This is a genomic window from Micromonospora sp. M71_S20 (assembly GCF_003664255.1).
Classification (GTDB): domain Bacteria; phylum Actinomycetota; class Actinomycetes; order Mycobacteriales; family Micromonosporaceae; genus Micromonospora.
On record NZ_RCCV01000002.1, the window covers coordinates 2,501 to 114,383 of the forward strand.

General features: G+C 72.9%; 116 protein-coding genes, 2 tRNA genes, 1 rRNA gene and 1 pseudogene (2 of these 120 cut by a window edge). 62 read left to right on the forward strand and 58 right to left on the reverse strand.

The window, feature by feature from the left end; all coding sequences use genetic code 11:
- Nucleotides 1–231: ribosomal RNA gene (locus tag DER29_RS20760) — 16S ribosomal RNA — on the reverse strand (it extends 1,284 nt beyond the left edge of the window).
- Nucleotides 232–878: 647 nt separating this feature from the next.
- Between DER29_RS20760 and DER29_RS20765 the strand changes: the two genes are divergently transcribed.
- Nucleotides 879–1,106 carry a hypothetical protein gene (locus DER29_RS20765; protein WP_121399376.1) on the forward strand — a complete coding sequence of 76 codons (228 nt, stop codon included), beginning with the start codon at nt 879–881 and terminating at the stop codon, nt 1,104–1,106.
- A gap of 3 nt (nt 1,107–1,109) precedes the next feature.
- Here the strand turns inward: DER29_RS20765 and DER29_RS20770 are convergent, their stop codons facing one another.
- From DER29_RS20770 to DER29_RS20795, 6 genes are all read right to left on the reverse strand, one after another.
- Nucleotides 1,110–1,907 (reverse strand): carbon-nitrogen hydrolase family protein, encoded by a 798-nt coding sequence (locus DER29_RS20770; RefSeq protein ID WP_121399377.1) that lies wholly within the window; start codon nt 1,905–1,907, stop codon nt 1,110–1,112.
- A gap of 211 nt (nt 1,908–2,118) precedes the next feature.
- Nucleotides 2,119–3,414, reverse strand: coding sequence for an ATP-dependent Clp protease ATP-binding subunit ClpX (gene clpX / locus DER29_RS20775; protein ID WP_121399378.1), 1,296 nt, complete (start codon nt 3,412–3,414; stop codon nt 2,119–2,121).
- A gap of 218 nt (nt 3,415–3,632) precedes the next feature.
- Nucleotides 3,633–4,295 carry an ATP-dependent Clp protease proteolytic subunit gene (locus DER29_RS20780; RefSeq protein ID WP_121399379.1) on the reverse strand — a complete coding sequence of 221 codons (663 nt, stop codon included), beginning with the start codon at nt 4,293–4,295 and terminating at the stop codon, nt 3,633–3,635.
- Nucleotides 4,296–4,305: 10 nt separating this feature from the next.
- The gene (locus tag DER29_RS20785) at nt 4,306–4,947 is read right to left on the reverse strand and encodes an ATP-dependent Clp protease proteolytic subunit (protein ID WP_091628855.1); all 642 of its coding nucleotides are present in this window, start codon (nt 4,945–4,947) and stop codon (nt 4,306–4,308) included.
- Nucleotides 4,948–5,116: 169 nt separating this feature from the next.
- Nucleotides 5,117–6,463 carry a trigger factor gene (gene tig / locus DER29_RS20790; protein WP_121399380.1) on the reverse strand — a complete coding sequence of 449 codons (1,347 nt, stop codon included), beginning with the start codon at nt 6,461–6,463 and terminating at the stop codon, nt 5,117–5,119.
- 136 nt (nt 6,464–6,599) lie between these two features.
- Nucleotides 6,600–6,673: transfer RNA gene (locus DER29_RS20795), tRNA-Pro, on the reverse strand.
- Between the two features lie 191 nt (nt 6,674–6,864).
- Here DER29_RS20795 and DER29_RS20800 point away from each other — a divergent pair.
- Nucleotides 6,865–6,938, forward strand: a tRNA-Gly gene (locus tag DER29_RS20800).
- 99 nt (nt 6,939–7,037) lie between these two features.
- On the opposite strand, the gene DER29_RS20805 is transcribed toward DER29_RS20800, so the two are convergent.
- Nucleotides 7,038–8,201: a PQQ-binding-like beta-propeller repeat protein gene (locus DER29_RS20805; RefSeq protein ID WP_148710091.1), complete on the reverse strand. Its 1,164-nt coding sequence runs from the start codon at nt 8,199–8,201 to the stop codon at nt 7,038–7,040.
- Nucleotides 8,202–8,508: 307 nt separating this feature from the next.
- Here DER29_RS20805 and DER29_RS20810 point away from each other — a divergent pair, with 307 nt between their 5' ends.
- Nucleotides 8,509–8,928: an ASCH domain-containing protein gene (locus tag DER29_RS20810; RefSeq protein ID WP_121399382.1), complete on the forward strand. Its 420-nt coding sequence runs from the start codon at nt 8,509–8,511 to the stop codon at nt 8,926–8,928.
- Nucleotides 8,929–8,995: 67 nt separating this feature from the next.
- Here the strand turns inward: DER29_RS20810 and DER29_RS20815 are convergent, their stop codons facing one another.
- Entirely contained in the window at nt 8,996–9,454 is a 459-nt protein-coding gene (locus DER29_RS20815; protein ID WP_121400081.1) for a carboxymuconolactone decarboxylase family protein, read from the reverse strand.
- Nucleotides 9,455–9,606: 152 nt separating this feature from the next.
- Between DER29_RS20815 and DER29_RS20820 the strand changes: the two genes are divergently transcribed.
- The 4 genes from DER29_RS20820 to DER29_RS20835 all read left to right on the forward strand — a co-directional run bounded on the left by DER29_RS20820 (nt 9,607) and on the right by DER29_RS20835 (nt 16,456).
- Entirely contained in the window at nt 9,607–10,473 is an 867-nt protein-coding gene (locus tag DER29_RS20820; RefSeq protein WP_121399383.1) for a sigma-70 family RNA polymerase sigma factor, read from the forward strand.
- A gap of 106 nt (nt 10,474–10,579) precedes the next feature.
- Nucleotides 10,580–13,774, forward strand: a complete 3,195-nt coding sequence (locus DER29_RS20825; RefSeq protein WP_121399384.1) for an Hsp70 family protein — start codon at nt 10,580–10,582, stop codon at nt 13,772–13,774.
- Nucleotides 13,775–13,891: 117 nt separating this feature from the next.
- The gene (locus tag DER29_RS20830; RefSeq protein WP_121399385.1) at nt 13,892–15,115 is read left to right on the forward strand and encodes a S8 family peptidase; all 1,224 of its coding nucleotides are present in this window, start codon (nt 13,892–13,894) and stop codon (nt 15,113–15,115) included.
- A 243-nt stretch (nt 15,116–15,358) separates the two neighbouring features.
- On the forward strand, nt 15,359–16,456 hold the full coding sequence (locus DER29_RS20835) for an FAD-binding oxidoreductase (RefSeq protein WP_121399386.1): 1,098 nt from the start codon (nt 15,359–15,361) through the stop codon (nt 16,454–16,456).
- A gap of 126 nt (nt 16,457–16,582) precedes the next feature.
- Here DER29_RS20835 and DER29_RS20840 read toward each other — a convergent pair whose 3' ends face one another.
- The 8 genes from DER29_RS20840 to DER29_RS20875 all read right to left on the reverse strand — a co-directional run bounded on the left by DER29_RS20840 (nt 16,583) and on the right by DER29_RS20875 (nt 27,096).
- Nucleotides 16,583–17,731 carry an MFS transporter gene (locus DER29_RS20840; protein WP_121399387.1) on the reverse strand — a complete coding sequence of 383 codons (1,149 nt, stop codon included), beginning with the start codon at nt 17,729–17,731 and terminating at the stop codon, nt 16,583–16,585.
- A gap of 18 nt (nt 17,732–17,749) precedes the next feature.
- Nucleotides 17,750–18,607 carry a family 3 encapsulin nanocompartment shell protein gene (locus DER29_RS20845; protein ID WP_121399388.1) on the reverse strand — a complete coding sequence of 286 codons (858 nt, stop codon included), beginning with the start codon at nt 18,605–18,607 and terminating at the stop codon, nt 17,750–17,752.
- Nucleotides 18,604–19,341, reverse strand: coding sequence for a sulfotransferase family protein (locus DER29_RS20850; protein ID WP_121399389.1), 738 nt, complete (start codon nt 19,339–19,341; stop codon nt 18,604–18,606). The genes DER29_RS20845 and DER29_RS20850 overlap by 4 nt, the downstream gene beginning before the upstream one ends.
- Nucleotides 19,342–19,381: 40 nt before the next feature.
- Nucleotides 19,382–20,365: an aldo/keto reductase gene (locus DER29_RS20855; RefSeq protein WP_121399390.1), complete on the reverse strand. Its 984-nt coding sequence runs from the start codon at nt 20,363–20,365 to the stop codon at nt 19,382–19,384.
- Nucleotides 20,366–20,409: 44 nt separating this feature from the next.
- Nucleotides 20,410–23,535 (reverse strand): amino acid adenylation domain-containing protein, encoded by a 3,126-nt coding sequence (locus DER29_RS20860; RefSeq protein WP_121399391.1) that lies wholly within the window; start codon nt 23,533–23,535, stop codon nt 20,410–20,412.
- A 598-nt stretch (nt 23,536–24,133) separates the two neighbouring features.
- The gene (locus DER29_RS20865; RefSeq protein ID WP_121399392.1) at nt 24,134–25,702 is read right to left on the reverse strand and encodes a fatty acid--CoA ligase; all 1,569 of its coding nucleotides are present in this window, start codon (nt 25,700–25,702) and stop codon (nt 24,134–24,136) included.
- A 37-nt stretch (nt 25,703–25,739) separates the two neighbouring features.
- The gene (locus tag DER29_RS20870) at nt 25,740–26,030 is read right to left on the reverse strand and encodes a hypothetical protein (protein ID WP_121399393.1); all 291 of its coding nucleotides are present in this window, start codon (nt 26,028–26,030) and stop codon (nt 25,740–25,742) included.
- Nucleotides 26,031–26,298: 268 nt separating this feature from the next.
- Nucleotides 26,299–27,096, reverse strand: coding sequence for a trypsin-like serine protease (locus DER29_RS20875; protein WP_121399394.1), 798 nt, complete (start codon nt 27,094–27,096; stop codon nt 26,299–26,301).
- 193 nt (nt 27,097–27,289) lie between these two features.
- Between DER29_RS20875 and DER29_RS20880 the strand changes: the two genes are divergently transcribed.
- A complete protein-coding gene (locus DER29_RS20880) occupies nt 27,290–27,556 on the forward strand; it encodes a hypothetical protein (RefSeq protein ID WP_121399395.1) in 267 nt (88 codons plus the stop codon).
- A 146-nt stretch (nt 27,557–27,702) separates the two neighbouring features.
- On the opposite strand, the gene DER29_RS20885 is transcribed toward DER29_RS20880, so the two are convergent.
- The gene (locus DER29_RS20885; protein ID WP_121399396.1) at nt 27,703–28,248 is read right to left on the reverse strand and encodes a hypothetical protein; all 546 of its coding nucleotides are present in this window, start codon (nt 28,246–28,248) and stop codon (nt 27,703–27,705) included.
- Between the two features lie 246 nt (nt 28,249–28,494).
- On the opposite strand from DER29_RS20885, the gene DER29_RS20890 reads away from it, so the two are divergent.
- Nucleotides 28,495–28,815, forward strand: coding sequence for a hypothetical protein (locus tag DER29_RS20890; protein ID WP_121399397.1), 321 nt, complete (start codon nt 28,495–28,497; stop codon nt 28,813–28,815).
- Between the two features lie 118 nt (nt 28,816–28,933).
- On the opposite strand, the gene DER29_RS20895 is transcribed toward DER29_RS20890, so the two are convergent.
- The 4 genes from DER29_RS20895 to DER29_RS20910 form a co-directional block, all read right to left on the reverse strand.
- Entirely contained in the window at nt 28,934–29,401 is a 468-nt protein-coding gene (locus DER29_RS20895) for a ribose-5-phosphate isomerase (RefSeq protein WP_121399398.1), read from the reverse strand.
- A gap of 72 nt (nt 29,402–29,473) precedes the next feature.
- On the reverse strand, nt 29,474–30,673 hold the full coding sequence (locus DER29_RS20900; RefSeq protein ID WP_121399399.1) for a DUF1015 family protein: 1,200 nt from the start codon (nt 30,671–30,673) through the stop codon (nt 29,474–29,476).
- 94 nt (nt 30,674–30,767) lie between these two features.
- Nucleotides 30,768–31,121: a hypothetical protein gene (locus DER29_RS20905; RefSeq protein WP_121399400.1), complete on the reverse strand. Its 354-nt coding sequence runs from the start codon at nt 31,119–31,121 to the stop codon at nt 30,768–30,770.
- 211 nt (nt 31,122–31,332) lie between these two features.
- Entirely contained in the window at nt 31,333–31,956 is a 624-nt protein-coding gene (locus tag DER29_RS20910) for a disulfide bond formation protein DsbA (protein WP_121400082.1), read from the reverse strand.
- 211 nt (nt 31,957–32,167) lie between these two features.
- On the opposite strand from DER29_RS20910, the gene pepN reads away from it, so the two are divergent.
- Nucleotides 32,168–34,717 (forward strand): aminopeptidase N, encoded by a 2,550-nt coding sequence (gene pepN / locus DER29_RS20915; RefSeq protein ID WP_121399401.1) that lies wholly within the window; start codon nt 32,168–32,170, stop codon nt 34,715–34,717.
- Between the two features lie 85 nt (nt 34,718–34,802).
- Here pepN and DER29_RS20920 read toward each other — a convergent pair whose 3' ends face one another.
- The 3 genes from DER29_RS20920 to DER29_RS20930 form a co-directional block, all read right to left on the reverse strand.
- Complete coding sequence (locus tag DER29_RS20920; protein ID WP_121399402.1) at nt 34,803–35,210, reverse strand: DUF5130 family protein; 408 nt, start codon at nt 35,208–35,210, stop codon at nt 34,803–34,805.
- Complete coding sequence (locus tag DER29_RS20925; RefSeq protein WP_121399403.1) at nt 35,197–35,484, reverse strand: hypothetical protein; 288 nt, start codon at nt 35,482–35,484, stop codon at nt 35,197–35,199. Before DER29_RS20925 ends, DER29_RS20920 begins: the two co-directional genes overlap by 14 nt.
- Before the next feature lie 73 nt (nt 35,485–35,557).
- Nucleotides 35,558–37,021: an amidase gene (locus DER29_RS20930; protein WP_121399404.1), complete on the reverse strand. Its 1,464-nt coding sequence runs from the start codon at nt 37,019–37,021 to the stop codon at nt 35,558–35,560.
- A gap of 209 nt (nt 37,022–37,230) precedes the next feature.
- On the opposite strand from DER29_RS20930, the gene DER29_RS20935 reads away from it, so the two are divergent.
- On the forward strand, nt 37,231–38,169 hold the full coding sequence (locus tag DER29_RS20935; protein ID WP_121399405.1) for a dienelactone hydrolase family protein: 939 nt from the start codon (nt 37,231–37,233) through the stop codon (nt 38,167–38,169).
- A gap of 106 nt (nt 38,170–38,275) precedes the next feature.
- On the opposite strand, the gene DER29_RS20940 is transcribed toward DER29_RS20935, so the two are convergent.
- The 11 genes from DER29_RS20940 to DER29_RS20990 form a co-directional block, all read right to left on the reverse strand.
- On the reverse strand, nt 38,276–39,304 hold the full coding sequence (locus DER29_RS20940) for an amidohydrolase family protein (protein WP_121399406.1): 1,029 nt from the start codon (nt 39,302–39,304) through the stop codon (nt 38,276–38,278).
- Nucleotides 39,304–39,828 (reverse strand): 3-hydroxyanthranilate 3,4-dioxygenase, encoded by a 525-nt coding sequence (locus tag DER29_RS20945; RefSeq protein ID WP_121399407.1) that lies wholly within the window; start codon nt 39,826–39,828, stop codon nt 39,304–39,306. The genes DER29_RS20940 and DER29_RS20945 overlap by 1 nt, the downstream gene beginning before the upstream one ends.
- Nucleotides 39,825–40,253, reverse strand: a complete 429-nt coding sequence (locus DER29_RS20950) for a RidA family protein (RefSeq protein ID WP_121399408.1) — start codon at nt 40,251–40,253, stop codon at nt 39,825–39,827. The genes DER29_RS20945 and DER29_RS20950 overlap by 4 nt, the downstream gene beginning before the upstream one ends.
- On the reverse strand, nt 40,250–41,023 hold the full coding sequence (locus DER29_RS20955) for a 2-keto-4-pentenoate hydratase (RefSeq protein WP_121399409.1): 774 nt from the start codon (nt 41,021–41,023) through the stop codon (nt 40,250–40,252). Before DER29_RS20955 ends, DER29_RS20950 begins: the two co-directional genes overlap by 4 nt.
- The gene (dmpG, locus tag DER29_RS20960; RefSeq protein WP_121399410.1) at nt 41,020–42,081 is read right to left on the reverse strand and encodes a 4-hydroxy-2-oxovalerate aldolase; all 1,062 of its coding nucleotides are present in this window, start codon (nt 42,079–42,081) and stop codon (nt 41,020–41,022) included. The genes DER29_RS20955 and dmpG overlap by 4 nt, the downstream gene beginning before the upstream one ends.
- Nucleotides 42,078–43,019, reverse strand: a complete 942-nt coding sequence (locus DER29_RS20965; RefSeq protein WP_121399411.1) for an acetaldehyde dehydrogenase (acetylating) — start codon at nt 43,017–43,019, stop codon at nt 42,078–42,080. The genes dmpG and DER29_RS20965 overlap by 4 nt, the downstream gene beginning before the upstream one ends.
- A complete protein-coding gene (locus DER29_RS20970) occupies nt 43,016–43,810 on the reverse strand; it encodes a 2-keto-4-pentenoate hydratase (RefSeq protein ID WP_121399412.1) in 795 nt (264 codons plus the stop codon). The genes DER29_RS20965 and DER29_RS20970 overlap by 4 nt, the downstream gene beginning before the upstream one ends.
- A gap of 66 nt (nt 43,811–43,876) precedes the next feature.
- Nucleotides 43,877–45,358, reverse strand: coding sequence for a 2-hydroxymuconic semialdehyde dehydrogenase (locus tag DER29_RS20975; protein WP_121400083.1), 1,482 nt, complete (start codon nt 45,356–45,358; stop codon nt 43,877–43,879).
- A 23-nt stretch (nt 45,359–45,381) separates the two neighbouring features.
- Nucleotides 45,382–46,719 (reverse strand): NAD(P)/FAD-dependent oxidoreductase, encoded by a 1,338-nt coding sequence (locus tag DER29_RS20980; protein ID WP_121399413.1) that lies wholly within the window; start codon nt 46,717–46,719, stop codon nt 45,382–45,384.
- Nucleotides 46,716–48,023: a kynureninase gene (kynU, locus tag DER29_RS20985; RefSeq protein WP_121399414.1), complete on the reverse strand. Its 1,308-nt coding sequence runs from the start codon at nt 48,021–48,023 to the stop codon at nt 46,716–46,718. The genes DER29_RS20980 and kynU overlap by 4 nt, the downstream gene beginning before the upstream one ends.
- Nucleotides 48,024–48,043: 20 nt before the next feature.
- Entirely contained in the window at nt 48,044–48,943 is a 900-nt protein-coding gene (locus DER29_RS20990) for a tryptophan 2,3-dioxygenase (protein ID WP_121399415.1), read from the reverse strand.
- 180 nt (nt 48,944–49,123) lie between these two features.
- Between DER29_RS20990 and DER29_RS20995 the strand changes: the two genes are divergently transcribed.
- The 3 genes from DER29_RS20995 (at nt 49,124) to DER29_RS21005 (ending at nt 51,051) form a co-directional block, all read left to right on the forward strand.
- Nucleotides 49,124–49,579: an Lrp/AsnC family transcriptional regulator gene (locus tag DER29_RS20995; protein WP_121399416.1), complete on the forward strand. Its 456-nt coding sequence runs from the start codon at nt 49,124–49,126 to the stop codon at nt 49,577–49,579.
- An 89-nt stretch (nt 49,580–49,668) separates the two neighbouring features.
- Nucleotides 49,669–50,187, forward strand: coding sequence for a hypothetical protein (locus DER29_RS21000; RefSeq protein ID WP_121399417.1), 519 nt, complete (start codon nt 49,669–49,671; stop codon nt 50,185–50,187).
- A gap of 12 nt (nt 50,188–50,199) precedes the next feature.
- Nucleotides 50,200–51,051, forward strand: coding sequence for a class F sortase (locus DER29_RS21005; protein WP_121399418.1), 852 nt, complete (start codon nt 50,200–50,202; stop codon nt 51,049–51,051).
- 49 nt (nt 51,052–51,100) lie between these two features.
- On the opposite strand, the gene DER29_RS21010 is transcribed toward DER29_RS21005, so the two are convergent.
- A complete protein-coding gene (locus DER29_RS21010) occupies nt 51,101–51,634 on the reverse strand; it encodes an HNH endonuclease (RefSeq protein ID WP_121400084.1) in 534 nt (177 codons plus the stop codon).
- A 297-nt stretch (nt 51,635–51,931) separates the two neighbouring features.
- Between DER29_RS21010 and DER29_RS21015 the strand changes: the two genes are divergently transcribed.
- The 3 genes and pseudogenes from DER29_RS21015 to DER29_RS21025 all read left to right on the forward strand — a co-directional run bounded on the left by DER29_RS21015 (nt 51,932) and on the right by DER29_RS21025 (nt 55,128).
- Nucleotides 51,932–52,984 (forward strand): mechanosensitive ion channel family protein, encoded by a 1,053-nt coding sequence (locus tag DER29_RS21015; protein WP_370040361.1) that lies wholly within the window; start codon nt 51,932–51,934, stop codon nt 52,982–52,984.
- Between the two features lie 229 nt (nt 52,985–53,213).
- Nucleotides 53,214–54,641 (forward strand): MFS transporter, encoded by a 1,428-nt coding sequence (locus DER29_RS21020; protein WP_121399419.1) that lies wholly within the window; start codon nt 53,214–53,216, stop codon nt 54,639–54,641.
- Nucleotides 54,638–55,128, forward strand: a pseudogene (locus DER29_RS21025) (globin). Before DER29_RS21020 ends, DER29_RS21025 begins: the two are co-directional and overlap by 4 nt.
- An 88-nt stretch (nt 55,129–55,216) precedes the next feature.
- On the opposite strand, the gene DER29_RS21030 reads toward DER29_RS21025, so the two are convergent.
- The 4 genes from DER29_RS21030 to ettA form a co-directional block, all read right to left on the reverse strand.
- Nucleotides 55,217–55,804 (reverse strand): YbjN domain-containing protein, encoded by a 588-nt coding sequence (locus tag DER29_RS21030; protein ID WP_121399421.1) that lies wholly within the window; start codon nt 55,802–55,804, stop codon nt 55,217–55,219.
- A 149-nt stretch (nt 55,805–55,953) separates the two neighbouring features.
- On the reverse strand, nt 55,954–56,658 hold the full coding sequence (locus tag DER29_RS21035; RefSeq protein ID WP_121400086.1) for a hypothetical protein: 705 nt from the start codon (nt 56,656–56,658) through the stop codon (nt 55,954–55,956).
- 17 nt (nt 56,659–56,675) lie between these two features.
- Nucleotides 56,676–57,122, reverse strand: a complete 447-nt coding sequence (locus DER29_RS21040) for a thioesterase family protein (protein WP_121399422.1) — start codon at nt 57,120–57,122, stop codon at nt 56,676–56,678.
- A gap of 1 nt (nt 57,123) precedes the next feature.
- Nucleotides 57,124–58,800, reverse strand: coding sequence for an energy-dependent translational throttle protein EttA (gene ettA / locus DER29_RS21045; protein ID WP_121399423.1), 1,677 nt, complete (start codon nt 58,798–58,800; stop codon nt 57,124–57,126).
- A gap of 330 nt (nt 58,801–59,130) precedes the next feature.
- Between ettA and DER29_RS21050 the strand changes: the two genes are divergently transcribed.
- Both DER29_RS21050 and otsB read left to right on the forward strand, forming a co-directional pair.
- On the forward strand, nt 59,131–60,531 hold the full coding sequence (locus DER29_RS21050) for a trehalose-6-phosphate synthase (protein ID WP_121399424.1): 1,401 nt from the start codon (nt 59,131–59,133) through the stop codon (nt 60,529–60,531).
- A gap of 38 nt (nt 60,532–60,569) precedes the next feature.
- The gene (gene otsB, locus DER29_RS21055) at nt 60,570–63,131 is read left to right on the forward strand and encodes a trehalose-phosphatase (protein WP_370040545.1); all 2,562 of its coding nucleotides are present in this window, start codon (nt 60,570–60,572) and stop codon (nt 63,129–63,131) included.
- Between the two features lie 53 nt (nt 63,132–63,184).
- Here otsB and cobA read toward each other — a convergent pair whose 3' ends face one another.
- From cobA to cobC, 3 genes are read right to left on the reverse strand one after another with little or no spacing between them, the layout of a single operon-like run.
- Complete coding sequence (gene cobA, locus DER29_RS21060) at nt 63,185–64,465, reverse strand: uroporphyrinogen-III C-methyltransferase (protein ID WP_121399426.1); 1,281 nt, start codon at nt 64,463–64,465, stop codon at nt 63,185–63,187.
- A 37-nt stretch (nt 64,466–64,502) separates the two neighbouring features.
- Nucleotides 64,503–65,597: a nicotinate-nucleotide--dimethylbenzimidazole phosphoribosyltransferase gene (cobT, locus tag DER29_RS21065; RefSeq protein ID WP_121399427.1), complete on the reverse strand. Its 1,095-nt coding sequence runs from the start codon at nt 65,595–65,597 to the stop codon at nt 64,503–64,505.
- Complete coding sequence (gene cobC / locus DER29_RS21070; protein ID WP_121399428.1) at nt 65,597–66,691, reverse strand: Rv2231c family pyridoxal phosphate-dependent protein CobC; 1,095 nt, start codon at nt 66,689–66,691, stop codon at nt 65,597–65,599. The genes cobT and cobC overlap by 1 nt, the downstream gene beginning before the upstream one ends.
- Before the next feature lie 121 nt (nt 66,692–66,812).
- Here cobC and DER29_RS21075 point away from each other — a divergent pair, with 121 nt between their 5' ends.
- Nucleotides 66,813–68,945 (forward strand): transglycosylase domain-containing protein, encoded by a 2,133-nt coding sequence (locus tag DER29_RS21075; RefSeq protein ID WP_121399429.1) that lies wholly within the window; start codon nt 66,813–66,815, stop codon nt 68,943–68,945.
- A 72-nt stretch (nt 68,946–69,017) separates the two neighbouring features.
- On the opposite strand, the gene DER29_RS21080 is transcribed toward DER29_RS21075, so the two are convergent.
- Together DER29_RS21080 and DER29_RS21085 are read right to left on the reverse strand one after the other, a co-directional pair.
- Complete coding sequence (locus DER29_RS21080; protein ID WP_121399430.1) at nt 69,018–69,587, reverse strand: GNAT family N-acetyltransferase; 570 nt, start codon at nt 69,585–69,587, stop codon at nt 69,018–69,020.
- On the reverse strand, nt 69,584–70,975 hold the full coding sequence (locus DER29_RS21085; RefSeq protein ID WP_121399431.1) for a cobyrinate a,c-diamide synthase: 1,392 nt from the start codon (nt 70,973–70,975) through the stop codon (nt 69,584–69,586). The genes DER29_RS21080 and DER29_RS21085 overlap by 4 nt, the downstream gene beginning before the upstream one ends.
- A gap of 208 nt (nt 70,976–71,183) precedes the next feature.
- Here DER29_RS21085 and DER29_RS21090 point away from each other — a divergent pair, with 208 nt between their 5' ends.
- Nucleotides 71,184–72,011: an SURF1 family protein gene (locus tag DER29_RS21090; RefSeq protein ID WP_199729492.1), complete on the forward strand. Its 828-nt coding sequence runs from the start codon at nt 71,184–71,186 to the stop codon at nt 72,009–72,011.
- A gap of 18 nt (nt 72,012–72,029) precedes the next feature.
- On the opposite strand, the gene DER29_RS21095 is transcribed toward DER29_RS21090, so the two are convergent.
- The 4 genes from DER29_RS21095 to DER29_RS21110 all read right to left on the reverse strand — a co-directional run bounded on the left by DER29_RS21095 (nt 72,030) and on the right by DER29_RS21110 (nt 76,189).
- The gene (locus tag DER29_RS21095) at nt 72,030–73,613 is read right to left on the reverse strand and encodes an ATP-dependent DNA ligase (RefSeq protein WP_121400088.1); all 1,584 of its coding nucleotides are present in this window, start codon (nt 73,611–73,613) and stop codon (nt 72,030–72,032) included.
- An 88-nt stretch (nt 73,614–73,701) separates the two neighbouring features.
- On the reverse strand, nt 73,702–73,908 hold the full coding sequence (locus tag DER29_RS21100) for a hypothetical protein (RefSeq protein ID WP_121399432.1): 207 nt from the start codon (nt 73,906–73,908) through the stop codon (nt 73,702–73,704).
- A gap of 77 nt (nt 73,909–73,985) precedes the next feature.
- Nucleotides 73,986–75,338, reverse strand: a complete 1,353-nt coding sequence (locus tag DER29_RS21105; protein ID WP_199729528.1) for a dipeptidase — start codon at nt 75,336–75,338, stop codon at nt 73,986–73,988.
- A 221-nt stretch (nt 75,339–75,559) separates the two neighbouring features.
- Nucleotides 75,560–76,189, reverse strand: coding sequence for a hypothetical protein (locus DER29_RS21110; RefSeq protein ID WP_233600092.1), 630 nt, complete (start codon nt 76,187–76,189; stop codon nt 75,560–75,562).
- A gap of 234 nt (nt 76,190–76,423) precedes the next feature.
- Between DER29_RS21110 and DER29_RS21115 the strand changes: the two genes are divergently transcribed.
- Nucleotides 76,424–76,825: a rhodanese-like domain-containing protein gene (locus DER29_RS21115; protein ID WP_121400090.1), complete on the forward strand. Its 402-nt coding sequence runs from the start codon at nt 76,424–76,426 to the stop codon at nt 76,823–76,825.
- A 208-nt stretch (nt 76,826–77,033) separates the two neighbouring features.
- On the opposite strand, the gene DER29_RS21120 is transcribed toward DER29_RS21115, so the two are convergent.
- The 5 genes from DER29_RS21120 to DER29_RS21140 form a co-directional block, all read right to left on the reverse strand.
- A complete protein-coding gene (locus DER29_RS21120; protein ID WP_121399433.1) occupies nt 77,034–78,578 on the reverse strand; it encodes a cobyric acid synthase in 1,545 nt (514 codons plus the stop codon).
- Entirely contained in the window at nt 78,575–79,579 is a 1,005-nt protein-coding gene (locus DER29_RS21125; protein WP_121399434.1) for a cobalamin biosynthesis protein, read from the reverse strand. The genes DER29_RS21120 and DER29_RS21125 overlap by 4 nt, the downstream gene beginning before the upstream one ends.
- A gap of 584 nt (nt 79,580–80,163) precedes the next feature.
- On the reverse strand, nt 80,164–80,937 hold the full coding sequence (locus DER29_RS21130) for a single-stranded DNA-binding protein (RefSeq protein ID WP_233600134.1): 774 nt from the start codon (nt 80,935–80,937) through the stop codon (nt 80,164–80,166).
- A gap of 28 nt (nt 80,938–80,965) precedes the next feature.
- Nucleotides 80,966–82,399, reverse strand: a complete 1,434-nt coding sequence (locus DER29_RS21135) for a recombinase family protein (RefSeq protein ID WP_121399435.1) — start codon at nt 82,397–82,399, stop codon at nt 80,966–80,968.
- The gene (locus tag DER29_RS21140) at nt 82,399–82,821 is read right to left on the reverse strand and encodes a helix-turn-helix transcriptional regulator (protein ID WP_158619070.1); all 423 of its coding nucleotides are present in this window, start codon (nt 82,819–82,821) and stop codon (nt 82,399–82,401) included. Before DER29_RS21140 ends, DER29_RS21135 begins: the two co-directional genes overlap by 1 nt.
- Before the next feature lie 234 nt (nt 82,822–83,055).
- On the opposite strand from DER29_RS21140, the gene DER29_RS21145 reads away from it, so the two are divergent.
- The 21 genes from DER29_RS21145 (at nt 83,056) to DER29_RS33950 (ending at nt 93,785) form a co-directional block, all read left to right on the forward strand.
- Nucleotides 83,056–83,307: a helix-turn-helix transcriptional regulator gene (locus DER29_RS21145; RefSeq protein WP_121399437.1), complete on the forward strand. Its 252-nt coding sequence runs from the start codon at nt 83,056–83,058 to the stop codon at nt 83,305–83,307.
- Entirely contained in the window at nt 83,304–83,492 is a 189-nt protein-coding gene (locus tag DER29_RS21150) for a hypothetical protein (protein WP_121399438.1), read from the forward strand. Before DER29_RS21145 ends, DER29_RS21150 begins: the two co-directional genes overlap by 4 nt.
- Nucleotides 83,493–83,641: 149 nt before the next feature.
- Entirely contained in the window at nt 83,642–83,950 is a 309-nt protein-coding gene (locus DER29_RS21155; RefSeq protein ID WP_370040367.1) for a hypothetical protein, read from the forward strand.
- Entirely contained in the window at nt 83,950–84,267 is a 318-nt protein-coding gene (locus DER29_RS21160) for a hypothetical protein (protein ID WP_121399439.1), read from the forward strand. The genes DER29_RS21155 and DER29_RS21160 overlap by 1 nt, the downstream gene beginning before the upstream one ends.
- Nucleotides 84,264–84,596, forward strand: a complete 333-nt coding sequence (locus DER29_RS21165) for a hypothetical protein (RefSeq protein WP_121399440.1) — start codon at nt 84,264–84,266, stop codon at nt 84,594–84,596. The genes DER29_RS21160 and DER29_RS21165 overlap by 4 nt, the downstream gene beginning before the upstream one ends.
- Nucleotides 84,593–85,900 (forward strand): AAA family ATPase, encoded by a 1,308-nt coding sequence (locus DER29_RS21170; RefSeq protein ID WP_121399441.1) that lies wholly within the window; start codon nt 84,593–84,595, stop codon nt 85,898–85,900. The genes DER29_RS21165 and DER29_RS21170 overlap by 4 nt, the downstream gene beginning before the upstream one ends.
- Complete coding sequence (locus DER29_RS21175; protein WP_121399442.1) at nt 85,897–87,783, forward strand: UvrD-helicase domain-containing protein; 1,887 nt, start codon at nt 85,897–85,899, stop codon at nt 87,781–87,783. Before DER29_RS21170 ends, DER29_RS21175 begins: the two co-directional genes overlap by 4 nt.
- On the forward strand, nt 87,776–88,039 hold the full coding sequence (locus DER29_RS21180; RefSeq protein ID WP_233600093.1) for a hypothetical protein: 264 nt from the start codon (nt 87,776–87,778) through the stop codon (nt 88,037–88,039). The genes DER29_RS21175 and DER29_RS21180 overlap by 8 nt, the downstream gene beginning before the upstream one ends.
- A complete protein-coding gene (locus DER29_RS21185) occupies nt 88,039–88,266 on the forward strand; it encodes a hypothetical protein (RefSeq protein ID WP_121399443.1) in 228 nt (75 codons plus the stop codon). The genes DER29_RS21180 and DER29_RS21185 overlap by 1 nt, the downstream gene beginning before the upstream one ends.
- Nucleotides 88,263–88,460 (forward strand): hypothetical protein, encoded by a 198-nt coding sequence (locus tag DER29_RS21190; RefSeq protein ID WP_121399444.1) that lies wholly within the window; start codon nt 88,263–88,265, stop codon nt 88,458–88,460. Before DER29_RS21185 ends, DER29_RS21190 begins: the two co-directional genes overlap by 4 nt.
- Complete coding sequence (locus tag DER29_RS21195) at nt 88,457–88,828, forward strand: WhiB family transcriptional regulator (RefSeq protein ID WP_121399445.1); 372 nt, start codon at nt 88,457–88,459, stop codon at nt 88,826–88,828. The genes DER29_RS21190 and DER29_RS21195 overlap by 4 nt, the downstream gene beginning before the upstream one ends.
- Nucleotides 88,825–89,181 carry a VVA0879 family protein gene (locus tag DER29_RS21200; protein ID WP_121399446.1) on the forward strand — a complete coding sequence of 119 codons (357 nt, stop codon included), beginning with the start codon at nt 88,825–88,827 and terminating at the stop codon, nt 89,179–89,181. The genes DER29_RS21195 and DER29_RS21200 overlap by 4 nt, the downstream gene beginning before the upstream one ends.
- Before the next feature lie 81 nt (nt 89,182–89,262).
- On the forward strand, nt 89,263–90,141 hold the full coding sequence (locus DER29_RS21205) for a hypothetical protein (RefSeq protein WP_121399447.1): 879 nt from the start codon (nt 89,263–89,265) through the stop codon (nt 90,139–90,141).
- Nucleotides 90,138–90,341, forward strand: a complete 204-nt coding sequence (locus DER29_RS21210) for a hypothetical protein (protein ID WP_121399448.1) — start codon at nt 90,138–90,140, stop codon at nt 90,339–90,341. Before DER29_RS21205 ends, DER29_RS21210 begins: the two co-directional genes overlap by 4 nt.
- Nucleotides 90,338–90,853, forward strand: coding sequence for a hypothetical protein (locus DER29_RS21215; protein ID WP_121399449.1), 516 nt, complete (start codon nt 90,338–90,340; stop codon nt 90,851–90,853). Before DER29_RS21210 ends, DER29_RS21215 begins: the two co-directional genes overlap by 4 nt.
- 3 nt (nt 90,854–90,856) lie before the next feature.
- Nucleotides 90,857–91,060: a hypothetical protein gene (locus DER29_RS21220; protein WP_121399450.1), complete on the forward strand. Its 204-nt coding sequence runs from the start codon at nt 90,857–90,859 to the stop codon at nt 91,058–91,060.
- A complete protein-coding gene (locus tag DER29_RS21225) occupies nt 91,057–91,245 on the forward strand; it encodes a hypothetical protein (protein WP_121399451.1) in 189 nt (62 codons plus the stop codon). Before DER29_RS21220 ends, DER29_RS21225 begins: the two co-directional genes overlap by 4 nt.
- A complete protein-coding gene (locus DER29_RS21230) occupies nt 91,242–91,946 on the forward strand; it encodes a hypothetical protein (RefSeq protein ID WP_121399452.1) in 705 nt (234 codons plus the stop codon). Before DER29_RS21225 ends, DER29_RS21230 begins: the two co-directional genes overlap by 4 nt.
- Nucleotides 91,947–92,069: 123 nt before the next feature.
- Entirely contained in the window at nt 92,070–93,170 is a 1,101-nt protein-coding gene (locus tag DER29_RS21235) for a competence protein CoiA family protein (RefSeq protein ID WP_148710092.1), read from the forward strand.
- Nucleotides 93,171–93,301: 131 nt separating this feature from the next.
- Entirely contained in the window at nt 93,302–93,490 is a 189-nt protein-coding gene (locus tag DER29_RS21240; RefSeq protein WP_121399454.1) for a hypothetical protein, read from the forward strand.
- Between the two features lie 103 nt (nt 93,491–93,593).
- Nucleotides 93,594–93,785, forward strand: coding sequence for a hypothetical protein (locus tag DER29_RS33950; protein ID WP_148710093.1), 192 nt, complete (start codon nt 93,594–93,596; stop codon nt 93,783–93,785).
- 92 nt (nt 93,786–93,877) lie between these two features.
- Here DER29_RS33950 and DER29_RS33955 read toward each other — a convergent pair whose 3' ends face one another.
- Nucleotides 93,878–94,318 (reverse strand): hypothetical protein, encoded by a 441-nt coding sequence (locus DER29_RS33955; RefSeq protein ID WP_148710094.1) that lies wholly within the window; start codon nt 94,316–94,318, stop codon nt 93,878–93,880.
- Nucleotides 94,319–94,412: 94 nt separating this feature from the next.
- Between DER29_RS33955 and DER29_RS21250 the strand changes: the two genes are divergently transcribed.
- Genes DER29_RS21250 through DER29_RS21260 form a run of 3 tightly spaced genes read left to right on the forward strand, consistent with a single transcriptional unit; the run spans nt 94,413 to nt 95,142 of the window.
- A complete protein-coding gene (locus DER29_RS21250) occupies nt 94,413–94,637 on the forward strand; it encodes a hypothetical protein (protein ID WP_121399456.1) in 225 nt (74 codons plus the stop codon).
- A complete protein-coding gene (locus DER29_RS21255) occupies nt 94,637–94,888 on the forward strand; it encodes a hypothetical protein (protein ID WP_121399457.1) in 252 nt (83 codons plus the stop codon). The genes DER29_RS21250 and DER29_RS21255 overlap by 1 nt, the downstream gene beginning before the upstream one ends.
- Complete coding sequence (locus tag DER29_RS21260; protein WP_121399458.1) at nt 94,885–95,142, forward strand: hypothetical protein; 258 nt, start codon at nt 94,885–94,887, stop codon at nt 95,140–95,142. Before DER29_RS21255 ends, DER29_RS21260 begins: the two co-directional genes overlap by 4 nt.
- A 337-nt stretch (nt 95,143–95,479) precedes the next feature.
- Here the strand turns inward: DER29_RS21260 and DER29_RS21265 are convergent, their stop codons facing one another.
- Nucleotides 95,480–96,034: a PASTA domain-containing protein gene (locus DER29_RS21265; RefSeq protein WP_148710095.1), complete on the reverse strand. Its 555-nt coding sequence runs from the start codon at nt 96,032–96,034 to the stop codon at nt 95,480–95,482.
- Between the two features lie 175 nt (nt 96,035–96,209).
- Here DER29_RS21265 and DER29_RS21270 point away from each other — a divergent pair, with 175 nt between their 5' ends.
- Genes DER29_RS21270 through DER29_RS21285 form a run of 4 tightly spaced genes read left to right on the forward strand, consistent with a single transcriptional unit; the run spans nt 96,210 to nt 101,345 of the window.
- Complete coding sequence (locus tag DER29_RS21270) at nt 96,210–96,716, forward strand: helix-turn-helix domain-containing protein (RefSeq protein WP_121399460.1); 507 nt, start codon at nt 96,210–96,212, stop codon at nt 96,714–96,716.
- The gene (locus tag DER29_RS21275; RefSeq protein WP_233600094.1) at nt 96,713–97,990 is read left to right on the forward strand and encodes a PBSX family phage terminase large subunit; all 1,278 of its coding nucleotides are present in this window, start codon (nt 96,713–96,715) and stop codon (nt 97,988–97,990) included. The genes DER29_RS21270 and DER29_RS21275 overlap by 4 nt, the downstream gene beginning before the upstream one ends.
- Before the next feature lie 13 nt (nt 97,991–98,003).
- Entirely contained in the window at nt 98,004–99,611 is a 1,608-nt protein-coding gene (locus DER29_RS21280) for a phage capsid protein (RefSeq protein ID WP_121399461.1), read from the forward strand.
- Between the two features lie 6 nt (nt 99,612–99,617).
- Nucleotides 99,618–101,345 carry a phage minor capsid protein gene (locus DER29_RS21285; protein ID WP_121399462.1) on the forward strand — a complete coding sequence of 576 codons (1,728 nt, stop codon included), beginning with the start codon at nt 99,618–99,620 and terminating at the stop codon, nt 101,343–101,345.
- Nucleotides 101,346–101,448: 103 nt separating this feature from the next.
- On the opposite strand, the gene DER29_RS21290 is transcribed toward DER29_RS21285, so the two are convergent.
- Complete coding sequence (locus DER29_RS21290) at nt 101,449–101,859, reverse strand: hypothetical protein (protein WP_148710096.1); 411 nt, start codon at nt 101,857–101,859, stop codon at nt 101,449–101,451.
- Nucleotides 101,860–101,957: 98 nt separating this feature from the next.
- Here DER29_RS21290 and DER29_RS21295 point away from each other — a divergent pair, with 98 nt between their 5' ends.
- The 12 genes in view from DER29_RS21295 to DER29_RS21350 are tightly spaced (at most 60 nt apart) and all read left to right on the forward strand, a layout consistent with a single transcriptional unit that may run on beyond the window.
- A complete protein-coding gene (locus tag DER29_RS21295) occupies nt 101,958–102,704 on the forward strand; it encodes a hypothetical protein (protein WP_121399464.1) in 747 nt (248 codons plus the stop codon).
- Nucleotides 102,705–102,722: 18 nt separating this feature from the next.
- Nucleotides 102,723–103,679 carry a major capsid protein gene (locus tag DER29_RS21300; protein WP_121399465.1) on the forward strand — a complete coding sequence of 319 codons (957 nt, stop codon included), beginning with the start codon at nt 102,723–102,725 and terminating at the stop codon, nt 103,677–103,679.
- 3 nt (nt 103,680–103,682) lie between these two features.
- On the forward strand, nt 103,683–104,342 hold the full coding sequence (locus DER29_RS21305; RefSeq protein WP_121399466.1) for a hypothetical protein: 660 nt from the start codon (nt 103,683–103,685) through the stop codon (nt 104,340–104,342).
- Nucleotides 104,343–104,402: 60 nt separating this feature from the next.
- Entirely contained in the window at nt 104,403–104,771 is a 369-nt protein-coding gene (locus DER29_RS21310; protein ID WP_121399467.1) for a hypothetical protein, read from the forward strand.
- Between the two features lie 3 nt (nt 104,772–104,774).
- Complete coding sequence (locus DER29_RS21315; protein WP_121399468.1) at nt 104,775–105,122, forward strand: hypothetical protein; 348 nt, start codon at nt 104,775–104,777, stop codon at nt 105,120–105,122.
- A 4-nt stretch (nt 105,123–105,126) separates the two neighbouring features.
- A complete protein-coding gene (locus DER29_RS21320) occupies nt 105,127–105,483 on the forward strand; it encodes a hypothetical protein (protein ID WP_121399469.1) in 357 nt (118 codons plus the stop codon).
- Entirely contained in the window at nt 105,483–105,929 is a 447-nt protein-coding gene (locus tag DER29_RS21325) for a minor capsid protein (protein ID WP_121399470.1), read from the forward strand. Before DER29_RS21320 ends, DER29_RS21325 begins: the two co-directional genes overlap by 1 nt.
- Nucleotides 105,930–105,947: 18 nt before the next feature.
- On the forward strand, nt 105,948–106,700 hold the full coding sequence (locus tag DER29_RS21330; protein ID WP_121399471.1) for a phage tail tube protein: 753 nt from the start codon (nt 105,948–105,950) through the stop codon (nt 106,698–106,700).
- The gene (locus DER29_RS21335) at nt 106,700–107,254 is read left to right on the forward strand and encodes a hypothetical protein (protein WP_121399472.1); all 555 of its coding nucleotides are present in this window, start codon (nt 106,700–106,702) and stop codon (nt 107,252–107,254) included. The genes DER29_RS21330 and DER29_RS21335 overlap by 1 nt, the downstream gene beginning before the upstream one ends.
- The gene (locus DER29_RS21340) at nt 107,251–107,451 is read left to right on the forward strand and encodes a hypothetical protein (protein WP_121400095.1); all 201 of its coding nucleotides are present in this window, start codon (nt 107,251–107,253) and stop codon (nt 107,449–107,451) included. The genes DER29_RS21335 and DER29_RS21340 overlap by 4 nt, the downstream gene beginning before the upstream one ends.
- A 19-nt stretch (nt 107,452–107,470) precedes the next feature.
- Nucleotides 107,471–109,432 (forward strand): phage tail tape measure protein, encoded by a 1,962-nt coding sequence (locus DER29_RS21345; protein WP_121399473.1) that lies wholly within the window; start codon nt 107,471–107,473, stop codon nt 109,430–109,432.
- Between the two features lie 8 nt (nt 109,433–109,440).
- Nucleotides 109,441–111,883, forward strand: the 5' portion of a protein-coding gene (locus DER29_RS21350) for a hypothetical protein (RefSeq protein WP_121399474.1). 317 nt of this gene lie beyond the right edge of the window; 2,443 of the gene's 2,760 nt are visible here — the first part of the coding sequence; its start codon is at nt 109,441–109,443; its stop codon lies off the right edge, out of view.

Sequence of the window (111,883 nt, forward strand, 5' to 3'; positions counted from 1 at the left end):
GCCGCGAGCCCATCCCAGGCCGAAAAACTTTCCACCACCAACCATGCGACCGGTGGTCCTATTCGGTATTAGCCCCGGTTTCCCGGGGTTATCCCAAAGCCTAGGGCAGGTTGCTCACGTGTTACTCACCCGTTCGCCGCTCGAGTACCCCGAAGGGCCTTTCCGCTCGACTTGCATGTGTTAAGCACGCCGCCAGCGTTCGTCCTGAGCCAGGATCAAACTCTCCAACAAAAACTTGTTGAAACAGTCATCCCGGCAACAAAAAGTGTTGCCAAAGGAATCCAAGACCAACAAACCACGAATGGCTTGCCAGTCCGGGGTATAAATCAATTTGGCACTGGCTTATCAAGCACCCTGTTGAGTTCTCAAAGAACAACCACACACCACTCGGGTGTCTCACATCGTGAGAACCCGCTTGGGGCAACTCCTCTACCTTACTTGGTTCACTTCCCGCCGTCAACCTCGTGTCCGAGGTGATCTAGGGAAGTGCTCCAGGTCCACGATGACGCTCGCCGCATCACGGCGGTCGTTGCTGTCGTGGGAAGCCGCAGACCGGCCGATTGCCACTCTATGGCCATCCGCCCGGCTCCTGCCGGCTTTCGAACTCTACCCGGTCGGCCTCGCGATCGCAACCCCGTCTCGGAGTGTCCTCGCACCGCCCGGATCCTCAGCCTCGCTCGGCGTCTCCGCCACGAGCCTGGTGCCGTTGTCGGCCGGTTTGTCCGGCCTCCCGCGTGCAGAGAGAAAGTTACGCCGCCCGCTCCGAGAAGGCAAATCGGCGTCCTTCACTGCGGGCATCGCCCCGGCCGCCGGCGGTCGCGCATTCGTGATGACCGCGTGGGGTCCGAAGGCAGCCCCGGCGTGCCAGAGTGTCTGTCATGGCTGACCTCCCGCGCACCCGGGTGACCGTGCTCGCCGAGGACGCGCTGACGGGACTGCTGCTGCCGTTCTGGCAGCTGGTCATCGGCGCCTTCGTGGTCTTCGTCGTCCTGGTCTCGGTGGCTCGGCTGGCCCGCCGGGGTCGCTCCCGCATGACGACGGCACTACTGGTCACGGCCGCCGCGATCGCCGGCTTCGCCGTGCTCGGCGTACTGCTTCAGGGATGAGCGTCAGAGGCGGCGGTTCGCCAGGCTGGGCAGCTCGGCGCGGATGGTCCGCAGCCGTTCGAGGTCGAGGTCGGCAACGGCCAGGCCCGGGCCGTCGGGCACCTGGGTGAGCACCGTCCCCCACGGGTCGACCACCATGCTGCGCCCGTAACAGGTCCGGCTCGGCTCGTGGTCGCCGGTCTGCCCCGCCGCGGCGACGAAACACTGGTTCTCGATGGCCCGCGCGCGGAGCAGCACCTCCCAGTGATCCCGACCGGTGTGGACCATGAAGGCCGCCGGCACCACGAGCAACTGGGCCTCGCCCTCGATCACGAGCTGCCGGTACAGCTCCGGGAACCGGAGGTCGTAGCAGATCGACAGGCCGACGCGAAGGCCCTCGATGTCGACGACCACCGGCTGTTCGCCCGGGGCCACGGTCGCCGACTCCAGGTAGGAGACCCGGCCGGGGATCTCCACGTCGTACAGATGGATCTTGCGGTAGCTGGCGGCGAGCGTGCCTGAGCGGTCGAAGACCAGGGAGGTGTTCCAGGCGCGGGCCGGATCCGGCCCGCGCTCACGGATCGACCCGGCGATCAGCCAGATGCCCAGCCGCCGGGCGACGCCAGCGAAGAACTGGCCGACCTCGCCGTCGACCGGCTCCGGTTCGGGGAGGCCCGCGGCGGGACCGAGGTAGTCGACGCACTCGGGCAGGAGCGCCAGGTCCGCGCCGGCCGCCGCCGCGCGTTCCAGCAGGGCCTCGGCGGCCGCGAGGTTCGCCTTACGGTCTTCCCGGGAGTTCAGCTGGCAGACGGCGACGCGCATGGGGATCAGCGTACGACCGGAGCGGGCGCGGCGACAGCGTCGAAGGGCGCTGGCGGGGCTCCCGGTCACGGGTGGGTCGGGCCTCCGGCGCCGGCCAGGCCGGGGCGGACGGCGTCGATTTCCCGGAGTCGTGCAGCGTCGACGCGGCGAACATCGCGACCACCAGACGACACCGCGCCCGACCGGAGCGGTCGGGCGCGGCGACGGTGGATCAGGCCGACTTCTCCTCGCGGTCCCGCCGGGCACGCCGGCCGGTGAACTCGCGGGGCACGATCGTCGGGTTGACGTTCTCGAGCACCACCTCGCGGGTGATCAGCACCCGGGCGGCGTCGGGGTTGCTCGGCACCTCGTACATCACGGAGAGCAGGACCTCTTCCATGATCGCGCGCAGGCCGCGGGCGCCGGTGCCGCGCAGCATCGCCTGGTCGGCGATCGCCTCCAGGGCCGGCGGCTCGAACTCCAGCTCGACGCCGTCGAGCTCGAAGAGGCGCTGGTACTGCCGGACCAGGGCGTTGCGCGGCTCGGTGAGGATGCGCACCAGGGCGGTGCGGTCGAGGCTGCGCACGTTGGTGATCACCGGGAGTCGGCCGATGAACTCGGGGATCAGCCCGAACTTCAGCATGTCCTCCGGCATGACCTGGCTGAAGATGTCGTCGGTCGACCGCTCGGAGACCGACCGGAGCCGGGCGCCGAAGCCCGTGCCGCCGTGACCGGTGCGGGACTCGATGATCTGGTCGAGCCCGGCGAAGGCGCCACCGCAGATGAACAGCACGTTGGTGGTGTCGATCTGGATGAACTCCTGGTGGGGGTGCTTGCGCCCGCCCTGCGGCGGCACGTTCGCCACCGTGCCTTCCAGCATCTTGAGCAGCGCCTGCTGGACGCCCTCGCCGGAGACGTCCCGCGTGATCGACGGGTTCTCCGACTTGCGGGCGATCTTGTCGACCTCGTCGATGTAGATGATGCCGGTCTCGGCGCGCTTGATGTCGTAGTCGGCGGCCTGGATCAGCTTGAGGAGGATGTTCTCCACGTCCTCGCCGACGTAGCCGGCCTCCGTGAGCGCGGTGGCGTCGGCGATGGCGAACGGCACGTTCAACATCCGGGCCAGGGTCTGCGCCAGGTGGGTCTTGCCGCATCCCGTCGGGCCGAGCAGCAGGATGTTGGACTTGGCCAGCTCGACGGCGTCACTGCCGGAGCCCGGCGCGCCGGCCGCCTCGGCCTGGATCCGCTTGTAGTGGTTGTAGACCGCGACGGCGAGCGCCTTCTTGGCCTGGTCCTGCCCGACGACGTAGGTGTCGAGGAACTGGCAGATCTCCATCGGCTTGGGAAGCTCTTCCCACTTCACCTCGCCGGACTCGGCCAACTCCTCCTCGATGATCTCGTTACAGAGATCGATGCACTCGTCGCAGATGTAGACCCCAGGGCCCGCGATGAGCTTCTTGACCTGCTTCTGCGACTTACCGCAGAACGAGCATTTCAGTAGGTCGCCGCCGTCACCGATCCGTGCCACCTACGTTCTCCCTGCACTCGTCGGCCGGAGACCCGGCCCTCGCCTGCGGACGTGGAAGCGTCCGCCTCGTTTCACCCCGCTCGTTCACCCCGCCGGCGGACCGGTGGAGCGGCACAGACCCGACGTTACCCGCTGGCGGAGGTTTCTCCGACCCCCAAAACGGGTGTGTCAGACGGTCGGCCGGGAGCGGACTCCCGGCCGACCGCGACCCGAGCGTTTCAGCTGGCGGCGTTGGCCGCCAACAGGCCCTTCTTGCGGCTGGTGAGGATGGTGTCCACCAGCCCGTACTCCTTGGACTCCTCGGCCGTCATGATCTTGTCACGGTCGATGTCCTTGCGGACCTTCTCGATCGGCTGGTTGCAGTGCCGGGAGAGCATCTCCTCGAGCTGCGTGCGCATCCGCAGGATCTCACGGGCCTGGATCTCGATGTCCGAGCCCTGCCCGTAGCCGCCCTCGGTGGCCGGCTGGTGGATGATGATCCGCGAGTTCGGCAGCGCCATCCGCTTGCCCGGGGTGCCGGCGGCCAGCAGCACGGCCGCCGCGCTGGCGGCCTGGCCGAGGCAGACCGTCGAGATGTCCGGCCGAACGTACTGCATGGTGTCGTAGATCGCCGTCATGGCGGTGAACGAACCACCGGGCGAGTTGATGTACATGATGATGTCTCGGTCCGGGTCGGTGCCCTCGAGCGTCAGCAGCTGCGCCATCACGTCGTTGGCCGACGCGTCGTCGACCTGGACGCCGAGGAAGATGATCCGGTCCTCGAAGAGCTTGTTGTAGGGGTTGGACTCCTTCACCCCGTACGACGTGCGCTCGACGAACGACGGCAGGACGTAGCGGTTGTGCACGGCCGCGAACTGGGGCGGCAGGCTCAGGTCGGTCATCGTCAGCTCCTCAGCTCAGGGTCCCGGCGCCATCCGGAACCTGGGCGGCCCCGATGATCACCTTGTCGATGAAGCCGTAGTCCAGGGCCTCCTGGGCGGTGAACCAGCGGTCGCGGTCGGAGTCCGCCTCGATCTGCGCCTGGCTCTGGCCGGTGTGGTGCGCGACCCGCTCCTGGAACATCCGCTTGGTGTAGAGCATCTGCTCCGCCTGGATGGCGATGTCGGACGCGGTGCCGCCCAGACCGCCGGAGGGCTGGTGCATCATGATCCGCGCGTGCGGCAGGGCGTAGCGCTTGCCCTTGGTGCCGGCGCAGAGCAGCAGCTGACCCATGGACGCCGCCATGCCCATCGCCACGGTCGAGACGTCGTTGTCGATGAACTGCATGGTGTCGTAGATCGCCATGCCGGAGTAGACCGAACCGCCCGGCGAGTTGATCCAGAGGTTGATGTCGCGGTCCGGGTCCTCCGCGGCGAGCAGCAGGAGCTGCGCGCAGATGCGGTTGGCGACCTGGTCGGTCACCTCGCTGCCCAGGAAGATGATGCGTTCCTTGAGCAACCGGTTGTAGACCGAGTCGTCGAGGTTGCCAATGGTGTCGCCACCGCGGGCATCGATCGCCCGGAGCGGCTTCGCTTGGATGTGCATGTCGGTCATGGCAGCCCTTCGCTCTCCGTACCGTCCTACCCGACACTAACCGCTCAGCCGGATGGCAGAGCGCCGGTCCGGGCAGTGTTCGCTATCAGCGCAGCACCGCCGAGGCGTACCCGAAAAGGGAATCGGCCGCCGTCCACCGCAGGCGGCGGACGGCGGCCTCCCCGCACCGTCAGTGCTCGTGGTTGTGCTCGGCCTCGCTCTCGGCGCGCAGCGCGTCGAGGGTGACCTCGTTGCCCGCCGAGTCCTTGATCTTGATGCGCTCCATGACCGAGGCCAGGGCCTTGCCCCGCCGCACGTCACCGAAGACGGCACCGGCCGCGCCCGAGCGGACCAGCTGGTCGTAGTACTGCTGCGGGGCCATCCCGGCGCGCTGGGCCCGGTGCACGATCTCGTGGCCGAACTCGTCGTCGGAGACCTGCACGTCCTCGGCGTCGGCCAGGGTGTCCAGCAGCAGCTGGACCTTGACGCCCTCGGTCGCCGCCTCGGTCAGCTCGGCGTCGATCTGCTCCTCGGTCTTCTCCTCGGCCGCGAGGTATTCCTCCAGGGAGGCGCCGATCCGCTCGAGCTGGTCGATCATCGCCTGCTTGCGGTTCTCGACCTCCTCGCGGATGACGCCCTCCGGCGCCGGCACCTCGGCGGCGGCCACCATCTGCTCCAGCGCCTTGTCCCGGGCGGCGTAGATCTGCTCGACCCGCTTGCCCCGGGTGACCCGCTCGCGCAGGTCGCCGCGCAGCTCCTCGATGGTGTCGAACTCGCTCGCCATCTGGGCGAACTCGTCGTTGAGCTCCGGCAGCTCCTTCTCCTTGACCGTGCGGACGGTCACCGCCACCTCGGCGTCGCGGCCGGCGAAGTCGCCGCCGACGAGCTGGGTGGTGAAGCTGGTGTTCTCGCCGGCGGCCAGGCCGACGACGGCCTCGTCCAGGCCCGGGAGGAGCTGCTTGCTGCCGACCTCGTGGGAGATGTTGCTGGCGGAGCCGCCCGGCACGTCCTCGCCGTCGACGGTCGCGTTCAGGTCGATCTGGACGTAGTCGCCCTCCTGGGCGGCCCGCTCGACGGTCTTCAGGGTGGCGAACCGCTCGCGCAGGCTCTTCACCTGCTCGTCGATCTCGCTGTCGTCGATCTGCAGCTCGTCGACGGTCACCTCGATGGTGGCCGGGTCCGGCAGGGTGATCTCCGGGCGGACGTCGACCTCGGCGGTGAAGTTCAGCGAGTCACCGTCGTTGAACTCGGTGATCTCGACCTCGGGGCGGCCGAGCGTCTTCAGGTCGTGCTCGCGGACGGCGGCGAGGATGTTCTGCGGGATGGCCTCCTGCACCGCCTCGTTGAGGACGGTGCCCCGGCCGACCCGCTGGTCGATCACGGCCGCCGGAACCTTGCCCTTGCGGAAGCCGGGCACCTGGACCTGCTGCCCGATCTCCCGGTACGCCTTCCTGAGGCTCGGCTCGAGCTCGACGAACGGCACCTCGATGGCGAGCCGCACGCGCGTCGGGCTCAGAGTCTCGACGGTGCTCTTCACAGGCGTACTCCTTGACGGATCTCGGTTTTAGTCTGGGCGTGATAAGCCCATCGAGTGTAGGCGAGCCGGCCGGACGCACCGGCAGCGGCCGGGGACCGCGCGGAGGGCGACCCCGGCGACCGGCCGCGGACGACAGTCGGGGTGGCGGGATTTGAACCCACGGCCCCTCGCTCCCAAAGCGAGTGCGCTACCAAGCTGCGCCACACCCCGTGGCGACCAGCAGTGTATGCCGTCGCGACCCGCCGGACGTGCCGGGGCGTCCCTCAACGCGCCGAAGGGGGACCAACCAGACATCCGGCGCGGCCAGGACCCGCCCGCCGCTTCCCCGGGCGGGATACGGCTGCGCGGGGCGGGCGGGTCATTGGGTACGCTGTCGGCGCGCCCACGGCATCCGGGCGTACGCGGGCGTAGCTCAATGGCAGAGCTTCAGTCTTCCAAACTGACGGTGCGGGTTCGATTCCCGTCGCCCGCTCCAGCAGTACCGGCCCAGGTCAGCGACGTGATCGCCGAGCCTGGGCCGTCCTTGTTCCAGCCGTACTGATGTTGGGTGCCCGCCAGCCGTGAAAGACCGGGGCTAGAGGCCGTAGACGGTCAGCTTCGTGCCGTCGGTGACATACACCCTGCCGTAGGTGACCACGAGCTGGTCGACCGCGCCGGTGAACGCCGGCGCTTTCAGCGGGGCACCGTCGACCGGGTTCAGGGTGTGCACCCGGTCGCTCTTGGCGGTGACGTACAAGACGCCACCCGCGATGATCGCCCGCTGGTGCTGGCTTTCCGGAATGCTCCGGCTCCAGATCGTGGCACCGGTGCTGCGGTTCAACGCGGAGACGGTGCCCTCGGTTGAGGTGACGTACAGCCTGGTCGGGGTGACCACCACGAACCTCGGGTACAGGTTCGACGCGAGCCAGGTCAGGGTGCCGGTCGTCGCGTCGAGGACCTGCAGGCTGTGCCCCCACCCGACGTAGAACTTGGTCCCCGCCTCGTCGGCCGCGAGCGGCCGGTACTCACGGTTCTCAGTGGTGTGGATGATCCTGCCGGTGCCGATGTCGACGATGCTGCTCGTCAGGGGTCCGCCACTAGTTCCGGTTCCGGAGACAACGACGCGACCGTTCGCCGAGACCGGCTGTTGCATGTACTGGTCGCGCTGCCACAGCAGCTGTCCGTCGGCGATGCGGTAGGCGCGCGTGTCAATGCTGTAGCGGCTTTCGCCGGAGACCACGACGACGCCCCGGTCGACGAGGATCTGCGTAACCCAGCCCTCGTCGTCGAAGTCCCGGACCACCGTCCCGGTCATAGCGTCGAGCACGAAGATCTGGCTGGAATCGGCGCCAGGCATGGCCGGGCGGTCGTTCACCGCCAAGACGATCTGGCCGGCCGTGTGGACGATCTGCGAAGGCCACCGGAACCTCTCCGGGTCCGGCTCGAAGCGCCACTTCTGCGCGCTGGTCTCCTCGTCGGTGGCCGTGACACCAATGTCGTCCTGTGTGTACACGAGCCCGTCGGCGACGACCGGTGCACGCTGGCCGGTCCGGGCCGGGGTGCCGGTGTACGTGAGCTTGAGGTTCGGGACGGTCGGGACCGTCACCTTCGACTCGTTGGGATTGAATCCGCTGTTGCTGACCAGGTAGCCGGACATGGCCCACCAGCCCGTGCCGCCCGCGGCGGCCGGCGCCGCCGGCACCGCCACCGTCGCCGCTAGCACCGCGGCAGCGGTCAGCACCTTCAGTGGATGCTTCACCCGTACCTCCCCGTTGGCGCGGCGTCGCACAACCCCGCGTTGTCTTTCCTCCCCGGCGTCGTGCCGGGATGCGTCCCTGCTGCCTCGGTGCCGCAGTGCCGGTGATCTTATGGCTCGAAGGACGTCCATGGTTGCCCGTGCCGCCCCACGAACTCCGGCCCAGGTCAGCGTCGTCGTCGCCGCGCCTGGCCGCTCTCGCGCCAGCCCAGCCGGAGGTAATCTCTCAGGCCCGGATCAGCGGCTTCGTGGTCGGTCACGGGGCCATTCGTGAAAGGCGACCGCCGTGCGACGTGGGTAGTCTTTCGGCGTGGAGCTTGATGATCTTCCGGTTGCGGAGTTCGCGTTTCCGGGACCGCTGCGGGACAGCCTGGTGGCGGCGATCCTGTCCGGCGCGAAGACCTCGACGTCCAGCCTCGTGCTCGGCTACGAGCGGGCGGACGAGGCGATGCCCGAGGTCGGGCAGCGATCGGCGGTGGTCGACTCGGCGGACCGGCGGGTGGCGGTGATCGAGGTGACCGAGGTGCGGGTGGTCCGGCTCGGCGACGTCGACCTGCAACACGCCCTCGATGAGGGCGAGGGGTACGAGTCGGTGGCGCAGTGGTGGGCCGGGCACGAGACGTTCTGGCACAGCGCGGAGGTGCGCGCGGAACTGGGCGACCCGGGCTTCACCGTCGACGACGACACCCCGGTGCTGCTCGAGCGTTTCCGGCTGGTGCACACCGTCTGAACGCCCTTCCGTCCGCGGCGACCCGGGCGTGCGGCGCCGTACGCCGCACGCCCGGGTCGGACGCCGCTCAGCCCCAGTTCTGCGGGGCGGGCTGGCGGGTGGTGGCGTTCAACCGGTTGAAGAAGTTGGTGGTGGCGAGCCAGAGCACCAGCGCGGCCAGTTCCTTCTCCTCGAAGTGCCGGGCGGCCTCGTCCCACACCTCGTCGGGCACGGGGTCGGCCCGGTCGGCGAGGCGGGTGGCGCACTCGGCGAGCGCTAGCGCGGCCCGCTCCGCGTCGGTGAAGTACGGCGTCTCCCGCCAGGCGGCCAGCGCGAACAGCCGCTCCTCGGTCTCCCCCGCCTTGCGGGCGTTGCGGGCGCCGGAATCGACGCACGCGCTGCACCCGTTGATCTGGCTGGCCCGCAGGTGGACCAGTTCCAGGGTGCTGCCGGGAACGCCGGCCGAGTGGGCCGCCTTGTAGAGCAGGTTGATCGCCTTCACCGTGTCGGGGAGCAGCGTCGCGGGGTTCTGCATACGGGCCTGCATGGACATCTCGCACGGTCCTTCCTGTTACGCTGCCGGCCTTCGCCGTCGCAGCGCTCCTGGTTCCTCACCCTGCTGTCGACAGCCGGAGGAGCGACGTGACAGATGTGACCCGGGCCACACCAGAACGGGACAACCGCCGGGGTGGCGATGCCGTGAGCGACACCGACCTGCTCGCTGAGCGCTTCGAGGAGCAGCGCCCCCGGCTGCGTTCCGTGGCCCAGCGGATGCTCGGCTCCCGGGCCGAGGCCGACGACGCGGTACAGGACACCTGGTTGCGGCTCAGCCGCGCCGACGCCGACGGCATCGACAACCTGCCCGGCTGGCTCACCACCACCGTCGGGCGGGTCTGCCTCGACCGGCTGCGATCCAGCGCCGCGCGGCACGAGCGGCCCGCCGACGTGGCCGCCGACGAGTCGACCACGCCCGGAGCCGGCGAGGTCGACCCGGAGCGGGAGGCGATGCTCACGGAGTCGGTCGGGCGCGCGCTGGACGTGGTGCTACGGACCCTCGGCCCCACCGAACGGCTGGTGTTCGTGCTGCACGACATGTTCGCGGTCTCCTTCGACGAACTCGCGCCCGTCGTCGACCGCAGCCCGGCCGCCGTACGGCAGATCGCCAGCCGGGCCCGCCGGCGCGTACAGGACGGGTCGCTGGCGCCGGAGACCGACCGGGCCCGGCAGCGCGGGACCGTCGAGGCGTTCCTCGCCGCGTCCCGCGAGGGGCGCTTCGACGACCTGCTCACCCTGCTCGACCCGCACGTCGTCCTGCGCTCCGACGCCGCGGCCGTCCGGATGGGCGGGGCGGGCGAGGCACGCGGCTCGGCCACGGTGGCCGCCTTCTTCTCCGGCAAGGCGCAGGGGGCGCTGCCGGCGTTCGTCGACGGTGCGCCGGGAGCGGTGGTGGTCGTCGACGGCCGTACCCGCCTGGTGCTCAGCTTCGTGGTCACCGACCGGATCCTCGGCATCGAGGTGGTCGCGGACCCCGACGAGATCGCCGGCCTGGACCTGATCGTGGGCTGACGGCCCGCGCAGCCTGAGCCGCGCGTCAGGGCGCGATCGGCCCTGGTGCGGCTGCTGCGTACGATGCGGGGCCGGGCATCCCCTCGTCCCGCGGAGGTAACGGCAGATGGCAGGCCAGCACGAGGGGTACGCCCTCGGCGTCGACCTCGGCACGTCCCACACCGTCGCCGTGCTGCGCCGGCCCGACGGGCACACCCGCCCGCTGCTCGTGGACGGGCAGCCGATCATCCCCTCCGGCGTGTACGCCGACACCGACGGGCTGCTGCACGCCGGTCGCGACGCCCAGCGGCTGGCCCGCACCGATCCCGGCCGGTACGAGCCGAACCCGAAGCGGCGCATCGACGAGCCCGCGGTCATGTTGGGCGGTCGCCGGTACCCGCCGGCCGATCTGCTGGCCGCGACGCTGCACGCGGTGGCCCGGGCCGCCGTCGAGGCGGTCGGGTTCCTGCCCCCGGCCGTGCTGACCTGCCCGGCGACCTGGGACGCCGCCCGCCGCCAGGTGCTGGCCGACGCCCTGGCGACGGCCGGTTGGCCGTCGGCGGCCGAGCACACGCTCTCCGGTCCCACGCCGCCCGGCACCCGGCTGCTGCGGGAGCCGGTGGCCGCCGCCCGCTACTACACGCAGGTGCTGCGCCGCCCGGTGCCGGTGGGCGGGACGATCGCGGTCTTCGACTTCGGCGCCGGGACGCTGGACGTCGCGGTGCTGCGCAACGAGGGCGCCGACCCGTGGGGCGACTCCGGGTTCACGGTCGTCACCGCGGGAGGTGCCGACGACCTCGGGGGCCTGGACCTGGACGTGGCCCTGCTGGGTCGGCTCGGCGAGCTGGTCGCCGAGGCGCACCCGGCGCGGTGGGAGCGGCTGACCCGACCGGAGTCCGCGACGCAGTGGCGGGAGCGGCACGAGCTCTGGGAGAACGTCCGGGGCGCGAAGGAGATGCTGTCGCGGGTCACGGCCGCGCCGGTGGCCGTACCGGGGGTGGAGGCGGCGGTCACGCTCACCCGCGCCGACCTGGAGCGGGTGGCCGCGCCGCTGCTGGGCCGGGCGGTGGCGGTGACCCGGGAGGTGGTCGGCGCGGCCGGCCTCGACCCGCAGCAGCTCTCCGGCCTGTTCCTGGTGGGTGGCGCCACCCGGATGCCGATGGTGGCCCGGCTGCTGCACGCCGAGCTGGGCGTCGCCCCGACCGTGCTGGAGCAGCCGGAGCTGCCGGTGGCCGAGGGGGCGCTGACCGACCTGCCCCTGCCCCGGCGGGCCCGGTCCGCCGACGCCTTCGCCGCGCCCGCCGCCGCGCCGGCGCAACCCCCCGCGCCCGCCGTCCCGGCGCAATCGGCCGGAGCACCGCGGCCCGATCCCGCCGCGCCGGCACCACAGGCCGCCGCATCGACACCGCCCGACCTGCCGGCGCAGCCCGGATCCGCCGGCGGGCCGCCGCACGGGTCGGCCGCGCCCCACCAGCCCGCCGCGCCGGGCGGGGGTGCCGGCGGCCAGGACGGCAACGCGCCGACCGTGCCCGCCGGCCCGGCCCCCACGCCGACCGCCGTCGCCGGACCGGAGGGCGTCACGCCGGCCCTGCCCGTCGGGCTGGCGCCGACCATGGTCGCCGGCCCGCCGACCGCCCCGACCGTGCCCGCCGCCCCGTCACCGGCCACCCCGTTCGCCCCGCCCGGCGCAGGCCCGTCAGCGTTCGCGCCGCCGTGGGCGCCGGGGGCGTACCCGTCGTCGGGCGCACCGGCCGGAGGCACGGCACCGTACGTACCGCCGGGGACTCCGGCCGCCGGCCCGGCCTCGGGCGTACCGGCCGGAGGCGGGGCACCGCCGGGCGTACCCCTGGGCGGTCCCGCGGGGTCGTGGTCGGGCGTACCCGTCTCCGGGACGCCGGTGTCGCCGTCGCCCGGCGGCGGCCGGAGTGGGCCGGCGCTCCCCCGACGCCGGGCGCTCTGGATCTCGCTCGCCGCCGTTCTCGCGCTGGCCGGCGTGGCGACCGCGGCGGTGCTGTACCTGACCCGGGACCGCTACCCGGCCCTGGAGTTCCGGACCGTCGACCAGCTGACCCGGGTGCCCGCCGGCACGCAGCGGCCGGCGGACATGTTCACCGCGGTCCTCGGCGACCGGGCTTACCTCGGGTATCCGCTCGACGACGGGCGGCTGGAGGTGGTGGCGATCGACGCCGGCACCGGCGCGGTGAAGTGGCGCAAGCAGACGGCGGCGTCCTCCGAGCGGTGGAAGCGGATCGTCGCCCTGCCCGGCGCGGTCGCCGTCTTCGCCGACGCCATCGGCGACGACACTCCCCGCGACCTCGTGCTGCTCGACGGCGCCTCCGGCGACCAGCGGTGGCACCGGCCGATCCTGGGCAACGACGACGTCCTCTTCGGCGACGGCGTCGCGGTGCAGGTGGACCGCGCCGGGAAGCGGCTCGTCGGGCTGAGCCTCGGCGACGGCCGCGAGGAGTGGACACAGCCCAGCCCGCGCGACGAGTACGACAACACCCGCACCAGCGTCCACCCGGTCACCACGGACGAGGCGCTGGGCGGCCCGGCCTTCCTCGACGGCTCCCCGCGCGATCCCTGGCGGGGCGAGGTCAGCCGGATCGTGCAGGTGGGCGCGGACCGGTCCGTCCGGCTGATCGACATGGGCAGCGGCCGGGTGGTCCGCACCCGTGCCGGGGTGGCCGACCACGACGACCTGGTGGTGGCGCACGAGGACCGGCTCTACGTGGCCCGCGACGACGCCGGTTACCAACTGCTGGCGTACGACCTGACGAGTGACGCCCAGCCGAAGGTGCTCTACACGGCCGAGGACGACAAGCGCCGCCCGGAGGCGTTGGTGCCCTGCGGCGAGCGGCGGGCGTGCCTGCTGGAGGTGACCGGCGGCGACGACGAGACCACCGAGGTCGTGGCGGCCACCGAGGAGAAGGTGAGCCGCTGGGACGCACCGCGGGCCACCCGGCTCGTGCCGCTCGGCGAGCACCTGCTCGCCCGGCGGACCTCCCCGGAGTCGGCCGGCACGCTGTTCGACCCTGACGGTCGCGCCGTGCTCTCCGAGCGCGGCGGGGTGGCGGTCCGGCTCGACGCGGGCAACCTGCTGCTCCTCGCCGACCCGCCCAGCTCGATCGAGGACGACCACAGCGTCGCCGGGATGTCGGTGGGCTCGGGCGAGGTCGCCGAGCTGGGCCAGCTGGCGGACGTACGCAGCGACAGCTGCTCGTGGAACACCAGCGTGATCGCCTGCGGTGCCGGTAGGCAGAGCGGGGACGTCGGGGCGGAGTCCCCGTACGGCTTCGTGCTCTACCGGTTCGCCGAGTAGCCGATACCCGACAGCCATTCAGATGGATCTATATAGCCGATAGCCTCCTCTCAACGGCCAGGCTGCTCCGCTTCCGGTCACGAGCCGGCGCGGGGCCGACAGGAGGAGGACCGGCAGATGACACTTCCCCGTACCCGGCGATGGCGGGCCCGCGCGGTGGGCGTACTCGCCGCCGCCACGGTCGTCGCCGCGATGGGCACCCCCGCGGCGGCGGCCCCGGCCACCGGCGAGATCCTGCACGCCGACGCCGCGAGCGCGGTGACCGACGGATACGTCGTGGTGCTCAGGGACGACGCGGTCGGACGCGCCGGCGACCGGCGGGCCGCCGTGACGGACGCCGCCGGCCGGCTGGCAGACCGCTACGGGGCCACCGTCGACCGCGTCTACGGGCACGCGCTCAGCGGATTCGTGGCGCACCTGCCGGAGCGGGCCGCCCGCCGGCTCGCCGCCGACCCCGCCGTGGCGTACGTGGAACGGGACCGGGTGGTGACCCTCGTCGGGCCGGGCGTGCAGCTCAACCCGCCGTCGTGGGGGCTGGACCGGATCGACCAGCGCCGCCTCCCGCTCGACGGCCGGTACGCCTACCCGAACACCGCGCACAACGTGCACGCGTACGTCATCGACACGGGCATCCGGAGCACGCACGGCGACTTCGGCGTCCGGGCCGGCGGCGGCGTCGACCTCGTCGACGGCGGCCCGGCGGACGACTGCAACGGCCACGGCACCCACCTCGCCGGCACCATCGGCGGCACCCTGCACGGGGTGGCGAAGGAGGTTTGGCTGCGGCCGGTGCGGGTGCTCAACTGCGCCGGCAGCGGCACCTTCTCCCAGGTGATCGCCGGGGTGGACTGGGTCACCGCGAACGCCGTGCGGCCGGCGGTGGCGCTCCTCGCGCTCGGCGGCGGCGCCAGCACGGCGCTGGACGCCGCGGTGAACCGGTCGATCGCGTCCGGGGTGACCTACGCCGTCACGGCGGGCAGCTCGAACGCCAACGCCTGCAACTACTCCCCGGCGCGGGTGGCGGCGGCGCTCACCGTGGCCGGCACCACCAGCACCGACGCCCGGATGCCGAGCGGCAACCACGGCAGCTGCATCGACCTGTTCGCCCCCGGCGCCAACATCACCTCCACCTGGCACACCGGCGACGCGGCGGCGGTCACCATCAGCGGCGGCTCGATGGCCGCCGCACACGTCGCCGGCTGCGCCGCGCTCGCCCTCTCGGCCAACCCGACCTGGAGCCCCGCCCAGGTGGCGGCTCATCTGGTCGGCAGGGCGACGACCGGCGTGGTCACGGGCGTGGTCAGCGGCACGCCGAACCGTCTGCTCTACTGCGGCCCCTGAGCCCACGCGGGCGTCGGACGCCGGTGCCCGGCCGAGCCGCCGGGCACCGGATCCGGCGTACGTCCGAGCTGCCGGGCACCCGTTCCCGAGTGCTGCCCGCGCGGCCCGTCGCACCGGCGGGCCGCGCGGTCCACTCTCGGGGGTGACGCGGTCCAGTCTCGGGGGTGACGCTCGGATCGCGGCTCGGCGATCGATGTTTGTCGACCCTTGTCCCCGGTGGGTCCGCCGACTACCGTTCAGTCGATGATCGATTACCTGGTCATCGGCGGGGGCATCGCGGGCGCCAGCGCCGGACACCATCTCGCCGCGTACGGGACCGTGGTGCTGCTGGAGATGGAGCAGGTTCCCGGCCACCACTCCACCGGCCGCTCGGCCGCCACGTACTCCGAGTACTACGGCGGACCGGCGGTGCGCGCCCTGACCCGGGCCAGCCGGGGCTTCCTCACCGCGCCGCCGCCGGGGTTCACCGAGCACCCGCTGCTCACCCCGCGCGGCGTCCTCACCCTCTGCCCACCCGGCAGCGAGGACGCCTTCGAGGCGGCGCTGCGCGACGGGGCCGAGGTGGACCCGCCGGCCCGCGAGATCGACGTCGCCGACCTGCCCCGGCACTGCCCCGTCGTGCGGCCCGAGTGGTGCCGGCGGGCGATGGTGAAGCCGGCCGTACGGGACCTGGACGTCGCCGCGCTGCACCAGGGGTACCTGCGGGGCGTCCGGGCGGCCGGGGGCCGGGTCGTGTGCGGCGCGCGGGTGCGCCGGCTGCGGCGGGCCGGCGGCGGATGGCAGGTGAGCACGGACGCCGGCGAGTTCACCGCCCGGGTCGTCGTCAACGCCGCGGGTGCCTGGGCCGACGAGGTCGCGGCGGCGGCCGGCGTACGACCGCTGGGGTTGACGCCGCTGCGACGCACCGCCTTCCTGGTGGACGCGCCGGCCGGCGTCGCGGCGGCGGACTGGCCGATGGTCGGCGACGTCGACAGCAGCTTCTACTTCAAGCCGGAGTCGGGACGCCTGCTGGTCTCCCCGTGCGACACCACTCCCGTGCCGCCGGGCGACGCCCGCCCCGACGACCTCGACGTGGCGATCGGCGCCGAGCGGGTGCAGGCGGCGACCACACTGGAGATCCGCCGCGTCCACCAGCCCTGGGCCGGGCTGCGGACCGCCGCCCCGGACGACGTGCCCGTGATCGGCCCGGCGACCGACGCGCCGGGCTTCCTCTGGATGGCCGGGCTCGGCGGCTACGGCGTACAGACCTCGCCCGCGGCAGGCGCCCTGCTCGCCGCGCTGGCGGTCGACGCCAAACCCCCCGTGGACCCCACCCCCCTCTCCCCCACCCGCCTCCCCTGACCACCCGGCCCCCGGCCACCCGCGTCGATCTCGAGGTTGGCGGCAGCCGAGGAGATCGACTTCGCCGCCAACCTCATGATCAGCGGGGTTACAGGGGGCGGGGGTGGGGGAGGGGGTGGGGGTGGGTTAGAGGGAGCGGCGGCGGGGCAGCATCGTCAGCGCCGAGAGGGCGGCCGACAGCAGCGCTGCCAGCAGCATCACCTGGAAGACCGCCGGGTAGCCGGACACGCTTGCGACCAGGCCGGCCAGCGGCGCCCCGGCCACCAGGCCGATGTCCCAGAACGAGGTGAACGCACCGAGCGCCGCCCCCTGGTGGGCCGGATCCGTGCGGTTGATCACCAACAGGGCCAGCGCCGGGAAGAGCAGCGAGAGCCCGGCGCCGATCACCAGCCCGCCGAGGACCGCGACCAGCAGGTTCGGCGCGAGCGCGACGAGGAGCAGCCCCACCGCCTCCACCAGGGCCGATCCGACGGCCACCCGGCCGGCGCCGAGCTTGTCGGGCAGCCCTCCCACGAAGAGCCGGACCCCCACGTAGGTGAAGCCGAACGCGTTGAGCGCGGCGATGCCGTTCTCGACGCCCCGCTCGGCCATGTGCAGGGCCACGAACGAGGCCAGCGCGGCGTAGCCGAAACCGGCCAGGGAGAGCGCGACGCCGGGCGCCACCGCACTGCGGGGCAGGATGCCGGCCCGGCCCGCCGGGCTCGCCTGCTGCGGCCCCGGTCGGGCGGCGACGAACGCGGCCCCGGCGGCCGCCGCCACGACCGCGAACAGCCACACCGCGGCATAACCGGAGGTACGCAGCAGCACCGCGCCGAGCACGGTGCCCAACGTGATGCCCAGCCACATGTGGATGCCGTACAGGCCGACGACGCGGCCCCGCCGGTCGGCCGGCGCCAGCGCCACCAGCCAGGCCGCGCCGGCGGTGTAGACGGCCGCCTCGCCGATCCCGTGCAGGACCCGGACGCCGACCAGCACGCCGACGTTGCCGGCCACCAGGTAGGCCGCTCCGGCGGCGGCACACACCAGCGCCCCGCCGAGCATCACCGTCCGGTACCCGTGCCGGTCGCCGATCCGGCCGGCGATGGGCCGGGCGATCACGGCGGAGACCGCGATCGCGGCGATCACCACCCCCACCTCGACCCGGTTGCCGTCCAGCTCCTCGAGCACGTAGAACGGCAGCACGGCAAGGGACGCGCCCACGCCGAGCAGGCACAGGAAGATCGCGGCGAAGAGCGGCGCTATGGGCCGGTAGTACGACAGTTTTCCGCCGGTCATGGCTATGCGATGACGCTCCTAGGCCGGTACGACGTGGAAGAAGTGGGTCGGCAGGTGCACGGCCAAGCCCTCGTGGATCTCGGCACAGACGGCAGGGCCATCGATGGACAGCGTACCGGGCGGCGGGGTATCGACGCGAATCGAGGACCGCCCGGCGTCCAGCAGGCGGGCCGCCATCGCGAAGTCCCCCACCACCGCCTCGCCCGGCGCCACCATCCGCGTACGGCTGATCTGGACGCCGTTGCGGGTCAGGTCCGCCAGCAGCGCGCCCCGGCCGAGCAGGTGGGTGTAGTAGTCCCTCGGGTTGACGATCATCGCGTGCGGGGTGGCCCCGGTCTGCTCGATCTCGTCGCAGGCGGCGAGCAGGCCGCTGAGCCAGTCGTGCCGGTACGGCAGCCGCCCGATCTCCGGGTGCCGCAGCAGGCCGCCCTCGCCGATGGTCAGCGCCTGGTTCTCGGCCGTGGCGAGGCGGACCAGCAGCCGGTAGTCGATGAAGGAGGTCAGCCCTTCCGGGTCGTCGGCGAGTTCCTCGGGGATGCGCACCCAGGCACGGATCGGGTGCACCCCGGCGGAGGCGGTGCCGAACCGGAAGGCGGCCTCCCTGCGCAGGCCCGACTCGTGCACGGCGGCGGCCTCCCCCGCGTCGGGCCGGCCCTCGCACCAGAACCGGACCGGCTCCATGCCGACCGGCCGCTTGCGGAACAGATTGCGGACGGTCACCCGGGGGCGTTCCTTGGTCGGCTGGAAGGCGTCCGTGATGGTGTAGTCGAAGCGCACCTCGGCGCCGGCGGGATCGTCGGCGTACGCGCGGGCGAACAGCTCACCGGGCGACAGCGTCGACGACGCGGTCACGGGCGGCGCGGCGGTGGTGGTCATGAGTCCTCCCCGATGGAGATGGCGTGCCGGATCAGCCGCTGGTAGAAGGGCTGGTGGTGGTCGTGGTACGACCGCAGGGTGTCGTTGTTGGCGACGGTCACCTCGAATGACTTCTCGACCGGCGAGAAGCCCGAGGTGCGTTCGACGTCGAGGTGCCACTTGCGGGTGCGCCGCCACTCGGCGCGCTCCCCCGGCGCCCAGTTCAGCGCCTCCGGCCGGTACGGCAGCCCCACGGCGGCGCACCAGGCCGACACCGTCTCGCCGGGGTGCCGCAGCAGGTCCTCGGCCCGGATCACCACCGGCGGCCGGCGCGCGGTGCGGCTGACCAGGTCGAACAGCTCCCACTGGTGCTCGTAGCCGATCTCCGGGCAGGTCACCGTCGGCTTGATCGCGTAGTGCGAGCTGATCGTGCGGGCCGGTTCCCGGACGATGAAGGTGTGCGTGACGTCCGCGATCGCCCCGGGATCGGCGAACAGGTGCTCGTAGCGGTATTCGAGCGTGTCCTTGACGAAGACCGTCCGGTCCCGGCCCAGCTCCGTCAGGTGCGCGACGACCTTGGCCGCGTCGGTCACGGTGACGGTGCCGCCGCCGGCGGTGGGCAGCTCGACGTGCCCCTCGTCGAAGAGGGTGACCAGGGGCTCGTGGACGACCGTGACGTCGCCGCGGGCGATCATCATGCGCAGGAACGCGGTGGAGAGCGCCCGGGGGTGCGCCCACATGGCGATCACCGGCATGCGGGCCTCCCGTACCGCGTCGCCCGGCGCTGCGACGCGCTCACTGCGACCACGACGTGGGCTTGCGGTCCCACCGGTGCGCGCGCAGCGTGTCCAGCAGCCCCGCGTCCAGCGGCACGCCGTCGCTGACGGCGAGGTTGGCGCGGACGTGCTCGACGCGGCGCATGCCGGGGATCACGGTGCTCACCGCCGGGTGGTGCAGGATGAACCGCAGGGCCAGCTCCGGCATGGTCATCCCGGCCGGCACGTCGGCGGCCAGCCGCTCGGCGCGCTCCACGCTGGGCAGCAGGTTCTCCGGCCCGAAGTACGTGCTGCGCCAGTCCTCCTCCGGCCAGGTGCTGTCGGCGGTCAGCGTGCCGGTCAGCGTCCCCTCGTCGAACGGGACCCGGGCGATGATCGCGATGTCGTCGCGCTGGGCGCGCGGGAACAGCTCGTCCTCCGGCGCCTGGTCGAAGATGTTGTAGATGACCTGCACGACGTCGATCAGGCCGGTGTCGAGGGCGGCGTGGCAGTTCGTCGGCTCCCACCGGTTGACGCTGATCCCGACACCCTCGACCACGCCCTCCCGCTTGAGGTCCGCGACGGCCTCCTGCCAGCGGCCGTCGGCGGCCCACCGGTCCTCCCAGACGTGGAACTGGAGCAGGTCGATCCGGTCCACGCCGAGGTTCTCGAGGCTGCGGTGGGTGAACTCGCGGATGTGCTCGGCCGGGAAGACGTCGTCCAGGCTGTCCTGGGGGCCGGGCGGCCACTCGCGGTTCTTCGGCGGGATCTTGGTGGCCAGGTACAGCCGACGGTCCTGGTGCCGGCGCACCAGGCCGCCGAGGAGCTGCTCACTGACGCCCCGCCCGTAGACCCAGGCGGTGTCGAAGAAGTTGCAGCCCCGTTCCACCGCCTCGTCCAGGCAGGCCGGTGCGGTGTCGTAGTCCCAGCCGGTGAAGCCGCCGGGTCCACCGCCGATGCCCCACATCCCGTACCCGACCTCGCTGACCTGCCAGCCGAGCCGACCCATCCTGCGGTATCGCATTCCACTCCCTAATCCGTGCCGGTCACCGCGTCGCGCGCGGCCGTTCACCCTGGTCCCGCCGGCAGCAGCAGCCGGTCGGCCTCCCGCCGCACGTGCTCGCCCAGCCAGGCGCGGTAGGCACCGACGGACGGGCCGAGCCGGTGGTCGCTGAAGCCCCGGTGCCGTTCCAGCTCGGCGCAGCCGTCGCGCCGGAAGAGTCGGGGGTTGTCGGTGAGCAGCGTCGCGAAGACCGCGCGCAGCGGCTCCTCGTCGGCGCCCGCGCCGGGCGGGAAGAGGGCCAGCAGCACGGCGGCGTCGCGGTCGCCCTCGTCCGCCGCCTCGCGCAGCCCCGCCAGGAACCGCCCGCAGCTCACCCGGGGCAGGGCGTCCGGACCGGCCAGCGGCAGGTCGGTGAAGTCGACGCTCACCGGGTGCAGGACGTGCAGCGTGCCGCCCCACTGGCGCGGGTCGACGACCGTGGCGACGATCCGCCGGGCGGCCCAGTCCACCGGCGTCCAGTCGGAGCGCACGGGCGCGTCGGGCCGCATCCGCAGCCGATGGCAGGCCGCCAGCAGCAGGTGGGTCAGGGCCCGGGGGTTGGGGTGGCCGTCGTCCGCCGCGGGCATCACCTCGCCGAGGCGCAGCATCGTGATGGTCGCGCCCCGCCGCCGGGCGTCGTCGAGATACCGCTCCGCCACCCACTTCGACCGGCTGTAGCCGCTCGTCGGCGGGACGGCGAGGGCCGGGTCGTACGTCTCGGGCAGCGGCTGGGGATGGCGGGCGGCCTCGCTGTCGAGGACGCCGAGGGTGGAGACGTGGTGCAGCGGCTTCGGCCGGCCCGTCAGGCACAGCCGCAGCAGCTCGGCGGTGCCGAGGACGTTCGCGGCGCGGTGGGCCCGGTAGTCGAACAGGAAGTTGACCAGCGCCCCGGCGTGCAGCACGAGGTCGCAGTCGTGGGCCAGCCGGTCCCACGCCTGCGGGGTCAGGCCGAGGGCCGGCTGGCCGAGGTCGGCCGCGTACCCGTGCAGGCGCAGGCCGTGGCCGGGCCGCCACAGGCCCCGCTCAGCCAGCGCGCGCACGACGCGGGCGGTGGCCTCGGCGTCGTCGGCCGCGCGGGCCAGGCACAGCACCCGGACGTCGGTGGTGGCGAGCAGCTCGTGGACCAGGCGCGCGCCGACGAATCCGGTGGCCCCGGTGACCAGGACCGTACGCGGTGCCCGGCGCCGGCCGACGGGGCGTACGGGCAGGTCGGCGGGGACCTTCGCGTCCCGCTCCACCAGCTCGTCCTCGGTCTCGGCGGGGTCGGCCGCGCGCAGCCGTACCGCGAGCGCCCGGGCGAGCCGGGCGGCGCTGCGGTGGGTGAACAGGTCCTGCACGCCGACGCGGAGGCTCTGGTCCGCGCCGAGGGCGGTGACCACGTCGAGGGCCTGGAGCGAGTCGCCCCCGGCGTCGAGGAAATCGGTGTCGGGGCCGAGGTCGGGCCGGCCGAGGACCGTCCGGAACACCCCCAGCACACGGTCGGGCAGCGTCCGCGCCTCGGCGGGCGCGGCCGACGGGCGTGTCCGGTCGGCGAGCGTACGGTCCAGCCATGCCTCCAGCGCCCGCCGGTCGACTTTGCCGTTGCCGGTCAGCGGCAGCGCGTCGCGCACGACGACGTGCCGGGGCACGTGGGTCCGGGGCAGCAGCCGCCGCAGGTGCGCCCGCACCTGCGCCTCCGTCACCTCGGGGTCGGCGGCGAGGAAGAGTGCCAGCGACTTCCCCCGGTGCTCGCGGGCGAGCAGGACCTTCGCCTGCCGTACGCCGGCCAGCCGGGTGGCGGCGGTCTCGATCTCGCCGGCCTCGATCCGCACGCCGTTGACCTTGAGCTGGTGGTCGCGGCGGCCGGCGAAGTGCAGCCGGCCGTCGGGGGCGATCCGGCCGAGGTCGCCGGTGCGGTAGAGCCGCGGGCCCGGGATGTCGGGCAGCGGGTTGGGCACGAACACCTCGGCGGTGCGGGCCGCGTCGCCGAGGTACCCCTCGCCCAGACACACGCCGCCGATGACGATCTCGCCGGTCTCGCCCGGCGGCAGGGGCCGCAGCTCGGCGTCCACCACGGCGGCGTAGCAGTTGTCGATGGGCCGGCCGATGGGGATGACGTCGCCGTCGGATCGGGCGACGGTGTGGAAGATCATGCCGATCGACGCCTCGGTGGGGCCGTAGCCGTTGGTGACCGCCACCCCCGGCACCAGCTCGACCAGGCGGTGCACCGCCCACGGGTCGATCTCCTCGCCGCCGACGATCACGTTGCGCAGCGACGCGACGGCGCGGCGGGCGGCCGGGTCCCGGTCCAGGACCGAGACCAGCGCGCCGAGCACGCTCGGCACGAAGTCGGTCATCGTGACGGCCTCGTCGGCGATGGTCCGGACGGTCCGCTCGACGTCGAGGAACCCGCCCTCGACCGGCACCACCGTCCGGCCGCCGGTGGTCAGCGGCCAGAACATCTGCCACACCGACGAGTCGAAGGTGTGCCGGCTGTTCTGGAGCACCACCTCGTCGCCGGTCGCCGCGAAGTGGCGAGACATGAACCGCAGCCGGTTGGCGATCCCGTCGTGCCGGTTCAGCGCGCACTTCGGGGTGCCGGTGGTGCCCGAGGTGAAGATGCCGTAGATCAGGTCGGCGGGACCGATCGGCACGCCGGGCCGGCGGCGGGTCGGGGTGATCTCGTCGAGGTCGACGGGCAGGCAGGGGACGTCTCCGGTGTCGGGACGCGGGCCGGCGCCGCGTACCACCGCGAGCCGGGGCCGGACCACCCGCAGCGAGGCGTGCAGCCGGTCCGCCGGCCAGCCGGGATCGACGGGTACGAAGGCCGCGCCGAGCTTCATCAACGCCAGGTCGACGACGGGCAGTTCGAGCCCGTCGGCGAGCAGGACGGGCACCACGTCGCCCCGCCGGACGCCCCGCCCCGCCAGGGCGGCGGCGACGCCGTTGGCCAGGTCGTCGAGTTCGCGGTACGTCAGCGAACGGCCCCGGAACGACACCGCCCGACGGTGCGGGTGCCGGTCGACGCGCTCCTCGACCATGCCGGGCACGGCGAGGAAGGGGCCGTCGTCGTACGGTGTCACGGCGGCCGCCGGAGGGGTGGCGGTGCACCGGCAGGTGGGTCCGTCGGAGACGGCAACCGCCGCCGCGTATCCGGTGTCGCCCGCCCTCATCACGCCTCCTGTCCCCGAGCTCGCCCGGCCTGTCGTCACGCCGCGGACGGGACGAATCCGACCCGACGCACAGCAAGGGTTCTTATCGTCACCGGTCGATGCCCTGGCTGCTGGTCAAGCACACTAGAGGGCCGACCGAGAGGAGGGAACACGCAACTTTCTGCTACATCGATTTCTGTCACTTGGAAATGGCGACCGCGCCCCCGAGCGACTCCCCGCGCGCCGACCGTCCGGCGCACAGGCCTCCCACCAGGGAATCCTTCGCCCACACACCGGCGTACGCGCAGAATCCACGCTGGACCGTCGACCGCGCGGAAACGGACCGACGGGGCGGACGGACAGTCCCCGCCCTGCGGACGAGCAGGCACGATGACGGGCGGTAGCCGGCGACGCGCGGGCCGCCGGACCGGCGGCGCCTTCAGGTGGCGGACGGCCAGGAATCGGACGGGCACCCGCGCGAGGCCGACCGGACGAGCCGGCCGGGCCCCCGAGGGCGGTTCCGACCCAGCCACTGACGAGGCCACGGCGGGCTCGCCGTCGGCGCACCCGGCACGGCGGGTCGCGGTGTCCCCCTCGCCGGTCACCGCCGTCATCGCGATCAGCTCACCCGGCGCTCGTGCCCCTGCCAGAACCGCTCCCGCAGCTCACGGCGCAGGACCTTGCCACTGGGGTTGCGGGGCACCCGGTCGATGAACTCGTAGTGCAGCGGCTGCTTGAAGCCGGCGAGCTGGCCACGCAGGTGCAGCGCCAGGTCGCGCTCGGTGAGCTGCTGACCCTCCACCGGCACCACGAACGCGTACACGGCCTCGCCCCAGCGCTCGTCCGGCACGCCCACGACCGCCGACTCGGCGACCAGCGGGTGCCGGCTGATGACGTTCTCGACCTCGACGGGGTAGACGTTCTCCCCCGCCACAATGATCATGTCCTTGATCCGGTCGCGGATGAACAGGTAACCGTCCTCGTCGAGCAAGCCCGCGTCCCCGGTGACGACCCACCCGTCGACGAGCGTCTTCGCCGTGGCCTCCGGCAGGTTCCAGTACTCCACCATCACGCCCGGCGACCGCAGCCAGACCTCGCCGACCTCGCCGGGGGGCAACGGGTCGCCCTTGTCGTCCACGATCTTGACCTCGAAGCCCGGGTACGGCAGCCCCGCCGACTGCATCTTGCCGCTGTCCGGGGTGTGGTCGGCCGGGGGCAGGCAGACCGCGGAGTTGCCGGTCTCGGTCAGGCCGTAGATCTGGGCGAACTCGCAGCCGAAGCCCTCGATGCAGCGGGCCAGCAGCGCCGTCGAGATGGGCGCGCTGCCGTAGACGATCTTGCGCAGCGAGGCGAAGTCCGCCTTGGTGACGCCGGGCTCCGCGAGCAGCAGTCGCAGCATCGAGGGCACCGCGAGGATGGTGGTGACCCGCAGGGTCCTGATCAGCTCCACCGCACCGGCCGTGGTGAACTCGCGCATCACCACGTTCGTGGCGCCCGCGGCGAAACCCATCGCCGCCCACGACAGGCCGCCGATGTGGAAGCCGCCGTTGCAGAGGAGGCTGACGTCGCCCTCGCGCAGGTCGAGCCAGTCCAGGTTCTCCGAGGCGAGCCCGTCGCGTACCGCGAGGAAGCTGCGGTGCGCCAGGACGACGCCCTTCGGCAGGCCCGTCGTTCCGCTGGTGTACATCTGCGCCAGCGGCGTGTCGGACGTGACCTTGGCCAGCACGTTCGCGTCCGGCTGCGCCGACACCCAGGCCGCGAAGCCGGCGCGGGCCACGCCGTCGGAGTCCAGCGCCACCACCTGTCGCAGCATCGGCAGTTCCGGCGCCAACTTCTCGGCGACGACGGCCGAGTCGGAGTCGACGAAGAGCAGGGCGGCCCCGGAGTCCCGCAGGATGTGCTCGACCTCGCCGGCGGCCAACCGCCAGTTGATCGGCACGAAGACCACGCCGGCCTTCGCCGCCCCGAAGAACAGGTCGTAGAAGTGCTCGGACTCCCTGCCCAGGTAGGCGATGCGGTCGCCGGGGCGCAGGCCCGCCGCCTGGAGGCCGCGCGCGACCTGGTTGCTGACGCGGTGCAGGGTGGCGTAGTCGACGCGCCGGCCCTCGCAGATGATCGCGACGGCGTCCGGCTGCTGGGCGGCGTGCCTGCGCACCACGTCGACGAGCGTGCGCAACTGAACAGTCACCGGGGTCCTCCTCAGGGGGCGTACGGGTGGGGGCGACTCACGCCGCGTCGGCCGCGAGGCGCATGCCGGGCGGGTCGACCAGCGCCATCCGCACGTCGCCCTCGGCGATGCCGCCGTTGTCGTCCCGGAAGCGCCAGGGCATGTCGATGATCTGGACGAACTCGCCCTCCGCGCTCGCCAGCCCGTTGGCCGCGATGACCGTCGCGGACTCGAGGTACCGGGTCTTCGCACCGGCGTACGGACGCAGGACGTCCGCCAGCAGTACCGGGTCGTCGGCGAATGTCGCCCGCCCGATCGGCGCGCCGTTCCTGACCGGCGATGTCGTCATCGCTGTTCCCCCTTTGTGCGCGAGCGCGAACTGAACGTAATCGCGCCCGTCCATCTCCGGGTAACAGCGGAAGAACTGGCCGCGCGGGCTCGATGCCGGGTGCGTCCGGCATCCGCCGCCGGAACCGCAGGCAGCCCTCCAGCGCCACACGCGGCGGTCGGGTCGGCGCGTGCGCGGCGGTCGGGCGGACCCACAGGCAGGGGGCCAGCCGGAGCACGCGCGGGGGCCCGGCCGGACGAGCCGGCCGGGCCCCCGGGGGCGGTGCGGTTCAGCCGCCGAGGCTCGCCGCCGCGGAGGCGATCGCCGGGGCGAAGGTGCTCACCTGGGTGTAGACGCCGGGGTACGAGGGCCGGGCGCAGCCGTTGCCCCAGCTCACGATGCCGACCTGGATCCACGCGTTGCTCGCGTCCCGCCGGAACATCGGGCCGCCCGAGTCCCCCTGGCAGGTGTCGATGCCGCCGCTGGCGTAGCCGGCGCAGATCTCCTCGTTCGCGATGATCTGGCCGCCGTAGTAGGAGTTGCAGGTCGCGTCGCTGACGAACGGTACCGTGGCCTTGCGCAGGTAGCGCTGCTGCGCGCCGCCCTCGCGGGTGGCACCCCAGCCGGCGACCGTGAACGTGCCGTTGTCGTACGCGGTGCTGGTGGCGATCTTCAGCGTCGGGAGCGTGGTGACCGGCGTGGCCAGCCGGATCAGGGCCCAGTCCTTGCCGTTGCCGTTGTAGCCGGGCGCCCGGTAGACGTAGTTCGAGCGGACCTGGATCCGGCTCGACGACTGGAGGTCCACCACGCCGAGGGTGGCGGTGATGCTGGTGTTCGTGCCGGTCCCGCCGACGCAGTGCGCGGCCGTCAGCACCAGTCGCGGGCTGTAGAGGGAACCGCCGCAGCCCATGGAGAGCCGGACCATGAAGGGGAACTCGCCCTGCGCGGCCAGCGTTCCGCCCACGACGTACGGGGTCACCTCGGGCCCGGGCTTGGCGGAGGCCGGAACGGCCAGGACGAACGAGCCGGCGGTGACCGCCACCAACGCGGCGGCCAACCGGCCGACGAGTGTGCGCCAACGGACCATGGGAGCCTCCCGAACCCTCGCGACGCGCCGAGGCGGCGCGCCGGAAACCGATGGCGGGAGCCTATGGAGATCTATCGATGGATGGCAATGCTTCGACACATCCCGCGTCGGTCATACCGCAGCCGACCGGAATTCGGCGCGCCGGACGCACACCGCCCGTTTTGCGCCGGGACCGCCCGGGTACGGCCTTGACATGGACACGAACACGAAGGCACACCTGGTTGGCGGACCCCGCGACGGCAGCACCATCGACACGGGCGGCGACGCCCTGCTGGAGGTGGAGATCGACGGCATGATGCACCGGTACATCCGGACCACGAAGCAGCACGGCGAGGACGGCACGGTCTACAACTACGACGGAATGGTGGCGCCGGACGGCGGGGAGCCCGGCGTCGAGGACCCGGAGGCCCGGGTGGCCTCGCCGAAGGCGGACGCGGAGGGTCACGGCGGGAAGCACTGATCCCGCGGATCAGCCCCGGCCGGGGGCGGATGAACCGCGGTCGGCCGGGTAAGCAGCCGGCGACCTGGTGGAACGACCGGAGGTCGCGAGACGCCGCGACCGGGCGCGCGGGCGGGCGGCGCAGGCCGGCCCGCCCGGGCGTACGGTCAGTTGTTGCTGATCCAGTTCCAGGCCGACACGACCCACTCGGTCTGCTGGAGGTAGGCGATCCCGAGACCGGCCAGGAAGACCGCCGTCACCAGGTGCGCCCCGCGCGCGCTGCGCCGCACCCGGCCCAGTTGACGCTCCAGCACCACGCGGCCGAGCAGCCGGGCCAACGCGAAGAGGCCGGCGGCCACCAGCAGGCTCAGCAGGAAGATCAGGAACGGGCCGCCCAGGTTCCCGCCGCCCGAGATCGCCCAGATCCCCCAGCAGACGAAGGCGAAGAGCGCGCCGGCGGCACTCCACTCGCCGCCGCGCTTCAACTGCTCGACGTGCCAGCTCAACGGCCGGCGCGGGGCAGGCGCGCCCGGCCACCCGGTGCCCGTCGGCTCGTGCTCGACGACGGGGAACGGCTCGGTGCGCGTCGTACGGGACTGCCCGACCGAGGCCACCCCCCGCTGGAACGCGTCGCGCTGCGGCGGCACCCCGGCACCGGGCTGCGGCGGCACCTCGACGGTCCGCTCGGCCCACGGCTGCGTCTGGTCGACCATCTCGTCCCTCCCCTGGACCGACGGCGACCACCGGCCACCGTCTGTTCCGAGGGTAGCCAGCCGGCAAACCGGTCGCCGAGGCCGTACCGGGGCGCGGGCCCCGATCCGCCGGCCACGGTGAGGGCCGGTCGACCCCGGCGACGGCCGACACGCGCGTCGTCGTGACCGAGGTCACCGGCCACCCCGCCCGCCGCCCGCCGGACGCGCGAGCCGGCGCCGACCGGGCCGGGGCGGTACGGTCGGCTGATGGGCGAGACGGAGCGACGCCGGCGCCGGCTACGGCACCCGCGCGGTGACACGGGCGGAACCGAGGGCCCGAACGCGACGACCGTCGGGGTGCACGACGGCCCCGAGCCGCCGCGTGGCCGCCGGGGCGGCCCGGGTGACGAGGGCGATCGCGGCCTGCGTGGTCTCGTCGGCCCCGGCTCCTCCCAGGTGAGCGTGACCGCCGCGATGCGGGCGCGCGACGCCGCCCGCCCCACGGACGAGGACCTGGCCGAGGCCGAGGAACGCGTCGTGGTCATCCGCCGCAACTGGACGCCCCGCGAGGACCTCCCCCGCCGCTGACCGCGGATCCTGGGAGCGTGCGGAAGGTCACCGCGCGACGCGACCGGGAGACGGTCTTCCCTGGGGCGTGTTCCGTCCAGGATCCGCACCCCCCGGCGTCACCCGGCCGGGTGGGCGGTCAGGGAAGCGTGGGGAGCTGGCGGGTGCGCTCGTAGTCGGCCACCTGGGCGATCCGGCGGGCGTGCCGCTCGTTGCCCGAGAAGGGGGTGGTCAGGAACGCCTCGACGATGGCGGTGGCCTCGTCCAGCGTGTGCTGGCGGGCGCCGACCGCGACGACGTTCGCGTCGTTGTGCTCGCGGGCCAGCTGGGCGGTGTCGATGCTCCAGGCGAGGGCCGCCCGGACGCCGGCCACCTTGTTCGCGGCGATCTGCTCGCCGTTGCCCGAGCCGCCGATGACCACCCCGAGGCTGCCCACGTCAGCCACCACCCGGTCACCGGTGTGCAGGCAGAAGGCCGGGTAGTCGTCGTCCGGGTCGAAGGCGTGCGGGCCGACGTCGACCACGTCGTGCCCCTCCTTGGCCAGGTGGTTGACCAGGTGCACCTTCAACTCGAAACCGGCGTGGTCGGATCCCAGGTAGACGCGCATACCGCGCAGTCTGTCAGGCGCGCCTCCGGGACGACGCGCGGGCGGCGCCCCGGAGGCGGATTCGTCACAGGATCAGCGGGACAGCTCGGCGACCACCAGGCCGCCGCGCGCCTTCGGGGTGAACCAGGTGCTCTTGCGCGGCATCTTCTCCCGCGCCAGGTTGACCGCGACGAAGTCGTCCACCGTCACCGGGGCGACCAGCACCGCCAGCTCGGCCCGGCCCGCGTCGACCTCGCCGGTCAGCCAGCTCGCCGGGTAGTCGCCGCCGACGTAGGTGATCCGCTTGTCGCCCGGGTCGAGCCCGAGCGCGTCGCGCAGCAGCAGCCGCTCGACCAGGGCGTGGTCCAGGTTCTCCAGCCGGTTCTCGCCGACGTGCGGCAGGGTGACCGCGTACCCCCGGCCGGCGAGGCGGAGGTGGACGGTGCCGCCGGCCGCCGGGACCTCGACCGGGCCGTCGATCGGACTGATCTCCGCCCCGGCGGCGCGGAGCCGGGCGAGCAGGTCGTCGGCGGTGGTCGTCAGCTCGCTCACCAGCCGGTTGTAGGGCTGGATCGCCACCGACGCCGGGGTCGTGATCACCGACAGGAAGCGCGGCAGCCCGCCGGTCTGCGCGGCCAGGCTGCGGTGGTTGCCGTCGGCCACGACCAGCTCGCCGCCGCCCGCGAGGGCGGTCAGCTCGTCCTGGGCCGGGCCCGGCCCCAGCAGCCAGATGGCGTGGGTGCGCCCGGCCTGGTCGGTGTCGGTCGCCGCCGGCGCGCCGGCCGCGTCGGTCGCCGCCGCGAGGGCCGCGTGCAGCTCGTCGCCGCGCCCGGTCTGGAGCAGGAGTACGGGCGACAGCAGGTGGCCCAGGGCCTCGGCGAGCGCCACCCGCTCCCGCACCTTGGCGATGAAGACGTCCTCGTTGCGGATGACCAGGCCGGGCTCGTCGGCCCGGGTGGAGATCTGGTCGGTGTCCACCATGGCGAAGAGCCCGTACGCGTTCTCCTCCCCCGGCGCGCTGATCCGGTAGAGGACCACGACCTGCTCGGCGGGCGTGTAGCTGCCGTCGGCCTTGGCCTCGGCGAGCCGGGTCACGGCGTCCGGCAGGGCGTCGAGGAAGGGCTTCCCCAGGCTCTCCGGCGCCCGGTGCGGCATCTCGATGCCGAGGGCACTGTGCGGGTTAGCCTCGATGATCGCGGTGATCTCCGCGTCGTCGGCGAACTCGTCATAGTTCTGCGCGCCGGTGCCGCCAGTGGTGATCCAGGCCCGGGCGATCGGATGCACGACCGTCATGGGCGAAGACGCTACCGGCGACGCGGGTCCCGCCGGCGCGGGACCCGCGCGGGGTCCACCAGATGAAAGAGCTACCGGGGCCGGTGGGCCGGATTCAGGCGGTGCGGTCGGACTGTCCCGCCGCCCGGCGGTGCCGGCCGCCCGGCGTGGGGCCGCCCGCCGGTCGCCGGCCCGGCACGCCCGGTCCGGCGGGCACGATCCTGCGGGTCCCGGTCGACGCGGCCGGCACCGGCCGGTGCTCGGCCGGTGGGGTGAGCCGGGAGGTGGCCGGCACGCGGGCGACGCCGACCACGATCGGCGGGGCGAGCAGGTCCACCATGTGGGCGGGAAGGTCGGGACGGACCGCCGGCCAGCGGGAGTCGTCGACCGACCAGTACGCCGCGTCCGGGCGCTCGGTCACCCCCTCCCGGGTCGACGGATCGTCACCGGGCACACGGTGCTTGGCCATCGGAACTGCCTCCACGAGCTGCGGGGTGCGGCCCTGCGGGTCGCTGCGGCGGACACCCGGGCCAACGATCCCGCCGCCACCCCGGTGACGCCCGCCTCGCCCTCCCCCGGCCCCGCCTCCTCCGTCGGTCAGGGGGTCCGGGCCGGGAATTCCGACGCGACCCCTGACCGGTCCGGGCGGCGCCCACCGGAGGGCCGGAGAAGGGAGCGGGTCAGTCGAAGGTGGGGTCGCGGTCGCGGGAGCGCTTCAGCTCGTAGAAACCGGGGGTGCCGGCGACCAGCAGGACGCCGTCCCAGAGCCGGCCGGCGGCCTCCCCCTTCGGCGCCGGGGTGACCACCGGGCCGAAGAACGCGACCGTGCCGCCGTCCGGGCCGGGCGCGTGGATCACCGGGGTGCCGACGTCGGTGCCGACCGGACGCATGCCGGCCTCGTGGCTGGCCCGCAGCGCCTCGTCGTGGGCGGTGCCCTCGGCGACGTCGGCCAGCGCCGGGTCGAGCCCGACGTCGGTCAGCGCGGCGACGAACAGCTCCCGCGTGGCCTTCTCCCGCCCGAGGTGGATCCGGGTGCCGAGCGCCGTGTAGAGCTTCCGGACGGCGTCCTGGCCGTACCGCTGCTCCACCGCGACGCAGACCCGCACCGGGCCCCAGCCGGTGCGCATCAGCTCCTGGTACCGCTCCGGCGGCTCCCGGCCCTCGTTGAGCACCGACAGGCTCATCACGTGGAACCGGATGTCCACGTTGCGGACCCGCTCCACCTCCAGCAGCCAACGGGAGGTGATCCACGCCCACGGGCAGAGGGGGTCGAACCACATGTCTACGGCGGCACGCTCGCTCACGGCGGGTCCCTTCACGACGGGTGCGCCGGCCTCCCGGCACCTCCTGCGATCCTCACCCCGGCGCGTACCGACCGGCAGCGGAATGAGAGCGTGACCTCGCCCACCACGGTGTGTTCGTGCATGGAAGACTCGAAACCGGCCGTCACGAGCGGTCGATGACGGCGCCACCAGGGCGTGCGGCGAAACGGGATGGAGACGAAAAGTGCCGGGAGTGCGCAACCTGACGCAGGTCGAGGCCACCGAGCGGGCCCGCCTGCTCGACGTGACCGGATACGACATCAGTCTGGACCTCTCGTCCGCCGTACGGGCGGCCGAGGCTCGCACCTTCCGCTCGACCACCGAGGTGCGTTTCCGGTGCGCGGAACCCGGCGCGAGCACCTTCATCGAACTGGCCGCCGACTCCGTGCGGTCCGCGACGCTGAACGGCTCTCCGGTGGACCTGGGCGACTGGTCGGCCGAGAAGGGCCTGACCCTGTCGGGACTGGGCAGCGAGAACACGCTGGTCGTCGAGGCGGACTTCGCGTACTCGAACAGCGGGCAGGGGCTGCACCGCAGCGTCGACCCCGTCGACGGTGAGACCTACCTCTACAGCCAGTTCGAGACGGCCGACGCCCAGCGGGTCTACGCCTGCTTCGACCAGCCAGACCTGAAGAGCGTCTACACCTGGCACGCCACCGTCCCGGAGCACTGGAAGGTGATCTCCAACATGCCGGTGGAGCGGGAGGAGGCGGCGGGCGAGGGACTGAAGACGGTCCACCTCGCCCCCTCGGTGCGGATGAGCACCTACATCACCGCCCTCTGCGCCGGGCCGTACCACGAGGTGCGCGACAGCCACGACGGCATCGACCTGGGCGCGTTCTGCCGGGCCTCGATGGCGCCGCACCTCGACTCGGACGACCTCTTCCTGGTCACCAAGCAGGGCTTCGACTTCTTCCACGAGCAGTTCGGCGTGCGCTACCCGCTGCCCAAGTACGACCAGCTGTGGGTGCCCGACTTCAACGCCGGCGCGATGGAGAACTTCGGCTGCGTCACGCACGCCGAGGCGCACTACCTCTTCCGCTCCCAGGTGACCGACTACGAGTACGAGCAGCGGGCCAACACGATCCTGCACGAGCTGGCGCACATGTGGTTCGGTGACCTGGTCACCATGCGCTGGTGGAACGACCTGTGGCTCAACGAGTCGTTCGCCGAGTGGGCCAGCCACTGGTGCAACACCCACGCCACCCGCTTCACGGAGGCCTGGACGACGTTCCTGTCCATCCGGAAGAACTGGGGCTACCGGCAGGACCAGCTCTCCTCCACCCACCCGGTCTACTGCGAGATGCCGGACCTGGAGGCGGTCGAGGTCAACTTCGACGGCATCACGTACGCCAAGGGCGCGAGCGTGCTCAAGCAGCTCGTCGCGTACGTCGGTGAGGAGCCGTTCCTGGCCGGCCTGCGGGCGTACTTCGCCAAGCACGCCTGGGGCAACGCCACCTTCGACGACCTGCTCTCCGAGCTGGAGACGGCCTCCGGCCGGGAGCTGCGCAAGTTCGCCGCCCAGTGGCTGGAGACGGCACAGGTCAACACGCTGCGGCCGGAGCTGACGATCGGCGCGGACGGCACCTACGAGCAGGTGGTCGTGCTCCAGGAGGCGCCCACCGCGCACCCGACGCTGCGTACCCACCGGATCGGGGTGGGCCTCTACGACCTGACCGACGGCCGGCTGGTCCGCCGCGAGCGCCACGAGCTCGACGTCACCGGCGAGCGGACCGAGCTGACCGCGCTGCGCGGCGTGCCCGCCGCCGACGTGCTGCTGCTCAACGACGACGACCTCACCTACACCAAGCTGCGCCTCGACGAGCGGTCGATGGCCACCGTGGTGCAGCACATCGCCGGCTTCGAGTCGTCGCTGGCCCGCGCGCTGTGCTGGACCGCCGCCTGGGACATGACCCGCGACGCCGAACTGGCCGCCCGCGACTACGTGGCGCTGGTGCTGGCGGGGCTGCCCGCCGAGACCGACATCAACCTGGTCAACGCCGCCCTGCGCCAGGCCAAGACGGCGCTCAGCTTCTACGCCGACCCGGCCTGGGCGCCGACCGGCTGGGCGGAGCTGGCCCGCACCGCGCGCACGACGCTGGCGACGGCGGAACCGGGCAGCGGCTTCCAGCTGACCTGGGCCCGCGCGTACGCCACGGCGGCCCGTTCGGCCGAGGACCTGGCCACCCTGCGCGGCTGGCTGGCCGGCACCGACGTCCCGGACGGGCTGTCCATCGACACCGAGCTGCGCTGGGCCGTGCTGGACGCGCTGGTCGCCAACGGCGCGGCCGGCCGCGCCGAGATCGAGGCCGAGCTGGCCGGGGACCGGACGGCCAGTGGCGAACGCGAGGCCGCGTACGCGCACGCGCTGGTGCCGACGGCGGAGAACAAGGCCGCCGTCTGGGCCCAGCTGACCGGCCCGGAGGCGCTGCCGAACTGGCGCAACCGGGCGCTGTTGCAGGGCCTCATCCACCCGGCGCAGATCGAGCTGACGGTGCCCTACCGGGACAGGTACTTCGCCGTGGTGGACCAGGTCTGGGGCAGCCGGGACAGCGAGCCGGCGCAGGAGTTCGCGCAGCTGGCGTACCCGGCGTACCTGGTGGACGACGAGACCGTGGCGGCCACCGACGCGTGGCTGGCCGGCGACGGCCACCCGACGTCGCTGCGCCGGCTGGTGGGCGAGGGCCGCGACGGCGTCGTCCGCGCCCTGCGGGCCCGCGAGCGGGACGCCCGCAGCGCCTGACGCACACGTCACACGACGAAGCCCGGTCCGCGTCGCGGACCGGGCTTCGTCACTCAGGTGCGGGCGCGAGACGCGCCGCAGTCGGTCAGCCCTTGCCGGCGTGGCTGGCGAGCTGGTCGAGGCCGTTGATGATGCCGCCGGCCAGGTCGCCGCCACCGAACGCCGCCACCATCGAGAGCGCGGCCAGCCGGGCGTAGGTGTCGGGGATGCGCTTGCGGGCGTGCCGACCGGTGACGATCTCCAGCTGCCGCTGGTTGGGCGACACCGCGATCAGGACCGACCGGTCGGGCTCGGCGAGCTGGCGGTGCAGCCGCTCGGCGTGCTCCCGGATCGGCTCGTCGAGACCGCCGACGAAGACCGAGAAGACCAGGCCGGTGCCCTGGTCGGCCAGGCGCAGGGCCTCGTCGATGCGCAGCAGCTGGCGGGTCGAGAACGGCCCGTCCAGCACCTCGGGCGGGGTCCCCGTCCCGGCCTGCTTCTCACCAACGGTCACTTGCGCCTCCGGTTCCACCGGCCGGCGGCTCGACGCCGGCCCGCTCGAGCTTGTGGCTGGTCAGCGCCGGCGCCTGCGCGCCCGCTGCCAGGGCGGTGCCGGCCGAGTCGGCCAGCTGCTCCGGCCGGCCCAGGAACCAGACCGGAGTGAAGTCGAAGGGCCGGCCCGGTCGGTAGCGCTTGGCGCCGCCACCGCCGCCACCACGGCTACCGGCGTACGCCAGACCGGCGATCACCAGCACCGCGGCCGCCGGGATGCCGACGAAGACCAGCAACGTCTCGGTTACAGACAATCCCAACGCCCCCAGGCGGAAGAAGAGACCTCAAGGATCCGGGTCGGGTGGACGATCATGGCGCCGACCGCCCGACACCGCTGCCATTCACGTTAGCGGAGCCCACGGCCCGCCAGATTGCGGGGTGGCGATCCCAACCGCCACTGGAGTGCTCCAGTTGCGCAGCCGTGGCGATCAACCTCGCGTCGTCGCCGTACCGACCGGTCAGCAGGACCCCCACGGGCAGCCCCTCGGCGGTGACGCCCACGGGCAGGGACACGGACGGATCACCCGTCACGTTGAACACGGCGCAGTACGGCGAGAACCGGCGTTGCCGGTCGAAGTCCTCCGCCGGGTCGCCACCGGAGGCGAACCAGCCCAGCGGCGCCTGTGGCGCGGCGAGGGTCGGGCAGAGCAGCAGGTCACAGCCGGCGGTGCGGCGCACGCCGAGGCGTACCTGCGCCTGGAGTTCGCCGAGCGTGGCGCTGAGGGTGCCGGCCGATATCTCCGCGCCCCGGGCCCGCAGGTGCCGGGTCAGCGGCAGCAGCGCGCTCTCCCGCTCCCGTGGCACGGGCGCGAGCGCCAGCACGTACCAGACGATCTCGAACAGCGGCCACACGGCGGGCCCGAGGGGCGCGGGGACGTCGACCACCTCGTGGCCGGCGGCGGTGAGCAGCGCCGCCGCCCGGTCCACGGCGGCGGCGCAGTCGGGGTGGACCGGCTCGTCGGCGAGCATCGGGGCGGTGAACCGCCCGACGCGCAGCCGCCCCGGGTCGGCCGCGCGGGCCGCGCCGAGCCAACCGCCCGCGGACGGGGCGGGCGCCAGGTAGGGCTCGCCGGGCACCGGCCGGGCCAGCACGTCGAGCAGCGCCGCCACGTCGGCGACCGTACGCCCGATCGGCCCGTTGGTCGGCAGGCCGTAGGCGCCGGAGCCGACCGGCCCGCCGGAGACCAGCCCTCGGCTCGGCTTGTAGCCGACCAGGCCGCACAGCGACGCCGGGATGCGCAGCGAGCCGCCGCCGTCGGAGCCCTGGGCGACCGGCACCAGACCGGCCGCGACGGCCGCCGCCGCCCCTCCGCTGGAGCCGCCGGCGGTGTACGCCAGGTCCCACGGGTTGCGGGCCGGCGGCGCGACCAGCCCCTCCGAGTAGAGCGAACAGCCCAGCTCGGAGGTGGTGGTCTTGCCCAGGCTCACCAGCCCGGCCGCCGCCATGAACCGGACCACGTCGGCGTCCACCGGCGGCACGAAGTCGGCGAACGCCGCCGAGCCGAAGGTGGTGCGCACCCCGGCGGTGAGGGTGAGGTCCTTGATCGCGGTCGGCACGCCGTGCAACGGGCCGCGCCCGTCGGCGGGGGCGGCGTCGGCGGCGCGGGCCGCCGCGCGGGCCCGCTCGGGGGTGACCGTGACGAACGCGCCGACGGTGTCGCCGAGGGCGTCGACCCGGGTCAGGTGGTGCTCGACCAGCTCGACGCTGGACAACTCGCCGCCGGCGATCGCGGCGGCCTGCTCCAGCGCGGTCAGGTCGTGCGGCTCGGCCATCCCCTCATCCTGCCCGCCCGGCTCCCGCTCCGCCGCACGACACGACCGGCCGGCGGTGCGACGAGCGCCATATCCCCCTGACATGACCACATCGGGATGACCGGCCACCGGCACCCGGCACAGAGGATGGAGACAGATCGAAGACGATCACCCCCACCGGTGGCCCCGCACCGCCGCCACCGCCCCCCACCCCCGCAGGGAGCGTCACCGTGCAACCCGTACCCGCCCTCCACCCCGGCCCGGGCCGTCGCTGGGCCTCGCGCGCCACCCGTCCGCTGCTGGCCCTCGCCCTGGTCGGCGCGAGCCTGGCCGCCACTCCCGCCGCACCGGCCGGCGCCCGGGACCTGCCCCCGTCCGCGCCGCTGGCCGCCAACCCGTACGAGCGGGGACCCGCGCCCACCGTGGCCAGCATCGAGGCCACCCTCGGCCCGTTCGCCACCGCGCAGACCACCGTCGCCGCCGGCAGCGTCAGCGGCTTCGGCGGCGGGACGATCTACTACCCGACCAGCACCGCCGAGGGCACCTTCGGCGCGGTCGCCATCTCCCCCGGCTTCACCGCGCGCCAGACCTCGGTCGCGTGGCTCGGCCCCCGCCTGGCCTCGCAGGGCTTCGTCGTCATCACCATCGACACCCGCTCCGTGTACGACCAGCCGGCCAGCCGGGGCACCCAGTTGCTTGCCGCCCTGGACTACCTGACCAACACCAGCACCGTCCGCACCCGGATCGACCGGAACCGGCTCGCCGTGATGGGTCACTCGATGGGCGGCGGCGGCAGCCTGTCGGCGGCCAGCACCCGGCCCGCGTTGCAGGCGGCGATCCCGCTGACCGGCTGGCACACCCAGAAGAGCTGGTCGTCGGTGCGCGTACCGACCTTGGTCATCGGGGCCGAGAACGACACGGTGGCCCCGGTCTCGTCGCACTCGGAGCCGTTCTACACCAGCCTGCCGGCCACTCTGGACAAGGCGTACCTGGAGCTGAACGCGGCGAGCCACTCCGCGCCCACCTCGTCGAACGTGACGGTGGCGAAGTACAGCATCTCCTGGCTCAAGCGGTTCGTCGACGACGACACCCGCTACGAGCAGTTCCTCTGCCCGGCCCCCCGTGGCTCGGCGATCGAGGAGTACCGGGACACCTGCCCGCACTCCTGACCCCACGCTCCGGAGCCGTCGCGCGCACTGGGGGCCGCGACGGCTCCGGATTCCACCCGCCGGGCGGCGCGGGGTCCTCCGAGGTCCGCGTCGCCCGGACGCGGGCTCAGGAGCGGGTGCCGAGGAACCGCAGGGCGTTGCCGCCGAGCAGCAGGGCGCGCTGTTCCCCGGTGAGGAAGTCCGCCTCCCGCACCACCCGGCCGACCGGCCGCTCCCCCAGCGGGTACGGGTAGTCGCTGCCCACGAGCACCCGCTCGGCGCCCATGGTGTCGACCAGCAGCCGCAGCGCGGGCGTGGAGAAGACCACCGAGTCGACGCAGAACCGGTCGACGTACGAGCTGGGCGGGGCAGTGGAGGCGCCGCGTACCAGGTCGCCCCGGCGGTGCCACGCGTTGTCGGCGCGGCCCAGCCAGAACGGGAAGCTGCCGCCGCCGTGCGCGAAGCAGATGCGCAGCGTGTCGGGCACCCGGTCGAAGACGCCGCCGAGGATCAGCGCCAGCACCGACAGGTGCGTCTCGGCGGGCATCCCGGCGAGCCAGCGGGCCATCCACCGGTCCAGCCGGGGGCCGCCCGGCATGTCCCACGGGTGCACGAAGACCGGCGCGCCCACCTCGGCGCAGTGCGTCAGGAACTCCACGATCCCGGCGTCGTCCAGGTCGCGGTCGCCGACGTGGTTGCCGATCTCCACGCCGGCGTGTCCGGCCGCGAGGCAGCGGTCCAGCTCGGCGCAGGCCGCCTCCGGGTCCTGCAGCGGCACCTGGCAGAACGGCACCAGCCGGTCGCCACCGGCGGCGGTGACCTCCAGGGTGAGGTCGTTGAAGATCCGGGCCACCTTCACCGCCTGGTCGGCGGGCCGGTCGTAGCTGAAGAAGACCGGGGTGGGCGAGACGACCTGCACGTCCACGCCGTCGGCGTCCATGTCGCCGAGTCGGGTCGGCGCGTCCCAGCACTCCGCCCCGACCGGGCGGAACTCCGTCTCCCCCACCATGATCATGGCCGCCCGCTCGGAGTCGACCCGCAACCAGGGCCAGCCGGAACCGCCGCACGCCGCGCCGAGGTCCGGCCACCCCTTCGGTACGACGTGCGTGTGCACGTCGACCACGGGAGGCCGCGCCGGCCCGGGCCCGGCGGGCATCAGCCCTTACCCGGGTGCAGCGCGCCGCAGTTCGCGCAGGTGCGGGCGGCCTCGTCGGCGTAGAACGCCTGGAACACCGGGGGCAGGTCGGCGGCAATGTCCCTGACCTGCAACTCCACCTCGTGCACCTTGTGCCCGCACTCGGTGCAGTACCACTGGAACTTCTCCAGCGTGCCCTCCTCGCGGACCCGCTCCACGACCACGCCGATCGAGCCGGCCTCGGGCCGCTGCGGCGAGTGCGGGGTGTTGCGCGGCAGCATCCACATCTGGCCCTCGCGCACGTGCACCGTACGCGGCCCCTCCGGGGTCATCAGGTTGACGTGCATGTTGCCCTTGACCTGGTAGAAGAACTCCTCGTACGGGTCTACGTGGAAGTCGGTGCGCTGGTTGGGCCCGCCCACCACCATCACGATGAAGTCGTCCCCGCCCGGGAACATCTCCTTGTTGCCGACCGGCGGCTTGAGCAGGTGCTGGTTCTCCGCGATCCAACCTGGGAAGCTGAACGGCTCCGCGATCTCACTCACGACTGACCTCCTGACGGAAGAAGGGCCACGGCCTGGATCTCGATGAGCAGGTGCGGGTGGGGTAGCTGGTGCACGGCGACGGTGGTGCGGGTGGGTCCGGTGGCGTCGAAGTATTCGGCCCAGACCTGGTTGTAGCCGCCGAAGTCGTTCATGTTGACGAGGTAGGTGGTGACCTGGACGAGGTCGGTCAGGTCGGCGCCGACGGAGCGCAGCAGATCTTGGATGTTGTCGATGACGGCGCGGGTCTGCGCGCGGATATCGAGGTTGGTGGTGCCGAACTCGTCCACGTCGACGCCGGCGAAGGTGTTGTCGGGGCGGCGGCTGGAGGTGCCGGAGACGAAGACGAACCCGCCGGCGACCTTGACGTGCGGGAAGGCGCCCCGGGGCACAGCCTTGCCCGCGACGACGCGTGCGAGCCCGCTCATGCCGACGCCCGCAGCGAGGCCGTGCCGAGGTTCTCGACGACGGCGCGGACGTGGGCGCCGGGTTTCAGGGGGACGGCGGCGGTGGCCGCGCCGGCCAGGAAGACCCAGCCCTCGCGCAGCCGCACCCCGTGCCGGCCGGCCAGCCGGATGCCCTCGTCGAGGGCACGGCGAGGGTCGCCGAGGATGGCGGCGGTCGAGCCGACCTGCGTCACCCGTCCGTCGACCTCCAGCAGCACGCCCAGGTTCTCCAGCCCGTCGGGCACCGGGCTCCACGGCCCGATGACGAACGCGGCGGCGGAGGTGTTGTCGGCGATGACGTCCGGCAGGGAGAAGGTGAAGTTCGCGTACCGGGAGTCGATCAGCTCGATGGCGGGGGCGACCGCCCGGACCGCGTCGGTGAAGTCACCGATGGGTTCGCCGGGTTCGGGCAGGCGGTCGAGCAGGAACGCCACCTCCGGCTCGACGCGGGGATGGATGAAGGCGCCGACGTCGAGGGTGCCGCCGTCGGGGACGCGCATGGTGTCGGTGAGGTGGCCCCAGATGACCTCGTCCACGCCGACCTGCGCCATCTTCGCCTTGCTGGTCAGGCCCATCTTCAACCCCACCAGGCGCTCGCCCCGGTCGAGGCGGCGCTGGATCAGCGCGGTCTGCACCGCGTACGCGGCATCCACGTCCAGGCCCGTCTCGGCGGCCAACTGCGGGATTGCGGTGGCGGTGTCGGCCGCCACGCCGAGGCGCTCGGCGATACCGACAGTGTCCGGCCCGATCATGATTTCTCCTTGCCGGCGAGGTCCAGTGCCACGTCCACGATCATGTCCTCCTGGCCGCCGACCATGCGGCGGCGGCCCAGCTCGACCAGGATGGAGCGCACGTCCACGCCGTACTTGTCCGAGGCCCGCTCCGCATGCCGCAGGAAACTCGAATACACCCCGGCGTAGCCGAGGGAGAGGGTTTCCCGGTCGACCTGCACCGGCCGGTCCTGCAACGGCCGCACGACGTCGTCGGCGGCGTCCATCAGGGCGAACACGTCACAGCCGTGCTGCCAGCCGTGCAGCTCGGCGACCGCCACGAACACCTCCAGCGGGGCGTTGCCCGCCCCGGCGCCCTGCCCCGCCAGGGAGGCATCCACGCGCACCGTGCGCCCATGGCTCGCCTGAGCGCTGGCGGCGGCGTCGCCGAGGATGCGGCCGTGCTCCACCGCGATGACACTGTTGGCGACGCCGAGGGACAGGTTGTGGTGGGCGTGGATACCGATCTGCGTGTCCGGTGCCAACACCTGCCGGTACGCGTCGACCCGCTCGGCCACATCGGACATGAGCAGGCGTCCGCCGGAGTCGGTGACGTAGACGCAGTGCGCCCCGTACGACTCCATCAACTTCGCCTGGGCGGCGAGGCCGGCCGGGTCGTTCATGTGCGACATCATCAGGAACCCGGAGACGTCCATGCCGTTCTCCCGCGCCCACGCGATGTGCTGCGCCGAGATGTCGGCCTCCGTGCAGTGCGTGGCGATGCGCACACTCGTCACGCCGAGGGCCTTCGCCGCCTTCAGATCCGCGATCGTGCCGATCCCCGGCAGCAACAACGTGGTCAGCTTCGCCGAGGTCATCACCTCGGCCGCCGCCGAAATCCAGTCGGCGTCACTGGCCGCACCGTGACCGTAGTTGACGCTGGAACCGGCGAGCCCGTCGCCGTGGGCGACCTCGATCGCGGCCACCCCGGCCGCGTCCAACGCCGCGGCGATGGTGCGGACCTGCTCGACGGTGTAGCGGTGGGCGACGGCGTGCATGCCGTCGCGCAACGTCACGTCCTGGATGTACAGATCAGTCATGACAGGACCTCCGAGGCGGCCTCGGGCCGCAGCGCGACCAGGCGCTCCGCGGTGCGCAACGCGGCCGAGGTCATGATGTCCAGATTTCCCGCGTACGCCGGCAGGTAATGGCCCGCGCCGGAGACCTCCAGGAACACCGACACCTGCAACCCGCTCAGGTGCCGACCCAACGACGGCACATAGGTGTCGACCCGGTCGAACTGCACGTCCTGCTTCAACCGGTACCCCGGCACGTACTCCTGCACCGACGCCACCATCGCCGCCACCGCCCCGGCGATCGCCGCCCGATCCGCATCGGCGTCCTCGCACAGGCAGTAGACGGTGTCGCGCATCAACAACGGCGGATCCGCCGGGTTCAACACGATGATCGCCTTACCCCGCTGCGCGCCACCGACGACCTCGATCGCCCGCGCCGTGGTCTCGGTGAACTCGTCGATGTTCGCCCGCGTCCCCGGCCCCGCCGACCTCGACGCGATCGACGCCACGATCTCCCCGTACGCCACCGGCGTCACCCGACCGACAGCGGCGACGATCGGCACGGTCGCCTGCCCACCACACGTCACCATGTTCACGTTGCGCTCACTCAGATGCTCATCCAGGTTCACCGGCGGCACCACATACGGACCGACCGCCGCCGGCGTCAGATCCACCACCAGCCGACCGTGCGCCGCCAACACCGCGTCGTTGCGCCGATGCGCACCCGCCGAGGTGGCATCGAACACCAACTCCACATCAGCGAACTCCGGCATCGCGACGAGACCGTCGACGCCCTCGGCGGTGGTCGCCACACCCAACCGGCGCGCCCGCGCCAAACCGTCGGAGTCGGGGTCGATGCCCACCATCGCCACCATCCGCAACGACTCGGAGAGCCGCAACACCTTGATCATCAGATCGGTGCCGATGTTGCCCGACCCGATGACCGCCACGCCGGTGGTCACGACGCCTCCTTCGAGAAGCACGTGCGGACAGAGCCCAGGCCGGAGATCCGTGCCTCGTAGGCCGCGCCCGGCGTCACCGCCACCATCGGGCCGAGCGCCCCGGAGAGCACCACGTCACCGGCGCGCAACGGATCACCCGAACGCGCCATGGTCTGCGCCAGCCACTGCACCGCGTGCAGCGGGTTGCCCAGGCACGCCGCGCCCGCTCCGACCGACACCGGCTCACCGGCCTGTTCGAGGACCATGCCGCAAAGCCGCAGGTCCACGTCGGCGAGCCGACGCGGCGTGGTGCCGAGCACGAACAGGCCACTGGAGGCGTTGTCCGCCACCGTGTCCACGATCGAGATGTCCCACCCCGCCACCCGCGAATCCACGATCTCGATCGCCGGCAACACGTGATCCACGGCCCGGATCACGTCCGCGCTGGTGATCCGCTCGTCGGGTAGGTCCGCGCCCAACACGAACGCGACCTCCGCCTCCACCCGAGGCTGCAACAGCCGGTCCATCGCGACCTCGGCCCCGTCGGGCACCGCCATGTCGTCCAGCAGCACCCCGAAGTCCGGCTGGAACACCCCGAAGCTCTCCTGCACCGCCCGGGAGGTCAGCCCGATCTTCGCGCCCACCCGCCGGTGGCCCCGCTGCAACCACTGCCGCACCTGGAGCTGCTGCACCACGTACGCCGACGTGACGTCCCCCTCGGGCAGCAGCCGCCCGCGCAGCGGCGCACACGGCGTGCCGTTGTCCCGCGCGTCGACCAGTTCCCGGGCCGCCGCCTCGTAATCAACGCTCATGTCGACTCCTCACTGCCCGCGAAGCCGCCACGGGGCTCCACGCCACTGCGCCTGATGCCTGCACGCTCATGTCAGGTCCACGCAGACGTTGGTGAGTTCGGAATAGAAACCCAACGAGTGCACGCCACCCTCACGCCCGATACCCGACGCCTTCACCCCACCGAACGGCGTGCGCAGATCCCGCAGGAACCACGTGTTCACCCACACGATCCCCGCATCCAACCGCGCCCCCGCCCGATGCGCCCGGCCCACATCCCGCGTCCACACCGCCCCCGCCAGCCCGTACTCCGTACCATTGGCCAACGCGAACGCCTCATCCTCATCGTCGAACGGCGCCACATGCACCACCGGCCCGAAGATCTCCTCAGTGTTCGTCCGCGCATCCGCAGCCAACCCGGTCAACACCGTCGGCTGCACGAACGCACCACCGTCACGGGCGTCACCGAAACGCGGCACACCACCCCCGGCAAGCACCTGCGCACCCTCGGCACGGGCAAGGTCGTAGTAGCCGAGCACCTTGTCCCGATGCTGACGCGAGATCAACGGCATGTTCACCGTCGCCTCATCCGCAGGCCATCCGAACGGCAGCTCGGCGGCCCGCTCCGCCAACCGCGCGGTGAACTCCTCGAACACCGGCCGCTGCACATAGATCCGCTCGGTGCACAGACACACCTGACCACCGTTGGTGAAGCTGGAACGCACCGACCCCGCCACCGCCGCATCCAGATCGGCATCGGCGAACACAAGCCCGGCGTTCTTGCCACCCAACTCGAACGACACCGCCTTCACCCCGTCGGCAGCCGCCCGCATGATCGCCCCGCCGGTCGACGACTCACCGGTGAAGGTGATCGCGTCCACCCCCGGATGCCGGGTCAAAAGCTCCCCCGCCGAATCCGGACCGAAGCCATGCACCAGGTTGAACACACCCTCCGGCACCCCCGCGGCGGCCATCACCTCCGCCAGCAGCGTCGCCGACGCCGGCGTCTCCTCACTCGGCTTCACCACCACCGCGTTTCCGCACGCCAACGCCGGAGCAACCTTCCACGTCAGCAGCAGCAACGGCAGGTTCCACGGCACGATCACCGCCACCACACCCACCGGCTTACGCACCGCGTAGTTCAACGCCCGCCCACCCGACGGGGTGACCGTCGTGAACGACTCCGTCGGCGCCGTCGCCACGATCTCCGCGAACGCACGGAAGTTCGCCGCACCACGCGGGATATCCAGAGTGCGAGCCTGCGAAATCGACTTACCCGTGTCGGCGACCTCCGCGGTCACCAGATCGTCGAAGCGGCGCTCCAACTCGTCGGCGACCCGACGCAACACCTCCGCGCGCTCCCGCTCACCCATCCGACCCCACGGCCCCCGCAACGCCGCCCGCGCCGCCGCCACCGCGTCGTCCACACACGCCCGATCCGCCTCGGCCACCTCGAACACCGGCTCACCCGTCACCGGACTGCGCTTGACGAACCGCCGCCCGCCCTCGACGAACTCACCCCCGACGAAGTTGCGCAGCAGGCCCGGGCCGTCGGGCGCCCGCCCGGCCATCAGCCGGGGATCCCAGGTCACTGTCATCGACGCCTCCCTCGGCTGATCGTGAGGCCGACCGCGCCGGCGAGCAGCGCCGCCGCCCCGGCGGCCACCGCCCCGAGCACCCGGTGCTGCCGGCGGACCCGGCGACGCACCTCCGCGTACGGGGTGGTCGAGAAGGACACCAGCTCGTAGCGGGAGACGTACCGGCCCGGCAGCACCCGCTCCAGCGCGTGCTCGACCTTCCGGCCGGCCTGGAACAGCGGCGAGGCGACCTTGTCCCGCATCTCCACGAAGTTCGCCAGCGCCATCTGCGCGATCGCCTCGGCGTTCTCCTGCCGCCGCTGCTGGAACAGCGGCAGCGCGTCCGACCAGTCGTCGGCGCACTCGTCCAGGCAGCGGTCCAGCTCGACCACGTCCTCGAAGGCGCAGTTCGCGCCCTGGCCGTAGAACGGGACGATGGCGTGTGCCGCGTCGCCGAGCAGGCCGACCCTCCCGTACGCCTGCCAGGGGGTGCAGCGGACGGTGCCGAGCACGCCCACCGGGTTGTGCTGGTAGTCGTCGACGAGGCCCGGGGCGAGCGGCGGCAGGTCCGGGTAGTGCTCGGCGAAGTGCCGCTCGATGGCCGCCGGGCTGCCCAGCGAGGCGAAGCTGGCGGTGCCGTGGGTGGGCCAGAAGAGCGTGCAGGTGAACGAGCGGTCCGGGTTCGGCAGCGCGATCATCATCGAGGTGCCGCGCGGCCAGATGTGCAGCGCCTCCGGGTCGAGGGCGAAATCCCCGCCCACCGGCGGGATTGTCAGCTCCTTGTAGCCGTAGTCGAGGAAGTCCACGCTCTCGGTCAGCAGCCCGTACGCCAGCAGCTGCCCGCGCACCGCCGAGCCGGCGCCGTCGGTGCCGAGGACGACCGACGCGGTGGCCGCGACCGTGCCCTGCGGGGTCTCGAAGGTCATCTCGCCGCTGGTCGGATCGAGCCCGACGAGCCGGTGGTCGAAGGCGACCCGCACCCCGGGCAGGCTGGTGGCCGCGTCGAGCAGGGCGTTGTTCAGCGCGCCCCGGCTGATCGAGTTGATCGCCCGGTCGCCGGAGGCGCTGTACGACTGGAACTGCGCCTCGCCGTCGACGGGGTGGATCATCCGGCCGTGCATCGGCAGCCCGTCCGCCAGCACCTGCTCGTCCAGGCCGATGCGGCGCAGCGCGTCCAGGCCCCGCTCGGAGAGCGCCAGGTTGATGGAGCGTCCCCGCTCCACCGTGCCGGTACGCGGGTCGGGTCGCCGCTCGTAGAGCGCCACCGGGTAGCCGCGCCGGGCCAGGAAGCAGGCCAGCAGGCAGCCGGCCAGGCCCGCGCCGACCACCGCGATCTCGTTCCGCTCGTCGGTCATGAGTTCACCTCCACCGTGGCGGCCAGCGCGTCGGCGGCCCGCCAGCAGTCGTGGAACGTGGAATAGAGCGGCACCGGGGCGAACCGGATGATGTCCGGCTCCCGGGCGTCGGCGATCACGCCGTGCTCGTGCCGCAGCCGCTTGGCCAGCCCGGCCGCGCTGCCCGCGCCGATGCGCACCGAGAGCTGGCAGCCGCGCCGCTCCGGCTCGCGCGGGGTGACCACGGTCAGCGGACGGTTCGCGGTCACCTCGTCCAGCAGCCCCGCCAGGTAGCCGGTGAGCCGGAGGCTGCGCTCGCGCAGCGCGGGCATCCCGACGGCGTCGAAGAGTTCCAGCGAGGTCCGCACCGGGCCCATCGCGAAGATCGGCGGGTTGGAGATCTGCCAGGCCTCCACGGTGGCCGGCGGCCGGGAGACGGGGGTCATCTCGAACCGGGTGGCCGCCTCGGTGCTCCACCAGCCCTCGAAGCGGGGCAGGTCCGGGTCGCCGAGGTGCCGCTCGTGCACGAAGACGCCGGCCAGCGCGCCGGGCCCGGAGTTCAGGTACTTGTAGGAGCACCAGGCCGCGAAGTCGACGTCCCAGTCGTGCAGGGCCAGCGGGACGTTGCCGGCGGCGTGCGCCAGGTCCCAACCGACCACGGCCCCCGCCGCGCGGCCGGCGGCGGTGATCGTCGGGATGTCCATCAGCTCGCCGGTGAGGTAGTTGACCCCGCCGAGCAGCAGCAGCGCCACCGTGTCGCCCTCGGCGGCCAGATAGGCGGTCACGTCCTCGGTGCGCAGGGTGTCCTCGCCCGCGCGCGGGCGCAGCCGGACGACATTGGTGTCCGGGTCCAGGCCGTGGAAGCGGGCCTGGCTGCGCACGGCGTAGCTGTCCGAGGGGAAGGCGCTGTCCTCGATGACGATCCTGGTGCGCGCCCCCGCCGGCCGGTAGAAGCTGACCATCAGCAGGTGCAGGTTGACGGTGAGGGAGTTCATCACCACGACCTCCGCCGGGGCGGCGCCGACCAGTCGCGCGGCCGGCGCCGTCAGCAGCTCGTGGTACGGCAGCCAGGGGCGTTCCGCCTCCAGGTGCCCCTCGACCCCGAGCCGGCGCCACGCGTCCAGGTCGGCGAGGAGTTCCTCGCGGGTGGCCCGCGGTTGCAGGCCCAGGGAGTTGCCGGCCAGGTACGCGGCGTCGCGGAAGCGCCCGCCGTCGGCCGGCGGCACGTGGAACAGGTGGCGGTGCCCGGGATGGGCGGCGTCGAGGCGGCGCGCCTCGGCCTCACCGGCGGCGAAGCTGGACGAATCAGATGTGGGGGTGGTCATGGGGTCGTCTCGCTCTCGGGTCACATCGCTGTCCGGGCCGACCACAGCTCGGGGAAGACCACCCGGGCCATGCTGCGCTGCAACCACGCCAGTCCGGCGGAGCCACCGCTGCCGACCTTGGCGCCCATTGTCCGCTGCACCGCCTTGACGTGGTGCTGCCGCCAGTCGCCGAACTGCTCGGCCACCTCGGTGAGCGCCTCGCCCAGCATCCGCAGGTGGTTCTCCGGCCCGGGCTCGGCGTAGATCCGCACCCAGGCGTCCTCCACGGCGGCGTGCGGCTGGTGCTCGGCGGCGAACTCCCGGTCGAGCAGGTCGGCCGGCAGGTCGTGGCCCTGCCGGGCCAGCAGGGCGAGCACGTCGTCCCAGAGGCTCGGTGCCGCCAGGGTGGCGCGCAGCTCGGCGTAGACGTCGGTCTGCCGCCGGAACGGCCGGATCAGCGTCTCGTCGCGGAGGCCGAGCAGGAACTCCAGGTGGCGGTACATCGCCGACTGGAAGCCGGAGCCCTCGCCCAGCAGGTTGCGGAACCGGTTGAAGTCGGCGGGGGTCATCCAGCGCAGCCCGTTCCAGGCCGCGTTCAGCCCCTCCAGATGCAGCGCGGCGCGGCGCAGCGGGGCCAGCGCGTCCCACACCCGGTCGGCCCGCAGCAGCCGCTGCGTCTCGCGCAGCTCGTGGCAGGTCAGCCCGAAGTACAGCTCCATGATCTGGCTGACCATCAGGAAGGACATCTCACCCGGGTCGTCACTCAGCGGCTGTTGCAGTTGGTGCAGCGTGCTGGCGTGCACGTACGCGTCGTACGGCACCCGCTCGGCGAACTCCAGCGTCGGCTCGCCGCCGTTGCGGGCGGCGCGGGCCGCGCGCTGCCGCGGGGTCGCCGGGCGCACCGCCGCCTTGGCGGGTACGCGCACGTCCGTCTGCTTCACCGGTGGCCTCCCTCTGCTTCGTCACCCCGGGACGGCCGACGGTCGGCCGTTTTCGGGATGCCGACATGATCTCTCGGCGGAACCCCCGGATGGAATGCCGGATCAACGGCGCTCACCCCGTCTGACCTGCGACGCAGAAGGCATGAGCCTGATTCGGCTTCGAGAAAGTAAGGTCGCCTCATGGACGACATGGACTGGGCGCTGCTGCGGGAACTGCAGGCCGACGCGCGCCTCTCCTTCAGCGAGCTCTCCCGGCGGGTGCACCTGTCGCCGCCGGCCGTGGCCGAGCGCGTGCGCCGGCTGGAGGAGTCCGGGGTGATCACCGGCTACCACGCCCACGTCGACCTGACCCGGGCCGGCCGCACCGTGGTCGCGCTGATCCGGATGTCCTGTTACGGGGCGCGGTGCATCCTGCACGACCCGGCCGTGGCGGGCTGGCCCGAGATCCTGGAGATCCACCGCATCACCGGCGACGCGTGCAGCATGCTGAAGGTGGCCGCCGGGTCGATCGACGACTTCGAGGGCGTCATCGACCGACTCGCCCCGTACGGCCAGCCGTCCAGCACGATGGTCCTCTCCACCCCCCTGGCGTGGCAGCCCGTCACCCCGCTGCCCCCCGCCGACCGGCAGCGCTGACCCGCCCCTGGTTTGCCCCCCGGCCAGCGGGAAAGCAGGCCCTGTTGCCCGGGGGAGGATTCCGGTGATCGTCACCGGAAGGGGGGATCATGCCGGTGCTCACAGCGTTCCAACGTGCCCTGACCCGCGCTCTGACCGTCTTGGGGCTGGTCGCGGCTTTCGTCCTGACGACCGTCGCACCCGCGTGGGCGGGTGAGAACACATTCGTCGAGGTGGTGCCCAACAGCGCGCAGGCCGGCACCCGGGTCAGCATCCGGGCCGGTTGCGACAACGCCAACAACCGCCAGGCCGACGTGCACTCCGATGCCTTCGGCCGGGTGATGCTGCGGCCGGACAACGGCTTCCTGACCGGCCAGGTCACCATTCCGGGCAGCAAGGAGCCCGGCGACTACCCGGTCGACCTGCGCTGCGACAACGGCAAGACCGCGACCACCACGCTCACGGTGCTGAACATGGAGCAGCCCAGCAAGGGCCCGGCGACCGGGGGCGGCGGCACCGCCGCCTCGGGCACCGGCTCGATGCTGATGATCGGCGGCCTCGCGGTCGTGGCCCTGGCCGTGGGCTTCGGCTTCTTCGGCAACCGCCGCCGGACCGGGTCCGGTTCCTGACCCGCCGTCGCCATGGCCGGCTCCCAGAGGCGTACCAGGCGATCGGATCCGGGCCGGGTCCGGGCGACCACCCGGCGGGCGCTGCGGGCGTCCCGCCGGGCGGCGGCCGCGACCGCCCGTCGGCTGCGCCGGGTGGCCGGGGAGGCGGTGTCGGCGAGCGTCGCCACCACCGATCCGACCGCCGGCCCGCTGCCCGCCCGACCCCGGTACCGCCGGATCCCGGCCGGCCGCGGCCGGTGGGCCGCCGGCCGGGGGCCCGGCCTGCCGGTCCTTGTGATCGGGACGCTGATGGCGCTGATCATCACGATGCTCGGCGTGGAGCGGATCGCCGGCGTGAGCGTGCTGCCGGAGCGGTTCCTCGCGGGGCTGCGACCCGCGCCGAAGAAGTTCCCGGTGCTGCCCGCGAGCCGGCCCGTCGGCATCGAGATCGACCCGATCGACGTCCGGGCGCCCGTGCACGGCGTCGGCATCGCCCCGGACGGCAGCATCGCGGTGCCGGACGCCGCCCGCGCCCAGGAGGCCGGCTGGTACGACCAGGGCCCGACCCCCGGGCAGTACGGCCCCTCGGTGATCGTCGGGCACGTCGACACCAGCACCGGGCCGGCGGTCTTCCACAAGCTGCGGGACCTGCAGGACGGAGACCGGATCGAGGTCGCCCGGCAGGACCGGTCGGTGGCCGTCTTCGAGGTGGACTCCGTCGAGCGCTTCGACAAGGACCGGCTGCCGGTGGACGAGGTCTTCGGGGACTTCAGCCGCCCCCGGCTGCGCCTGATCACCTGCGGCGGGCGCTGGGTGGGCGGGGAGACCGGGTACGCCGACAACGTGGTGGTGTTCGCGTCGCTGGTCCGGGCCCGCACGACGTGACCGGGCCCCGACGCCGCCCGCGGGCCGAGTTCCCCGGCGCGGGCGACGGTCAGGCCGCCTCGGACTCGCGCAGGTCGAGCCAGTCGGCCCAGCGGGGATCCGGCGCCCGGTGGCCGAGCACCCGCCAGGCGGTGCCCTTCGGGGCCGCCGGCAGCGCGTGCAGCCGCCAGCCCAGCTCGGCCGGCGTCTTGTCGCCTTTGGTGTGGTTGCACCGGGCGCAGGCCGCCACGACGTTCTCCCAGGCGTGCCGGCCGCCCCGGCTGCGCGGGAAGACGTGGTCGATGGTCTCGGCGGGGCCCCGGCAGTAGGCGCAACGCCAGCCGTCCCGGGCGAAGATGCCGCGGCGGGAGAGCCCGACGTGGGCGCGGTAGGGCACCCGTACGAAGCGGGTGAGCCGGACGACCGACGGCACCGGCAGCGCGTCGCGGGCGCTGTGCAGGATGCCGTCGCCGTCGGCGACGCAGACCGCCTTGGCGGAGAGCACGAGAATGGCGGCACGACGCACCGACACGACGCACAGCGGCTCGTAGGTGGCGTTGAGGACCAGCGCACCGGAGCCCACCGTGGGTCGTATGTCAGGCATCGCGTTCACCCTCCCGGTTCAGCGGCCCCTGCTCGCCACCGCCGACCGGAAACGGGCACGGCGACCCACCACGGCCGACGCCGGCCGGATCACCGACGTCCGTGCGCCCATCGTCCCTGATCGGACCCCGGATTGCACGTACTAATCCGGGGTCCCTCCGGAAGCGATCCCCGCGCGTGTCAAGATGACCGGTTCGCCCGCGTCCCGCACGGCGCCGTGGCCCCGGGACGCCGGGGCGGGGTCACGCCGCGGAGGGTCGGCGGGATCCGGCCCCGCCTGGTGGGGTACGAAGACAGCGTGACCGTTGTCAGCCTGACGCCGCCCGCCCTGCCCGCCGTCGAGGCGCCGGACCCGGCTCCGTCGCCGACCTGCCTGGACGACGCCCTCTGCAAGAGCGTCTACGACATGACCGGCTCGGTGTGGTTCGCCGAGGGCAGCTACTGGATCCTGCTCAAGCCGCTGCGGATAGCGCTGATCCTGCTGCTGGCGGTCGCCGCCCGGTGGCTGGTGCACCGCACGATCCGCCGGCTGGTGCGCACCACCACCGACGCGGGCGTGCCGACCATGCTGCGCCCGCTGCGCGAGCGGATCCCCACCGCCTCCGTCGAGCCGGGCGAGTTCGTTCCGGAGCGCCGCCGGCAGCGGGCCGAGGCGATCGGTTCGGTGCTGCGCAGCCTGAGCACCGCGTTCATCTTCGGCATCGCGCTGTTGATGATCCTCAAGGAGTTCAGCTTCGACCTGGCCCCGCTGCTGGCCAGCGCCGGCATCGCGGGCGTGGCCCTCGGCTTCGGCGCGCAGAGCCTGGTCAAGGACCTGATCGCCGGCCTGTTCATGCTGATCGAGGACCAGTACGGCGTCGGCGACACCGTGGACCTCGGCGAGGCGACCGGCGTGGTGGAGTCGGTCGGGCTGCGGGTCACCACCGTCCGCGACGGGCGGGGTGTGCTCTGGTACATCCGCAACGGCGAGATCGTCCGGGTGGGCAACAAGAGCCAGGGTTGGGCCCTGGTGGTGGTCGACCTGCCGATCGGCTTCGCCGGCACGGAGGAGGCCACGGCCGTGCTGCGGACCGCCGCCGCCTCGGTGGCGATCGACCCCGACCTGGCGCCGGAGATCGTCGAGGCCCCGGAGGTGCTGGGCGTCGAGCAGATGACGGTCGACGGCGCGGTCATCCGTACGGTGGTCAAGACGACGGCGGACGGGCAGTTCGCCGTCGGCCGGGAGCTGCGTCGCCGGCTCGCCGAGGCGTTGGAGAACTCCGGCATCACCGCGAAGATCGCCGCCGCCCGGTTCTACCCGGGCATGCCGGTGCGCACCCCCGGCGAGACCGGGCAGGGTGGCGCCACCTGAGGCACCGGAACGCCGGGCGGCGGGGGTCGCGAGCCGGGTGGCCCCTCGGGTATCGTCCGTTCGTTCAGTCGGAGATGCGACGATCTACCCCTTCGCCCTAGCCACTCGTCGGACGATCGGGCAAAATCCGGTGCACGCGCTCCCCCGGAGCGTGATCACGTCCTCGCTGATCCGTAGATCTGACGACGGTTCCCGGGCCGTCCATCACGAGTGGCCCGCCAGGGGAACGATGGAGGCGACGGTGCCTGACGAGCGACCCTCCCCGGAAGGGCCGGCAACCTTCCGCGAGGTGTTCGCCAATCGCGAATACGGCGCCGTCTTCACGGCGAGCGCGCTCTCCTGGATCGGCGACTACATCGCCAAGGCCGCGGTCACCCTGCTGGTCTACGAGGAGACCCGGTCGGTCGCGCTCTCGGCCGCCGCCTTCGCGGTGAGCTACCTGCCCTGGCTCGTCGGCGGCCCCCTGCTCGCCACGCTCGCGGAACGGCACCGCTACCGGCAGGTCATGGTGGTCTGCGACCTCGTCCGGATGGTGCTGATGGTGTGCATCGCCATCCCCGGCATGCCGGTCCCGATGATCCTGGCCCTGCTCTTCGCCACCACGCTGGCCAATCCACCGAGCCAGGCCGCCAAGTCGGCGCTGATCCCCCTGATCCTCACCGGGGACCGCCTGGTGGTCGGGCTGTCGATGATCAGCAGCGTCGGCCAGGCCGCCCAGGTCGTCGGCTACCTGGCGGGCGCGGCCATCGCCGCGTTCAACCCGACCACCGCGCTCCTGGTGAACGCGGCGACCTTCGCCCTGTCGGCCGCGCTGGTCCGCTTCGGCGTGGCCGACCGACCGACGGCGATGACCGCCGCGCACCGCAGCCACCTGCTGCGGGAGACCGCGCAGGGCTTCCAGATCGTGTTCGGCACACCGGTGCTGCGGGCCATCGCCGTGCTGGTCTTCGCCGCCATGCTCTTCTCCGTGGTGCCGGAGGGCCTCGCCGCCGCCTGGGCGAGCGAGCACGCCGGCCAGCTGGACGCCGGCGCCGCCCAGGCGATCATCATGGCGGCGAACCCCGTCGGCTTCATCCTCGGCGGCCTCATCGTCAGCCGGGCATTCGGGCCGGACCGCCGGCTGAGCCTGATGCGGCCGTTGGCGGTGCTCTCCCCGCTGGCCCTGGTGCCCGCCCTGCTCGACCCGCCGCCGCTGGTGGTGGCGCTGCTCGCCGCCGCCTGCGGGTTCGCCGTCGCCGGCATGCTGCCGGTGGCCAACGGGCTCTTCGTCCGGGCGCTGCCCGACGGCTTCCGGGCCCGCGCCTTCGGCGTGATGGCGACCGGCGTCCAGGTCATCCAGGGCCTGGCCGTCCTGGTCACCGGGCTGCTGGCCGAGCGATACTCCATCCCGCTCGTGGTCGGGGTGTGGAGCGCCGTCGGGGTGCTGCTGATGACGCTCGCCGCCCTGCGCTGGCCGAGCCGGTCGGCGATCGACGCGGCCATCGAGGCGGCCCAGCAGGCGGGCGGAGCGGCCCAGCAGGCGGGCGCGGTGGCCCCCCGGCAGGCGGACGGGGCGACCGGTCCCGCCACGCCGGCGGGCGCGCAGGAGCGGTCCGGCGGGCCGGCGGACCGCTGGGCGGTCGCCCCGGCGAAGCGGGACAGCGGCGGCACACGGTGACCCGACCCACAGCCGGCACCCCCCGGTCGCCCGACGCGGCACCTGGCAGGATGGAACGGTGAATGCCGCAGGTGAGTCCGACCGTCCCGGTGCGTCGATGACCCTCTTCGAAGCGGTCGGCGGCGAGCCCACTTTCCGCAAGCTGGTGGACGAGTTCTACGCCGGGGTCGCCGACGACCCGCTGCTGCGTCCCATGTATCCCGAGGAGGACCTGGGCCCGGCCGCTGACCGGTTGACCCTGTTCCTCATGCAGTACTGGGGCGGCCCCAACACGTACTCGGCGCAACGGGGGCACCCGCGGCTGCGGATGCGCCACGCGCCGTACCGGATCGGCGCCGCCGAGCGGGACGCGTGGCTGCTCCACATGCGCCGCGCCGTGGACCGCCTCGACCTGCCACCGGAGATCGCCACCGCGCTGTGGGACTACCTGGAGCGGGCCGCCTACTTCATGGTCAACGCGATGGAGGACCCGGCCGGGCCGGCCTGACCCGGCAGGCCGTCGGGCGGCCCGGCGGATGCCAGGCGGCCCGACGGCGTCGGACGGGTACCGGATCGCCCGGCGGGCGTCCGGCGGCTCAGAGCAGGGCGCCCTCGTCGTGCAGCCAGTCCACGAAGCTGGTGGCGACCGCCGCGCCGCAGTCGAGCATCTCGACCAGCAGCGCGTCGTGTGCCCCGGCGCCGAAGGGCACCTGCAACTCCGCGTAGATCGGCAACTGGCCGCGCTCGGTCGGGTCTCCGACATAGGCCTTGCAGAAGCGGCGGGTGTGGTTCCACTCGTTGACCACGCGGTAGGCGCGGTCGGCCCAGTCCGGCGGCACCGTCGCGTGTGGACGGGCCCGCATCACCAGGATCTCGTCCTCCGGACCCTCCAGTGTGACCAGCACGGCGTGCCGCTCCCACATGGCCAGCAGGTTGCCGTCGCCGTCGGCCAGGTAGCGCACGTCGAGCCTGTCGAGTGCGTCGCATACCCGGCGCAGGGTTACCGGTTCGACCGTGGCGGACATGTCCGCGATCACGGCTCGCTCCGTCGGCGGGCAGTCGTCTGCCGGCTGACGGGGGGTCGGTGGTCCGACCCGGACGGTGCTCTCCACTGTGATCCCGCTCCGCCTTTCCGAGTCGCCGCCGCCGTTGGCGGGACCGGGGCGCCATGACCACCACGGCATCGCTCGCGCACCTCACTCCCCAGCGGATCCAGTCGCCTACGGTGCGTTGGATCCGAGGATGGACGGTACCCGGACAGCCGGGTTGAAGCACCCCCCCAACGGCAGCCCCAGGACAGAAGAATGACGGCGGGTCATCCGAACGGATGACCTCAGACGGGCCGCACGGCAAGATCGGTGGCCTTCTGCGACCAGATCGCTCCGTACGGTCCCACCAGGCCGACCCATCGGCCGACCGTGCGCACCTGGACGTCGCCCCCGCCGACCGTCCCGGCGGACCCCTCGGCGGACCCCAGGAAGCCCATCCGGACCAACCCCTGGACCATCCGCTGGGTCACCTCGACCGGCTCGCCGGGCGGGTCCTCCGGGGTGACCACCACGGGCACGTGGTCGAGCAGCGCGTCCCGCAGCGCCCGCTGCCCGACCGCACGCCCGCCGACGCCGTGGGTGCTGGCGTCCCGCAGGGCTCCCGCCGCCGCCGCAGCGATCCGCCGCAGCTCCGCGCCCGGCAGCGTCTCCACGCGGCGGCTCGCCGTGGGCGGCAGCGGCCACCGCCACCGCTCGTCCCGCCGCGTCGGCAGGGTTGCGCCGCCCGCCGCCAACTCGGCCAGCAACTCGCCGGCTGCGACCGTGGCGTCGCCGGGGCCCTCGCCGGCCACCGTGCGCACGACCAGCACGCCCCACGGCAGACGCCCCCAGAGGGCCGTACGGCCCGTCGCGCCGGCCGACCTGAGCCGGACCGGCGCGCCGCCGTCCAGCCGGACGAGGCGGGCCAGGAAGGCCTCCGCGTCGGCCGCGTCGACGATCCCGTGCCCGCCGGCGACCGTTCCGCCGCCACCGGCCCCCGCCGGGGCCACCGGCCCGTCGGCCGCCGTCACGCCACCGGCCCCTGCGGCGCGTACGTGAGCAGGAACGTCCGCTCCTCCGGGGTGATCCGCCGGGGCCGCTGCCGGGTCAGGTCGAACGGCACCAGCACCGAACGGGCGCGGCTGGCCAGCACCTCGCCGTCGAAGAGTTCGTAGGCGACGGTGAACGACGCGCCTCGGATCTCCTCCACCCACAGCTCGATGCGCACGGTGGGGGCGGCCTCGGCGGTGGCCCGGCCGAGTGCGTACTCGACCGGGCGCAGGTAGTCGATCTCGTGCCGACTGATCACGACGCCGTCGGCGAACGAGCCCACTCCCCACGCCCGGCCGCCGGCGAACATCAACGCCACCCGCGCCTCCTCGTAGAGGGTGAGGAAGCGCGAGTTGTTGATGTGGCCGTACGCGTCGAGGTCGGACCACCGCAGGGTGCAGTGGTAGACGAAACGGTCCGCCACGTCAGTCGCGGGTCAGCTTGCGGTAGGTCACCCGGTGCGGGCGGGCCGCCTCCGCGCCGAGCCGGTCGACCTTGTTCTTCTCGTACGCCTCGAAGTTGCCCTCGAACCAGAACCACTTCGCCGGGTTCTCGTCGTCGCCCTCCCAGGCCAGGATGTGCGTGGCGACCCGGTCGAGGAACATCCGGTCGTGGGAGATGACCACGGCGCAGCCGGGGAACTCCAGCAGCGCGTTCTCCAGGCTGGAGAGGGTCTCCACGTCGAGGTCGTTGGTCGGCTCGTCGAGCAGGATCACGTTGCCGCCGATCTTCAGCGTCAGCGCGAGGTTGAGCCGGTTGCGCTCGCCGCCGGAGAGCACCTTGGTCGGCTTCTGCTGGTCCGGCCCCTTGAACCCGAACGCGGCGATGTACGCCCGCGACGGCATCTCGACCTTGCCGACCATCAGGTGGTCGAGCCCGTCGGAGACGACCTCCCAGACCGTCTTGTCCCCGGCCAGGCCCTGCCGGTTCTGGTCGACGTACGACAGCGAGACCGTCTCGCCGACCCGGACGTCGCCGCTCGTCGGCTGCTCCAGCCCGACGATGGTCTTGAACAGGGTGGTCTTGCCGACGCCGTTCGGGCCGATGATGCCGACGATGCCGTTGCGGGGCAGCGAGAAGGACAGGTTGTCGATGAGCACCCGGTCGCCGAAGCCCTTGGTCAGGCCGTGCGCCTCGATCACCGTGTTGCCCAGGCGGGGGCCCGGCGGGATCTGGATCTCCTCGAAGTCCAGCTTGCGGGTCTTCTCCGCCTCGGTGGCCATCTCCTCGTAGCGGTCGAGGCGGGCCTTGGACTTGGTCTGCCGCGCCTTGGCGTTGGAGCGGACCCACTCCAGTTCCTCGGTGAGGCGCTTCTTCATCTTGGCGTCGCGGCGGCCCTCGACGGCCAGCCGGGCGGCCTTCTTCTCCAGGTAGGTGGAGTAGTTGCCCTCGTAGCCGACGGCCCGGCCGCGGTCCAGCTCCAGAATCCAGCCGGCCACGTTGTCCAGGAAGTACCGGTCGTGGGTGATCGCCATGACGGTGCCCGCGTACTTGGCCAGGTGCTGCTCCAGCCAGGAGACGCTCTCCGCGTCCAGGTGGTTGGTGGGCTCGTCGAGCAGCAGCAGGTCGGGGGCCTCCAGCAGCAGCTTGCACAGCGCGACCCGGCGCCGCTCGCCCCCGGAGAGCTGGGTGACGTCGGCGTCCGGGGGCGGGCAGCGCAGCGCGTCCATCGCCAGTTCGAGCTTGGAGTCGATGTCCCACGCGTCGGCGTGGTCCAGCTCCTCCTGGAGCTTGCCCATCTCCTCCATCAGCTCGTCGGAGTAGTCGGTCGCCATCTGCTCGGCGATCTTGTTGAACCGCTCCAGCTTGGCCTTGGTCTCGGCGACCGCCTCCTCGACGTTGCCGAGCACGGTCTTGGCGTCGTTGAGCGGGGGCTCCTGGGCGAGCAGGCCGACGGTGTAGCCGGGCATCAGCCGGGCCTCGCCGTTGCTCGGCCGGTCCAGGCCTGCCATGATCTTGAGGAGGCTGGACTTACCGGCGCCGTTCGGGCCGACCACACCGATCTTGGCCCCCGGGAGGAAGCTCAGCGTCACGTTGTCGAGCACGACCTTGTCGCCGTGCGCCTTGCGCGCCTTTTCCAGGACGTAGATGTACTGGGCCACGGTGCGGGCTACCTCCGTAGGTTGCGACTGGGTCGGCGGGCGCGGGCGCGGGCTGCGACCTCCGCCCGCCGCCGCCGGCCGGTGGCCGGCCGCACGCACGCCATCGTCAATCCTGACAGGTACGCGCCGTCGCGCCCACATCACCCCGCCCCCGACGCTCCGGACGCGTCGCACCACCCCTGCTTCCGAGCAGGGGTATCGACAAGATCACCCCAAGGGTTGGACCATCGTGGGAAGGGTAGGTGACTCCGGCACGGGGCCCCAGAAGCCGCAGCTACGCTCAGTACGCTCATTCGCGGTTGACCCGTCAGCACCCGGAGGTGGCCGAACGTGACCGTCCGCAGCTCCTTTGTCGTAGTGGCGAACCGGCTACCCGTCGACGAGGTGAGCACACCTGAGGGACGGCAGTGGCGTCGCAGCCCCGGGGGGCTGGTGACCGCCCTGCACCCCGTGCTCGCCGAGCACCAGGGCACCTGGGTCGGCTGGGCCGGCGGCACCGGCGCCGCCCCCGAGCCCTTCGACCTGGAGGGCATCCGGCTGCACCCGGTACCGCTGAGCGCGGAGGAACTGGAGCGCTACTACGAGGGCCAGTCCAACGCGACGATCTGGCCGCTCTACCACGACGCGGTGGAGACGCCGGCCTACAAGCGCCGCTGGCGCGAGGCGTACCGCCTGGTCAACGCCCGCTTCGCGGAGGCCGCGGCGGAGGTCGCGGCCGAGGGGGCGACGGTCTGGGTGCAGGACTACCAGCTCCAGCTCGTCCCGGCGATGCTCCGCGAGCTGCGGCCCGACCTGCGGATCGGCTTCTTCCTGCACATCCCGTTCCCGCCCATCGAGCTGTTCATGCAGATGCCGTTCCGCACCGAGATCCTGCGCGGCCTGCTCGGCGCCGACCTGGTCGGGTTCCAGCAGCGCCTCGCCGCGCAGAACTTCGTCCGGCTGGCCCGGCACCTGCTCGGGCTGCGCTACGAGGGGCAGATGATCCAGGTCGACGGCCGCCAGGTGAAGGCCGGCGCGTTCCCGATCTCCATCGACACGAAGGAGATGGAGCGGCTGGCCGCCGACCCGGGCATCCAGGCCCGGGCGAAGGAGATCCGCGAGGAGCTGGGCAACCCGAAGACGATCATCCTGGGTGTCGACCGGCTGGACTACACCAAGGGCATCGAGTTGCGGCTGAAGGCCTTCCGCGAGCTGCTGGCTGACGGAAAGTTGACAGTTCCCGACGCGGTCATGGTGCAGGTCGCCACACCCAGCCGCGAGCGCGTGGAGCACTACCAGGCACTACGCGTGAAGGTGGAGCGGGAGGTCGGGCGCATCAACGGCGAGTTCGGCAGGGTCGGCGTGCCGGCAGTGCATTACCTGCATCAGTCGTACAGTCGCACTGAACTGGCCGCGATGTACGCCGCCGCCGACGTGATGATGGTGACCCCGCTGCGAGACGGAATGAACCTGGTAGCCAAGGAGTACGTCGCATCGCGCGCCGACCAGGGCGGTGCACTCGTGCTCAGCGAGTTCGCCGGCGCCGCCACCGAGCTGCGTCAGGCGTTCCTGTGTAACCCGCACGACCCTGACGCGGTCAAGGACGCCCTGCTGAGGGCCGTGCACGTCGAGAAGCCGGAGGCCCGCCGCAGAATGCGGACAATGCAACGCCACCTACGCACCCACGACGTGGGGCACTGGGCGAAGTCGTTCCTCACCGAGCTCGGTGTGCCTCAAACGGAGGACGCGTGAACGCCGCCAGCGAGATCATCACCCCGGCGGCCGGCACGATGGACCCGGAACTGCGCGCGGCCATCGGCCGGATCGCCCGGGTGCCCCAGCTTCTGATCGCCTGCGACTACGACGGCACCCTGGCGCCGATCGTGGAGGACCCGAGCAAGGCCGTGCCGCTGCCGGAGTCCGTGGCCGCCGTCCGGGCGCTGGCCGCCCTGCCCCAGACCACCGTGGCGGTGGTCTCCGGGCGGGCCCTGCGCGACCTGGCGGCGCTCTCCCGGCTGCCCAGCGAGGTCCACCTCGTCGGCAGCCACGGATCCGAGTTCGACATCGGCTTCGTCGAGCGGCTCTCCCCCGAGCTGATCGCGGTCCGCACCCGGCTGCGCGACGCGCTGCGCGAGATCGCCGCGGCCCACCCGGGCATCCGGCTGGAACGCAAGCCGGCGAGCGTCGCGGTGCACACCCGCGGGGTCGCCCCCGAGGTCGCGGCCGCCGCCATCGAGGCGGTCCGCAACGGCCCCGCCACCTGGGACGACGTCACGGTCACCCAGGGCAAGGAGGTCTTCGAGCTGTCGGTGGTCGCCACCCACAAGGGCACGGCCGTCGACCAGCTGCGCACCCAGCTCTCCGCCAGCGCGGTGCTCTTCATCGGCGACGACGTCACCGACGAGAACGCCTTCGGCAACCTGCACGGGCCGGACGTCGGCATCAAGATCGGCCCTGGCGAGACCCAGGCCGGCTACCGGGTCGCCGAGCCGATCGAGGCCGCCCGCGCCCTCGGCCTGCTGCTGGAGACCCGCCGGCACTGGCTCTTCGGCGAGCGGGCGGTGCCGATCGAGCGGCACTCGATGCTGGCCAACGGGCGGACCGTGGCCCTGCTCACGCCCGAGGCCAAGGTCACCTGGCTCTGCCACCCCAAGCCGGACTCGGCGGCGATCTTCGCCGACCTGGTCGGCGGCAGCCCGGCCGGGCACTTCAGCGTCGCGCCGGAGCGCGGGGGCATCCCGCTCGGCCAGCGCTACCGCTCGGGCACGATGACCGTCGAGACCCGGTGGTCGGGCCTGACCGTCACCGACTGGCTGGACAAGCCCGCCAGGGAGACCACGCCCGACGGCCCGGCCGTCGTCACCGGCGACTCGACCATGGTCCGGGTGCTCACCGGCTCGGGCCGGGCCCGGCTGGAGTTCGCGCCCCGGCCCGAGTTCGGCCAGGTCGCGGTGCAGTTGCAGCCGATCGGCGACGGCCTGCTGGTGCTCGGCTCCAACGAGCCGGTCGCGCTCTACTCGCCCGGGGTCGAGTGGCAGGTCACCAACGACGGCGGCTACGAGACGGCCAAGGCGGTCGTCGACCTCTCCGCCGCCGGCGGGCAGGTCGTGCTGGAGCTGCGCTTCGGCACGCACAGCCTGGAGCACCACCGGCTGCCGGTCCACGAGCGGCAGGCCCTGGCCGAGCAGCCCTGGAAGGACTGGGTGGCCACCCTGCGGCTGCCGAGCACCGCCCGGGACCTGGTGGTCCGCAGCGCGCTGACCCTGCGCGGGCTCTGCCACGAGGCCACCGGCTCGATCCTGGCCGCCGCGACCACCTCGCTGCCGGAGGAGCTGGGCGGGGTCCGCAACTGGGACTACCGCTACTGCTGGCTGCGGGACGCGGCGATGACCGCGCGGTCTCTGGTCGACCTGGGCTCGATCGAGGAGGCCGAGGCGCTGCTGCGGTGGGTCGACGGGTGCATCGAGCGCACCGGCGGGCACCCGGAGCGGCTGCACCCGCTCTACACGGTGGACGGCTACGAGCTGGGCGCCGAGGCCGTCATCGACACCCTGCCCGGTTACGCCGGCTCCCGGCCGGTCCGGGTCGGCAACCTCGCCAACCACCAGCTCCAGCTCGACGTCTTCGGCCCGATCGCGGACCTCATCGCGGCCGTGGCCGACGCGCGCGGCTCCGTCCGCGAGGACGAGTGGCGGGTGCTCGACAACATGGTCGAGGCGGTCCGCCGCCGCTGGCACGAGCCTGACCACGGCATCTGGGAGGCCCGCCTCCCCCCGCGGCACCACATCTTCTCGAAGGTGATGTGCTGGATGACCGTCGACCGGGCACTGCACGTGATGCGCCAGCACGGCGGCGAGGACCGGCCGGAGTGGGTGGAGCTGCGCGACCGCATCGGCGCCAACGTGCTGGAGTACGGCTGGCACGAGACCGTCGAGGCCTACAGCGTGGCGTACGGGGACGAGGAGATGGACGCCTCGTCGCTGTGGATCGGGCTCTCCGGCCTGCTCCCCGGCGACGACCCGCGCTTCCTCTCCACCGTCCTGCGGATCGAGGCGGATCTGCGCAGCGGCCCGGTCGTCTACCGCTACCACTGGGACGACGGCCTGCCCGGGCGCGAGGGCGGCTTCCACATCTGCACGGCGTGGCTCATCGAGGCGTACCTGCGCACCGGGCGGCGTACCGACGCCGAGGAGCTGTTCTCGCAGATGGTGGACACCGCCGGCCCGACCGGCCTGCTGCCCGAGCAGTACGACCCGATGGCCGAGCGCGGGCTGGGCAACCACCCGCAGGCCTACAGCCACCTGGGCCTGATCCGCTGCGCCCTGCTGCTGGACAACATGCTCAAGCAGTGACCTGACCAGCGACGACGGCGGCCGGAGACTCCCCAGTCTCCGGCCGCCGTCGTTCATCCCGTCAAACTCTGCCCGGTCTGACCCGGGCCGCCCCCCGGGATTCCCTCAGGACCAGCCCCGCCGAGGGCGTCGACCACGTCCCCCAGCACCACCACCGCGGGCGGGCGCAGCCCGGCGGTGAGCACGTCGGCGGCCACCGCGCCGAGCGTGGACCGGAGGACCCGCTGCGACCCGGTCGTCGCCTCCTGCACCACGGCGGCCGGCGTCTCGGCCGGGCGGCCGTGCGCGAGCAGCGTCGCGGTGATCGCCGCGAGGTTCTTCAGCCCCATCAGCACGACCAGCGTGCCGCGCAGCCCGGCCAGCGCGTCCCAGCGGACCAGGGAGGCCGGCGAGTCGGGCGCGACGTGCCCGGAGACCACGGTGAACTCGTGGGCCACCCCCCGATGGGTGACCGGGATGCCCGCCGCGGCCGGAGCCGCGATCGAGCTGGTCACGCCGGGCACCACGGTCACCGGCACGCCGGCCGCCGCGCAGGCCAGCAGCTCCTCGCCGCCCCGGCCGAAGACGTACGGGTCGCCGCCCTTGAGCCGGACCACGAGCTTCCCGGCCAGGGCCCGGTCCACCAGGATCCGGTTGATCTCCTCCTGCGCGCGGGACGGACCGTACGGGATCTTGGAGGCGTCCACGAGTTCGACGTCGGCGCGCAGCTCGTCGAGGAGCAGCCCCGGGACGAGCCGGTCGGCGACCACCACGTCCGCCTCGGTGAGCAGCCGCCACCCCCTGACCGTGATCAGCTCCGGGTCGCCCGGGCCCGCACCGACCAGCGCCACCCGGCCGGGACGGGTGCCCGACGGCGTCCCGGGCGCCGACAGGGTGCCCTCCCGCACCTCCAGCAGGGCCCGGACGGCGTCGCGGACGGCCATCGCCCGGCGCGGGTCGCCCCCGCCGAGCACCGCCACGGTCACCGGGCCGTGCCGGGTCACCGCCGGCGTCCAGGCGGTGGCGGCGGCGCGGTCGTCGGCGCGTACGCAGAAGATGCGGCGCTCGGCGGCGGCGGCGCTGACCGACGCGGCGGCGAGCGGGTCGTCGACGGCGACCTGGACCAGCCACGCGCCGTCCAGGTCGTCGGGGGCGAACCGCCGCGGCGCCCAGTGCAGCCGCCCGGCGTCGGCGTGCGCGCGCAGCGCCGGGGTCAGCTCGGGCGCGACGAGGAGGACGTGCGCCCCGGCGTCGAGCAGCGCCGGCACCCGCCGGGTGGCCACCGCTCCCCCGCCCACCACGACCACCCGTCGGCCGGCGAGCCGCAGGCCGAGCGGGTACGGGTTGCCGCTCACGCCGCCGCCTCGCCGCCGGAGCCGATGGTGGGCCCGTTCACTTCTCGGCCACCCCCGCCGAGTCGAACGTGGCGACCTCGTGCAGCACCCGGACCGCGCCGGTGACCACCGGCAACGCGAGCAGCGCGCCGGTGCCCTCGCCGAGGCGCAGCCCGAGGTCGATCAGCGGCGCCAGGCCCAGCCGGCGCAGCGCGACCGTGGCCCCCGGCTCGGCCGAGCGGTGCCCGGCCACCATGGCGGCCACGGCGGGCGGCGCGAAGGCCGCCGCGGCGAGCGCCGCGGCGACCGCGATCACCCCGTCCAGCAGCACCGGCGTCCGGCGGGCGGCGGCGCCCAGGATCAGCCCGGCCAGCGCGGCGTGCTCCAGGCCGCCGACGGCGGCCAGCACGCCCAGCGGGTCGGCCGGGTCGGGGGCGTGCCGGCGCAGCGCGGCCCGCACGACGTCGACCTTGCGGGCGTACGTGGGGTCGTCGACCCCGGTGCCCCGGCCCGTCGTCTCCGCCGGGTCGATGCCGGCGAACGTGGCGATCAGGGCGGCGGCCGGCGTGGTGTTGCCGATGCCCATGTCCCCGGTGAGCAGGATGCCCGCGCCCGCGTCGATCAGCTCGTCGGCCACCCGGATGCCGGTCTCGACGGCCGCGCGCGCCTCGTCGCGGGTGAGCGCGGCGGTCACCGCCAGGTCCCGGGTGCCGGGGCGGACGTTCGCCGCGACCAGCCGGGGCGCGTCGCGGGTCGGCAGGACTCCCCCGGCTTCCCCGCCCGGCGCGGCGACCGGGAGCGGGGTGGCCACGCCGACGTCGACCACGGTGACCGAGGCGCCGGCCTGCCGGGCGAACGCGTTGACCACCGCGCCGCCGGCCAGGAAGTTGCCGATCATCTGGGCGGTGACCTCCTGCGGCCAGGGCGTCACCCCCTGGGCGTGCACGCCGTGGTCGCCGGCGAAGATCGCGACGGCGGCCGGCTCGGGCAGCGGCGGCGGGCAGTGCCCGGCCAGGCCGGCGAGGCGTACGGAGAGGTCCTCCAGGGCGCCGAGCGAGCCGGCGGGCTTGGTCAGCCGCCCCTGCAGCTCCCGGGCGGCGGCCATCGCCGACTCGTCCGGCGGCCGGATCGCCGCGATGGTGGTCTCCAGCATCATGCCTCCAGGATCTCCGCCAGTACCTCGGTGAACGCGTCGGTGGTCGCCGGGTCGCGCACGGCGACGCGCAGCCAGTCCGGGCCGAGGCCGGGGAAGGTGTCGCCCCGGCGCACCGCCCAGCCGCGTCGGCGCAGGGCGAGCCGCACGTCGGCGGCGCCGGGGACGTGCACCAGCACGAACGCGCTGGCGGGGCGGCCGGCGACGCGTACGCCGGGCAGGGCCGACAGGCGGGCGACCAGGTGTTCGCGGTCGGCGGCGAGCCGGGCGGCGATGGCGCGCTCGGCCTCGACCGCGACGGGCGTGGCGCAGGCCGACGCGGCGGCCAGGGCGGGGGTGGAGACGGCCCAGAGCGGCTGGGCGGCGGCCAGCCGCTCCAGCAGCGGGGCCTCGCCGAGCAGGTAGCCGATCCGCAGGCCGGCCAGGCCCCAGGTCTTGGTGAGGCTGCGGACCACCAGCAGGCCGGGCAGGTCCCGCCGGGCGGCCAGCGACTCCGGTTCGCCGGCCACGCCGGGGGCGACGGTGGTGTCGGCGAACGCCTCGTCGACCACCAGCACCCGGCCGGGCCGGGCCAGGGCGGCCAGGTCGCCGGCGGGGTGCAGCACCGACGTCGGGTTGGTCGGGTTGCCGATCATCACGAGGTCGGCGTCGGCGGGCACCCGGGCCGGGTCGAGCCGGAAGTCGTCGGCCGCGTCGAGCAGCACCCGCTCCACCTGGTGCCCGGCGGCACGCAACGCCGCCTCGGGCTCGGTGAACTGCGGGTGCACGACCACCGGTCGGCGTACGCCGGTCAGCGCCCGGGCGATCAGCACGAAACCCTCGGCCGCGCCGGCGGTCAGCAGCACCTCGGCCGGCGGGCGGCCGTGCCGGGCCGCGACGGCCGCGCGCGCCGGCCCCGGGTCGGGGTACGCGGCGAGGTCGCCGAGCGCGGCGGTGATCGGGTCGGCCAGCCAGTCCGGCATCGCGTCGCGCCGCACGTTGACGGCGAGGTCGACGAGCCCCGGCCCCACCTCGGCGTCGCCGTGGTGGGCGAGGTCGGGTTCGTCTCCGGCGGGCCCGGGTTCGGGGCGGGTCTCGGTCGGCTGACCATGCATGTCCGCGATCCTGCCGGGAAGGTGCCGCGCGGGACAGCGGATCCCGGCGTGGGCCGCATCACCACACGAGCGTTTATGAATATTTCTCAGGTACGAATCGGAAATGTCATAACTTGAGCGGGTGAGCAATCGACCCTTTGCTGCCGCTGGTCGTCTCGTTCCCCTCCTCCGCGCCGGACTGATCGCCGGGATCGTGGTCGCCGCCGTGGCGTACCCCGTGGCCGCCGCCACCGGCCTCGGCGCCAAGGTCACGGCGCACGCCATGGAACACAAGACCAAGATCCTTGCCACCGCGCTGCCGGCCGAGACGTCGTACGTCTACGCGCCGGACGGCAAGACGGTGCTGACGATGTTCTACGAGGAGTACCGGCAGTACACGAAGCTGGCCGACATCTCCCCGAACATGCAGCAGGCGATCGTCGCCGCCGAGGACAACCGCTTCTACCAGCACCGGGGCGTCGACCCGAAGGGCGTCGCCCGCGCCTTCGTGGCCAACGCCCGCTCCAGCGGCGTCTCCCAGGGCGCCTCCACGCTCACCATGCAGTACGTGCGCATGGCGCTGCGGGACAGCGCGAAGACACCGAAGGAGGTGCAGGAGGCCACCCAGCAGACCAGCCTGCGCAAGGTCCGGGAGATGCGGATGGCGATGGACCTGGAGAAGGAACTCAGCAAGGACCAGATCCTGGAGCGCTACCTCAACTCCGCGTACTTCGGGCACCGCGCGTACGGCATCTACGCGGCCAGCGAGATCTTCTTCTCCAAGGCCCCCAAGGACCTCAGCGCCGTCGAGGCGGCCACCCTCGCCGGCCTGGTCAAGTCCCCGTCCGAGTACGACCCGGCCAGCTCCGACCAGAAGGACGCCACCGGCCGGCGCAACTACGTGCTGGACCGGATGGCCCAGCTCGGCTACCTCTCGCCCGACGCCGTCACGCAGGCGAAGACCGAGCCGATCCGGCTGAAGCTGACCTACCCGCCGAACGACTGCGCCTCCGTGCCGGAGAAGTGGAACAGCTGGGGCTTCGCCTGTGACTACATGAAGAACTGGTGGAGCGCGCAGCCCGCGTTCGGGGAGAACCGGCTGGAGCGCATGGACAAGCTGCGCCGGGGCGGCTACCGGATCGTGCTCAGCCTGGACCCGAAGATCCAGGAGGCGGCGGAGAAGAACGTCGGCACCAAGGAGAACACCGGCAGCCCGTTCGCCAACGGCATCGTGGTCTCCGAGCCCGGCACCGGGCGGGTCAAGGCGATGGCGGTGAACCGGACGTACTCGCTGGACCTGAGCGAGAACGGGCAGAGCTCCAACCCCGAGGCCGGACCGAACATCAAGGCGAACTACCCGAACACCGTGGCGCCTCTGCTCGGCGGCGGCGACCTGCCCGGCTACCAGGCCGGCTCGACGTTCAAGATGTTCCCGATGCTGGCCGCGCTGAACTCGGGCATGCCGCTGTCCACCTCGTTCAACGCGCCGCACCGGTACCGCTCCGAGGTCTACGACGGCTGGTCGCCCTCCAACGCCAGCGGCGCGATGAGCGGCAACCAGACCATGTGGTCCGGCTTCGGCAAGTCGGTGAACACGTACTTCGTGTGGCTGGAGGAGCAGGTCGGCGCGGACAAGGCGGTCCGCCTGGCCGAGCAGCTCGGGCTGCGCTGGCGCACCGACGTCGACCGGGAGCACGCGTCCCCCGCCAAGGCGAAACAGTGGGGCGCGTTCACCCTCGGCGTCTCCGACGCCACGCCGCTGGAGATGGCCAACGCGTACGCCGCGATCGCCGCGGACGGCCGCTACTGCGAGGCGATCCCGGTGCAGGCGATCTACAACCGGGACGGCACGCCGACCACCTGGAAGACGGCCTCCGGGATCGAACGCGAGGTCGCCAAGCCGCGCTGCCGGCAGGTGGTGGAAGCCGACGCCGCCCGCGCCGCCACCGACGCCGCTCGCTGCCCGACCGGCGACACCCCGGCCCGCGGGAGCTGCGGCGGGTGGTCGACCGCGGACAGCGTGCGGGGCACCGTCGGCCGCCCGGTGGCGGGCAAGACGGGCACCACCGACAGCACCCGGTCGGCCTGGTTCGTCGGCTACACCCCGGAGCTGGCGGCGGCGAGCTTCATCTCCGACCCGGACAACCCGTTCAACGCGGTCGGCGACGGCCAGTCGCAGATCCCGATCAAGGCGGTGGCGCAGACCCTGCGCGACGGCCTCAAGGGCCAGCCCACCCGCCAGTTCACCCCACCCTCGGACCGCATGGTCGGCTGACCGGTTCCGCGCACGGGCCGGCCGGCTGGCGGTCGAGGTGGCGGCGGTGCCGTCGGATCGGCGCGGGGCGGGTCAGCGAAGATCGGCGGAGACGAGGGACCAGACCTCCAGGTCGACCCGGCCGCCCCGGACGAAGCCGGCGTTGCGGAGCAGGCCCTCGTAGCTGAAGCCGCCCTTCTCGGCGACCCGGCGGGAGGCCAGGTTGCCGGGGGCGACCCGCAGCTCGACGCGCTGGAAGCCGTGTTCGAGGATCAGCGCGATGGCGAGCGCGTCGACCGCCTCGACCGCCAGGCCGAAGCCCCGCGCGTGCGCCGCCATGGCGTAGGAGACCTCCGTGCACCGGGCGCCCCAGTCGGTGCGCCGGGTCCACAGGCAGCCCACCACCCGGTCGTCCTCCCGGCGTACCACCGCGTAGTGGTCGCCGTCGCCGCTGTCGCGCCGCTGCCGTGCCAGGTCGGTGCACCAGGCCAGCCCGTCGATCTGACCGGAGGTGTCGGCCAGCGGCAGCCACCGCTGGGTCTGCCGGTCGGCGAAGACCTCGTCGGCCGCCGCCGCGTCGGCCCCGGTCAGCGCGCGTACCTCGGTGCGGGGCGTCGAGACGGTCAGCGCCGGGAAGCGGCGGACCGCCACCTGACCAATCACGCGGGCACCCCGTCCGGCCGGGCGGTCGCGGGGTCGGCCGCCGCCGCCACCGCCGCGTCCACGAGCCGGGCCGCCAGCTGCGGGTACGCGGCCCAGTGCAGGGTGAGTTGCGAGGCGTGCACGCCCCGCCAGACGAAGCCCTCGGGCGCCCCGCCGTCCCAGCTCCACGCCGGCCGCGCCCCGGCACGCGGGACGAGCACGCCGCGGTGCTCCTTGTGCCCGGCCACGACCGTGCCCGCCGGCCCCACGAGGCTGTCGGTCAGGGCGGTCGCCTGCCGGTAGCCCACCACCAGGCCGTCGCGGCGCGTCCCCACCGCGTCGAGCACGCCGCACATGGGCAGCCCGTCCAGTTCCCGGGCCAGCCAGAGCAGGCCGGCCCCCTCGGCGACGACGGGCCGCCCGGTGCGGGCCAGCTCGGCGACCGCGATGCAGAGGCGGCGGTTGGCGGAGAGCTGCTCGGCGTACGACTCGGGCAGCCCGCCGCCGACGACCAGCGCGCCGGTGCCGGCGGGCAGCGCCTCGTCGTGCAGCGGGTCGACCGTCACCACCTCGGCGCCGGCCGCCCGGAGCAGCTCGACGGTCTCGGGGTGGCTGTAGCTGCCGCCCGGCGTACCGGCGACCGCGACGACCGGGCGCGCGACGGCGTCCTCCCGCCCGGCCGGCGGCGTCCAGGGCGGCGCGGGCAGCGGCGGCGCGGAGCGGGCCAGGGCCAGCAGCCGGTCCAGCTCGACGGTGGCGGCGACCGCCTCGCCGAGCCGGCGGACCGCGCGGGTGGCCTCGTCGGTGCGGGCGAGCGCGGGCACCGCCCCGTACCGGCGGGCGGGCAGCACGGACGGCAGGTCCTGGCGGCGCAGTGCGCCGTAGACGGGCACGCCGATGTCGTCCAGCGCCTCGCGCAGCAGCTCCTCGTGCCGGGAGGACGCCACCCGGTTCAGGATCACCCCGCCGAGCCAGAGCTGCTCGTCGTACGACCGGAAGCCGTGCACCAGGGCGGCCACCGACTGCCCCGTCGCGGCGACGTCGACCACCAGCACGACCGGGCTGCGCAGCGCGGTGGCCACGGCGGCCGTCGACTCGCTCTCCGGGCGGCCGGCGAGACTGTCGTACAGGCCCATGCTGCCCTGCACCACGGCGAGCCCGGCGCCGGCCGCGCCGTGGCCGACGAGGGGGGCGATCCGGTCGGCGCCGACCAGCCGGGGATCCAGGGTCCGACCGGGGCGGCCGGCGGCGAGCCCGAGGTACGCGGCGTCGACACGGTCGGGGCCGACCTTGAACCCGGCGACGTCGACGCCCCGGTCGGCGAACGCGGCGAGCAGCCCGATCGCCAGCGCGCTCTTGCCGTGGCCGGAGGACGGCGCGCTGAGCACCAGGCGCGGCACGACGGTCATCATCGACTCCCTGTGGGGCGGCGGCGGACCTGCGGCGGGCCGACCGCGCGGTCCGCCCGCGTGACGATAGCCGAAGCGACCGCCGGGTGGTCGCCGCCGAACGGGCCGCGCCGGCGGTGTCGGGCACGCCGGGCGGAGCCGCCGGCATCCCTTCCGGGCCCGGAAGGGGGCTGTCGAAGCGAGTGCCTCCGGTCACAGGGGTAGCCTCGTGGGCGTGTACCGGTTCCTGCTGACGCCGCGCTGGCTGGGCATTCTCGCGCTGACCCTGGTCGCCGCGGCGGTGATGGTGCTGCTCGGCAACTGGCAGCTGGACCGCTACCACGCCCGTACGGAGGTCAACGAGCGGATCGACGCCGGCCTGCGGATGGCCCCGATGCCGCTGCGTGACGTGCTGCCCGCCCCGACCGGCGGCAGCGGCACGGCCGGTCCCGCCCCCGTCGCGGAGAAGGCCTGGACCAAGGTCACCGTGACCGGCCGCTACGACCCGGCGAACGTGGTCCTGGTCCGGGGCCGCTCGGTGGACCGCACGGTCGGCTTCGAGGTGGTCACCCCGCTCGTGCTGGCCGACGGCACGGCCGTGCTGGTCGACCGGGGCTGGATCCCGCCGGCCCGCGGCGGCGACGCGACCGTCCAGCCGGACGTGCCGGCCCTCCCGCCCGGCGAGGTCACCGTGACGGGGCGGGTGCACCTGAGCGAGAGCGGCTCGGTCGCCGTGACCCGGCGGGACGGCAAGCTGGAGACCCGGCGGATCGGCGTGCCCCGGCTGGCCCGGGAGCTGCCCTATCCGGTGCACGGCGCGTACCTGCTGCTCGACGAGCAGACCCCGGCGGCCGACCCCGCCTTCAAGGACGTGCCGGTCGGATACACCAACAACTGGCAGAACTTCGGCTACGTCGTGCAGTGGTGGATCTTCGCCGTGATGACCCTGTTCGGCTACGGCTGGGTGGCCCGCCGGGAGGCCCGTCGGCTGGCGGGCGTGGAACCGCGGCGGCCCGTCGACCGGGCCGCCGAGCCCGCGCCGCAGGGCGCCGCCTGACCCGCCCCGCCGGCCCGCTCAGCCGGTGACGCGGCCGGCGTGGATGGCGCGTACGGCGTCGATGGTGTCGGCCTCCGCCGCCGTCTTGTCGTCGCGGTAGCGCACCACGCGGGCGAAGCGCAGCGCCATCCCGCCCGGGTAGCGGGAGCTGGTCTGCACCCCGTCGAAGGCGATCTCGACCACCTGCTCGGGGCGGACCCGCACCACCCAGTCGCCGCGCTCGACGGCGAGGGCGAGGAAGCGCTCGGTCTGCCAGCGCAGCAGCTCGTCGGTGAGGCCCTTGAACGTCTTGCCGAGCATGACGAAGTCGCCCGTGCGCGGGTCGCGGGCGCCGAGGTGCAGGTTGGACAGCCAGCCCTGACGCCGGCCGCTGCCCCACTCCACCGCCAGCACCACCAGGTCGAGAGTGTGCCGGGGCTTCACCTTCACCCAGGCGGTACCCCGCCGGCCGGCGTCGTAGGGGGCGTCGGGCGCCTTCACGACGACCCCCTCCTGGCCGGCGTCGATGGCGGCGGCGAACGCCTCGCCGGCCCGCTCCGGGCCGTCGACCTCCATCCGGCCGACCAGCAGCGGGGCGTCGACCGCGGCGTCGAGCGCGGCCCAACGCTCGCGCCCGGGCCGGTCGACCAGGTCGTCGCCGTCGAGGTGCAGCAGGTCGAAGAAATACGGTGTCAGCACCGTCGCGCCGGTGGTCGCGGCGGCGGCGCGCACGGCCGGAGCCACCGAGGCGCTTCCGGCGCTGCTCGGCGTGGTGCGCCGCGCCGCCCGGCTCGACGTCTGCTGGAAGGGCAACGGCCGGCCCGTCTCGTCGAGCCCGATCGCCTCCCCGTCGAGCACCAGCTCGCGGGCGGGCAGCGCCCGCACGGCGGCGACCACCTCCGGCACCCGGGCGGTGATGTCGTCCAGGCTGCGGGTGAACACGGCGATGTCGTCGCCGGAGCGGTGCACCTGGATCCGGATGCCGTCGAGCTTGACGTCGACCACGGCGGGGGTGCCCGTGGCCGCGAGCGCCTCGTCCACCGAGGGCGCGCTCTGGGCCAGCATCGGCGCGAGCGGGCGGCCGACCTGGAGCCCGAAGGCGCCCAGGGCCGCCGCACCCCCGTCGAGCGCGGCGACCGCCACCGCGCGCAGGTCACCGGCGAGCAACAGAGCCCGGCGGACGGCGGCGAGCGGCACGTCGGCGGCCCGGGCGATCGCGTCGGCGAGCAGCCCCGCCTGCGCGCCCTGGCGCAGCTCGCCGCTGAACAGGCCGGTCAGCAGCCGCTGCTCCTCGGCGGTGGCGGCGGCGTAGAGCGCGCCCAGCAGCGCCCGGCGGCGGGCCTGGGAACCCGGCCCGCGCACGGCCGCGATCTCGTCGATTGCCGCGTCGACGGCGGCCACGGTCAGGGTCGGCTCGGCGGCCGGCGGCGGCAGGTCACGCAGGCTCGCGAAGCCCACCCCGGTCTGCCGCTGACGCAGCTCGCCGGCCAGCCAGCCGGCGCCCGCCGCCACCTCGGGCGAATCGAGCGCCCGCAACGCGGCGGCGAGCAGCTCCACCTTGGTCCGCCGGGCCCGGGTGGCGCCGACGGCGGCGGAGGTGGCTGCCAGGTCGAGGAACCGCACGGGCTCCATCCTGCCAGCCACCTCCGACACGACCCGGGCATTGCCGTGCCCGGGCGCCGGGAAACCTCGCCCGCCAGGGGTGGGCGGGTCAGGCCGAGACGGGTTCCTCGATGCGCAGGCCGCGGGCGCGGATCTCCTCGGCGACCCGGGAGAGCACCGTGTCGAGAGCGACCAGCGCGGCGGACAGGTCGCCGAGCTGTTCCTTGAGCGTGTCCTCGGACCACGCGGAGACGTCGACGTCCCCCAGGGCGCTGACGGCGGCCTCGAGCCGGCCCATCACCTCATTCGTACGCATGTTCGAGAGGCTATAACAACCCGACCGCCGACACACCGCAAACGCCCACATCGACCCCGAAGTTACGGTTCCGACACCTAACGCCCGGCGATGCCCGCCTCGGCGACCTTCTTGAGCAGCAGCGCCTCGGCCAGGCAGACCCGCGCGAACTCCCCGAGGTGCAGGCTCTCGTTCGGGCCGTGCGCCCGGGCCTGCGGGTCCTCCACGCCGGTCACCAGGATCGCCGCGCGCGGGAACATCTCCTGGAAGGTGGCGATGAACGGGATCGAACCACCGATGCCGAGGTCCACCGGGTCGGTGCCGTCCCAGGCGGTCCGAAACGCCGAGCGGGCCGCGTCGAACATCGGGCCGGACGCGTCGATGACGCACGGGTCGCCGTCGTGTTCGAAGGTGACGCTCACCCGCGCACCCCACGGGGCGTGCTTCTCCAGGTGGGCGCGCAGGGCCGCGTACGCCCGCTTCGGGTCGTCGCCCGGCGCCAGCCGTACGCTCAGCTTGGCCCTGGCGGCCGGCACCAGGGCGTTCGGCGCCTCGGCGGTGGTCGGGGCGTCGATGCCGAGCACCGCGAGGGCCGGCTTGGTCCAGAGCCGGTCGGTGATCCGCCCGGTGCCGATGAGGCCCACGCCCTCGGCCAGCCCCGCCTCGGCCCGGAACCGGTCCTCCGGGTAGTCGACGCTCGCGCCCTCCCGGGCGACCAGCCCGTCGACCGCCACGTCGCCGGCGTCGGTGTGCAGGGTCGCCAGCAACCGCGCCAGGGCGGTCAGCGCGTCCGGCACCGCCCCGCCGAACATGCCGCTGTGCACGGCGTGGTCGAGGGTGCGCACCTCCACGAAGCAGTTGACGATGCCGCGCAGGCTGGTGGTCAGCGCCGGTACGCCGATGTCCCAGTTCGCGGAGTCGGCGATCACGATGACGTCCGATGCGATCTCGTCGCGGTGCGCGGCGAGCAGCCGCTCCAACGAGTCGGAGCCGTACTCCTCCTCGCCCTCGATGAAGAGCACCACGCCGACCGGCAACGCGTCCCCGTACGCGCGCAGCGCCGCCACGTGCGCCATGATGCCGGCCTTGTCGTCGGCGGCGCCCCGGCCGTAGAGCCGGCCGTCCCGCTCCACCGGCTCGAACGGGTCCGACTCCCACAGCGTGAGGTCGCCGACCGGCTGCACGTCGTGATGGGCGTAGAGCAGCACCGTCGGCGCCCCGGGCGGGGCCGCCTTCTTGCCGATGACCGCGGGCTGGCCACCGGAGCGCACGATCTCGACGTCGAGACCGCAGCCGCGCAGCAGCTCGGCCACCGCCTCGGCGGAACGCTCCACGTGCGAGTGGTCGAAGCCCTCGAACGCGATGCCGGGGATGCGGACGAGGCGTTCCAGGTCGGCGCGGACGCCGGGCAGTTCCCGCTCGACGGCAGCCCGGACCTCGGACTCGGACATGATCGGTGTGGTCATGACCGGCATCGTATGCCGGCCTTACCGAGCACACCGCCCGAGCCCGCCGCGACGGGTCGGCCGGCCCGACCTCTCAGCGGCGGCGCTCCCGGCAACGCCTGCGACGTCACGCCGCCTTGACGGCCGCCAGCGGCGGCGCACGCGGCGACAGGCCCGCCATCTCGCCCGGGTCGACGGCCCCGCCAGGTCGCCCCGGGCGACGGCCCTCAGCGGTGGCGCACGTAGTAGCGGTCGGCGTCGTGCGGCAGGACCGGGGCGCCGTCGACCACCAGGTCCGCGCGCGCCTCGGTGCCGTCGGCAGCGAAGTGCGACCGCTCCCCGAGGTGCCAGCGACGCAGCTCCGGCAGGATTTCCGGGCCGTCGCGCTTTAGCGCCCGGGCCAGCCGCAACGGCGCCGGGGCGGTGACGAAGACGGCCAGGGTGAGGTCCGCGGTGGCGGCGGCCCGCGCCGCGCTCACCCCCTCGACGAGGAGCACCGGCGCCACCGGCACCGGCACCGGGCGCGGCAGGAAGGCCCGACGGACCCAGCTGTACCGGCGGTACGCCCCCGGCCGGCCGGCGCGCAGCGGCCCGAGCACCCACTCCTCCAGCCGCGGCCAGAAGGTGAACTGGTCGTCCCAGCCGTCGAGCAGGTCGTCGGTGTGCACCACCGGCGGCGGGCCGCCGCCGGGCAGGGCGGCGAGGGCGTCCGCGAGCCGCGCCGCGAACGCGCTCTTGCCCGCGCCGCTCGGCCCGTCCACCGCCACCAGCCGGGTCCGCCCCAACCGCGCCGGCCCGGCGAGCACCCGCCGGGCCAGCCGGTCGTACGCCTCGACCACCGCCACCGCCACCGCCACGTGGCCGACGGTAACCAGGCCGGATCCCCAGCCAGCGCGCGGGCCTACCGTGGCGGGAGGTCCGGCGTCGGCGGGACGCGCGGACGCCGGACCGGGCCGGGGCCCCGGTCGTCGCCGCGGCTGGCGGTGCTCCGATCGGGGGTCGCCCGAACGAGCGTTCGTCGGGCACGCCGGGGCGTTCGTCGGGCGGAGTGCGGGACGGGGCGGGATGATCTGCTGGTGTCCCACAGCGTGATGAGTCCGGGCGTCGACGCCCTCCTGGAACAGGCCCGCGCCGGGGTACGCCGGCTGACCCCGCACCAGACCGTCGAGGCGGTCCGTACCGGGGCGTTGCTGATCGACACCCGCACCGACGCGCAGCGGCAGGAGCAGGGCGACCTGCCCGGCGCCATCGTCATCGACCGGACGGTGCTGGAGTGGCGCCTCGACCCGGCCAGCGCGTGGCGGATCCCGGAGGCCACGGCGTACGACCAGCGCATCGTGGTGGTGTGCCGCCAGGGCTACAGCTCCAGCCTCGCGGTCGCGAGCCTGCGGGCGCTCGGACTGCACCGCGCGACCGACATGATCGGCGGCGTGCAGGCGTGGCGCGAGGCCGGGCTACCCATGTCCGACCGCCCCGCCGACATCCGCCGCTGACCGGACCCGGGCCCGCCAACCGACTGCCCCACCCGCTCCCCCCGCCCGCGCCCATGCTTCGTGCCCCATGCCCCATGCCCCATGCCCCATGCCGGTGATCAAGAGGTTTGCGTCCTGATTCGCGGCTGCACAGGGCACAAACCTCTTGATCACTCCTGCCAAGGGGCCGGGGGCCCGCGCGCGGGCGCGGCGGCGCGGTGGTCGGGGTTCAGGGGAGCTGTGGGGATCCGGGTGGGATGAAGGGGAGGCCGGCGGGCGGGCCGGACTCGACGAGGTGCCAGAGGGCGTCGGTGTCGAGGTGCTCCTCGACCAGGTCACCGAGCAGGTCCAGGGAGCGCTCGCGGGCGGCGGCGAAGGCGGTGTCGGGGGCCACCGTGAAGCCGGTCCGGCCGGCGAGCCGGGCCACCTCGGTCAGGAACCGGCGGCGGAACCCGTCGGACTCGAAGGCGCCGTGCCAGTGGGTACCGTGCACGGCGCCCACCACGGCTCCCTCGCCGCTGCCGTCCGCACAGGTCAGCAGCGGGGTCAGCGCCGGGTCGGCGTGTGAGACGTACCCGTGGTGGATCTCGTAGCCGTGGACCGGGACGTCGCCGCGGGCGGTGCCGACCGACTGCCGGACGGTCTTGCGCAGATCGAAGGTGACCTCGATCGGCAGCAGGCCCAGTCCCGGCACGCTGCCCTGCCGGCTCTCCACCGGGTCGTGGATCGCCCGGGCCAGCATCTGGAAGCCGCCGCAGATGCCGAGCAGCGGCTTGCCCGCCGCCGCGTGCGCCAGGACGGCGTCGGCCAGGCCGGTCTGCCGCAGCCAGGCCAGGTCGGCCACGGTCGACTTCGAGCCGGGCAGCACGACCAGGTCGGCGGCGGCCAGTTCGGCCGGCTCGACGGTCAGCCGGACCCGTACGCCCGGCTCGGTGGCGAGCGCCTCGACGTCGGTGGCGTTGCTGATCCGGGGCAGCCGGACCACCGCCACGTCCAGCCAGTCGGTGCCGCGCGGGGCCGCCGGTCGGCCGAGCACCCGGCCGTACGCGAGCGAGTCCTCCGCGTCGAGCCAGAGGTCGAGCGCCCAGGGCAGCACCCCGTACGTCGGTCGGCCGGTGACCTGGCGCAGCATGTCCAGCCCCGGCCGGAGGAGCCCGAGGTCGCCCCGGAACTTGTTGATCACGAAACCGGCGATCAGCGCCTGGTCGGCCGGGTCCAGCAGAGCGAGGGTGCCGAACATCGAGGCGAAGACCCCGCCCCTGTCGATGTCGCCGACCACGATCGTGGGCAGTCCCGCGTGCCGGGCCAAGCCCATGTTCACGTAGTCGCCGGCCCGCAGGTTGATCTCCGCCGGGCTGCCGGCGCCCTCACAGATCACGACGTCGTACGCGGCCCGCAGCTCGGCGAGCGCCGCGTACGCGGTCTCGGCGAGCCGGGGACGCAGCTCGCGGAAGTTGCCCGCGGTGACCGTGTCGACGGCCTCGCCGAGCAGCACCACCTGGCTGGCCAGGTCGCTGCCCGGCTTGAGCAGCACCGGGTTGAACCGCAGGTCGGGGGCGAGACCGCAGGCGGCGGCCTGCATCGCCTGCGCCCGCCCGATCTCGCCGCCCCGGCCGTCCGGGCCGACGACGACGGCGGAGTTGTTGGACATGTTCTGCGCCTTGAAGGGCGCCACCTTCACGCCCCGGCGGCGCAGCCAGCGGCAGATCCCGGCGGTGAGCACGCTCTTGCCGGCGTCCGAGGTGGTGCCGGCGACCAGCAGGCCGCCGCTCACCGCCCGCTCCCCCGCCCCGCCCCGGCCACGACGCGCCGCCCGACGGCGCCCACCAGCCGGCCGAGGGTCAGCGGGTACGCGGCGGCCAGCCCGAGCGCGGCCAGCCCGACCGCGCCCGAGATCCGGGCGGCCCGCTTGAGGTGTCGTGCCTCGGGGCGGGGGCCGTCACCGAGGAAAGGACGCACCTCGGAGCGCCCGAAGTAGACGTTGCGTCCGCCCAGCCGTACGCCGAGGGCGCCGGCCATCGCCGCCTCGCACTGCCCGGCGTTCGGGCTGGGGTGGTCGTTGCGGTCCCGGCGCCACACGCGCCACGCCCGTTCCCGGTCGCCGTGCGCGGTCGGCGCGACCGCGACGGTGAGCAGGCCGGTCAGCCGCGCGGGCACCAGGTTGAGCAGGTCGTCGAGGCGGGCGGCGGGGGTGCCGAACCGGGCGTACCGCGGCGAGCGGTGGCCCACCATGGCGTCGAGGGTGTTCGCCGCGCGGTAGCCGAGCAGGCCGGGCAGCCCCGCGACGGCGCCCCACAGCAGCGGCGCGACGACCGCGTCCGAGGTGTTCTCGGCGAGCGACTCCACGGTGGCGCGGGCCAGCTCGGGCTCGTCGAGCGCGGACGGGTCCCGGCCGCAGAGGTGGCCGAGCCGCTGCCGGGCGGCCGGGAGGTCGCCGGCGCGCAGCGCCCGCCCCATCACGGTGGCCTCGCGCCGCAGCGTGCGCCCGCCCAGCACCGTCCAGGTGCCGGCGGCGACCAGGGCGGCCCGGGCCACCGGCCGGCGCCGGGTGGCGACCGTGGCGGCCACGCCGAGCAGCACCGGCGCGCCGACCGCCAGCACGGTGAACGCCGCTCCGGCAAGCCGGTCCGGACGGTACGTCCGCCGCTCCAGTGCCCCGGCGGCACAGCCGAAGCCGGCCACGGGGTGGTACCGGCGGGGGTCTCCGAGGAGCGCGTCGAGGGCATACCCCGCGACCAGTCCCGCCGCGGTCGCCACCGGCGTCGCCTGTCGCACCCGCCACCACCTCCGGCCGGCCAGCCTAGCCGAGCGCCCTGCCGACCCCCGGCCGAACACCCGACCACCCGCGCCCCGGCCACCGTCATCGTCGGCGCCGCGCTCGGCGGGGCCGTGGCGGCGGCGTTCGTCCCCGATCGCCCGGACCGCGCCAGCCACTCCGCCTCCCCCAATGGCCCCACGGTCCGGTCGACCACTTGACCGGTCGAGCTGGTCGAGCCGGTCGAGCCGGTCGAGCGCGAGGCAGGGGAAGGGCGGGCAGTGCGGGGGCCGAGCCGCGGCGCCCATGATCGTTTGACGTCGCCCCGGAAGGAACGGCGGCGGACGCCCGGCTGCCGTGCAAACGATCACGCATGACCCAGTCGCGATCGGGCAGCACCCCGCAACGGTCCACCACGACACCGCTGATGCACCGCCCACCGGGCGGCCCCGACGGGCCGGCCGGCTCCGCCCACCGCGCACCGCGCACCGCGCACCGCGCACCGCGCATCAGAACGACTCACCGGAGCGCCCGGGGACACGCGGGGTGACGACGGCACCGCCGGCGCCACCCCGCCCCCGTCGTGTCACCCGGGCGCGGGCGGTCACACGGGCTGCGGCACCCGCCCCCGGCCCCGTCGGCCACGGCCGGCCGGGGAGACGCCCGCCTCGGCCTCCTCGGACGACGGGCCCGGCTCCGCCACGGCCGCGTCGCCCCGACCACCCCCGGCACCCGGGGCGTCCTCCGGTGGGTCGGTCACCGGCGCCGGGCCGTCGGCTTCCGGCTCCGGCCCGTCGGGCTGCCCGCCGTGGGGCTCGTCCGTCGGGTCGTCGAACGGGTCGAGGGAGCCGTCGCCGGTGGCGTCGCCCGGCAGGCCGTGACCGGCGAACGCGCCGAAGTCGGGCTCGAAGTCGTCGTCGAGCGGTCGGCGGTCCGGCAGGACGGGGGCGTCCTCGGCCGGCACCGGCTCGGTCGTCTCGCCGCGTACCCGGTGCTCGGCCTCGGCGTCCTCGACGGTGCTGGTCGTCATCGTCGGCCGGGTGCGCTGGAACCGGCTGCGGCCCCGGGACAGGTCGTGGCCGACGGCGACCGCCTCCAGCTCGTAGAGCGAGCGGTGGTTGCCGGCGTCGTCCGTCCAGTCGCGGGTGTAGAGCCGGCCGCAGACCACCACCGGGTCGCCGACCATCACCGAGGCGGCCACCCCCTCGGCGAGCTTGCGCCAGCAGTTGACCCGGACGCGCAGGCTGTTGCCGTCGACCCAGCGCCCGCTGTCGCGGTCGAGCCGGCGGGCGGTCGAGGCGACCTTGAAGTTGGCCACCAGGGTGTTGCTCTGGGTGGTGCGACGCCACTCCGGCGCGGTCAGCACGTTGCCCACGATCGTGACGGATCAGAAAAGCCGAATACGTCTACCAGTGGAAATGCACCGTCACGCGCTTCTCTTCCGGCTGCCGCCACACTTCCGCCGGCCGCACCTTAACGTGACTGACCACAGAACGTAACGATCGACCGCGTTCGGCAAACGTCATTTTCGGCCACAGTGCGAGGAACTTCTCCACCATCGCAGCCTCTTGCTCCGGGTCGGGCACCTTCGCCTCGGCCGGCAACCTGGCCAGCTCGGCAGCGGCAGTCCGCTCGGTGCGCCGAAGGTCCGCCAGCGCCTCCTGGTACACCTCGTCGGGGAGCTGGTCGAGCGCGTTGCGGGTAGCCAGCTTCACCATCGCCGCCCGCGCGTCGGCCACCTCTCGCTCCAGGCGGGCGCGGTCCACCCTGGCGGCGGCGCGCTTGGACAGTCGGACAGCACGCGCTTCGGCATCTGTCCGTAGTCGTGCTGCGTAGTCCGCGACCTGATCGAGTACTTCCTGCTCGACGCGGGCGAGCAGCGGACGGCCGACACCCGGGCAGTCGCCACCTTTCACGTCGCCGCGCCCCTGCCCGCAGACGAGCCGCTCACCCTGCCGCTGGAGGCGGTGGCCCCGAGGGCACACGACAAGACCGACGAGCGACCATGTGGCCGCCAGGGCGCGCGGTGGCGTGCCCGCCTCGGCGTCTAGGCGCTCCTGCACCCGCGCCCAGGTGTCGTCGTCGACGAGGGCGTCGTGCTCGCCGGGCAGTTCCTCGCCGCCGGCTACGACCATGCCTCGGTAGGCGGCGTTGCGGAGCAGCTTCTTGACGTTGGGCGTGTGCATCGCCACGCCCCTCATGGTGGCCAGGTACTCGGTGATCTCGCCGATGGGTTCGCCAGCGGCGTACCGGCGGAACACCTCGGTGATGGCGGGGGCCAAGTCAGGGTCAGGGGTGAGCATCTTGTCGCGCTTGAGGTAGCCCAGCGGTCGGCCGTGGTGCTTGCCGGTTTCGGCTCGGCGAGCGATGGCACCGGACCAGCCGCGGCCGATCTCGTCGGACTGCATCTCGGCCAGGGAGAGCAGGTTGGTGAGCATCCACCGTCCGGAGGGGGTGGACGTGTCGATCTGCTCGGACGCCGACATGATCGTGACGCCCTTGGCAGCCAGCTCGGCGAGCACCTGGAGGCTCTCGAGGACGTTGCGGCCGAACCGATCGATCTTGTAGACGGCGATGGCGTCGATGTGTCCGTCTGCGGCCATGCGGCGGATGCGGTCGATGCCTTCGCGGGCGAAGTCGCGGCCGGTCTCGTCGATGTCGTCGATGACGGCGACCTCTTGGAGTCCTGCGGGGCGGATCATGCGGCGGATGCCGTCGAGTTGGATGTCGGGGCTGTAGAAGTCGTCACCGCCGCGTCCAGCCAGTTCGGAGACGCGGCGGTAGGCGACGACGCGTTTTGGCTGGCCGGGTACGGCGGTGAGTTTGCGGCGGCGGGGCATCAGCCGGCGGCGCGGCCTCGCCCACGCTCGGCCTGGTCGGCCAGTTCGGCGAGGTATCGCAGCGTCGCCCTCAGCGTTGCTCGCTCAGCGTCGGGGGTGAGGGGGTCGTTGAGTCTGCGCATGATGATGACCAGGTCGGGGTCCAGTGGTGGATCGCTGGTAGACCGCCCGGACGATGGGCTGCCGGTCCGAAGCCCTGCCGCGGTGAGTACCTCGTCGGCGTCCAGGCCGAACAGTTGGGCAAAGGCCTCGACGACAGTCGGGTCTTCGGGTCTGCTCTTGCCGGACTCCCAGCGGATGATCGTGGTCCGGTCTATGCCGAGCCGGCGTGCCAGCTCGGACTTGTTCATGCCGACCCGCTCGCGCGTCTTGGTGACGAGCGAGGCCCAGGCGCCACGGTCATGCGTCGCAGTGTTGCGCACCTGCACACCGTAAGGCACTGAACTCGGCGTATCCGCAGGTCGTGACGGCTCTGGACGCGTCCTGCGGCGTGGTTGCAGCAGGCTGAATTGCCGTCGGGTGAGTGCCCTCGTGGGCGTTTCGACACGTTGCATGGGTGCAACGCTAGGGGACGCAGGGCCTACTCACGAATCAGCCGAACGGCTGATGTGTTGCACTGTTGCAACACCCGCCACAGCGGGGGTACGGTCTGTGGCATGAGTGCAGCACCCCCCCGAGGCGAACCTGCAACACTCTCGCCGATTCGGCTGAAGACCAACGTCTTCGACACCCTCGCAGCACCCCTGGGAGCCGGCTCTGAGCAGGAGCTGGCCCGCCTTTTGGACATGGACCGCACCACCCTCTACCGCATCCGTCGGGGCATGGTCACGCCCACCCTCACGGTGGCGATGCGCATGGCCGACCGGCTCAACACCACCGTCGACGAGCTGTTCGAGGTAGCAGCGTGAAGCGCCCCGTCGCCCACCGGCGCGTCGAGCCCATCGACCCCGACAGCCCCGGCGGCAAGGCCGCCGCAGAGGCCATGTCCCAGGTCCTCGCCGAAATCCAGGTCGCCATCTGGCGCCGCGAGGCCCTCGCCGCACAACAGACCGAGCAGCCTACTCCCGCCGAACCCCTCAGGAGGTCCGCGTGACCGCCACAGCCCGTGCCGACTTCATCTGGAACCGCCGGCAGCGCCTGGTCGACGCGCTCACCGGAGCGCGCCGGCAGCAGTAACGAACGAAGCCCCCGCTGCAACGGGGGCTCCCACCCGGACAACCCAACCCTGATCGAGGAGTCCAGATGCACCAGACCCTACCGGAGACACCGGTGCAACCCGGGTCGCCGGCCACGCCGTGGCCGAATCCGCCGCAGATTCCCCCGGGCGGCCCCACCTACTTCCCGGCCGCCGCGCCGATCACCGTGCCGGACCTGCCGTGCGGCCACCTGCCCGGCGACGTGCACGACGACGAGTGCGCGTACTGGGTCGGGGTGGCTGCGGGTGACTACCCGTCCCCGGACGCCTACGTGGTGACCGACGCCGTGACGATCCCGCCGCACCTGCTGGGCCTGCTCCCGCTGACCGACCCGGCCCTTCGGGACGCGGCGTGATGGCCGCCCTGACCGCGGCCCTGGCCATCGCCGTCGTGCTGCTGCTGATCGCCCTGGCTGCCGCCGCCCTGCTGGCGTACGGGTACGCCACCGCCCTCGCGGCCACCACCGCCGAGCGCGACGAGGCCCGCGACGACCTCCACACGGCCCACCGCGAGGAGCGGCGGCTGCGCGCCGAGCTCGAGCAGCGAGCGGTCGCGGCGGCCGTCCTCACCCCCGACGCCGAGCGGCCGTGGCCCCTCTGGGGCTACCGCACCCTCCGCGACATCCACACCGCCCGCTCCGCCGCCGACTTCGACCGGAAGGACCAACGGTGACCGTCGACGCCCCCACCGCCCAACAGCCGCCCGTCGCCGCGCCGGCCCCCACCGAGGGGCCGGCCCCGGCCGGGCCGTACATCGGCCGGCACCGCGCCGGCCGCCGCGAGAAGCGCGGCACCCACCACCAGGTCGCCGAGCCGGTCTCCGCCGACTGGTCGCCGCTGCACCCCGCCGACCGGCAGGCCCTCGCCCCGCACCACTGGGCCGACCGGCACCTGCCCGCGGGCGTCGACGAGCGCACCGGCCGCATCGACACGGCCGCCGTCCTCGCCGAGCTCCGCAGCGACCTGACCGACACCGACACCACCCAGGGAGCCCAGCAGTGACCGCCCTGCGCACCCGCAAGCCCACCGGCCGCGTGCCGTGGCCGCTCATCCTCATCGAGGGCGGCGAGAAGTCCGGCAAGTCCTGGGCCTGCGCCCAGTTCTCCACGTCCCCCCGGATCGGCCAGATGTACTGGATTGACCTCGGCGAGGGCGCCGCCGACGAGTACGGCGCCATCCCCGGCGCGACCTACCTCGTCGTCGAGCACGACGGCACCTGGGCGCAGATCCAGGCCGCCGTCGACGCCGTCAAGGCCGAGGCCGCCCGCGCCGCCGCAGCCGGTGAGCCGCCCGTCGTGCTGGTCATCGACTCGATGACCGCCGAGTGGGACCTGCTCAAGGACTGGGCGTCCGACAAGGCCCGCCGCCGGCACGAGTTCAAGGTCCGGAAGTACAACGCGAAGCCCCTCGGCCCGGACGAAGAGCCGAAGATCAGCATGGACCTCTGGAACGAGGCTGGCGCTCGCCACCGCAAGCTGATGACCACCCTGATGACCTTCCCGGGCATCGTCCTCCTGACCGCCCGCGGCAAGGAGGTCGCCGCCCTCGACGAGGCCGGCAAACCGATCGAGCGGCAGCGCGAGTACAAGGTCGAGGGCCACAAGACGCTCGGCTACGACGTGTCCTGCTGGATCCGCCTCGACCGGACCAAGCCGGGAACGGTGATCGGGGTCCGGTCGGTGCACGTCGGCATCCGGCCGGGCTACGACGACCCGATCGAGCTGGCCCGCGATTGGTCGATCGAGAACATCGTGTTCGACACGCTTGGCTGCGCGCCGGCCGAGGCACACACCCGGCACCTGGTCGCGTTGCAGCCCGCCGAGCCGGACGACGAGCGTCCCGTGTCCGGCCCGCCGGCTGCTGAGCCCCGCCCCGCCCCCACCGCGATCGGCCTTCGGGACTGGACGCTGCACCCGGACCGTACCGCGGGCGGCATCCGGCAGGCCGCCGCGAAGCTGAGCCACGAGTACCCCGACATCGCCGCCGAGCAGGTCACCAACGAGCACGGCGACCAGGAGCAGCTCTCCGCCCTGATGGAGCGCCGCGCACGGGAGCTGACCCCGGCGCCGCAGGCCGCCGCCCCCAGCGAGCACGAGGAGCGCCGCCGCAAGCGCATGTTCGCCCTGCTCACCGAGCTGGGCTACACGGAGCGGGCGCAGTACCGGCAGGTCATCGGTCACGTCCTGAAGCGGGACGTGGCGTCGAGCAAGGACATCACGGCCGCCGAGGTGGAGGACGTCATCGCCGCCCTGGAGATGCGCAAGCGGCAGCTCCGCAACCAGCAGCCGACGGGAGCCGCAGCATGAGCCACAAGCCCACCGACGAGCAGGCCACGGTCATCGACGCGTTCGTGGACGGACAGTCCCTGGTCACGGTCGCCGTTGCCGGAGCCGGCAAGACCAGCACCATCCGCATGTCCGCTGAGGCCGCCCCGACCCGCCGCTGCCTGTACGTCGCGTACAACAAGGCCCTGGCCGACGAGGCGAAGACCTCCATGCCCCGCAACGTCGAGGCCCGCACCGCCCACTCGCTGGCCTTCCGGGACGTCGGGTACCGGTACAAGCACCGCCTCGACGCGCCCCGCCTGACCGCCCGCCAGTCCGCCGAGATCATGTACGCCGGGGGCTCCATCCCGGCGACCCGGGTCCTCAACGCCCCGGTCGACCTCGGCGGGGTGGTGCTCCGCCCCGCCGCTCTCGCCCGGACCGCGCTGGCCACGGTGAACCGGTACTGCGAGAGCGCCGACCCGGAGATCGCCGCACACCACGTGCCCAAGGTGGAGGGCGTCACCGGCCACGCCCGCAAGGCCCTCGTCGACGTGGTCCTCCCGATCGCCGACCTGGCCTGGTCCGACTTGCGGCACCCGTCCGGCAAGCTCCGCCACGTCCCGGACCACTACCTGAAGGTGTGGGCCCTCGGCTCGCCGTACATCCCGGCCGACTGCATCCTCTTCGACGAGGCCCAGGACGCCAACCCGGTCCTCGCATCGGTGCTGACCGGGCAGCGCGGCGCCCAGCTTGTCGCGGTCGGCGACCCGTGCCAGCAGCTCTACGCCTGGCGGGGCTCGATCGACGCCCTCGCCACCTGGCCCGCCGACGTGCGGCTCACCCTGTCGCAGTCGTTCCGGTTCGGGCCCCGCATCGCGGCCCGGGCCAACCAGTGGCTCGGCCTGCTCAACGCCGAGACCCGCGTCATCGGCGCACCGTGGATCGAGTCCGTCATCGGGCCGATCGAGCAGCCCGACGCGGTCCTGTGCCGCACCAACGCCGGCGCGATGCGCGAAACCATGGAGCACCTCGCCGCAGGCTCCCGGGTGCACCTGACCGGTGGTGGCAGCGAGATCCGCCGCCTCGCCGAGGCCGCCGAGAAGCTGATCCACGGAGAGCCTACCGACCACCCCGAGCTGGCGGCGTTCGCCTCGTGGGACGAGGTGTGCCAGTACGTGGCGGAGGACGACGGCGGTGACCTGGCGCCCGCCGTGAAGCTGATCAACGACTACGGGCCCGACGCCATCATGGCCACCTGCGACCGGCTCACCCGCCGCGCCGACGACGCCCAGGTCGTCATCTCCACCGGCCACAAGAGCAAGGGCCTCCAGTGGCCCCGGGTGCACATCGGCGACGACTTCCGGGAGCCGACCCCGGTGCCGTACCCGACGCCGGAGTCCCCGCGGAAGGCCCTGGTGCTGCGCAAGAGCGAGTTGATGCTCGCGTACGTCGCGGTGACCCGGGCGCAGCAGCAGCTCGACGACGACGGTGTGGCGTGGGTCGACCGCGTCCACTCGTACGGCGTGCCGGTCGTGGTGGTCGGGGAGCGGCGCGACGAGCAGGAGCCGGAACCGCTGGTGGTCAAGCACCACCCGCCGCACTCGATCCTCCCGGACGCCCCGGACCCGCTTGACCCCGTGTGGCCGCTGTCGGCCGCCGAGATCGAGGATGCCGAGCAGGCTGGCCTGGTCGTCCGTCCGGAGTCCCCGGCGAACGGGCTGGACGACCTGATGCTCGACGAGCTGACCGGGCCCACGCCAGCGCCCGGTGTCCGCCCGACCGGCCCGGACGGTGTGCCGCTGTCGCCGACGTGCCTGCGGTGCGGGCTGCCGCCGGCCGACTGCACGGACATCTTGCCGATGCTGTGGCACGCCGCCGCCGGCCGGCCCGCGCCCGAGCTGGTGGGTGCGGACCGTGGCTAACGTCATCCAGTTCCTCGGGGCCGGCGTCACGCCGGCCCCGGCCGGGCCCCGAATCGCACCCGCCGACCTCGACGCCATGGGCGAGCGGTACATCGCGTACGCCGAGGCCCGCGACAGCGGCTCCACCGTGGTGGCGGACCTGCTCGCCCGGGCGGTCGCCGACGACGTACCGGCCTGGCGCGACGAGGTCCACCGCCTGGAGCTGCTCCGCCAGGAACTGGCCGCTGAGCTGGACCGCCTGCAGGGCGGTGCGTAATGGCCGACCAGCGACCCGACTACATCGGCTACTGCGACCAGCACGGCAAGCGGCTCTACCCCAGCCGCAAGCAGGCCAAGCAGCAGCTCCGCCGGCACCGCCGCCGGCAGGGCATGCGCGAGTACCCCTGCGACCTGGTGGCTGAGCACTGGCACGTCGGACACCTGCCGAAGGACGTGCGGGAGGGGCGCGTCACGGCCCCGGAGATCTACAGGGGCCAGCGGTGAGCCGCCGCACGATCGCCACGGTCCGCCGCCCGGACCCGCACCGCTACGCCGCGGCCCCTGGCGTCCCCGGGCGCTGCACCTGCGGACTCCCGGAGGCCAACGGCGTACACGACGAGGCCGCTGCGGCTGCGGCGGAGGCCCAGCGGGACGCCGCCCAGGCCGAGCACCTGCGCCGCATCGGAGACGACCGGTGACCGCCGCCCTGTGCGCCACCCGACCGGCCGACTGGTGGGACCTCGGCGACGACGGCAACCGGCTCGCCCTCGCCATCTGCCGCGTCTGCCCGGTCCAGACGGCCTGCGCAGCGACCGCCGACCGGGAAGCCGGCGTCATCCGCGCCGGCATCGCCTACCTGGAGCGGGGCCAGGTCGCCCCGATCTGCCAGTGCGGCTACCCCGACGACAAGCGGCTCGACCCGCGCCGCACGACCGTCCTGTGCCGCCGCTGCCACGTCCCGAACCTGCGGGCGTGGCGGCAGGACCGGCGCCGCTACTGGTCCGACTACTACCGCCGCCACAAGGCCGCCACGTCGGCCACGACCAAGGAGACCCGAGCCGCATGAGCACCGCACTGAAGCACCGCAAGCTCACCCAGGCCGAACTCACGACCGAGGCCGCTGCCCTCTTCGGCAACGACCCGATGCGTTGGGCTTTCCGCTGCCCGAACTGCGACGACATCGCCAGCCCCGCCGACTTCAAGGCCGCAGGGGCACCCCCCGGGATGGCCGGACAGGAGTGCATCGGCCGTTCCCTCGGCGCCCTGAAGAAGCCGACCCCGACCAACACCCGCGGCTGCGACTGGGCCGCGTACGGCCTGTTCCGGGGCCCGTGGGAGGTGGTCGTGCCCGCCGAGGACGGCAAGCCGGAGCGCTCGATCTGGGCGTTCCCCCTCGCCGCGTCGGCCGCCGACGCCTGACCGGTCCGGCCGGGTCCCGCTTCCCCGGGGCCCGGCCCCGGCCACCCCGCACAGACCGCACGACAGTCAGGAGTCCGACCCGTGGGTGCACGCCTCGTCGGCCTGGTCCTCGCCAGGTGGACCCACCTGCCCGACCGCGCCTTCCGCGTGGCCGTACGGATGGCGCTCACTGCCCTGGACGAGCCCACGGACAAGGTGCCCGCCGCAACGTACTTCGGCGGACGCGACGCCCTGGCCAACGTCCTGCGCAACGAGCGCGGCGGCACGCGCGACAGCGTCCTACGCGTCGTCCGCCTCGCCATCGAGGACCTGATCGACGCCGGAGCCGCGAAGCGGGTCTCCAAGGGCCGCGTCGGCAACAACGCGGTCTACGAGCTGACCCTCCTCAACACCCCCAAGTCCATCGGCAAGCGTCACTGCACCGTGGAGAAGGAGGGGGAAACCAGCGTTCCCCCTGAGGGGGAAACCGGGATTCCTCCTCAGGGGGAAACCAGCATTCCGCAGAGGGGGAACGCCGCATTCCCCCCTAGGAACCACGACGAACCAAGAGAGGACCCACAGGAGGAAGTAAGGCTCCCCGTACCTCCGGTCCTACCTGCCGTAGACACCACTGGGGGCGCGCCGCCCCCAGACCCCCGACGACCCGACGACCCTTCGGGCCGCCGGACCTCACCGGAAACCGCAACCTCCGCCGAGGAACAGCAACCACCTCAGCCTGAGACCGCAACTCACGACCGCGCGCACGCGAGCGACCCGCCGCCGGCTCTCCGCCTGGTCCCCGGCAACCCTGACGCCATCCCCACCGACGAGCGGACCAGCCTCTTCCCCGCCCCGGTGCCCGGACCGCCCCGCAACCCGCTCCGCCGGCCCGACCGCGCCGCCCAGGCCATCGCCGAAGCCACCGCCCGCCGCGAAGCCGCCCGCGCCGCCCACCAGGCCGCCCAGGGAGAGACCGGATGACGACCTTGCCCCGGCACCGCACCCCGGGCGAACGCCGCGCCCAGGCGTCCGCACAAGCCGCCATCGCCCGCGCCCTCGCCCACGTGCCACCCCCACCCGCCGAAGAGGACGAGTTCGTCCTCGGCCAGCAGTACCCGTACGTCACCCCCGCCCGCGCCCGACAGATCCGCCACGAGATCGAGGAGACCCGAGCCCGATGACCACCACCGAGCCCTACGCCGCCGGAGACGCCCCCACCGGCCACAGCTTCGCCACCTACCTCGACGCGGACGAGCGCAACCAGCTCGACGCCCGAGCCGCCACCGCCGAAGCCGAACGCGACGAGGCGCTCGACTGCCGCAACGTCCTTCGCCAGCAGCTCGACACCGCCCGCGAAGACACCCACCACGACATCGCCCGCCAACTCGACACCCTCGCCGCAGACCCCAGCCTGCTCCGCGACTGGCTCACCACCTGCCAGCCCCAGCCCACCGGATTCGGCGAACTGCTCCACGCCCTCGCAGAGAAGCTCCGTCAGGCCCCGGCGCCGGGCCTCGGTTCCTCGTGTCGCGCGCAGGAGCAGCCGGCCGACGCTCGCCGACGCCACGCCTTGGCCTTCAACGCCCTCAGCCGCACCCTCGCGGAGATCGGGCCGTTCGTGGCGCTGTCGGTGCGGGAGCGGTGCGCCGAGGCTGTCCTGGCCGCCCTGGACGGCGACGAGCGGGAGGGCTGACCGATGGCCGAGACCCCCGAGCACGTCGCCCTCACCCTCGACGGCAGCCTCGACGACTACGGCGTCCGCCCCGGCGCGATGCGGTGGATGCCACCCGAGAAGGCCGCCGCCTTCCGCGCCGCGAACTCGCCCGACGCCGTACGCCGCCGCACCATCCAGCTCGCGTCGCACGTTCGCCAGGCGCTCGCCGAGCAGGCCCGCCCATGATCCGCCGTCTCCTCGCCGCAGGCGCCGCCGCGTACGTCGCCCTCATCGCCGCCGTCCTCGGCCTCACCGCCGCCCTCGACATCACCTGGGACCCCGAAGCCGCCGTCGCCCAGGCCCTCGCCGCCGTGTTCCTCGGCCAGTACCTCCTCGTCGCCCACCTGTTCAGCCGAAAGGGTCGTCCGTGACGTCTCCGCACCACCTGCACGCCGTCGCCGCCGCCTGGTCCCTCCAGGCGGCGCGCCACCACCTCCACCACCTCGCCGACGAGGAAGCCCAGCAGATCGCCGCCGAGCAACTGGAAGCCCCCGCCCTCCTCCAGTCCCCGGCTTGGGGCCGCCGACACGCCCTCGGCGGCCACGGCGACCCCACCCCCGGCATGGTCGTCATCGCCACCGACCCCCGGCCCGCACGACGCAACCGGTGGGCCGAGATGCACGGACGGCTCGACCGGAAGCTGACCTGGCTCGCCAACGCGGTCTTCGCATCGCCACCCCACGCTGACGCGCTGGACCGTCTCCAGAGCTGTATCCCCGACCTCCAGCCCGGCACCGCCGCCCTCGTCCACCGGCACCTGGCCGACGAAGACCAGTGGGTCCGTGACGCCCTCGGCATCGACCCGGCCCGCGCGCTGCTGCCCGGCAACCCGGAGTGCCCCGCGTGCGGTGCCCGCGCACTGGAGGTGCAGACCGCCGGCCCGGTCGACGCCTGGACCGTCGTGTGCGCCGGGACCCGCCAACCCGGAGGCGGACCGCACAACCCGTGCCTCTGCACCGGGCAGGGCTGCCCGTGCGGCATGCCCAGCGCGGTGGAGGGCGTCGCACACATCTGGCCGCGTGGCGTCGTCCTCGGTGGGGTCGCGGGGGCCGCACCGCAGCAGGCCTCGTGAGCCACGATCACGGTTGATGCCTTGAGCCCCGCTACGGGTAATTATGTCCGAAGTTCCGCAATGGAATGACCTCTCCCCGGAGAGCGCTGCACATTGACGACGCCGGCCAGGATCGGAGAGGTGATGAGCGAGACGAACGTCGTCCGACACCTGAAGCTCGACATCACTCTCGACCTTGCCCGGCCGGACCTCGGCCACCCGGAACAGCCCGACCTCTGGGAAGAACTCCGGAAGCGCCCCGTCCACCGCGGTGAACTCCGCTGCATGGGGCGCTGTTTCGAGCGCGACCCCAACAACCCGCAGTGGGTCTACCTGCGAGAGCGTCAAGGGCAGCGCCAAGCCGTCCACCTCAACCCAGGCGCCCGAGCCAACCACGCCGGTGAGAGCGAGAGTGACGAGCACAAGGCGCTGAAGGAGCGCGGCTACAAGGCTGCGATTAGCGCTGGGCTGCGCGCCACCGTGGAGGAGCACGCCCCACATGGCAAGCGCATCACGGACCTGGTGATCGAGGCCGACGGGCATCGCCTCGGAGTTGAGTACCAGCGCTCCCTGCAAGCCCCGGCTCGCATCAAGAGCCGGGTGGCCATCGCCCGAGCGGACGGGCTCACGCCGTTCTGGGCGACCGACAATCCAGAGCTGAAGATCGACTATCGGGCGCCGTTTGCCCGCTTTAACGGTGCCCAGCCCTACGAGATCCTCGCCGGTGCAAGCCTCCGCGTGGTCAGTGGGTACGACAAGGTCGCCTACGAGCGCTGCGGCTGGAAGGGGCCGCGCTGCCCTGTCAGCGGCGGACCCCGCTGCGGCAAGATTCACGCCTACCGCCTGGCCGCCAGCATCGAGCTAGACGAACTTCAGATCGGAGCGGCCACCCGGGTGTTCCTGCCCTTGCAGGAACCGAAGAAGGGCGGCGGCTTCAACCACCGGTGGCTGCGAGCCGAAGACCTTGAGCGATACCTGGACGACCGCAACCCCGGAAGCGCTCTCGCTGTCCCCACCCTCGCTCCCGCCGACCGGGCCGCCGGCCTCGCGTGTAACCAGCGGGGCGGCCTTTTGCCGCCCCTGCAGGGGCAGCGTGCTGGGAACCAAAGGGCCGGCCTCAACTGGTCCAAGCACGCCGTTGGGGAGCCGCAGCCGTGCCGGATCTGCCGGAAGCCCGCCTTCATGCGCGACGAGGACGGTCGGCCCTGCCACAAGGTCTGCGCTGAATCGCAGATCGGTGGATAGGCGCGGTCGAGGGGGCGCCACATCTAGCTGCGGTCTGCCGTAGTGAGTGCGGTCGCGGCGGCCAGCACCGACTAGTGGCACAATGGACTTGCCCACCCACACCATGTCCAAATCGATAGAAGGGACAACCTGTGGCGGAACTCGCCAAGGGCGATCAGTGCCCGGAGTGCGGCAACCCGATCGAAAACCTCGTTCCGTACGAGAGCAGCGACATCACCCACCCCCGGCGCGCCCGGGCATCCCAGGTGCGGGTGGCCATTGAGCCCTGCGACCACAAGGTGACCGTCCAGGCTCCGTACCACGGGCCGACGATCATCTGATCGAACCGCGTGATGCCCCCGAGAGCAGCCTCTCGGGGGCATCACGCGGTTCGGCCAGGCATACAACCTCGCGGGAACTACGCCGAGCGCGTAGGAAGGACGCATGAGTCCCCAGCGGGTTTACAACCGGGCGAACATGCACACCTACGAGTCGGCTGACTGCACCGCGTGCGGCCAGCCCAACCACGTCAACTGGATTCCCGACGATCGACTCGGGGTAGAGAACTTCCTGCCGGACGAGTCATGTGACAACCGGGACTGTGAGCGTTACGGCAAGCGTCCGGAGAAGCGGTAACGACAGGGCCCGAAGCGCGATTACCTCTTGCGCTTCGAGCCCTCAAGATCGTTCGGGAGCCACCATAATGACCATTATGGTGGCTCACCGCTTCAGTGAAGTGGCACCACTACAGGCTCATCTTGCCCATCCCATGTCACGTGCACCTCGTTGATGCCCACTGCCTCAGCCACGCGAACTATCCAGAACTCGACCGATTCGCCTGGCTGTACGACCTCATGCTGATCCAGGACGGTGATGAAACCCCCTCGGTCGTCCAGCTTGACGTTGAAGGCCGGATCAGAGCCCATGTTCCGCATGACATAGCCGTCCCGTCCCTGCGGCCGTACGGCCCACCGCACCGGAGGCTCAGGCGGCGGCAGAGCTGCTTCTGCCGCCGCTGCCTGCCTCTCTGCTGCAACCGCTGAACGCTCGGCTGCCTTCGCCGAGCGATCTGACGCGTTAGCCGACTTCTTCGAGTAGCGCGCGCTGGCAATCGAAACCACCAGTGCCGCGACCGCGATCCCAAGGGTCGCTACGTTCTCCCAGGCCATAGGCATGAAGCTATCTGATCCGGCCCAACACACTGGCGTAGCGCGACTGGGTGCGCCGCTTGGCCAGACGATGGAGGGCTGAGATGATCGAGGCGTGGCTGACGACTTCGTGAAGACCGACCGGAACCTCAAGGTGACCCTCGACCTCGACAACCAGCTCACCTGGGGCGAGCTGTTCCGCTTCGTCGACCTGGCCAGGGCTGGCGTTGTGTCGCCAAGCGACCCCGTCGCCCTGGAGTACGACCCCAACGAGAGCATGCCGGTTATTACGGGGCTCACGGTCTACGTTGACCCCGCCGACATCTCGCAGGACAACTGATGGATCCGAAGCAGCAGAACGCCTTGACTGCTATCGGCGTCCTTACGGCCTGGCTCAGCGAACCCGGCGGAGGGAACTTCGCTGCGGACCAGATCCACGACCTCATCGCCGAGGGGGGCGACGAAGCTGTCGCGGACCTCCTCGGAGGGCTGGTCAGCGTTGCCGGTCACCTGCTCGTCAAAACCGCCCGCGCCACTGGGCGAAGCGAGCAGGAGGTGCTCCAGGATCTGGCACAGAAATACGTCTCATGATTTACGTCGCCGGACGCTACTGGGGTACCGCCGCCCAGGTCGCCGAACGCCTCGGCCCCGACGTCTCGGTGGCCATGGTCCGCAACTGGCACCAGCGCGACGGCCTCACCGCTCACCATGTCGGCCGGACTGTCTACTACGCCGTCAACGAGGCCGCCCGGATCGAGCGCGACAAGCGGATAGGCGGGCGCGGAAGACAGCGCCGGTGTATCGCCTCAGAACTGGCAGTGGTGGCACCGACAAGGCGGGATTGAATCCCAGGCCCGGCCGACAGCCGACAGAATCTGGCCGCCGTGGTGCTGGACCGCATACAGCGCGACGCCTGCCCACATGTTGAGGGCGAAGTCACGGACCAAGTCTCGGCTCATGCATGGATCGTAGTGTCGGGATGCTCGCGTCTGCCCGCCTGTCGACTTGACGCCGGCGGGCCGGCCGCCGCATGATTTGATCACTCACCGCTACAGGCGGAGTGTGCCCGCAGCCCGGATGCAGCGCTCAGCGCTCCCGGGCTGTTCTGCGTCCGGGGTCGGGACGCGCGGGCGCGGGGGACGCGGGCAGGCCGCTGTGGTGGCCGGCCTGCCCGCACACCCGTCACCCCTCCTTGGTGCAGGTCAGCACGATCGTCCGGTCGACACGGACCTTCACGCCCGCCTTCGTGCTCTGCTTCGTCACCGTCCAATTCGGCGGATACAGCACGATCTTGTCGTCAGTGTCTTGGGAGCCGAAAGTGATCTTCGTGAAGCCCAGGTCCGTGAGCGTCTCGTAGGCGATCTGCGCGTTCTCCCCGATCAGGTTGGGCATCTTCACCTCGGCGACTGTGGGGGAAGGGGAAGCCGTGGCGGCGGTGCTCGCTGGCGCAGCCGGCACGGCCGGCGCGGACGACGCGGCCGGCGTGGTGGCAGCCGGGGCGCTCGGAGCTGGCGCCGTGGTGGCCGGGGCGGTGGTGAGCACTGGCTGCGCGGCCGGCTTCTTCTCCGGCTCGCTACCGCCGCCGACGGCAGCCCCAACGATCCCGCCCACGCAGCACATCGCGACGAGCCCGCCAACGACGAGGCCGATGATCGCGCCCTTCGACAGCCGCGGCTTCGACGGCGGTGGCGTCAGCGGCTGAGTGGGGTCAGGTTGGGCAGGTGGTGGATAAGTCATTCGGCCAGCCTGCACACCTGATCACCTGCGGTAAATCCGCCGGCAGGTTACTAGCGGTGTCGGTTCCGCGACCCGGACCAGCGCCCGGAGGGAAGGTGCGCGCGGCCTTGCCCTAACCCACGTCGAGCTTGCCGCCGACCCCTGACCGGACAAGGCGCCGGGACGGAGTGACCCCATGCCCCGACACCCCAACCCGGTTACCCAGGCCGACTACGACCGCGTCCGCGAGCTGCACGCCCAGGGCCTCGGCCGCAACGCCATCGCCCGCGAAATCGGCCGCGGCGAGCGCACCGTCTCCCGCCTCGCCGCCGAGCAGGGCCTCTCCTTCGACCGGAAGGGCGCGACCGCGAAGGCCACCGAGGCGAAGAAAGCCGACGGCGCCGCACGCCGCGCACAGCTCCAGCTCGACGCCCTGGAGGCTGCGCACAAGCTCATGGGCCAGATGTTCCAGCCCGCCCTCGTCTACAACTTCGGCGGCAAGGAGAACGACTACAACTCGACCACCCTGGAAGAGCCGCCGTTCGCCGACAAGCGGAACATCGCCACCGCCATCCAGGCCCTCGCCGCGACCGCGCTGAAGCTGGCCGAGTACGACAAGGCCACCGGCAACGAGTCCGAGAAGAGCATGCTCACCGACCTGCGGCAGGCCCTCATCGACGCCCGCAAGAGCAGCACGCCGTGACCGGCATCGACATCCGCGGCCTGCCCCTGTCGGAGAAGCAGATCGAGTACGTCTGCGAGAGCGACTTATTCGTCAACCTCGCCGAGGGCGCCATCCGGTCCGGGAAGACTGCCTCTGGGCTGCTGCGTTGGCTGATGTACCTCGCCGACCCGAAGACCCCGAAGAGCGGGGACCTGGTCGTCACCGCCAAGACGTACGACACGGCGGTCCGGAACATCTTCAACCCGCTCCGCGACCCGGTGCTGTTCGGGCCGCTGGCGAAGGCCACCAGCTACACCCGGGGCGCGCCGACCGCGACGATCCTCGGCACGCAGGTGGAGGTCATCACCTTCAACGACGAGCGCAGCGAGAACCGGCTCCGCGGTATGACGTGCCGGGGCGCGTACGTCGACGAGTGGTCGCTGATGCCGAGGTCGTTCCACGAGCAGCTCCTCGGCCGCTGCTCCGTCGACGGCAGCCAGATCTTCGGCAACACCAACCCGGACAACCCCCGCCACTGGCTGATGACCGAGGGCATCGAGCGGGCCCGCCCGGGTGGGGACCTGGCCGGCGACTGGTACGTGCTGAAGTTCCTGCTCGACGACAACCCGGTGCTGAGCCAGAAGGTGAAGGACCGGTACCGGAGGCAGTACCGGGGCCTGTACTACCGGCGGAACATCCTCGGCGAGTGGTGCATCGCCGAGGGCACCGTCTACGAGAGCTGGGACCCGGCGAAGCACGTGGTCAAGCAGCTCCCCGGCATCACCCGATGGATCTCGCTGGGCGTCGACTACGGCACCGTCAACCCGTTCGCCGGCCTCCTCCTGGGCGTCGGCGTCGACGGACACCTGTACCTCGCCCGCGAATGGCGCTGGGACAGCAAGAAGCAGCAGCGCAGCCTCACCGACGCCGAGTATTCCGCCCGGCTGCGCGCCTGGCTGGACAAGCTGAGCATCCGCCCCGACTGGATCTGCGTCGACCCCTCGGCCGCCAGCTTCTCCACCCAGCTCTTCCGGGACGGGCTGTTGCCGACCAACGCCGACAACGACGTCCTCGACGGCATCCGGCTCATCGCGTCGCTCCTCGCCGAGGGCCTGCTCTACGTCCACGAGTCCTGCACCGGCTGGATCGAGGAGGTCCCCGGCTACGTGTGGGACGAGAAAGCCGCCCTCCTCGGAGAGGACAAGCCGGTCAAGGCCGGTGACCACTCGCTGGACGCTGGCCGGTACGCGATCAAGACCCCCGAGGTGCTCTGGCGACCCCTGGTCCGGGGAGCGCTCGACCTCGCAGCATGATGAAGGAGGCCCGGTGCCGATCCCGACCGATGGCGCCTGGCCGCCGCCCGCTTATCAGCCCGCCTACGACGCCTACCGCGACTGGGACGCCTGGTACGCCGGCGATCCGGACCGCCTCCGCAAGGTCTACGCCGGCCGGACCACCTCCGCCACGATCCTCCGGCCCGGGCAAACCGCCGGCGGCCTGCTCGGCATGGTGTCCCGCTGGCTGTGGGGCGCACCCGCCCCGGTCGGCCAGCGCGACGGCCGCCTCCACGTTCCCCTCCCTGCCGACCTCGCCGCGACCTCCGCCAACCTGCTCTTCTCCGAGCCGCCGAAGCTGGACCACGAGGACGCCGGGGTCATGGAGCGCCTGGAGCAGCTCGTCGAGGACGGCTTCGCCACCATGCTGCTGCACGCCGCCGAAGCGGACTCGGCGCTCGGCGACGTCTACCTCCGCCCGGTCATCGACACCGACGTGCTCCCCGACCGGGCCTTCCTGACCGCCGTGCACGCCGACGGGGCACTGCCCCTGATCCGCTGGGGCCGGCTCGTCGAGGTCACCTTCTGGTCCGAGCTGCTCGTCGACGGCGACACCCACATCCGGCTCCTGGAGCACCACGACGTCGTCAACGGGGCAGGCCGGATCGTGTACGCCCTCCACGAGGGCACGAAGGACCGGCTCGGCCGGGCGGTGCCGCTCACCGATCACGCCTCCGCCGCGTACCTCGCCGAGCTGGTCGACGAGGACGGCGCCCAGGCGACCGGCCTCAACCGGCTCGACGTGGTTCGGGTGCCGAACGCCGGCCCGCAGCGGCTCTGGCGCGCGTCGCCCGGCCTGAAGTACTTCGGCCGCTCCGACTTCGACGGCAACGAGCAGTGGTTCGACGCCCTCGACGACACGTGGACGTCCTGGCTGCGGGACGTGCGGCTCGCCCGGACCCGGATCCTGGCCCCGGAGTACATGCTGGAGTCCCTCGGCGCCGGCAACGGGGCGGTGTTCGACGCCGACCGCGAGGTGTTCACTGCCCTCCGCATGGCACCCAACAAGCAGGGCCCTGACCAGGGCATCACCCTCAACCAGTTCCTGATCCGTCACGAGCAGCACAAGGCGACCGCCGATGCGATCGTGGAGACTGCGTTGCGGCACGCTGGCCTGTCCTCGCAGACCCTTGGCGAGGAGGGCGACGTGGCGGTCACCGCCACTGAGGTCCAGGCGCGGGAGCGGCAGTCCTTCACGACCCGGGGTAACCGGATCCAGACGTGGCGGCCGGCCCTCGCCGACGCGATCGAGCTGCTCTTGGAGCTGGAGTACGCCAAGCGGCAGCAGCTCGGCGGTAGTCGCCCGGAGCCGGTGAAGGTCAACGTCGAGTTCGGCGACTCGGTGTCGGAGAGCCCGGAGACGATGGCCCGGACCCTCCAGCTCCTGCACGCCGCCGAAGCCGTCAGCATCGAGACCCGGGTCCGCTGGGTGCACCCCGACTGGGACGACATCCAGGTCCGCGAGGAGGTGGCCCGGATCAAGGGCGACGCCCCGCCGACGGTAGAGGTGGGCGGGGCCCTAGGCGCCCTCGCCGGGAACAGCCCGCCGCCCACCGACGACGCCGGCCAGGACGCCGAGGAACCGCCGGCCGAGGAGTAGTAGTAGATGGCCCTCACCGGCGACCAGATCGAGCAGGCCAGCCGAAGCACGGTCGACCTGTACCGGGGTGCCGAGCAGGCGATCCTCGCCGAGGTCACCCGCCGCCTCGCCGCCGGGCAGGACGCTCCGGACTGGGCAGTGACCCGCCTCGCCGCGCTCGGGTCGCTGCGACAGGCCGTCGAGCGGGTGCTGACCCTGGTTGCCGGCCGCGCCCCGGACCTGATCCACGAGATGCTCGCCGCCGCGTACCGGTCCGGTCAGGGCATCGCCACCCGGGACCTGCCCGCCTCGCTACTGCGAGATGCTCCGGACCTGGCCAGGGCGGCGGGGACCGTACCGCGGATCGCGGTGGCGGAGAACCTCGCCAGCGCTCTGGTGACCGACATCGAAGCGAAGCACAGCGCGGTGCTGCGGCGGGTGACGGACGTCTACCGGCAGGTGATCGCGCAAGCGACCGCCGTGTCGGTGGCGGGCGGCATGACCCGCAGGCAGGCCAGCCAGTGGGCCTATCAGCGGTTCATCGACCAGGGCGTGACGTCGTTCGTCGACTCCGGCGGCCGGCGGTGGCGGCTCTCCTCGTACGTCGAGATGGGCGCCCGCACGGTCACCCAGCGGGCCGCCGTACAGGGCCAGACGGACCGGTTGAGCACCCTCGGCGTGGACACCGTCATCGTGTCCGACAGCCCGCGCGAGTGCGAGCGCTGCCGGCCGTGGGAGGGCAAGGTGCTCTCCATTGGCGGCGGGCAGCGCGGGCGGGTGGAACTGCGCAGCATGGTCGGCGCCGGCACAGTCACCGTGGACATCGCCGGCACCGTCGACGAGGCCCGCGCGGCAGGCCTCCAGCACCCGAACTGCACGCACTCCCTGCGCGCGTACCTGCCCGGCGCGACGAAGCGACCGGCCCGTCCGACGGCCAACCCGCAGGGGTACGAGGCCAAGGAGCGGCAACGCGAGATTGAGCGGCAGATCCGGAAGTGGAAGGAGCGGGAGGCCGGCGCCCTGGACGACGTGGGCAAGGCGACCGCTGCGGCGAAGGTCAAGGCGTGGCAGGGCACGATGCGTGACCACCTCGCCGCGAACCCCGAGCTGAAGCGCCTGCCGTACCGGGAGCAGATCGGCGCCGGAAACACCCCGCCGAAGCCGACCACGGCCAGCGCCCCGCCGGCCCGGCCGACGCCGGCCTCCGGACGGGCCGCCCTGGACGCCGCCCCGATCAACGTCCGCTCCGACGCCGCCCAGCGGCAGCTCACCGCCGACGAGCGCGACGCGGTCTACCAGTACCGGGGCAGCCTGTACGCCAACCTCAACGGGGCGCTCAGGCGCGCAGGCGGCCGACTGCCGACCGGCTTCGCCTTCGAGTTCTTCCGGGACGCTACGAAGCAGCTCGACCGGGCGATACGGAAGTCCCGCCTGACCGCCGACGTGCTCGTCCATCGGGGCATCGCCGACCCGCTCGCGGTGTTCGGCCCGGCCGCCGGCCGTGCCCTGCCCGCCGGCGCCAGGTGGACGGAGCACGCCTACGTCTCCAGCACGGCGGCCCGCGCGGTCGCCGAGGAGTTCGCCCGCTCCGGTGCGGTGCTCACCATCCGGGTGCCGCGCGGCACCGGCGCACTCCAGCTCTCCGGCACCGAGTACGAGTCGGAGCTGCTGCTGGAGCGCGGGCTGACACTGCGCGTAGTGTCCGACACGGGGCCCGGCCCGGGCCGGCAGATCGTGGCGGAGGTGGTCCGGTGACGCAGCCCGAGCAGGACCAGGGCGACGACCGCGAGGCCGCCGCCGACCGGATCACCATGGACTACCGCGTCGAGCTGGAGCTACCCGAGCCAGACGCGGACGCTCAGGAGGACTGAGCCTCGGCGATGCGGACCATGTCCGCCCTGGCGTCATCGTCGGTCAGATCCTGCTCACCGGCCGCCCAGGACAGCACGTACCGGCCAGCCGGACGGGCATCGCCCACCTTGGCGAGCGTGCTGGCGGCCTGCTTGGCGGCGGCCTGATCGGCGTACTCGGTGACGGTTACTGCGTCCGTGGTGACCCGCGACGTGCAGCCCACCCCGCTGTCCCCGTCCTTTGCTTTACAGCCGTCGGACGTGTCGCGGGGATTGGGCACCGGCCACTTCGGCGCGATGGCGTCAATCACCTGCTGCGCGCCGCCGGTCGTCGGGTCCGGTATCGATGGCTTCTCCTCACCGCAACCGGCCAACCCGACGGCCAGCACCGCGACCACCCAGATGTGACGTGCCCTCATCGATACCTCCCAGTAGGTGACCCGGGCACGGTACAGGCCAGCGGCAAGGACCGCCGGTCACCAATCCGACACACGACCCGCCTCAAGGAGGCACCCCCGTGGACCCCAACACCCTGCCGACCGCCATCACGCCCGGCTTCATCAACCCCCTCACCGGCCACCACGTCATCCCAGGCAAGGTCCTCGGGTACCGGCGCAACGGCCTGCCGATCCGCGTCGTCGCGGGTGGCTCCGGCGAGGGCGACGGTGGCGGCTCCGACGGGGGTGACGGCTCCGACGGAGGTCAGGACAGCGGTGACGCCGGCCAAGACGGCGACGGCAAGACCCCGAAGATCGTCGGGGAGTTCGACAAGGAGCGCCACGAGCGCGCCCTGGCCGCCGCCCGCGAGGGCGAGAAGAAGGCCAAGGCCGAGAAGAAGGCCGCCGAGGAGCGCGTCGCCGCGATTCTCCAGGCCGCAGGCCTCACCCCGGACGGCAAGACCGACCCCGCCGAGCAGCTCAAGGCCGCTGCCGCCGAGCGGGACAAGGCGGTCGCCCGGGCCCGCGACACCGCCGTGGAGCTGGCCGTCTACAAGCGCGCAGGCAAGGCCGGCGCCGACCCGGACGCCGTCCTCGACAGCCGCGGCTTCCTCAGCTCGGTCGCCGAGCTGGACCCCGACGCCGCCGACTTCGGTGACAAGGTCACCGCCGCGATCAAGACCGCGGTGAAGGCCAACCCGAAGCTCGCCGCGACCACCGCCGGCCAAGGGCCCGGCAAGCAGGGCGCGGACCACACCGGCGGGGGTGGCGACAAGAGCAAGCCCAAGACCCTCCACGACGCCGTAGCAGCCAAGCTCGGCGGCTGACACCGAAGAGGCTGACCCATGCCCGTAACCCTGGCCCAGGCCAAGCTCAACACCCAGGACGACATCGACCTCCAGGTCATCGACGAGTTCCGCAAGTCCTCGTGGCTGCTGGACAACATGGTCTTCGACGACGTGGTCAACCCGGCCGGCGGCGGCGCCACGCTGACCTACGGCTACACCCGGCTGGTCACCCAGCCCACCGCCGCGTTCCGCGCGATCAACAGCGAGTACGTGCCGACCGAGGTGACCCGCCAGCGGTACACCACGGACCTGAAGGTCCTCGGTGGTTCGTTCCAGATCGACCGCGTCCTCGCGAAGGTCGGCCCCGCCCTGTCGGGCGAGGTCGCCCTCCAGATGTCGCAGAAGATCAAGGCCGCTCGCTCAAAGTTCCAGGACGCCGTGATCAACGGCGACTCCGCCGTGGACGCGCAGTCCTTCGACGGCCTCGACAAGGCCCTCACCGGCAGCTCGACCGAGATCGACGCCGCTGCCGGCACCGGCTACGACTGGTCGGCCGTCAACTCGCAGGCGACCGGCGTGGCCGCGCTGAAGTTCCTGCGCAGGCTGCACGCCAAGCTCGACGGCCGCCCGTCGGCGTTCCTGATGAACGGGGACGCGCTCGCCGCACTGGAGACCATCGCCGACTTCGTCTCCCAGCTCGGCACGCTGGACGCGTTCGGCCAGACCATCACCACCTGGCGGGGCATTCCGCTCATCGACCTCGGCGAGAAGCCCGGCACGTCCGACCCGGTCATCCCGACCGCCGCCGGCCTGACCGACATCTACGCGGTCCGGATCGGCCTGGACGGGTTCACCGGCATCTCCACCGTCGGCGGCCAGCTGGTCCAGCAGTTCCTCCCCGACTTCACTACCCCCGGTGCCGTCAAGACCGGCGAGGTCGAGATGGGGCCCGTGGGCGTCGCCCTGAAGGCGACCAAGGCCGCCGCGGTGCTCCGCGGCATCAAGGTGGCCTGAGCGATGGCCCGGGTCACGAGCCCCGTGGAGGGCTTCACTGGGGACGGCCCGCAGGGGCTGCGCTTCGAGGACGGACAGGCCGAGACGGACAACCCGGCCCTGATCGCCTACTTCAAGCGGAAGGGGTTCGGCATCGACGACGCCGAACCGGTGACGCCGGAGGACCCGGAGCCGCCGGACCCGCGCGAGCACGGCACCACTCTGGTCGGCTCGGCCCTGCGGGACGCCGCCGTGGATCCGCGGCCGGAGGACTTCCTCCCGCCGACCAACGCCGGCCGGGCGAACCCGCACGGCGCCCAGGTCGTCTCGCCCGGCATCCACGCCGTCAGCGGCCCGGGCCCGATCGTGCCGGGACCGGTGGGCCGCTTCGAACGGACCGAGGACGGCTCCGAGGTGGTCATCAGCGACACCGACGAGCAGCAGCGGCGGGAGACCACCGCTGCGGAGAAGGTCTTCCTGGAGCGGCGACCGGTGCCGCAGGCCACGGCCGAGCTCGGCGACCAGCAGCTGGCCGACGACGCCAAGGAGCCGCCGGCCGGCAACGCCTCTCAGGAGGCGTGGGCGGACTGGGTCATCGCCACTCGCCCCGACCTCGACGAGGCCGAGGTGCGGGCCATGAAGCGTGACGAGCTGCGCGAGCAGTACGGGCCGCGGCCCGAGTGAGTCGTGGGGGCGGTCGGGTCACCTCCGGCCGTCCCCGCCAATCCCGCCCAGGGAGGGCACGTGGCGTACGCGACCATCGAGCAGCTCACCGAGAAGCTCGGCCGGACCCCGGTCAACGCACAGCAGCTACTCGACCGGGCGTCGAGGGATGTGGACCGGGCGCTGCTGTGCGCCGTCTACGACCCCGAGGACCAAGACGTCGTCACCGCGCTGCGGGAGGCGACCCTGGAACAGATCGCCGCCGGCTTCGACCACGGCGACGTCACCGGCAGCGGCACCCGCCGTCGGGGCGGCTTCAGCATCGGCCGCATCACCGTGCAGGCCGCCTCCGCCGACGACACCCCGGCCAAGATCGGCGGCCTCTGGGAGCAGGCGTGGACGATCCTCCAGGCGGCCGGGCTGACCGGCCACGGCCCGCAGAGCAGGTGAGCCGTGACGTGGGAGGAGTTCATCGAGCTGCACATCCCGGCGCCGCGGACCATCCAGGTGCAGGCGTACGAGGGCTCCGGCGCGTACGGCGACGTCCACGCGGCCCCCGTCGACGTGGGCCCGTGCGTCGTCGACGACACCACCCGCCGGGTCGTCGTGCAGACCCAGGACGCCGAGGGCGCTGAGGGTGTCTCCTCGACCACGGTGTTCGCGCCGATGGCCACGGTCGCCCCGCCCGGGTCCCTGGTCACCCTGCCCTGGACCAACCGCACCGCCAAGGTGCTCGCGGTCAGCGTTATGGAGGACCACGGCCTCGGCCTGCCCGAGCACGTCGAGCTCTCCCTGGAGTGACGCCATGGCCGACGAGTTTCGTCTCGACTGGGACGGCGACAAGGTGCTCGCCCTGATGCAGGACGCGTCGTTCGATGGCACCGAGGTGGCCGCCGAGCACCTGCTCCAGGTGGCCTCTGGGCTCGCCCCGCATGAGGAGGGCGACCTGGAGCGCTCCGGCGAGGTCAGCTCGGATCGCGGCTCCGGCGCGGTCGCGGTCAGCTTCGACCGGCCGTACGCCGTCCGGCAGCACGAGGACATGACCCTGCGGCACGACGACGGGCGGCAAGCGAAGTATCTGGAGGAGCCGATGGGCACCGAACGCGACGTCATGCTGGCCCTGATCGCGAAGTCCTCCCGCAAGCCCTTGGGCGGCTCCTGATGGCCGCTGGCGACGGGTGGACGTCCCGACTCCTGGCCGGCCTCGCCGAGCACCTCCAGGCGGCCGGCATCGGCATCTACCGGGCCTCAGGCGTCTACCAGGCCAGCGAGGTCGGCATCGTCATCCGCGGCATCCCCACCAGCCCGGACCGGATCATCACCCTCGCCCCCTACGTCGTCGCCTCCCCACCCGGAATGGCCGACATCAGGCAGGGCGTCCAGATCCGCTGCCGGGGCACGAAGGACCCCCGCGTGGTCGAAGACCTGGCCGACGCCGCCTTCGACGCGCTCGACAGCGCTCACGGACTCGTCTGGGGCGGCATCCCCATCGTGCAGGTCTACCGGCAGTCGTACGCCGCCCTCGGGGCGGACACGAACGGCCGGTGGGAGACCAGCAGCAACTACTACGTCGAGGCCATGAGGCCCACGGCACACCGAACCGACTGACCCGACGAGGAGTACGTCATGGCGACGACCCCCACCGACCGCAGGACCATGCTCGCCCGGCGACTCCGGGTCGACATCGACACCGGCACCTTCCCGGCCAGCAACTACCAGCGGCTGATGGGCATCCAGGAACTGAAGCCCGTCGACGAGCTGCGCACCGAATCCGACGAGGCGTACGAGGACGACGGCGCGGCCCGCGAGTCCGTCACCGGCTACAACTGGCGGCTGGAGGTGAAGATCCTCCACTCGACCAATGCGGCCGGCACCAGCCTGGACCCGGTACATGCCTTCCTCCAGACCAAGTTCCAGGCCGCCAAGGGCAACGTGCGCCTGGGCGAGTTCGGAGTGCGCTGGTACGACCGCAACGGCGTCGGCGACGCTTGGGAGGGACGCGCCTACGTCAAGCAGTGGTCCCCGGACGGCGGCAACGGGGGCGCCCAGGACACCGTCTCCCTCGTCATCCAGGGCCAGGGCCCGCTCGACGCCGAAGTGACCAACCCGGCTGGCGACCTGACGCCGGCGGTGACAGGACTTGCGCCGGCCGGCGGCCCGACGGCCGGCGGGAACCTCGTCAACGTCTACGGCACCCACCTGACCGGCGCGACCGACGTGGACTTCGGCGCGAACCCGGCCGAGGACGTCACCGTCGTGTCGGACTCGCACCTGGTGGCGGTCGCCCCGGCCGGCGCCGCCGGCACCGTCCAGGTGTCCGTGACCACGCCCGACGGCACCAGCCCGAACGTCGACGCCGACAACTACACGTACGCCTGATGGCCAAGAAGTTCGGCGACCTCGACGAGTACTGGAGCCCCGGACTCACGCTGACCGTCAAGGGCAAGGAGTACACCGTGCCCCTGGCCAGCGCGGAGCTGGGGCTCTGGTGCCGTCGCATCGCGCAGATCACCGGCGACGTGCACGGGGCCTCCACCGAGGCCGACATGCAGGCCGCTGTTGAGCGCATCGACGCGCTGCCCGAGCTGCCCGGCGGCGGCGACGTCAGCCTGCCCGAGCGGGTCCTCGGCCCCGTCTACCAGCAGATGGCGGCCGACGGTGTGGAGGACCCCTACATCCAGTTCTCGGGGCAGACCGCCTACCTGTGGATCATCGGCGGCGAGGAAGCCGCCGAACGGTTCTGGACCTCCGGTGGCCACCCGGAAGCCCTGGGCCCGACGAACCGCAAGGAGCGTCGGGCCGCTGCCGCTGGGCAGACCAGTACGGGCGGGGCGAACGGGACCCGCACACCGGCCTCTACGAGTGGTACGAGGTCCCCGAAGACGTCCGGCGGGAGCGGTCGGGCGAGGCGGTCTCGTGGGAGACGCTCCTGACCCACTGGCGGCTCATCGAGGCCGACCTGCACGACGTGTACGGCGTCGACGTGGAGAACCGCGGGCTGATGCGCCGCCGGTCGTGGCGGTGGCTGGAGGTCCGGATTACCGGCCTGCTCTCCGCCGACACGCGCCTGTATCGGGCGCTCGCTCCGGAGCCGGAAACACCCAACATCCCGGGCGCACCCCGGGCCTGAGCCCGGAGGGAGGGCCGTCGTGGCGCTCAAGCTCGGCGAACTGGTCACCTACCTGCGCGCGGATGACACCGCCCTCGACCGCACGCTGAAGGCCGCTCGGGGCAAGCTGGAGCAGGCCGGGCAGCGTGCCCGCGCGTACGGTCCGGCCGTCGGTGCCGCTCTCGCAGCTGGCATCGGCGCCGGCCTCCTCGGCGGCCTCCAGCTCGACGCGGCCCGCGCGAAGCTGGCCGCGCAGGTCGGCGACCCGGTCCTCGCCAAGCAGCTCGGCGAGGTCGCCGGCCGCGTCTACGGTCGCGGCTTCGGCGAGAGCGCGGCAGACGCCATGCTCGCCGCCCGGGCGGTGATGCAGTCCGGGCTCCTGCCGAAGGGCGCCGACGCGGCGATCATCGAGGACATCACCGTCAAGGCCCAGACGCTGGCGCAAGTCTTCGACCTGGACGTGACGCAGGCAGCCCGGGCCGCTGGGCAGATGGTCCGCAACGGCCTGGCGAAGAACGCCGAGGAGGCCCTGGACCTCATCACCCGCGGCTTCCAGGCCAGCGGCGACCAGGCCGGAGACCTGCTCGACTCGATGTCGGAGTACAGCACCCAGTTCCGCAAGCTCGGTCTGTCCGGGGCGGACGCGATGGGCCTGATGAATCAGGGTGTCCAGGCCGGCGCGCGGGACCTCGACACCGTGGCCGACGCGCTGAAGGAGTTCGCGATCCGGGCGGCGGACGGGTCGAAGAGCAGCGCCGAGGGCTTCAAGGCGATTGGCATGAACGCCGAGAAGATGACCGCGATCTTCGCCAAGGGTGGCCCGGCCGCCCGGGACGCTCTCGGCACCGTGCTGGAGCGGATCCAGGCGATGAAGGACCCCACCGAGCGGGAAGCCGCCGCCGTGGCCCTGTTCGGGACGAAGGCCGAAGACCTGCAGGGTGCTCTCGGCGCGCTCGACCTGGACACCGCCGCAGCCTCCCTCGGCAAGGTGGGCGGCGCCGCCGGTCGGGCCGGGGACGCCCTGGAGCAGACCGCCAGCCAGAAGCTGGAGGCCTTCAAGCGGCAGGCCCAGGCCGCCCTCGTGGAGAAGCTCGCCGCCGCCGTCCCGTACATCGAGGCCACCTTCGGGTGGCTGTCGAAGAACTCCGGCTGGGTGGGCCCGCTGGCGACCGGTCTCGGCGTGCTGGCCGGCGCGATCGCACTGATCGTCGGCGTGATGAAGGTCTGGGCCGTCGTGCAGACCGTCCTCAACCTCGCGCTCTGGACCTCGCCGATCACGTGGATCGTCGTGGGCGTACTCGCCCTGGTCGCCGGCATCATCTACCTCGCGACACAGACCCAGTTCTTCCAGACGATCTGGGACGCGGTCTGGACCGCCGGCAAGGCGGTCGTCGAATTCGTGATCAACTGGATCGTCGGCGGCTGGAAGTGGCTCATCGGCCTGCTGGTCGACGGGGCCAAGGCGTGGTGGGCCCTGTTCTCCGGCACCTGGACGAAGGTCGGCAACCTCGGCAAGGCCGTGTTCCAGTGGGTCATCGACAAGGCGATCGCCTTCAACCGGTTCATGACCGGGCTGCCGGGCCGGATGGCCGGCAAGCTGCGCTCGATGTTCACGCCACTGAAGGACGGCTTCCGCAACGCCCTGAACTGGATGATCCGCCGCTGGAACAACTTCAGCCTGACCATCGGCGGCGGCTCGATCATGGGCATCGGCATCCCCAGCGTCACGCTGTCCACGCCGAACATCCCGATGCTCGCCAAGGGCGGCCACATTCTCGGCTCCGGCATGGCCCTGGTCGGTGAGCGCGGCCCCGAGCTGGTGCACCTCGGCCGCGGGGCCACCGTGCAGCCGCTCGCGTCCGGATCGGCCATGGCCGGCCTGCTGCGGCTGCTGATCAGCGGCGAGTTCCGGATCCGGGGCGGGGACCTGGTGCTGGTGCTGCGCGAGCAGGTGGCCACCCGGGGCGGCGACGTGCAGCGCGTTATCGGCAGCAACACGTAGGGGGCGAAGTGGCGTACACCGACGGGGACAGCCTGCTGGTGCGCATCCGAATCGCGTTCGGCGCGTCCATCGCCGCCGACCCGGCCACCTGGACGTGGACGGACGTCACCGCCTGGTGGCACGTCAACGATGACGTCACGATCGGGTGGGGGCGCTCGTCGGGCGCCGAGCAGCCGGAGACGTCGACGCTCGGCCTGACCCTGAAGAACCACGACGGCCGCTTCACCGCCGGGCATCCCTTGTCGCCGTACTGGCCGCACGTGCGGAAGTGGACGCCCATCAGCTACGACATCAACCTGGGAGACGGGGGCGGTTGGCGCAACCGGTTCAGCGGCTACGTCCGGAAGTGGCCGCTGACCTTGCCGGGCGCATCGCCGCTGATGGCCTTGGCCAAGATCGAGGCCGTCGGGGTGCTGGGCCGGTTCGCCCGCGGCAACCCGCCCGAGCTGTCACCGCTGCGCCGCACCATCACCGCCACCCGACCGGTCGCCTACTGGCCCGGGGAGGACGGGCAGCTCGCCAGCCAGGCCGGGTCGGCAACGGCCGGCGGGTCGGCCCTGGCCGTCACCGGCACGGTGGAGTTCAAGCCGGTCGCCGACTACGTCAGCTTCACCGGCAACACCACGATCTACGGCACGACCGCCCTGGCGGACCTCAAGGCCGGCGGCAGCCTGTCCGCGCAGGTGCCCGCCGCCGCAACCGCCGCCACCGCCGGCGGGCCGTGGACCGTGCACGTCGCCGCTCTCGTGTCCGCGCCGACCCTGGCCGCCGACATGATCGTGTGCGAGTGGACCACGGCCGGCGGCACCTACACCCGGTGGCAGCTCCGGGTCACGACGACGTCCCGCACGCAGGTCGTGGCGTACACACCCGCTGGCGTGGCGACCACCCTCATCGACCTCGGCAACGCGTCGGGCGTGTATGCCAGCTACGCCGTGAGTGCCTCCGTGGTGGCCGGCACGGTCACGGTGACCATGTATCGCGGGGCGACGACAGCGGGGGCAACGTTCGGCGGCACCCTCGGCGGCGTCACGCTCGTGACCGTCAACCCGACGGCCACCACCTCGACCGGCGACATGCCGGCTGGGCACATCGCGGTGTGGCCCACCGCCACCGTGCCGATCCGCCGCGAGTCGTACCTCGACGCGTACGGCGTGCGGGTCACGGAGGCGCTGCGGTCGTGGCGCGACGAAGCCGCCGTCGACCGGATGGTCCGGGTCGCCGCTGAGGCCGGCGTCTCCCTGGCCACCACCCCGCCCCCGGCAGCGCACGTCGATCGGATGGGCCCCCAGAAGCCCGCCACCCTCACCACGCTCCTTGCCGAATGTGAGGCCGTCGACGGGGGACTCCTGCACGAGGCCGGGTTCGGGCTCGGGTACCTGACCCGCTCCGACCGATATAACCCGCCGGTCGCCTTGACCATCGACGCCGCCGCCGGCCAGCTCGGCACGCCGTTCGAACCAGTCGACGACGACCAGACGTTGCGCAACCGGTGGACCGTGGAGCGGGTCGACGGGTCCTCGGCGGTCGCGGCCGACGCCGAGTCCATCGACCTCCAGGGCGAGATCGAGGCCTCAGCCACCCTCAACCTGGCCACGGACGCGCCGGTACCGCACCACGCCGCGTGGCGGCTGCGGCTGACCACCGTGCAGGAGCCCCGCTACCCGGCCCTGAGCCTCAACGTGGCCGCCCACCGGGAGCTGGCGGCGGCATGGTGCGCTTGCCGGCCTGGGTCTCGGCTGCAGGTGGTGAACCCGCCGCCGCAGAACGTGCCGGGCGTCGTCGACCAGCTCATCTCCGGCGCGACGGAGACGTTCCGCGGTCGCCGGTCGTGGCAGGTCACCCTCAACGTGGTGCCGACGTCCCCGTGGATGATCGGCGAGGTTGGCGGCGAGCAGCGGGTGGCTGCCGACGGGTCCACGCTCGCCGCCGACCTGGCCGAGGGCGGCACGTCACTGCTGCTGTCGTCCACTGTGGCGAACGGCCCGTGGACCGAGAACCCAGCGGACATGCCGCTGGACATCAGGGTCGGCGGGGAGCGGGTCACCGCGACCAGCATCGAGAGGTCCCTCGTCGACACGTTCAGCCGCACTTCAATCAGCGGCTGGGGTGGGGTGTGGGGCGACATCACGTCCGGCTCGACATCCGCAGCCACCGTCAACGGGGCCGAGGGCTTGATCGCTGTGTCCGGGGTCAACGTCGAGCACCACATCGTGACCGACCTGGGGGCGCGTACGCAGGACGTGCGGGCGTGGATCAGGGTTCCCGTCACTCCGACCGGTGCGCCCATCAACGCCGGCCTGCTGCTGCGCTACGTCGACCCGCTCACCTACATCTGGGCGGACGCGCAGGTCGGAACCGACTCGTCGATCACGCTGCGGCTGATCAAGCGGCTATCCGGGGTGGTGACCGTACTCGGGTCCGTAGCGACCGGGCTGACGCACGCCACCA

Bases quoted from the DNA above. Each gene is read 5' to 3' on its own strand.
- DER29_RS20765 (WP_121399376.1), top strand. From the start codon at position 879: ATGGCTGACCTCCCGCGCACCCGGGTGACCGTGCTCGCCGAGGACGCG.
- DER29_RS20770 (WP_121399377.1), bottom strand. From the start codon at position 1,907: ATGCGCGTCGCCGTCTGCCAGCTGAACTCCCGGGAAGACCGTAAGGCG.
- DER29_RS20780 (WP_121399379.1), bottom strand. From the start codon at position 4,295: ATGACCGACCTGAGCCTGCCGCCCCAGTTCGCGGCCGTGCACAACCGC.
- DER29_RS20785 (WP_091628855.1), bottom strand. From the start codon at position 4,947: ATGACCGACATGCACATCCAAGCGAAGCCGCTCCGGGCGATCGATGCC.
- DER29_RS20815 (WP_121400081.1), bottom strand. From the start codon at position 9,454: ATGCAGGCCCGTATGCAGAACCCCGCGACGCTGCTCCCCGACACGGTG.
- DER29_RS20825 (WP_121399384.1), top strand. From the start codon at position 10,580: ATGGCAGGCCAGCACGAGGGGTACGCCCTCGGCGTCGACCTCGGCACG.
- DER29_RS20830 (WP_121399385.1), top strand. From the start codon at position 13,892: ATGACACTTCCCCGTACCCGGCGATGGCGGGCCCGCGCGGTGGGCGTA.
- DER29_RS20835 (WP_121399386.1), top strand. From the start codon at position 15,359: ATGATCGATTACCTGGTCATCGGCGGGGGCATCGCGGGCGCCAGCGCC.
- DER29_RS20840 (WP_121399387.1), bottom strand. From the start codon at position 17,731: ATGACCGGCGGAAAACTGTCGTACTACCGGCCCATAGCGCCGCTCTTC.
- DER29_RS20845 (WP_121399388.1), bottom strand. From the start codon at position 18,607: ATGACCACCACCGCCGCGCCGCCCGTGACCGCGTCGTCGACGCTGTCG.
- DER29_RS20850 (WP_121399389.1), bottom strand. From the start codon at position 19,341: ATGCCGGTGATCGCCATGTGGGCGCACCCCCGGGCGCTCTCCACCGCG.
- DER29_RS20855 (WP_121399390.1), bottom strand. From the start codon at position 20,365: ATGCGATACCGCAGGATGGGTCGGCTCGGCTGGCAGGTCAGCGAGGTC.
- DER29_RS20860 (WP_121399391.1), bottom strand. From the start codon at position 23,535: ATGAGGGCGGGCGACACCGGATACGCGGCGGCGGTTGCCGTCTCCGAC.
- DER29_RS20870 (WP_121399393.1), bottom strand. From the start codon at position 26,030: ATGACGACATCGCCGGTCAGGAACGGCGCGCCGATCGGGCGGGCGACA.
- DER29_RS20875 (WP_121399394.1), bottom strand. From the start codon at position 27,096: ATGGTCCGTTGGCGCACACTCGTCGGCCGGTTGGCCGCCGCGTTGGTG.
- DER29_RS20880 (WP_121399395.1), top strand. From the start codon at position 27,290: ATGGACACGAACACGAAGGCACACCTGGTTGGCGGACCCCGCGACGGC.
- DER29_RS20885 (WP_121399396.1), bottom strand. From the start codon at position 28,248: ATGGTCGACCAGACGCAGCCGTGGGCCGAGCGGACCGTCGAGGTGCCG.
- DER29_RS20890 (WP_121399397.1), top strand. From the start codon at position 28,495: ATGGGCGAGACGGAGCGACGCCGGCGCCGGCTACGGCACCCGCGCGGT.
- DER29_RS20895 (WP_121399398.1), bottom strand. From the start codon at position 29,401: ATGCGCGTCTACCTGGGATCCGACCACGCCGGTTTCGAGTTGAAGGTG.
- DER29_RS20900 (WP_121399399.1), bottom strand. From the start codon at position 30,673: ATGACGGTCGTGCATCCGATCGCCCGGGCCTGGATCACCACTGGCGGC.
- DER29_RS20905 (WP_121399400.1), bottom strand. From the start codon at position 31,121: ATGGCCAAGCACCGTGTGCCCGGTGACGATCCGTCGACCCGGGAGGGG.
- DER29_RS20930 (WP_121399404.1), bottom strand. From the start codon at position 37,021: ATGGCCGAGCCGCACGACCTGACCGCGCTGGAGCAGGCCGCCGCGATC.
- DER29_RS20940 (WP_121399406.1), bottom strand. From the start codon at position 39,304: ATGCCCGCCGGGCCCGGGCCGGCGCGGCCTCCCGTGGTCGACGTGCAC.
- DER29_RS20950 (WP_121399408.1), bottom strand. From the start codon at position 40,253: ATGAGCGGGCTCGCACGCGTCGTCGCGGGCAAGGCTGTGCCCCGGGGC.
- DER29_RS20955 (WP_121399409.1), bottom strand. From the start codon at position 41,023: ATGATCGGGCCGGACACTGTCGGTATCGCCGAGCGCCTCGGCGTGGCG.
- dmpG (WP_121399410.1), bottom strand. From the start codon at position 42,081: ATGACTGATCTGTACATCCAGGACGTGACGTTGCGCGACGGCATGCAC.
- DER29_RS20970 (WP_121399412.1), bottom strand. From the start codon at position 43,810: ATGAGCGTTGATTACGAGGCGGCGGCCCGGGAACTGGTCGACGCGCGG.
- DER29_RS20975 (WP_121400083.1), bottom strand. From the start codon at position 45,358: ATGGCCGGGCGGGCGCCCGACGGCCCGGGCCTGCTGCGCAACTTCGTC.
- DER29_RS20980 (WP_121399413.1), bottom strand. From the start codon at position 46,719: ATGACCGACGAGCGGAACGAGATCGCGGTGGTCGGCGCGGGCCTGGCC.
- kynU (WP_121399414.1), bottom strand. From the start codon at position 48,023: ATGACCACCCCCACATCTGATTCGTCCAGCTTCGCCGCCGGTGAGGCC.
- DER29_RS20995 (WP_121399416.1), top strand. From the start codon at position 49,124: ATGGACGACATGGACTGGGCGCTGCTGCGGGAACTGCAGGCCGACGCG.
- DER29_RS21000 (WP_121399417.1), top strand. From the start codon at position 49,669: ATGCCGGTGCTCACAGCGTTCCAACGTGCCCTGACCCGCGCTCTGACC.
- DER29_RS21005 (WP_121399418.1), top strand. From the start codon at position 50,200: ATGGCCGGCTCCCAGAGGCGTACCAGGCGATCGGATCCGGGCCGGGTC.
- DER29_RS21010 (WP_121400084.1), bottom strand. From the start codon at position 51,634: ATGCCTGACATACGACCCACGGTGGGCTCCGGTGCGCTGGTCCTCAAC.
- DER29_RS21020 (WP_121399419.1), top strand. From the start codon at position 53,214: ATGGAGGCGACGGTGCCTGACGAGCGACCCTCCCCGGAAGGGCCGGCA.
- DER29_RS21030 (WP_121399421.1), bottom strand. From the start codon at position 55,804: ATGCCGTGGTGGTCATGGCGCCCCGGTCCCGCCAACGGCGGCGGCGAC.
- otsB (WP_370040545.1), top strand. From the start codon at position 60,570: ATGGACCCGGAACTGCGCGCGGCCATCGGCCGGATCGCCCGGGTGCCC.
- cobT (WP_121399427.1), bottom strand. From the start codon at position 65,597: ATGCTGGAGACCACCATCGCGGCGATCCGGCCGCCGGACGAGTCGGCG.
- cobC (WP_121399428.1), bottom strand. From the start codon at position 66,691: ATGCATGGTCAGCCGACCGAGACCCGCCCCGAACCCGGGCCCGCCGGA.
- DER29_RS21085 (WP_121399431.1), bottom strand. From the start codon at position 70,975: ATGACCGTCGTGCCGCGCCTGGTGCTCAGCGCGCCGTCCTCCGGCCAC.
- DER29_RS21100 (WP_121399432.1), bottom strand. From the start codon at position 73,908: ATGCGTACGAATGAGGTGATGGGCCGGCTCGAGGCCGCCGTCAGCGCC.
- DER29_RS21105 (WP_199729528.1), bottom strand. From the start codon at position 75,338: ATGTCCGAGTCCGAGGTCCGGGCTGCCGTCGAGCGGGAACTGCCCGGC.
- DER29_RS21115 (WP_121400090.1), top strand. From the start codon at position 76,424: ATGAGTCCGGGCGTCGACGCCCTCCTGGAACAGGCCCGCGCCGGGGTA.
- DER29_RS21135 (WP_121399435.1), bottom strand. From the start codon at position 82,399: ATGCCCCGCCGCCGCAAACTCACCGCCGTACCCGGCCAGCCAAAACGC.
- DER29_RS21145 (WP_121399437.1), top strand. From the start codon at position 83,056: ATGAGTGCAGCACCCCCCCGAGGCGAACCTGCAACACTCTCGCCGATT.
- DER29_RS21155 (WP_370040367.1), top strand. From the start codon at position 83,642: ATGCACCAGACCCTACCGGAGACACCGGTGCAACCCGGGTCGCCGGCC.
- DER29_RS21160 (WP_121399439.1), top strand. From the start codon at position 83,950: ATGGCCGCCCTGACCGCGGCCCTGGCCATCGCCGTCGTGCTGCTGCTG.
- DER29_RS21175 (WP_121399442.1), top strand. From the start codon at position 85,897: ATGAGCCACAAGCCCACCGACGAGCAGGCCACGGTCATCGACGCGTTC.
- DER29_RS21185 (WP_121399443.1), top strand. From the start codon at position 88,039: ATGGCCGACCAGCGACCCGACTACATCGGCTACTGCGACCAGCACGGC.
- DER29_RS21200 (WP_121399446.1), top strand. From the start codon at position 88,825: ATGAGCACCGCACTGAAGCACCGCAAGCTCACCCAGGCCGAACTCACG.
- DER29_RS21210 (WP_121399448.1), top strand. From the start codon at position 90,138: ATGACGACCTTGCCCCGGCACCGCACCCCGGGCGAACGCCGCGCCCAG.
- DER29_RS21215 (WP_121399449.1), top strand. From the start codon at position 90,338: ATGACCACCACCGAGCCCTACGCCGCCGGAGACGCCCCCACCGGCCAC.
- DER29_RS21220 (WP_121399450.1), top strand. From the start codon at position 90,857: ATGGCCGAGACCCCCGAGCACGTCGCCCTCACCCTCGACGGCAGCCTC.
- DER29_RS21225 (WP_121399451.1), top strand. From the start codon at position 91,057: ATGATCCGCCGTCTCCTCGCCGCAGGCGCCGCCGCGTACGTCGCCCTC.
- DER29_RS21235 (WP_148710092.1), top strand. From the start codon at position 92,070: ATGAGCGAGACGAACGTCGTCCGACACCTGAAGCTCGACATCACTCTC.
- DER29_RS33950 (WP_148710093.1), top strand. From the start codon at position 93,594: ATGAGTCCCCAGCGGGTTTACAACCGGGCGAACATGCACACCTACGAG.
- DER29_RS33955 (WP_148710094.1), bottom strand. From the start codon at position 94,318: ATGGCCTGGGAGAACGTAGCGACCCTTGGGATCGCGGTCGCGGCACTG.
- DER29_RS21255 (WP_121399457.1), top strand. From the start codon at position 94,637: ATGGATCCGAAGCAGCAGAACGCCTTGACTGCTATCGGCGTCCTTACG.
- DER29_RS21260 (WP_121399458.1), top strand. From the start codon at position 94,885: ATGATTTACGTCGCCGGACGCTACTGGGGTACCGCCGCCCAGGTCGCC.
- DER29_RS21265 (WP_148710095.1), bottom strand. From the start codon at position 96,034: ATGACTTATCCACCACCTGCCCAACCTGACCCCACTCAGCCGCTGACG.
- DER29_RS21270 (WP_121399460.1), top strand. From the start codon at position 96,210: ATGCCCCGACACCCCAACCCGGTTACCCAGGCCGACTACGACCGCGTC.
- DER29_RS21285 (WP_121399462.1), top strand. From the start codon at position 99,618: ATGGCCCTCACCGGCGACCAGATCGAGCAGGCCAGCCGAAGCACGGTC.
- DER29_RS21290 (WP_148710096.1), bottom strand. From the start codon at position 101,859: ATGAGGGCACGTCACATCTGGGTGGTCGCGGTGCTGGCCGTCGGGTTG.
- DER29_RS21300 (WP_121399465.1), top strand. From the start codon at position 102,723: ATGCCCGTAACCCTGGCCCAGGCCAAGCTCAACACCCAGGACGACATC.
- DER29_RS21305 (WP_121399466.1), top strand. From the start codon at position 103,683: ATGGCCCGGGTCACGAGCCCCGTGGAGGGCTTCACTGGGGACGGCCCG.
- DER29_RS21320 (WP_121399469.1), top strand. From the start codon at position 105,127: ATGGCCGACGAGTTTCGTCTCGACTGGGACGGCGACAAGGTGCTCGCC.
- DER29_RS21325 (WP_121399470.1), top strand. From the start codon at position 105,483: ATGGCCGCTGGCGACGGGTGGACGTCCCGACTCCTGGCCGGCCTCGCC.
- DER29_RS21330 (WP_121399471.1), top strand. From the start codon at position 105,948: ATGGCGACGACCCCCACCGACCGCAGGACCATGCTCGCCCGGCGACTC.
- DER29_RS21335 (WP_121399472.1), top strand. From the start codon at position 106,700: ATGGCCAAGAAGTTCGGCGACCTCGACGAGTACTGGAGCCCCGGACTC.